Annotated in this window: 104 protein-coding genes and 1 riboswitch (2 of these 105 cut by a window edge); of the genes, 36 read left to right on the forward strand and 68 right to left on the reverse strand. The window is 36.8% G+C overall.

What is annotated here, in order from left to right:
• The 24 genes from IW16_RS00250 to IW16_RS00365 all read right to left on the reverse strand — a co-directional run.
• A protein-coding gene (locus IW16_RS00250; protein WP_034738549.1) for a DEAD/DEAH box helicase family protein crosses the window boundary here: on the reverse strand, nucleotides 1–542 show its 5' portion. 2,140 nt of this gene lie to the left of the window's left edge; 542 of the gene's 2,682 nt are visible here — the first part of the coding sequence; the start codon lies at nucleotides 540–542; its stop codon lies off the left edge, out of view.
• Between the two features lie 23 nt (nucleotides 543–565).
• Nucleotides 566–1,267, reverse strand: coding sequence for an SMUG2 DNA glycosylase family protein (locus tag IW16_RS00255; RefSeq protein WP_034738552.1), 702 nt, complete (start codon nucleotides 1,265–1,267; stop codon nucleotides 566–568).
• Between the two features lie 34 nt (nucleotides 1,268–1,301).
• Nucleotides 1,302–2,048: a DUF4241 domain-containing protein gene (locus IW16_RS00260; protein WP_034738554.1), complete on the reverse strand. Its 747-nt coding sequence runs from the start codon at nucleotides 2,046–2,048 to the stop codon at nucleotides 1,302–1,304.
• A 33-nt stretch (nucleotides 2,049–2,081) separates the two neighbouring features.
• Nucleotides 2,082–2,615 carry an SMI1/KNR4 family protein gene (locus IW16_RS00265; RefSeq protein WP_034738556.1) on the reverse strand — a complete coding sequence of 178 codons (534 nt, stop codon included), beginning with the start codon at nucleotides 2,613–2,615 and terminating at the stop codon, nucleotides 2,082–2,084.
• A 185-nt stretch (nucleotides 2,616–2,800) separates the two neighbouring features.
• Nucleotides 2,801–2,962: a bacteriocin-like protein gene (locus tag IW16_RS26480; protein WP_165571941.1), complete on the reverse strand. Its 162-nt coding sequence runs from the start codon at nucleotides 2,960–2,962 to the stop codon at nucleotides 2,801–2,803.
• Between the two features lie 210 nt (nucleotides 2,963–3,172).
• Nucleotides 3,173–5,668 (reverse strand): phenylacetic acid degradation bifunctional protein PaaZ, encoded by a 2,496-nt coding sequence (paaZ, locus tag IW16_RS00275; protein ID WP_034738560.1) that lies wholly within the window; start codon nucleotides 5,666–5,668, stop codon nucleotides 3,173–3,175.
• Between the two features lie 26 nt (nucleotides 5,669–5,694).
• Nucleotides 5,695–5,964, reverse strand: coding sequence for a hypothetical protein (locus tag IW16_RS00280; RefSeq protein ID WP_034738563.1), 270 nt, complete (start codon nucleotides 5,962–5,964; stop codon nucleotides 5,695–5,697).
• Entirely contained in the window at nucleotides 5,961–7,286 is a 1,326-nt protein-coding gene (locus IW16_RS26850) for a DUF6624 domain-containing protein (protein ID WP_051889806.1), read from the reverse strand. Before IW16_RS26850 ends, IW16_RS00280 begins: the two co-directional genes overlap by 4 nt.
• 19 nt (nucleotides 7,287–7,305) lie before the next feature.
• Nucleotides 7,306–8,136 carry an alpha/beta hydrolase gene (locus tag IW16_RS00290; protein WP_034738564.1) on the reverse strand — a complete coding sequence of 277 codons (831 nt, stop codon included), beginning with the start codon at nucleotides 8,134–8,136 and terminating at the stop codon, nucleotides 7,306–7,308.
• Between the two features lie 58 nt (nucleotides 8,137–8,194).
• A complete protein-coding gene (locus IW16_RS00295; protein ID WP_034738566.1) occupies nucleotides 8,195–8,788 on the reverse strand; it encodes an acyltransferase in 594 nt (197 codons plus the stop codon).
• A 115-nt stretch (nucleotides 8,789–8,903) separates the two neighbouring features.
• Nucleotides 8,904–10,109: a 3-oxoadipyl-CoA thiolase gene (gene pcaF, locus IW16_RS00300; RefSeq protein WP_034738568.1), complete on the reverse strand. Its 1,206-nt coding sequence runs from the start codon at nucleotides 10,107–10,109 to the stop codon at nucleotides 8,904–8,906.
• 54 nt (nucleotides 10,110–10,163) lie between these two features.
• A complete protein-coding gene (locus IW16_RS00305; protein ID WP_034738569.1) occupies nucleotides 10,164–10,577 on the reverse strand; it encodes a PaaI family thioesterase in 414 nt (137 codons plus the stop codon).
• A gap of 2 nt (nucleotides 10,578–10,579) precedes the next feature.
• Nucleotides 10,580–10,894 (reverse strand): hypothetical protein, encoded by a 315-nt coding sequence (locus IW16_RS00310; protein WP_034738570.1) that lies wholly within the window; start codon nucleotides 10,892–10,894, stop codon nucleotides 10,580–10,582.
• A gap of 14 nt (nucleotides 10,895–10,908) precedes the next feature.
• Nucleotides 10,909–11,136, reverse strand: coding sequence for a hypothetical protein (locus IW16_RS00315; protein ID WP_034738572.1), 228 nt, complete (start codon nucleotides 11,134–11,136; stop codon nucleotides 10,909–10,911).
• Between the two features lie 21 nt (nucleotides 11,137–11,157).
• Nucleotides 11,158–12,291 carry a 3-hydroxyacyl-CoA dehydrogenase NAD-binding domain-containing protein gene (locus IW16_RS00320; protein WP_034738575.1) on the reverse strand — a complete coding sequence of 378 codons (1,134 nt, stop codon included), beginning with the start codon at nucleotides 12,289–12,291 and terminating at the stop codon, nucleotides 11,158–11,160.
• Nucleotides 12,292–12,375: 84 nt separating this feature from the next.
• Entirely contained in the window at nucleotides 12,376–13,176 is an 801-nt protein-coding gene (locus tag IW16_RS00325; protein WP_034738576.1) for an enoyl-CoA hydratase/isomerase family protein, read from the reverse strand.
• Nucleotides 13,177–13,362: 186 nt separating this feature from the next.
• Nucleotides 13,363–15,129 carry a right-handed parallel beta-helix repeat-containing protein gene (locus IW16_RS00330; protein ID WP_034738578.1) on the reverse strand — a complete coding sequence of 589 codons (1,767 nt, stop codon included), beginning with the start codon at nucleotides 15,127–15,129 and terminating at the stop codon, nucleotides 13,363–13,365.
• A gap of 147 nt (nucleotides 15,130–15,276) precedes the next feature.
• Nucleotides 15,277–15,741: a 1,2-phenylacetyl-CoA epoxidase subunit PaaD gene (gene paaD, locus IW16_RS00335; protein ID WP_034738580.1), complete on the reverse strand. Its 465-nt coding sequence runs from the start codon at nucleotides 15,739–15,741 to the stop codon at nucleotides 15,277–15,279.
• A gap of 81 nt (nucleotides 15,742–15,822) precedes the next feature.
• Complete coding sequence (gene paaC, locus IW16_RS00340) at nucleotides 15,823–16,572, reverse strand: 1,2-phenylacetyl-CoA epoxidase subunit PaaC (RefSeq protein WP_034738581.1); 750 nt, start codon at nucleotides 16,570–16,572, stop codon at nucleotides 15,823–15,825.
• 74 nt (nucleotides 16,573–16,646) lie between these two features.
• Complete coding sequence (paaB, locus tag IW16_RS00345) at nucleotides 16,647–16,928, reverse strand: 1,2-phenylacetyl-CoA epoxidase subunit PaaB (protein ID WP_034725794.1); 282 nt, start codon at nucleotides 16,926–16,928, stop codon at nucleotides 16,647–16,649.
• Nucleotides 16,929–17,047: 119 nt separating this feature from the next.
• Complete coding sequence (paaA, locus tag IW16_RS00350; protein WP_034738582.1) at nucleotides 17,048–17,986, reverse strand: 1,2-phenylacetyl-CoA epoxidase subunit PaaA; 939 nt, start codon at nucleotides 17,984–17,986, stop codon at nucleotides 17,048–17,050.
• Nucleotides 17,987–18,075: 89 nt separating this feature from the next.
• A complete protein-coding gene (locus IW16_RS00355) occupies nucleotides 18,076–19,161 on the reverse strand; it encodes a 2Fe-2S iron-sulfur cluster-binding protein (RefSeq protein ID WP_034738583.1) in 1,086 nt (361 codons plus the stop codon).
• Complete coding sequence (locus IW16_RS00360) at nucleotides 19,161–20,477, reverse strand: phenylacetate--CoA ligase family protein (RefSeq protein WP_034738584.1); 1,317 nt, start codon at nucleotides 20,475–20,477, stop codon at nucleotides 19,161–19,163. The genes IW16_RS00355 and IW16_RS00360 overlap by 1 nt, the downstream gene beginning before the upstream one ends.
• 235 nt (nucleotides 20,478–20,712) lie before the next feature.
• Nucleotides 20,713–21,288, reverse strand: a complete 576-nt coding sequence (locus tag IW16_RS00365) for a TetR/AcrR family transcriptional regulator (RefSeq protein ID WP_034738585.1) — start codon at nucleotides 21,286–21,288, stop codon at nucleotides 20,713–20,715.
• A gap of 403 nt (nucleotides 21,289–21,691) precedes the next feature.
• Between IW16_RS00365 and clpB the strand changes: the two genes are divergently transcribed.
• The 7 genes from clpB to IW16_RS00400 all read left to right on the forward strand — a co-directional run bounded on the left by clpB (nucleotide 21,692) and on the right by IW16_RS00400 (nucleotide 29,938).
• Entirely contained in the window at nucleotides 21,692–24,286 is a 2,595-nt protein-coding gene (gene clpB, locus IW16_RS00370) for an ATP-dependent chaperone ClpB (RefSeq protein ID WP_034738586.1), read from the forward strand.
• Nucleotides 24,287–24,852: 566 nt separating this feature from the next.
• Nucleotides 24,853–25,854, forward strand: a complete 1,002-nt coding sequence (locus IW16_RS00375) for a zinc metalloprotease (RefSeq protein WP_034738588.1) — start codon at nucleotides 24,853–24,855, stop codon at nucleotides 25,852–25,854.
• Between the two features lie 184 nt (nucleotides 25,855–26,038).
• Entirely contained in the window at nucleotides 26,039–26,575 is a 537-nt protein-coding gene (locus tag IW16_RS00380) for a hypothetical protein (protein ID WP_034738589.1), read from the forward strand.
• A 33-nt stretch (nucleotides 26,576–26,608) separates the two neighbouring features.
• A complete protein-coding gene (locus tag IW16_RS00385) occupies nucleotides 26,609–27,259 on the forward strand; it encodes a hypothetical protein (protein ID WP_034738590.1) in 651 nt (216 codons plus the stop codon).
• Nucleotides 27,238–28,023, forward strand: coding sequence for a sensor histidine kinase (locus IW16_RS00390; RefSeq protein WP_034738591.1), 786 nt, complete (start codon nucleotides 27,238–27,240; stop codon nucleotides 28,021–28,023). Before IW16_RS00385 ends, IW16_RS00390 begins: the two co-directional genes overlap by 22 nt.
• Nucleotides 28,020–28,661 carry a response regulator transcription factor gene (locus IW16_RS00395; RefSeq protein WP_034738593.1) on the forward strand — a complete coding sequence of 214 codons (642 nt, stop codon included), beginning with the start codon at nucleotides 28,020–28,022 and terminating at the stop codon, nucleotides 28,659–28,661. Before IW16_RS00390 ends, IW16_RS00395 begins: the two co-directional genes overlap by 4 nt.
• 260 nt (nucleotides 28,662–28,921) lie before the next feature.
• Nucleotides 28,922–29,938, forward strand: a complete 1,017-nt coding sequence (locus IW16_RS00400; RefSeq protein WP_034738596.1) for a zinc metalloprotease — start codon at nucleotides 28,922–28,924, stop codon at nucleotides 29,936–29,938.
• 60 nt (nucleotides 29,939–29,998) lie between these two features.
• Here the strand turns inward: IW16_RS00400 and IW16_RS00405 are convergent, their stop codons facing one another.
• The 3 genes from IW16_RS00405 to IW16_RS00415 form a co-directional block, all read right to left on the reverse strand.
• A complete protein-coding gene (locus IW16_RS00405) occupies nucleotides 29,999–31,864 on the reverse strand; it encodes a M1 family metallopeptidase (protein WP_034738597.1) in 1,866 nt (621 codons plus the stop codon).
• A gap of 107 nt (nucleotides 31,865–31,971) precedes the next feature.
• Nucleotides 31,972–34,344: an outer membrane beta-barrel family protein gene (locus tag IW16_RS00410; RefSeq protein ID WP_034738598.1), complete on the reverse strand. Its 2,373-nt coding sequence runs from the start codon at nucleotides 34,342–34,344 to the stop codon at nucleotides 31,972–31,974.
• A gap of 248 nt (nucleotides 34,345–34,592) precedes the next feature.
• Nucleotides 34,593–34,976 carry a GLPGLI family protein gene (locus IW16_RS00415; RefSeq protein WP_034738599.1) on the reverse strand — a complete coding sequence of 128 codons (384 nt, stop codon included), beginning with the start codon at nucleotides 34,974–34,976 and terminating at the stop codon, nucleotides 34,593–34,595.
• A 128-nt stretch (nucleotides 34,977–35,104) separates the two neighbouring features.
• Between IW16_RS00415 and IW16_RS00420 the strand changes: the two genes are divergently transcribed.
• Together IW16_RS00420 and IW16_RS00425 are read left to right on the forward strand one after the other, a co-directional pair.
• Complete coding sequence (locus IW16_RS00420; protein ID WP_034738600.1) at nucleotides 35,105–36,424, forward strand: sensor histidine kinase; 1,320 nt, start codon at nucleotides 35,105–35,107, stop codon at nucleotides 36,422–36,424.
• Nucleotides 36,414–37,097 (forward strand): response regulator transcription factor, encoded by a 684-nt coding sequence (locus IW16_RS00425; protein WP_034738601.1) that lies wholly within the window; start codon nucleotides 36,414–36,416, stop codon nucleotides 37,095–37,097. Before IW16_RS00420 ends, IW16_RS00425 begins: the two co-directional genes overlap by 11 nt.
• Before the next feature lie 6 nt (nucleotides 37,098–37,103).
• On the opposite strand, the gene IW16_RS00430 is transcribed toward IW16_RS00425, so the two are convergent.
• The 4 genes from IW16_RS00430 to IW16_RS00445 all read right to left on the reverse strand — a co-directional run bounded on the left by IW16_RS00430 (nucleotide 37,104) and on the right by IW16_RS00445 (nucleotide 42,016).
• The gene (locus IW16_RS00430; RefSeq protein ID WP_034738602.1) at nucleotides 37,104–37,931 is read right to left on the reverse strand and encodes an endonuclease/exonuclease/phosphatase family protein; all 828 of its coding nucleotides are present in this window, start codon (nucleotides 37,929–37,931) and stop codon (nucleotides 37,104–37,106) included.
• Nucleotides 37,932–38,201: 270 nt separating this feature from the next.
• Nucleotides 38,202–40,400, reverse strand: a complete 2,199-nt coding sequence (locus IW16_RS00435) for a M1 family metallopeptidase (RefSeq protein WP_034738604.1) — start codon at nucleotides 40,398–40,400, stop codon at nucleotides 38,202–38,204.
• An 80-nt stretch (nucleotides 40,401–40,480) separates the two neighbouring features.
• Nucleotides 40,481–41,362 (reverse strand): SDR family oxidoreductase, encoded by an 882-nt coding sequence (locus tag IW16_RS00440; protein ID WP_034738605.1) that lies wholly within the window; start codon nucleotides 41,360–41,362, stop codon nucleotides 40,481–40,483.
• Between the two features lie 246 nt (nucleotides 41,363–41,608).
• Nucleotides 41,609–42,016, reverse strand: a complete 408-nt coding sequence (locus IW16_RS00445) for a DUF1573 domain-containing protein (RefSeq protein WP_034738607.1) — start codon at nucleotides 42,014–42,016, stop codon at nucleotides 41,609–41,611.
• 172 nt (nucleotides 42,017–42,188) lie between these two features.
• Here IW16_RS00445 and IW16_RS00450 point away from each other — a divergent pair, with 172 nt between their 5' ends.
• From IW16_RS00450 to IW16_RS00460, 3 genes are all read left to right on the forward strand, one after another.
• Nucleotides 42,189–43,436, forward strand: a complete 1,248-nt coding sequence (locus IW16_RS00450) for a sensor histidine kinase (RefSeq protein ID WP_034738608.1) — start codon at nucleotides 42,189–42,191, stop codon at nucleotides 43,434–43,436.
• 18 nt (nucleotides 43,437–43,454) lie between these two features.
• Nucleotides 43,455–44,138: a response regulator transcription factor gene (locus IW16_RS00455; protein WP_034738611.1), complete on the forward strand. Its 684-nt coding sequence runs from the start codon at nucleotides 43,455–43,457 to the stop codon at nucleotides 44,136–44,138.
• 85 nt (nucleotides 44,139–44,223) lie between these two features.
• Complete coding sequence (locus IW16_RS00460; RefSeq protein WP_084694471.1) at nucleotides 44,224–46,521, forward strand: GH92 family glycosyl hydrolase; 2,298 nt, start codon at nucleotides 44,224–44,226, stop codon at nucleotides 46,519–46,521.
• A gap of 276 nt (nucleotides 46,522–46,797) precedes the next feature.
• Here IW16_RS00460 and IW16_RS00465 read toward each other — a convergent pair whose 3' ends face one another.
• On the reverse strand, nucleotides 46,798–48,135 hold the full coding sequence (locus IW16_RS00465) for a dihydroorotase (RefSeq protein WP_034738614.1): 1,338 nt from the start codon (nucleotides 48,133–48,135) through the stop codon (nucleotides 46,798–46,800).
• 221 nt (nucleotides 48,136–48,356) lie between these two features.
• Here IW16_RS00465 and IW16_RS00470 point away from each other — a divergent pair, with 221 nt between their 5' ends.
• The 8 genes from IW16_RS00470 to ribA all read left to right on the forward strand — a co-directional run bounded on the left by IW16_RS00470 (nucleotide 48,357) and on the right by ribA (nucleotide 55,448).
• Nucleotides 48,357–49,811: a lipopolysaccharide biosynthesis protein gene (locus tag IW16_RS00470; RefSeq protein WP_034738617.1), complete on the forward strand. Its 1,455-nt coding sequence runs from the start codon at nucleotides 48,357–48,359 to the stop codon at nucleotides 49,809–49,811.
• A gap of 155 nt (nucleotides 49,812–49,966) precedes the next feature.
• Nucleotides 49,967–50,983, forward strand: coding sequence for a sugar phosphate nucleotidyltransferase (locus IW16_RS00475; RefSeq protein ID WP_034738619.1), 1,017 nt, complete (start codon nucleotides 49,967–49,969; stop codon nucleotides 50,981–50,983).
• Between the two features lie 108 nt (nucleotides 50,984–51,091).
• On the forward strand, nucleotides 51,092–51,937 hold the full coding sequence (locus IW16_RS00480) for a DUF4292 domain-containing protein (RefSeq protein WP_034738621.1): 846 nt from the start codon (nucleotides 51,092–51,094) through the stop codon (nucleotides 51,935–51,937).
• Entirely contained in the window at nucleotides 51,934–53,496 is a 1,563-nt protein-coding gene (locus IW16_RS00485) for a M23 family metallopeptidase (RefSeq protein ID WP_034738624.1), read from the forward strand. Before IW16_RS00480 ends, IW16_RS00485 begins: the two co-directional genes overlap by 4 nt.
• A 32-nt stretch (nucleotides 53,497–53,528) precedes the next feature.
• Complete coding sequence (locus IW16_RS00490) at nucleotides 53,529–53,750, forward strand: twin-arginine translocase TatA/TatE family subunit (RefSeq protein ID WP_034738628.1); 222 nt, start codon at nucleotides 53,529–53,531, stop codon at nucleotides 53,748–53,750.
• A 15-nt stretch (nucleotides 53,751–53,765) separates the two neighbouring features.
• Nucleotides 53,766–54,380, forward strand: coding sequence for a DUF4254 domain-containing protein (locus tag IW16_RS00495; RefSeq protein ID WP_034738631.1), 615 nt, complete (start codon nucleotides 53,766–53,768; stop codon nucleotides 54,378–54,380).
• Nucleotides 54,377–54,835: a hypothetical protein gene (locus IW16_RS00500; RefSeq protein WP_034738633.1), complete on the forward strand. Its 459-nt coding sequence runs from the start codon at nucleotides 54,377–54,379 to the stop codon at nucleotides 54,833–54,835. The genes IW16_RS00495 and IW16_RS00500 overlap by 4 nt, the downstream gene beginning before the upstream one ends.
• A gap of 16 nt (nucleotides 54,836–54,851) precedes the next feature.
• Nucleotides 54,852–55,448, forward strand: a complete 597-nt coding sequence (ribA, locus tag IW16_RS00505) for a GTP cyclohydrolase II (RefSeq protein WP_051889807.1) — start codon at nucleotides 54,852–54,854, stop codon at nucleotides 55,446–55,448.
• Nucleotides 55,449–55,514: 66 nt separating this feature from the next.
• On the opposite strand, the gene IW16_RS00510 is transcribed toward ribA, so the two are convergent.
• Nucleotides 55,515–55,913: a hypothetical protein gene (locus tag IW16_RS00510; protein WP_034738635.1), complete on the reverse strand. Its 399-nt coding sequence runs from the start codon at nucleotides 55,911–55,913 to the stop codon at nucleotides 55,515–55,517.
• Between the two features lie 136 nt (nucleotides 55,914–56,049).
• Entirely contained in the window at nucleotides 56,050–56,595 is a 546-nt protein-coding gene (locus tag IW16_RS00515; RefSeq protein ID WP_034738637.1) for a hypothetical protein, read from the reverse strand.
• Between the two features lie 115 nt (nucleotides 56,596–56,710).
• Here IW16_RS00515 and IW16_RS00520 point away from each other — a divergent pair, with 115 nt between their 5' ends.
• From IW16_RS00520 to IW16_RS00550, 7 genes are all read left to right on the forward strand, one after another.
• Complete coding sequence (locus IW16_RS00520) at nucleotides 56,711–58,444, forward strand: glycoside hydrolase family 3 protein (protein WP_034738639.1); 1,734 nt, start codon at nucleotides 56,711–56,713, stop codon at nucleotides 58,442–58,444.
• Between the two features lie 4 nt (nucleotides 58,445–58,448).
• Nucleotides 58,449–59,597, forward strand: a complete 1,149-nt coding sequence (gene bshA / locus IW16_RS00525) for an N-acetyl-alpha-D-glucosaminyl L-malate synthase BshA (RefSeq protein WP_034738641.1) — start codon at nucleotides 58,449–58,451, stop codon at nucleotides 59,595–59,597.
• An 86-nt stretch (nucleotides 59,598–59,683) separates the two neighbouring features.
• Entirely contained in the window at nucleotides 59,684–60,523 is an 840-nt protein-coding gene (locus IW16_RS25510) for a helix-turn-helix domain-containing protein (protein WP_051889809.1), read from the forward strand.
• Nucleotides 60,524–60,588: 65 nt separating this feature from the next.
• Nucleotides 60,589–61,236, forward strand: coding sequence for an HD domain-containing protein (locus IW16_RS00535; RefSeq protein ID WP_034738642.1), 648 nt, complete (start codon nucleotides 60,589–60,591; stop codon nucleotides 61,234–61,236).
• A gap of 263 nt (nucleotides 61,237–61,499) precedes the next feature.
• A complete protein-coding gene (locus tag IW16_RS00540; RefSeq protein WP_316931911.1) occupies nucleotides 61,500–62,783 on the forward strand; it encodes a DUF2851 family protein in 1,284 nt (427 codons plus the stop codon).
• Nucleotides 62,776–62,997 (forward strand): PspC family transcriptional regulator, encoded by a 222-nt coding sequence (locus tag IW16_RS00545; RefSeq protein ID WP_034738644.1) that lies wholly within the window; start codon nucleotides 62,776–62,778, stop codon nucleotides 62,995–62,997. The genes IW16_RS00540 and IW16_RS00545 overlap by 8 nt, the downstream gene beginning before the upstream one ends.
• Nucleotides 62,998–62,999: 2 nt before the next feature.
• Nucleotides 63,000–63,512: a GNAT family protein gene (locus tag IW16_RS00550; RefSeq protein ID WP_034738647.1), complete on the forward strand. Its 513-nt coding sequence runs from the start codon at nucleotides 63,000–63,002 to the stop codon at nucleotides 63,510–63,512.
• 87 nt (nucleotides 63,513–63,599) lie between these two features.
• Here IW16_RS00550 and IW16_RS00555 read toward each other — a convergent pair whose 3' ends face one another.
• The 4 genes from IW16_RS00555 to IW16_RS00570 form a co-directional block, all read right to left on the reverse strand.
• Nucleotides 63,600–64,334: an SIMPL domain-containing protein gene (locus IW16_RS00555; protein WP_034738649.1), complete on the reverse strand. Its 735-nt coding sequence runs from the start codon at nucleotides 64,332–64,334 to the stop codon at nucleotides 63,600–63,602.
• A 72-nt stretch (nucleotides 64,335–64,406) separates the two neighbouring features.
• Nucleotides 64,407–65,225 (reverse strand): carboxypeptidase regulatory-like domain-containing protein, encoded by an 819-nt coding sequence (locus IW16_RS00560; protein ID WP_228376890.1) that lies wholly within the window; start codon nucleotides 65,223–65,225, stop codon nucleotides 64,407–64,409.
• A 14-nt stretch (nucleotides 65,226–65,239) separates the two neighbouring features.
• Nucleotides 65,240–66,049, reverse strand: coding sequence for a carboxypeptidase-like regulatory domain-containing protein (locus IW16_RS00565; protein WP_034738652.1), 810 nt, complete (start codon nucleotides 66,047–66,049; stop codon nucleotides 65,240–65,242).
• A gap of 6 nt (nucleotides 66,050–66,055) precedes the next feature.
• The gene (locus IW16_RS00570) at nucleotides 66,056–66,802 is read right to left on the reverse strand and encodes a carboxypeptidase-like regulatory domain-containing protein (protein ID WP_034738654.1); all 747 of its coding nucleotides are present in this window, start codon (nucleotides 66,800–66,802) and stop codon (nucleotides 66,056–66,058) included.
• A 183-nt stretch (nucleotides 66,803–66,985) separates the two neighbouring features.
• Here IW16_RS00570 and IW16_RS00575 point away from each other — a divergent pair, with 183 nt between their 5' ends.
• Nucleotides 66,986–70,126, forward strand: coding sequence for a UvrD-helicase domain-containing protein (locus tag IW16_RS00575; protein ID WP_034738655.1), 3,141 nt, complete (start codon nucleotides 66,986–66,988; stop codon nucleotides 70,124–70,126).
• Nucleotides 70,127–70,395: 269 nt separating this feature from the next.
• Here IW16_RS00575 and IW16_RS00580 read toward each other — a convergent pair whose 3' ends face one another.
• The 7 genes from IW16_RS00580 to folE all read right to left on the reverse strand — a co-directional run bounded on the left by IW16_RS00580 (nucleotide 70,396) and on the right by folE (nucleotide 79,620).
• A complete protein-coding gene (locus IW16_RS00580; RefSeq protein ID WP_034740414.1) occupies nucleotides 70,396–70,905 on the reverse strand; it encodes a ferritin in 510 nt (169 codons plus the stop codon).
• A 126-nt stretch (nucleotides 70,906–71,031) separates the two neighbouring features.
• Nucleotides 71,032–71,469 (reverse strand): hypothetical protein, encoded by a 438-nt coding sequence (locus tag IW16_RS00585; RefSeq protein ID WP_034738657.1) that lies wholly within the window; start codon nucleotides 71,467–71,469, stop codon nucleotides 71,032–71,034.
• A gap of 179 nt (nucleotides 71,470–71,648) precedes the next feature.
• Nucleotides 71,649–72,602, reverse strand: a complete 954-nt coding sequence (locus tag IW16_RS00590; RefSeq protein WP_034738658.1) for a hypothetical protein — start codon at nucleotides 72,600–72,602, stop codon at nucleotides 71,649–71,651.
• A 139-nt stretch (nucleotides 72,603–72,741) separates the two neighbouring features.
• Entirely contained in the window at nucleotides 72,742–75,396 is a 2,655-nt protein-coding gene (locus IW16_RS00595) for a 4-alpha-glucanotransferase (protein ID WP_034740416.1), read from the reverse strand.
• 150 nt (nucleotides 75,397–75,546) lie between these two features.
• Nucleotides 75,547–76,713 carry a T9SS type A sorting domain-containing protein gene (locus IW16_RS00600; RefSeq protein ID WP_034738660.1) on the reverse strand — a complete coding sequence of 389 codons (1,167 nt, stop codon included), beginning with the start codon at nucleotides 76,711–76,713 and terminating at the stop codon, nucleotides 75,547–75,549.
• Nucleotides 76,714–76,978: 265 nt separating this feature from the next.
• Nucleotides 76,979–78,445 (reverse strand): cysteine--tRNA ligase, encoded by a 1,467-nt coding sequence (cysS, locus tag IW16_RS00605; protein ID WP_034738662.1) that lies wholly within the window; start codon nucleotides 78,443–78,445, stop codon nucleotides 76,979–76,981.
• 506 nt (nucleotides 78,446–78,951) lie between these two features.
• Nucleotides 78,952–79,620: a GTP cyclohydrolase I FolE gene (gene folE, locus IW16_RS00610; RefSeq protein WP_034725871.1), complete on the reverse strand. Its 669-nt coding sequence runs from the start codon at nucleotides 79,618–79,620 to the stop codon at nucleotides 78,952–78,954.
• A gap of 89 nt (nucleotides 79,621–79,709) precedes the next feature.
• On the opposite strand from folE, the gene IW16_RS00615 reads away from it, so the two are divergent.
• Nucleotides 79,710–80,864, forward strand: a complete 1,155-nt coding sequence (locus IW16_RS00615) for a hypothetical protein (protein WP_034738664.1) — start codon at nucleotides 79,710–79,712, stop codon at nucleotides 80,862–80,864.
• A gap of 50 nt (nucleotides 80,865–80,914) precedes the next feature.
• On the opposite strand, the gene metF is transcribed toward IW16_RS00615, so the two are convergent.
• The 7 genes from metF to IW16_RS00650 all read right to left on the reverse strand — a co-directional run bounded on the left by metF (nucleotide 80,915) and on the right by IW16_RS00650 (nucleotide 89,945).
• Nucleotides 80,915–81,874 carry a methylenetetrahydrofolate reductase [NAD(P)H] gene (gene metF, locus IW16_RS00620; protein ID WP_034725875.1) on the reverse strand — a complete coding sequence of 320 codons (960 nt, stop codon included), beginning with the start codon at nucleotides 81,872–81,874 and terminating at the stop codon, nucleotides 80,915–80,917.
• Between the two features lie 85 nt (nucleotides 81,875–81,959).
• The gene (gene metH, locus IW16_RS00625) at nucleotides 81,960–84,617 is read right to left on the reverse strand and encodes a methionine synthase (protein WP_034738665.1); all 2,658 of its coding nucleotides are present in this window, start codon (nucleotides 84,615–84,617) and stop codon (nucleotides 81,960–81,962) included.
• A 141-nt stretch (nucleotides 84,618–84,758) separates the two neighbouring features.
• The gene (locus IW16_RS00630) at nucleotides 84,759–85,787 is read right to left on the reverse strand and encodes a homocysteine S-methyltransferase family protein (RefSeq protein WP_034738666.1); all 1,029 of its coding nucleotides are present in this window, start codon (nucleotides 85,785–85,787) and stop codon (nucleotides 84,759–84,761) included.
• On the reverse strand, nucleotides 85,777–86,148 hold the full coding sequence (locus IW16_RS00635; protein ID WP_034738669.1) for a four helix bundle protein: 372 nt from the start codon (nucleotides 86,146–86,148) through the stop codon (nucleotides 85,777–85,779). The genes IW16_RS00630 and IW16_RS00635 overlap by 11 nt, the downstream gene beginning before the upstream one ends.
• A gap of 31 nt (nucleotides 86,149–86,179) precedes the next feature.
• Nucleotides 86,180–87,340 carry a trans-sulfuration enzyme family protein gene (locus IW16_RS00640; protein ID WP_034738672.1) on the reverse strand — a complete coding sequence of 387 codons (1,161 nt, stop codon included), beginning with the start codon at nucleotides 87,338–87,340 and terminating at the stop codon, nucleotides 86,180–86,182.
• Nucleotides 87,341–87,408: 68 nt separating this feature from the next.
• Nucleotides 87,409–88,947: an ACT domain-containing protein gene (locus tag IW16_RS00645; RefSeq protein WP_034738674.1), complete on the reverse strand. Its 1,539-nt coding sequence runs from the start codon at nucleotides 88,945–88,947 to the stop codon at nucleotides 87,409–87,411.
• Entirely contained in the window at nucleotides 88,944–89,945 is a 1,002-nt protein-coding gene (locus tag IW16_RS00650) for an alpha/beta fold hydrolase (RefSeq protein WP_051889810.1), read from the reverse strand. Before IW16_RS00650 ends, IW16_RS00645 begins: the two co-directional genes overlap by 4 nt.
• A 61-nt stretch (nucleotides 89,946–90,006) precedes the next feature.
• A riboswitch (SAM riboswitch) is annotated at nucleotides 90,007–90,113 on the reverse strand.
• A gap of 187 nt (nucleotides 90,114–90,300) precedes the next feature.
• On the opposite strand from IW16_RS00650, the gene IW16_RS00655 reads away from it, so the two are divergent.
• Entirely contained in the window at nucleotides 90,301–92,916 is a 2,616-nt protein-coding gene (locus IW16_RS00655) for an MGH1-like glycoside hydrolase domain-containing protein (RefSeq protein ID WP_034738676.1), read from the forward strand.
• A 50-nt stretch (nucleotides 92,917–92,966) separates the two neighbouring features.
• Here the strand turns inward: IW16_RS00655 and IW16_RS00660 are convergent, their stop codons facing one another.
• The 7 genes from IW16_RS00660 to IW16_RS00690 form a co-directional block, all read right to left on the reverse strand.
• Nucleotides 92,967–93,386 (reverse strand): OsmC family protein, encoded by a 420-nt coding sequence (locus tag IW16_RS00660; protein WP_034738678.1) that lies wholly within the window; start codon nucleotides 93,384–93,386, stop codon nucleotides 92,967–92,969.
• 74 nt (nucleotides 93,387–93,460) lie between these two features.
• Nucleotides 93,461–94,783, reverse strand: a complete 1,323-nt coding sequence (locus tag IW16_RS00665) for a DUF58 domain-containing protein (RefSeq protein ID WP_034740419.1) — start codon at nucleotides 94,781–94,783, stop codon at nucleotides 93,461–93,463.
• Between the two features lie 120 nt (nucleotides 94,784–94,903).
• A complete protein-coding gene (locus tag IW16_RS00670) occupies nucleotides 94,904–95,935 on the reverse strand; it encodes an AAA family ATPase (protein ID WP_034738681.1) in 1,032 nt (343 codons plus the stop codon).
• Nucleotides 95,936–96,066: 131 nt separating this feature from the next.
• Nucleotides 96,067–97,224, reverse strand: a complete 1,158-nt coding sequence (locus tag IW16_RS00675; protein WP_034738682.1) for a hypothetical protein — start codon at nucleotides 97,222–97,224, stop codon at nucleotides 96,067–96,069.
• Nucleotides 97,225–97,238: 14 nt separating this feature from the next.
• Nucleotides 97,239–98,036 (reverse strand): hypothetical protein, encoded by a 798-nt coding sequence (locus IW16_RS00680; RefSeq protein WP_034738685.1) that lies wholly within the window; start codon nucleotides 98,034–98,036, stop codon nucleotides 97,239–97,241.
• On the reverse strand, nucleotides 98,029–98,991 hold the full coding sequence (locus IW16_RS00685) for a DUF4013 domain-containing protein (protein WP_034738688.1): 963 nt from the start codon (nucleotides 98,989–98,991) through the stop codon (nucleotides 98,029–98,031). The genes IW16_RS00680 and IW16_RS00685 overlap by 8 nt, the downstream gene beginning before the upstream one ends.
• The gene (locus IW16_RS00690) at nucleotides 98,975–99,958 is read right to left on the reverse strand and encodes a stage II sporulation protein M (RefSeq protein ID WP_034738689.1); all 984 of its coding nucleotides are present in this window, start codon (nucleotides 99,956–99,958) and stop codon (nucleotides 98,975–98,977) included. The genes IW16_RS00685 and IW16_RS00690 overlap by 17 nt, the downstream gene beginning before the upstream one ends.
• A gap of 27 nt (nucleotides 99,959–99,985) precedes the next feature.
• Here IW16_RS00690 and IW16_RS00695 point away from each other — a divergent pair, with 27 nt between their 5' ends.
• Nucleotides 99,986–100,732: an RDD family protein gene (locus IW16_RS00695; protein ID WP_034738691.1), complete on the forward strand. Its 747-nt coding sequence runs from the start codon at nucleotides 99,986–99,988 to the stop codon at nucleotides 100,730–100,732.
• A 144-nt stretch (nucleotides 100,733–100,876) separates the two neighbouring features.
• Nucleotides 100,877–101,167, forward strand: a complete 291-nt coding sequence (locus IW16_RS00700; RefSeq protein WP_034738693.1) for a GNAT family N-acetyltransferase — start codon at nucleotides 100,877–100,879, stop codon at nucleotides 101,165–101,167.
• Here IW16_RS00700 and IW16_RS00705 read toward each other — a convergent pair.
• The 5 genes from IW16_RS00705 to smpB form a co-directional block, all read right to left on the reverse strand.
• Complete coding sequence (locus tag IW16_RS00705; protein WP_034738695.1) at nucleotides 101,156–102,127, reverse strand: glycosyltransferase family protein; 972 nt, start codon at nucleotides 102,125–102,127, stop codon at nucleotides 101,156–101,158. The genes IW16_RS00700 and IW16_RS00705 overlap by 12 nt on opposite strands.
• The gene (locus IW16_RS00710) at nucleotides 102,128–102,952 is read right to left on the reverse strand and encodes a UDP-2,3-diacylglucosamine diphosphatase (RefSeq protein WP_034738697.1); all 825 of its coding nucleotides are present in this window, start codon (nucleotides 102,950–102,952) and stop codon (nucleotides 102,128–102,130) included.
• Between the two features lie 56 nt (nucleotides 102,953–103,008).
• Entirely contained in the window at nucleotides 103,009–103,749 is a 741-nt protein-coding gene (locus IW16_RS00715; protein WP_034738699.1) for a YebC/PmpR family DNA-binding transcriptional regulator, read from the reverse strand.
• A gap of 95 nt (nucleotides 103,750–103,844) precedes the next feature.
• Complete coding sequence (locus IW16_RS00720) at nucleotides 103,845–105,341, reverse strand: OmpA family protein (protein ID WP_034738701.1); 1,497 nt, start codon at nucleotides 105,339–105,341, stop codon at nucleotides 103,845–103,847.
• A 77-nt stretch (nucleotides 105,342–105,418) separates the two neighbouring features.
• Nucleotides 105,419–105,877 (reverse strand): SsrA-binding protein SmpB, encoded by a 459-nt coding sequence (smpB, locus tag IW16_RS00725; RefSeq protein WP_034738703.1) that lies wholly within the window; start codon nucleotides 105,875–105,877, stop codon nucleotides 105,419–105,421.
• A 192-nt stretch (nucleotides 105,878–106,069) separates the two neighbouring features.
• On the opposite strand from smpB, the gene IW16_RS00730 reads away from it, so the two are divergent.
• Nucleotides 106,070–107,692, forward strand: a complete 1,623-nt coding sequence (locus tag IW16_RS00730; RefSeq protein ID WP_034738707.1) for an ABC-F family ATP-binding cassette domain-containing protein — start codon at nucleotides 106,070–106,072, stop codon at nucleotides 107,690–107,692.
• Nucleotides 107,693–107,777: 85 nt separating this feature from the next.
• On the opposite strand, the gene IW16_RS00735 is transcribed toward IW16_RS00730, so the two are convergent.
• Nucleotides 107,778–108,590, reverse strand: coding sequence for a M48 family metallopeptidase (locus IW16_RS00735; protein ID WP_034740420.1), 813 nt, complete (start codon nucleotides 108,588–108,590; stop codon nucleotides 107,778–107,780).
• 110 nt (nucleotides 108,591–108,700) lie between these two features.
• Here IW16_RS00735 and recJ point away from each other — a divergent pair, with 110 nt between their 5' ends.
• The 3 genes from recJ (at nucleotide 108,701) to IW16_RS00750 (ending at nucleotide 111,467) form a co-directional block, all read left to right on the forward strand.
• Entirely contained in the window at nucleotides 108,701–110,413 is a 1,713-nt protein-coding gene (gene recJ / locus IW16_RS00740) for a single-stranded-DNA-specific exonuclease RecJ (protein ID WP_034738709.1), read from the forward strand.
• A gap of 33 nt (nucleotides 110,414–110,446) precedes the next feature.
• Nucleotides 110,447–111,031 (forward strand): nicotinate (nicotinamide) nucleotide adenylyltransferase, encoded by a 585-nt coding sequence (gene nadD / locus IW16_RS00745; protein ID WP_034738712.1) that lies wholly within the window; start codon nucleotides 110,447–110,449, stop codon nucleotides 111,029–111,031.
• 94 nt (nucleotides 111,032–111,125) lie between these two features.
• Complete coding sequence (locus IW16_RS00750) at nucleotides 111,126–111,467, forward strand: DUF3817 domain-containing protein (RefSeq protein ID WP_034738715.1); 342 nt, start codon at nucleotides 111,126–111,128, stop codon at nucleotides 111,465–111,467.
• 51 nt (nucleotides 111,468–111,518) lie between these two features.
• Here IW16_RS00750 and IW16_RS00755 read toward each other — a convergent pair whose 3' ends face one another.
• The 3 genes from IW16_RS00755 to IW16_RS00765 form a co-directional block, all read right to left on the reverse strand.
• Nucleotides 111,519–113,198, reverse strand: coding sequence for a hypothetical protein (locus IW16_RS00755; protein WP_131327816.1), 1,680 nt, complete (start codon nucleotides 113,196–113,198; stop codon nucleotides 111,519–111,521).
• Nucleotides 113,199–113,307: 109 nt separating this feature from the next.
• A complete protein-coding gene (locus tag IW16_RS00760) occupies nucleotides 113,308–113,928 on the reverse strand; it encodes a response regulator (RefSeq protein ID WP_034738719.1) in 621 nt (206 codons plus the stop codon).
• A gap of 50 nt (nucleotides 113,929–113,978) precedes the next feature.
• Nucleotides 113,979–115,343, reverse strand: the end of a protein-coding gene (locus IW16_RS00765) for a sensor histidine kinase (protein WP_084694472.1). The gene runs 1,653 nt beyond the window's last position; the window shows 1,365 of its 3,018 coding nt (coding positions 1,654–3,018); its start codon lies beyond the right edge, outside the window — the gene reads right to left on this strand; its stop codon occupies nucleotides 113,979–113,981.

The following is a 115,343-nucleotide window of genomic DNA, read 5'->3' on the forward strand; positions in this document are numbered from 1 at the left end:
AATGGTGGCGTTGCAGTAAGAGAAACAACCGTAGGATCTACGGCGGCCTTAAGTTCCATTAAACTTCTCCACCAGGCATTTTTCAAATGATGGGCTTCATCAAAAATAAAAGTTTTCACTTTCAGTTTCTGGAGTTTCTTTATAATTTCAGCTAAGGAAACCCTGGTCGATTTTGTATCAGCTTCCGTTTCATCATCAGGAAATCCGGACGCTGCATGAATTCCCTGATACGTCGTTACGGTAATAAGTCCGGGATTTTTAATATCTGTGGAGATCCATTCCGGTACTGTTTCCGTGTCAAGAAAAAGTTCGCAAAACCTTTGAACCCACTGATTTTTGACGGCTAAAGTTGGCGCAACGATTAATGTTGGCTTATTCAGTCTGAGCATTACTTCCAGCCCTAAAACAGTTTTCCCAGATCCGGGAGGTGCCGTGACATGTAAGTGATTATTCGTCAGATATTCATCAAGATTATCTAAGAATCTTTTCTGATAAGCACGCCAGCTGTATTTGAATGTTGTATGAGCAGGAAAAATTGTCATGGTGTATAGTTAAACTTAAAATCTTACAATGAACATCTTTGTTTTTTTAGTGCTATTATATATTTGTCGATGTATAATTGTTTTTCTTTTGTTTTATATTGCTGGATATATCTTGGATGTTCAAGAACGGTCATCTTTTCGAATAAGTTTGCTTCTTTATTGAGTTTTGAAATAAATTCCGAATTCTTTTTACCTAAAACGAAAACTTCGGAGGTATCCACTCCCATACTGATATGCTTCTTCAGAGAGTCAATCATAAACTCTTTTACAGCTTCAAAAAGTTTTTTATCATCGTAATAGTTTGCATTAAGCCAGCCTGTTTTTGTTTTTCTTACAATAGCCAGTGGAAATGGTGAGTTGATATAAATATCTCTGTAAAATTCTTCAGGTCCGCCATAACCTGCAATCATATCATACATGAAAACAGAAGAAATTTCGTGGGTACGCGCAGAATCCATTTTAATCCCACATACGGACTCCAGTCTCTTTGTATCTGTAAAAGGAACGCCTGTGACTCCGGCTCCATGCCGGCTGGGATTGATACCAATCATCAATTTCCTCTGACTCCTGTCATGATAATATTTGTGATAAAATTCCTGCATGACTGTCATCGTTTCCGGATTGTCCAGATAAGGATTCATCACATCAAATCCCTCAGGAAGATCTCCTGAAAACTGAAGATTTTTATTGAATTCTATGACGGAATCTGCAAAAGTTGTATTCATTGGACAATTATTTTAAGAATGCTAAGTCATCCGGCTAATCTGTATATTCATCATCGTTTTCGTCCTCTCCCTCTTCAGATAATTCCATTTCAATATCAATAAAGAGGATATAAAGACTGCTGATCTCTCCTTTTGAGTCATAACCAAAATAAACAGGATATACTCCATCTCCCAAACCGCTTGCAAATATTGGAATCTGATACTCTGTGCCCGGCACTTTCCAATTGATCCAGTCTCCCAAATCCCTTTGATTATCCGGGTTTTCATTATAACTTTTGGCAAAAAGTTCTGCAAAATAATCATCGTAAATATTGTCTACATCGAGTTCTGAAATAAACTTATCCACATAAGGGACAACCTGTGTGTCTGTAATACATGCCAATCCTGCATCTACTACAAAGCCAAAATAATCTTCTCCCTCAGCGTCTCCAAGTTCCTCTTCTCCTATCAATGCCTCTCTGTACACAACAGCCGCTTCTTTTGTAAATTCTACCTTAACGGCAGCATAGCGATCTCCCCAATCTTCTAATTTTGCCACAGCAATTTTAACAGGAAAATTACCTTTAGGTACTTCAACAAAATAAGGTTTTTCCCTTGCATTTAAATATACTAAAGGGTCTCTTACAATCACTTTTCCGGAAGGAATGGATACATTCCCAATTTCCATTACTTCCATTTTCTGATCCATAATCTCATCTGAAGTAAAATAGGATTCAATATCTACCGGCGAGATAAGAATATCTTTTACTTCTTCCCATTTTTTCATCCAGGCCTCATTCATAATTGTATGTATATAATTTGTATTAAAATTTAATCAATTGTCAAAATCATCTTCATCTTTCAGTCCTTTTATGAAAGTTTCAAAGTCTTTAGCCAGAAATATCTTCCGGTAATCATTTTCCTGATCAATATGAACCACTTCAGGTTCTCCATCTTTTCCGCAATTGGAATAATCCAGCAGAACCATATCATGACCGGCTGAAGGACAGTCGCAGATATAAATACCGATTGCGGGATATCCCCATTCCTCGATCATAAACTGACTTCCGAGCTCTCCGCAGATGGAATAAGTTTTCTCTCTTCCTATTCCCATAATTCCTGTTATCGCTATATGATCGTCTGCCCATGAATTCTCTTCGGTAGTAGGAAAACAGGATTTATCCACCAAGCCACCGTTCTGAATTCTCATCAGTTCGATATAAGAAGCAGGAAGTTTATAGCCAAGTTCTTCTTCTACGGAAGAAATAAGGTCATCATCCGGAAAAGGCTCTATATAATCTCTCTCTGAATAACTGCTTTCATTCCAAAAGTCAGTAAAATCAAAGTCTTTGAAAAATTGTAGTTCCATATGTTGTTTTAAATAAATGAGATTCTGATCGTACTGTAAAAGTAATTATCATTTTTAATAAAACCCTTTATTCAATTAAGATTTTTCATCGTTTTTCATCCCTGTCAAAGTTTACAACCTTGACAGGGATGATTAAAAAATCCCTTTCAGTAAAACCAAAAGGGAGTATCAATTTATATTTTATTTTAGGAATCAGCACATATATAACATGCTCTTGGAATATTTGGCCATTTTCCAGGGAGACAACAACTTCCCGGAGGGCAAGAATTAGGCAGGCAAGCCCAGTTTGGACCGGCACCTTTTACAGATCTCAATTCATTTCTTGAAAGCTTTTTTAAATTTTTCATAGTAATTAGTTTTTAATCTTTTTTCCTACTCTATATGCTTTTCGGATTTCGCCTATTAAAGTTACTCATTTAAATATAAACTTTTATATAACTATCCAATTTTTCAGACCATTAGACTTTAATTGAATCTTAAAAACTTTCTTCAACCAGTAAAAAAAAGTAGCAATTTATTGCTAAACTGCTACTTTTATAATTGTTATATTACTTACATTAAATCAATCCAAACTGTTCAAAGTGGTGTGTAAAATGCTTTTTGTGCATCAGCTCCCACATTTCTTTATTCAGTTTTCCGAACACGAAGTTCATATGCTCAGCCTGTGGATTTTCTTTGTAATAAATTGAAAATCTCTGTAAATTATCCAGGAAAGACTGTTTTGCGGCCTCCAGATTTTTATGTTTTAATTCCAGTAAAGTTTCATCTTCTGCAAGAAAAGGAGCCGGGAAATCTTTCGGCATTTTTCTATGGTTATACAGAGAGTCCTGCCATTTTTCCAATTGTTCTTCCGGGGTAAAACATTTGTCGGCTTCCGGTTCACCTAAACTTACCAAAACTCCATGTTCCAGATGTTCGATCATTTGCTGAGGTGACATTTTTCCCCAAGCAGACGGAGTAGTTTCAGTTAGTCCTCTTACTATTTTCTGAACATTTTTGACATTCAAATCAATGAACGGAGAATGTTTTGCCACCAACGTTAAGATCGTTGCTACACAAACGACTTCCTCTCTCTGATTAACGACTTCAACCAGCCACTTTACAACTCCGGAAGGAATGTTTCTTCCTTTTACCCCTCTGTTTATTTTTTCTTTTGCGGTTAAATACACCGTAATGGTATCTCCTGAATAAACCGGTTTAAAGAATGAACAGTTTTCCAATCCATAATTCGCGATAACCGGTCCTTTTTTCCCTGAAACGAACAATCCAGCTGCTGCTGAAAGGATGAAATATCCGTGAGCTACTGTTTTATCGAAAATAGTGCCTGTAAGACTTGTAGCATCGGTATGGGCATAAAAATGATCCCATGAAACATTGGAGAAGTTGACGATATCTGCATCAGTAACTGTTCTGCCTGCTGTTTCAAGTGAATCTCCCACTTCAACATCTTCAAAATATTTCTGGAACGGATGTTTATCCGCATACTTTTTCTCTGCACCCTGCTGATACACTTTGGTAATCGCAGTCAATACATCCGGAGACCCTTGAATCGCTGTTTTCTGAAGAAAGAAATGAAGACCGTTTAGTCCACCCATTTCTTCACCTCCTCCAGCTCTTCCCGGACCACCGTGCATTAAAGTAGGAAGCGGTGAGCCGTGTCCTGTACTTTCTTTGGCGTTATCTCTGTTCAGTACAAAAATTCTTCCATGCTGGGAAGCCATTTTCCATGAAGTTTCTGCAATGAATTTTTCGTCATGAGAAATAATCGATCCTACTAAACTTCCTTTTCCTCTTTTTGCCAGAGCTGCCGCTTCTTCTGCATCTTTGTAAGGCATCAACGTGGAAACCGGTCCAAAAGCTTCTACATCATGAGAGATATTTTTCTTAAAAGGCTTATCGTTTAAGAACAGTTTAGGACTCATAAATGCACCGTTATCATAGTCGGCATCTACGAGTTCATGTTTTCCGTCGTAAACCAGTTCGTTTTCAGTTTTTAAGATATTTACTTTTCTTACTACCTCATCATACTGCTGTTTTCCTACAAGCGATCCCATTCTGGTTTCTCTGCTCAAAGGGTTTCCTATCTTTGTTTGATCTAAAGCTTTAGATAAAGCATTCTGAACATCTCCGATGAGGTGCTCAGGAACAATGATCCTTCTGATAGCCGTACATTTTTGTCCAGCTTTTGTTGTCATTTCTGTACGTACTTCTTTGATGAAGAGATCAAATTCCGGAGTTCCCGGTTTGGCATCCAGACCAAGAATTGAACAGTTCAGGGAATCTGCTTCCATATTGAAACGTACGGCATTTCCAGCGATAGAAGGCATAGATTTCAACTTTCTTCCTGTATTGGCAGAACCTGTGAACAACACAGAGTCTCCGTCCTGAACGTAATCCAGAATATTTCCGGGCTCACCACAAACCAGCTGAAGAGCACCTTCAGGAAGCACACCGCTTTCGATCATATCCTGAAAAACAGCGTTCGTAAGGTAAGAACCGTAAGGAGAAGGTTTTACAATAGAAGGAACACCCGCCAGAAGAGAAGTGGATAATTTCTCCAACATTCCCCAAACCGGAAAGTTATAAGCATTAATCTGTATAGAAACTCCTTCACTTGGTGTTAAAATATGAGTTCCTAAGAAAGTTCCGTTAGCCGAAATTTTCTGAGTTTCACCATCCACCCAGAATGGAGTGTTTGGAAGCATTCTTTTTGCCAATCCGGAATAGGTAAAGAAAGTACCAAAACCTCCTTCGATATCTACCCACGAATCTGCATGAGTTGCTCCTGTTTTATATGATAATTCATAATATTTTTTCTTTCTTTCCAAAAGATAAAGAGCTACTTTTTTCAGCATCTCTCCTCTGTCATAGAACGTCATGGAGGAAAGGTTGTTGTAGCCTACTGTTCTTCCGTAGTCAAGAGCCTGTTCAAAATGAAGCCCTTCTGTATCTGAAACAGCAACCTGCTCGCCTGTAACGGCATTGTATAAAGGAATTCCGTTTCCGGTACCTTCTACCCATTCTCCGTAGATGTAATTTTTCAGTTTTTCCATATTATTTTTAACTTTTTACCTGACTTTTATTTTTTAATAATGAGTTGTACTATTTTCCTTCCTCCCATAAACAGCAGGAACAGAATAAGGGAAAAATCCAGAATCAGGACTGCATCAACTACTAAAGTATACAAGAAGTCTTTGTGTTTCAGTTTTCTGATCACCGCTTCTGATTCTACATGTTCCAGCGCATCTGAAATTCCAACTGATTCCCATAATAAACAGAATCCACCATAATTGACTCCAATAAGAGCAATCAACAGGAATATCCAATATTTCTTCAGATGATTTATCATTCTTTTTTCTGAAGAAGTTCCAAAGCTTCTTTCAATGTATATTTCTTATATTCGATACCTGCTGCATCTTTAGCGTAATCTTCGATGGTCCTGCCAAATCCGGAATTCTTTCTTAATTCATTGACGTTGTCCGGATCTTTTAATGGCCATACAAATGATAAAGTTTCTGTTTTCCCATTTTTTGTTCTAAAAACCGAACGGATCTGTGTTCCATAGATCTGTTCTTTATTTTCATACATCAGCTTTCTGTCCAGCATCATGGCATAAAGTCTGAACGGCAGTTCTTTTTCATCGGCTGCTTTTTTAATCAGAGGAAAATATTTTTCGATTTTAGGAGAATGTTGGATAACATACCATACGGCGTAATTCTCAGGCTCACCCACCAGAGATTTTCCAGGATAGCCATATTTTTCAATGATCTTTTCAACTTTAACAAGATTTTTCTGATCCTGATCGTCCATCAATTTTATAAGCCCAGTACTCACGTCTTCTGTAGAGAGGTTTTTCTCTTTTATGATCTCTGCCTTTCTTTCGGGCGTAATATTGGGTTGTGTCAGCTCACGGTAGATCTGGTCGTCTTTATAGATCTGCGCAAGCTCTTTCTTGAGTTCAAGGTTGAGCGGTTTTACATCGGTTTTCTGAACGTCTCCGAACTTCAACACTTCATCCAAAGTATAATTCTTAAAAACAAAACTCTTTCCGTAGAGACGCTTGGCATAACTTTCAACCGTATCATAAAAACCAGCTTCTTTTCTGAGTTTGTTTACATTTTTGACATCTTTTATCGGCCAGATAATAGGCTCGCTTTCCTTCTCTCCATCGTGAGAAGAAAATCCCTGTGTTCCATAGATCTGCTCTTTCCCAGCATCCATTAATTGTCTGTCCAGCATCATCGCATACAATCTAAACGGAATTTCTTTACGATCAGCCGCCGTTTTAATAACCGGCATGTACTGATTAATTTTTGGAGAGTGCTGAATCACAAACCATGCGGTTTCATTTTCCGGTTCTCCTACCAGAGATTTCCCGGGATAACCATATTCTGCAATAATTTTTTCAACTTTTTCAAGATTGATTTTATCCTGCTCACCCATCAGTGCCCATAATCTATCCGTAACATCTTCCTTACTAAGATTTTTTTCCTTCATGAACTTTTCCTTCTGCTCCTGGGAAGCATCAGACTGCATCAGTTCACGGTATATCTGATCATCTTTTTGAATCGTGGCCAATTCATTTTTAAGCTTCAAATTAATTTTCTTATCCTGATTTTTCTGAGCATTGATCAGAAAAGAAAAGAATATGACAAAAAATAAATATCTCATGATCTGTGCTTTTGGATGTTTATTTTTTAGGCTCTTTGTAAGGGACTAATTTTACCAAACCTTCATACAAACTTCTGTGAAGTATCGTTGCATGATTATCTGTTTCCATGACTTTATATTCAACCTTCCAATTCTTTTTACCTGCATTTTTCAGGGTCTCATAAAGGGATCCTGCGTCTTTTACCATTACGGGATGCTCATCTTTACCTACTGATATATAGACGAATTTTTTGGTGTCCGGACTTTTTGAAAGTAAACCTGGAGCTTCTTTCAACAAGCTTTGATCATCCCACCACAAACTTGGGCTGATGATAAAATAATTATTGAACATTTCCGGCTTTTTGAAAAGAATTTCTGTCGCAAGAAGACCTCCCAGCGACTGTCCAAATATATATTTCTCTGTACTTTTATACTGACTTCCGATGTAAGGCAGTAATTCTTTTTCCAGAAAATCAATAAACTTACCTGAATGACCTGTTGTAGGATAATCCTTCTGTAAATCTTTCAGATCTGTATGAAAGGTAAAATCCCTTTTTCTGTCGATATTGGCAATTCCAACCACTATGGTTTCAGGCATTGCATACATTTGATTAAAAAACTGTACTAATCCCGAAACATGAATAAAGTCTTCATTCAATGATCCATCCAGAAGATAGATAACCGGATATGATTTTGTTTTATCGAAACCGTATGGCAGATAAATATTTAAAGTTCTGTCTTCATTTAAGATCTTAGATTTAAATGTTCTGACCTCTCCAATAGTCAGCGGTTTCACTTTCTCATTCTGGGCTAAAACCATGAATTGAAAAGCAAATAATATACTACAGACAATGAGTATCTTTTTGATCATATTCGTTTTATGTGTATCATAAAACCTTATAGGCTTAGAAGTCTATAAGGTTTAAAGTTTATTTTAAATCCGCCCAGATGCTGTAATCAACTGGTTTGGTCGCGGTTTGTTCTACATATTCTGAGAAAGGCTCACATGGAAGAATCGCTTCTTTTCCTTCTCTGGCCAACTGCTGATAAAGTTTGGTTCCTTCTGTTTTCCAGTGGATCATTTCATCGGAAACGTCGCGAATGATTTTCGCGGGACTTCCTACAATCAGTTTTCTAGGTCCACAGGTGAAATTAGCAGGAACAAAGGCAAGCGCTCCAATGATGCATTCATCACCGATAACGGCTTTATCCATTACTACAGAATTCATTCCTACAAGGCAGTTTTTACCGATATGCCCTGAATGGATGATTGCGCCGTGCCCGATATGGGCTGATTCTTCCAGGATGGTTTCAATATTGGGAAAAACATGGAGGGTACAGTTCTCCTGAACGTTGGCTCCGTCTTTAATGATAATTTTTCCCCAGTCGCCACGAATTACGGCATTGGGCCCAATATATACTTCTTCACCGATTTCCACATTTCCGATAATAACCGCCTGCGGATGGATATAGGCAGAGGGTTTAATAATAGGGCGGATACCGTGGTATGAGTAGATGTTCATAATGTTTAATTATTTTAATTTAACAATGTATCAGTCTAACAATGTGCTAATCTGAAAATTCCCAGGTCATATTAATTATTACACTGATCCATTATTATCATTACATTGAAAAAAGTTATACTTTTTCAATAACCATTGCATATCCCTGTCCGACACCGATACAAAGGGTACACAATGCATATTTTTTCTTCTGTTTCTCTAATTCGATAGCAGCAGAACCAATGATTCTTGCTCCTGAAACTCCCAGAGGGTGACCGATGGCAATAGCTCCTCCATTTGGATTGACTCTCGAATCATCATCCTGAAGACCTAAACTTCTGGTCACGGCTAATGCCTGTGCTGCAAATGCTTCGTTCAGTTCAATGATATCCATATCATCCAAAGAAAGATTTAACCTTTTTAATAGTTTCTGTGCAGCTTCTACAGGTCCGATTCCCATAATTCTAGGTTCCACACCTGCTACAGCAGATCCCAGGATCTTAGCTTTAGGCTTTAAACCATATTTTTTCACGGCTTCTTCGCTTGCCAGGATAAGAGCTGCTGCTCCATCATTCATTCCGGAAGCATTTCCGGCAGTTACAGTTCCTTCTTTTCTGAAGGCCGGACGAAGTTTTCCCAACCCTTCCATTGAAGATGCAGGCTTGATAAACTCGTCCTGACTGAAGATTTTAGGTTCACCTTTTTTCTGAGGGATTTCAACTTTTACAATTTCTTCCGCCAGTCTTCCGCTTTCCTGTGCTTTTGTAGCTTTCTGCTGAGACCAAAGAGCAAATTTATCCTGATCTTCTCTACTTATATTGTGCATATCCGCTAAGTTTTCAGCGGTATCACCCATCCCATCTACGCCGTATAATTCTTTCATTTTAGGGTTGACAAAACGCCATCCGAAAGTGGTATCAAACATCTGACTGTCTCTTCCGAAAGCTGTTCCAGGTTTTGACATTACATAAGGCGAGCGGGTCATGTGTTCTACTCCACCAGCGATATAAATTTCGCCTTCTCCGGAAGCAATAGAACGGAAAGCATTCGCCACCGCCGACATTCCTGATGCACAAAGTCTGTTTACAGTTTCGCCTCCTATTTTGTATGGAAGTCCCGCTAATAAAAGAGCCATTCTGGCTACGTTACGGTTATCCTCTCCTGCCTGGTTGGCACATCCTAAAATAACATCTTCAATTTCATCTACCGGTACTTCGGGATTTCTTGCAATAATTTCTTTGATAACTACTGCTCCCAGATCATCAGCTCTTACTTCTGATAATCCTCCCTGCAATTTTGAAATTGGAGTTCTGATGTAGTCTATAATGTATACATTGTTCATTTTTTATTAGATTTTTAGATTTCAGACATCTGATGTTTTTTATCTTTTATCTTTTTATAATTCAGTTACCTTTTTTCCTATTTTATAGACCGTTCCGACGAATTTTGCGATCAGCTCACTGTTTTGATTGGTAATCTTAATGTCATAAACGGCTGTTTTTCTGGTATCGTTCACCAGAATACTTTCTGCTCTGAAAGTATCTCCTTCCTTTCCTGCTTTTGTAAAATTGATCATACAGTTCAGTGCAACAGCTGCATCCCCCGTATTGTTGGATGAAAATGCCAATGCAGAATCTGCAAAAGCAAATGTAACACCTCCATGAACCGTTTTCAACCCATTAATCATCTCTTTCTTGATGGGCATTTCTATTAAACAATAATTTTCTTTGACTTCGATCATTTTGATATTCATCCATTGGGAAAAATAATCCTGATCAAACATATAATCTGCAACTTGTCTTGGATTCATTTCTACTTTATACTTGTTATTTCTTCATATAATTCGTCAACCAATTTGTCATAAATACCCATGGTTCTGCCAAAAATTATTTTCTCATATGAAAGATTTTCAGAATTTGATGGATTTTCAGACTGATAGGGCGCATTTAGGTCAGTTCCATTTTCATTAGCTAATCTTCTGATAAGCTCTTTGTATTTCTCATTAAATGTTCCCAACATTCCAAGTCTTTCCTGATCATCATTCATTGAAGAAAGTTCCTGAATGATATATTCTTTTTCATTTAAAAGCCTTGTTTCTAATTCGGCTCTGAACTCATCTATATTCATTAAAAAAATAGTAATTATTTCATCAAATCTTTTCTTTCAGGTTCTTTTAAATATCTTTTACCATCTTTATCAAAACCCCAAACATTTGATATTTCTCTTAATTGAAATAAATCATAATCACCTTTATCAATTTTGATTCTATTCAATCTTCTTAATCGTCTATTGGCTTCTAATTTATTTTTCTTTTCTGTCTCTGCAGTGGTAATTCCTATGATCGGAGTTTTCTTTCTTGACCTACTCATCAATAAATTAGTCACTATGAATTACAATTTTCTCAACAATGGGCTTTGTCTGTATCTCTCTTCCTGATATTCTTCATAAAGATTCTGAAGGGTTTCAGAGAGTTTTGCATATCCGATTTCTTTTCCCCATGCCAGCAATCCTTTTGGATAATTAACTCCTTTCTGCATTGCCAACTCGATGTCTTCATCATTGGCAATTCCTAATCTTTTGGCTTCTACCGCTTCGTTGATCAGCATTGAAATGATTCTTAAAAAGATTTGCTGATATAATGCATCATCTTTGTGAGCAGCCGGTTTCTCTGCGCCTTCTGCATAATCATAGAAACCTTTTCCTGTTTTTCTTCCATGAAGTTTGGCTTCGGCCATTCTTTGCTGAAGCAGAGACGGTTTGTATTTCGGATCGTAGAAATAGTCTTTGTAAACTGTAGTGGTTACCGCAAAATTAACGTCAACACCAATTAAATCCATTAATTCAAAAGGTCCCATTTTAAAATTCCCTATTGTTTTCATTGATTCATCAACCTGTTCGGGAGTTGCAATGTTTTCTTCAACGATTCTTAATCCTTCTCCATAGTAAGGTCGGGCAATTCTGTTGACGATAAATCCTGGAATATCTTTAGCAATCACCGGAGTTTTACCCCAATCTTTCATAAGATTATAGATTTTTTCCGGTAATGATTTTTCTGTCAATAAAGAAGGGATGACTTCAACCAAAGGCATCAGAGGAGCCGGATTGAAAAAATGAATTCCAATAAAACGTTCAGGCTTGTTTAATTCCGCACCGAGAGAGGTAATAGAAATGGATGATGTATTAGACGCGATAATACAGTTTTTAGAAACATAGGTTTCAAGTTCTGTAAATACCTTGGTCTTTATGTCTTTGTTCTCGATAATAGCTTCTATAACGAGATCTGAATCTTTCAAATCCTCCAAAGCTTCACCTTTAACGATATTGTTTCTGATTTCTGTGGCTTTTTCCTGAGAAATTTTAGCTTTTTCAACTAATCTCTGAAGTGTTTTCTCTAAGCCTGATAATGCTTTATCAATCTGCGGTGTATTTGCATCAAATAAAACGACTTTGCAGCCCGCTGTTGCAGCTACCTGAGCGATTCCTACGCCCATGGTTCCTGCCCCAATAATTCCGATATTTTTCATTTTTTATAGATATCAGAAACCAGAAGTTAGAAGTTAGGTTGCATACTTACTAATATCTAACTTCTAATCTCCAGCTTCTATAATTTATTTTCCTTTATAATCAGGTTTTCTTTTCTGTAAAAAGGCATTTACACCTTCGATGAAGTCTTCTGTCTGTGCTGCTTCCTGCTGTAGATCACCTTCTAATTCAAGCTGCTCTTTCAACGTATTGTTATAAGATTGAGCAAAAGCTTTTTTAGTTAATTTAATAGCTGCAGTCGGCATATTTGACATTTTCCCGAGGATCTCCATAGATTTCGGAGCAAATTCTTCCTCGTTGAAAACCTCAGCCACCAAACCATAGGATTTAGCTTCATCGGCTGATAATCTTTTCCCTGTAAATGCTAAATAATTAGCGAGCTGTCTTCCCAATAATTTTGGAAGGAAATACGTTCCTCCTGTATCAGGGATCAATCCGATATTGGAGAATGCCTGAGCAAAATAAGATTTCTCTACTGCTAAAACAAAATCACAGATCAATGCCAGCATCGCACCTGCTCCTACTGCCGGACCATTTACCAATGCCACAACAGGTTTTTTACAACGTGTAATCTCCATTACCAAAGGATTGTAGTAATCTACTACAATTTTTCTGATGATATCATTGTCATGGTGCTCATTACCCTGCACGAAAGCGTCATCCAGATTCTGACCGGAACAGAAAGCTCTTCCTCTTCCTGAAATCGCCACACATCTTACAGTAGGGTCTTCACTACACTCTTTAATAAAATCTTTCAAATCTGATAAAGATGGCTTTGTAAGCGCGTTCATTGTTTCCGGCTGATTGAGGTAAGCAACTTTCAGTTTACCTTCAAAATGCGTTTCAATATCAAGTTGTGTATACATGGTTTAAATTTAAAAATTAAATGATTAGAGAATTAAAAAATTACACTGCTCTAATTTAACAATATAAAATAATGTGGCAATCTCTTTAATGTAACAATATAACAGATTAACAATGCTGCAAATAAATCTAACAATGTACCAGTTTAACAATTATTCTAGCATTGTTAAACTGGTACATTATATCATTTAAATAATTACGTTATTATAAAAATTTTCGTGATAAATTGTTTGGCCAGGTACATCTGCATCATTAATAGCGCTTATTGATGCATTGTAAATTAAATTATCTTTAACTAATACCTTTTCAGTTCTTATATAGAGTCCTCGTTCAACATTTTCAATTACATTATTCGCTACAATAACAACATTATCTAAAGAATCTCCTGTATTAACAATAATACCATACCCATAATTATTATTGGTAATAAAGTTCCCATTAATCCAAACCCTTCCCATAAAGGTATGTTTGCCATTAAGACCATCTATCTGAACACCAACTATTCCTTTCAAATCCGGGTTTAAATCTCCACTAAAATTATTATCATTAATGTAGATTTTAGCTATTTTACGAGGTTCAAATTCTACTTTATTGATAACCTTAATCCCTTGAATATATACTCCAATAGCCTTAAGATTAAAAGCCTGGTTATTAGTTATGGAAACTACATCCATATCTCCATGAAGAGTTATACATCCTTTTAAGTTATAGAATTTATTATTTGAGATTTCAATATTTTCTGAATTACAAAATGCAGATAGCCCTTGAAGAATTATTCCATAACTCGTTGTCCCTGACGATTCCAAAATATTATTGCTAATTGTTATATTTCTGAATTCTGTCTGATTAAATTCTGCCGCCCCCCTTGAAGAAGCGTTGATCATTCCTCCATCATCTGAAATTAACTGATGAATTATATTATTACTAATAATTCCGTTTTTTCTCGTCCCATCAAATCTAATGGCTCCCCAAGTCGTATTTCTGAATGTATTATTAGAAATAACAAAATTATTTACACTGTCGTAGAAGTCTATTGCGTACAATCTATGATGCCCCGTATTATCTCTTCCACAGTATTCAAAATAATTATTGTCAATCAATACTGATCCATAATACCCCAAATCAAATCCGTAAATACCGCATGGTGCCTTAGATGAGTCATGGTTTTCAGCATTTCTGAAAATATTATTCTCTACTATTACGTTGGCATTATGAGACTGTGAAATGACTAAATGTTCCATCATATAAATCTGCTCCTGAACACCACTTTCAAATAGATTATTGCTTACTATGATATGCCCCTGTTCACAATTATAGAAACGTACAGCACGATTATATAAATCATAAAAATGACAATTTGTAATCTCTATATTATGTGAACCGTTAATTTCATATGTCCCTTTAATTAATATTCCTCCATTAAATTCTTTTGAAAGTGCATCATCAGAAGAATTATAGGTTGGCAAGTTTCTTTTGTTCAGATCAAATTTGAATCCTTCTACAATAATATTATTACAATCTGTAAAACTGAAATAAAACCCTTCAACCCTTTCATTAGAATTTGATTTAATCACTGTGTGCTGTTTATCTCCCAAAAGTTTGAAACAGGAAAGATTCTGAAACGTCAGCTGCCTGTTTACAATATATTCTCTTGCATCGAATCTCAATGTTGCTCCTAAATAGGCAGCCATCTTAACAGCGGCTAAAATGATTTCCTCATCATTAGCATACCTTTCATTACATCTATACCATTCAATATTAATGGTATTTTCATGTAAAATAGCTTTATAATACAGGCCGTTTTCCTGAATAAGCACTACACCATCTTCCGGTAAATTAGTTTCATTGATTTTCTGATAATAAACCTCTTCTCCGGTATGGGGAAAAAATTTATTGAATCCATAATCTGCAGGATTACATGTTGATGGAAATTTCTGGCTGTTGCAGTTTGTCATAATAAATGTTTTGTGTTGATTATTTTAAATAAGATCATTAAAAAATGATACTGAAGCAAAACTAATGGCTGCTAACGACAAAACTTGTCGTATCATTTTCTTATTTAAATAATGAAGTCATTTATTCTGAAAATGAATTCTTACTACTTAATGACACTTAAAATAATCAAACGGCTCCAGACAGTCGAGACATTGGTAAGAAGCCTTACATAAGGTAGATCCAAATCTGCTGATCTGTTTTGAGTTCACAGAGCCACAACGCGGACATTTTTTCGGTTTCCCGATGTGATGTTCGTCCGCTCCTTTTTCAGGAGGTGTGATTCCGTACACACGAAGTTTTTCTCTCGCTTCATCCGTTAACCAATCTGTTGTCCATATCGGAAACATTTTGGTTACCACTTTCGCATCCCAGCCGTTTTCCTTCATCAACTTAATGATATCTTCCTCAATGGTGAACATGGCAGGACAGGCAGAGTAAGTGGGTGTAATCGTTACCTCGCATGTATTTTCGCCAGTCACTTTCGCCTCTCTTACAATACCCAATTCCACAACATTAATCACCGGAATTTCGGGATCGGGAACCTGGGACAGTATGTTTAATAAATTATTCAATTTTTTGATCTAACAATTTAACAGTATATCAATGTACCAATTATTACCAGATTGTTCCATTGATTTGTTTGTATATTAATCTTACCATGTACATCCAGGATACGCTCTCTGCATATACTGAAGTTCGCAAAGGATAAATCCGAAATATTCTGTATGGTATCCTGTTCTTGATTTGGGCTGCATGAATGGATTTGCCGGATACTCCAGTCCGTATTCTGCAAAATCTTTTTGTGTGATGGCCAGAAATTCTTTGTACAATTCGTCTCCGTCCGGAGCGATATTCAAAGCAATTAAATCATCTTCACCTTCTACTTTTGCAAATAAACCTTTTGAATATTCCCAAATGTTTTCAAGAGCTTTTACCAAACGTCCACGGCTTTCTTCTGTCCCCTGAGCAAAAATTTTCATCCAGGAAGAAGCATGCGTATAATGGTATCTCACTTCTTTTAAAGATTTCTGAGCCAATGCAGAAAGTTCTTCATCCGCTGAATTGGACAATGCCTCATACATCAGTTTCTGATATACAGAGAATACATAGACTTTAAGAATGGTCTGTGCATAATCTTCATTAGGAAGTTCAACCCAATGTGCATTGACATATTCGTGCTCGTATCTTAAAAATGCCAAATCATCTTCACTTTTCCCATTATCCGCCACTCTTGATGCATACACATAAAAGTTATTGGCCTGGCCAAGTTCGTCCAATGCAATGTTTGTTAATGCAATGTCTTCCTCCAAATATGGACCTTCACCACACCATGCAGACAGTCTTTGTCCCATGATGAAGCTGTCATCAGCAAACTTTAATAAATAATTATATAATGAATTCATTGTTTTATTTTTTTTGTAAAACGTAAAATGTCGGTTGTACTTTGTACTTTTTACAGCCTACCTTTTACAGAAAATTACATATTTTTTACATCGTTAGGAATGTCGTAGAATGTCGGGTGACGGTATAATTTGTCATCTGCCGGATCAAAGAAAGCTTCCTTATCAACTCCTTCTGAAGTCACAATATATTTACTTGGAACCACCCAAACAGAAGTTCCTTCTTTTCTTCTTGTGTAAACGTCTCTTGCATTCTGCAAAGCCATTTCTGCTGTTGGCGCCTGTACTATTCCTGCGTGTTTGTGAGATAATCCCGGTTTAGTCTGAATAAACACTTCCCACATATCTAAATTTGCCATAGTCAAATTCTAAATTTAACAATGTATCAGTGTAACAGTTTACCCATTAAAGATTCTTCGCTTTTGCTCAGAACAACAATTGGAGTGTTACATTTTTACATTGGTATATTGTTACATTATTATATTACTTCTTTTTGTTGTTTCTCTGCAAAAGCGATTGCCGCTTCTTTTACCCAAAGGTTTTCCTGCTGTGCTTTCACTTTGGTCTGTAATCTTTTCTTATTACAGGGTCCGTTTCCTTTTAGGATTTCCATAAATTCATCCCATGGAAGTTCTCCGAAATCGTAATGCTGTCTTTCTTCGTTCCATTTCAGATCTTTATCCGGCATGGTTAATCCTAAGAATTCAGCCTGGGAAACAGTAACGTCAATAAATCTCTGACGAAGACTGTCGTTGCTTTCTCTTTTCACTCTGTAATTCATAGAGATTTTAGAGTTAGGCGAACTGTCATCATTCGGACCAAACATCATTAAAGCCGGCCACCAGAAACGGTTTAACGAAGCCTGAGCCATTTCTTTCTGCTGTTTTGTACCACGGCAAAGTGCCATTAGAATTTCGTAACCCTGTCTTTGGTGAAAGGATTCTTCTTTACAGATTTTCACCATCGCTCTTGAATAGGGACCGTATGAATTCCCCATCAGCATCACCTGATTCATAATGGCTGCACCATCTACCAACCAACCGATGGCACCTATATCTGCCCAGCTTAAGGTAGGATAATTAAAAATACTTGAGTACTTCGCCTTACCTTCCAGCATATCTTCATAAGTAGCATCTCTGTCAGCTCTGATGGTTCCATTTCCTAAAGTTTCAGTGGCAGAATACAGGTATAAACCATGGCCTGCCTCATCCTGAACTTTAGCTAAAAGAGCCATTTTTCTTCTCAATGAAGGTGCTCTTGAAATCCAGTTGGCTTCCGGCAACATTCCAACAATCTCAGAATGGGCATGCTGTGAAATCTGACGAACCAATAGCTTTCTGTAATCATCGGGCATTACATCTTTGGGTTCTACTTTATTCTCTTCGTGAACGTATTGAACAAATTTTTCTAAGTCCATTTCTTTTGTTTTTTTGTATTAAAGTAAAATGTCGGGGGGGGGTACAATGTATTTTGATATACTTCTTACCTTGTACATTTTACAAAATATTAAACGTCATAATTAAGCATCACCACATTCGTTGTCGGGTGACATTGACATGTCAGAACGTAACCTCTGGCTACTTCGTCTTCGGTAAGCGCGAAATTTTTCTCCATGAAAACCTCTCCTTCCAAAACCTGCGCTTTACACGTACAACAAACTCCTCCTTTACACGCGAAAGGTACCGGAAGATTGTCTTTCAATGCTTTATCTAAGATACTCTCTTTTTTAGAATTAAGGTGGAACGAATATTCATCATCATCAATGATCACCGTTACCATACTTTCTAAATTGGCAATAGCCTTAAATTCATCACTCATTTCCTCAGAATTTTCTTCGTCAGGAGCGGTGAAATATTCAAATAAAACCTGAATAGCAGGCACTTTTTTATCTTTCTTTAAATAATCTGCAATGCCTTTGATCATTTCAGCTGGCCCACAGATAAAATAGGTAGCTTCTTTGACATCAATTTCTGTATATCTTTCAAATAACTGTTCCAATTTTTCTGCAGAAATCCTTCCTTCGAATACAGGATCTTCATGTTTTTCACGGCTTACTAAATAAATTACCTTCAGTCTTCCGTGGAAGTGCTCTACCAACTTATCAATTTCGCCTCTTTTCATCACATGATTCATGCTTCTGTTGCTGTAGAAAAGATAAGCGCAGCTATTAGGCTCCTGATAAAGACTTTCCTTAATATTTGATAAAACAGGGCTGATACCACTTCCTGCAGCTAAACCTATATAGGTTTTCACATTGGTAGGGTGATAAGAAGTATTGAAACCGCCCATAGGTGGCATCACTTCCAGCACCTCATCCATATGAAGATGTTCATTGAAATATCCTGAAACTTTACCCCCTTCCAAAAGCTTTACCAGTACTTCCAGTGTATTGCTTTTTTCACTTGGAGCGTTGCAGATAGAATAAGAACGTCTTTCCTCATTCCCGTTGATCATCATACGGAAATTAAGATACTGCCCCTGTTTGAACCTGAATTTATCCTTCAGCTCTTCGGGAACTTCCACGGCTACGTTGACCGCATCAGGAGTGTCTTTCTGAACCCTTACCGTTTTAAGTTTATAAAATGAATTCATTATTTTTTAAGTATTCTATTAATTTTTCCGCCTTCGCACTTTGGCAGGCTGTCCTGGGCATGAATCTTCACTTTCGTGGTAATCCCTACCCTCTTTTTTATTTCGTTTTCTATGTTTTTTCCAAAGCTGCCGACAAAATTAAAATAATCATCGGTATCTGCATCTATTTTTTGGACTTTCACCCATTCGTCATCAATTTCCACATCAATATCCAGGGCTACACACATCTGTTCTTTTTCGATAGGCGTAAGGTAGTAGTTCGGAACAACTCCTTTTACGTGAGAAAAAGCTTCTTCGATTTGGCTTGGATATACATTGACACCTCTTACAATCAGCATATCATCTGCTCTTCCTTTGATTGGTCGCATCTTCACCATAGTTCTCTTTGCACTCTCATCGTAATAAAGACTCGTAATATCATTGGTCCAATATCTTAAAAGCGGCATCGCTTTTTTCGTTAACGTAGTAATGACCAAAACCCCTTCTTCTCCCAAAGGAACCGGCTGTTTGGTTATTGGATCTAAAATTTCAGGATAAAAATGATCTTCCCAAATATAAGACCCCCCTTTTTCCTCAAAATCCTCCATAGATACTCCGGGACCGATGATCTCGCTTAATCCATAGATATTTGTTGCATGAAGTCCCAGTCTTTCTTCAATATGGCTTCTAATAATTTCAGTCCATGGTTCTGAGCCTAAAACAGCATATTTCAAACTTATTTCTTCAGCTGTAACTCCTCTTTTTGCAAATTCATCAGCGATCGTCAATGCATAAGACGGTGAACAGCAAATCACCTCAGGTTTAAAATCAATAATCAGATCTACCTGTCTGGCGGTCATTCCTCCTGAAATTGGGAGAACACTCATTCCAAGCTTTTCTGCTCCGTAATGAAGTCCTAATCCACCGGTAAAAATCCCATATCCATATGCATTATGCAACTGCATTCCAGGTCTTGCTCCCGCTGCATATAATGATCTTGCAACCACTTCACTGAAAAGATCAACATCTTCTTTTGTATATCCCACGACTGTAGGCTTTCCTGTTGTTCCACTTGAACAGTGAATTCTCTGCAACTCATTTTTCGGAACTGTAAAAAGTCCAAACGGATAATTATCCCTTAAATCGTGTTTGTAAGTAATGGGAAGTTTCGTAATATCTTCAATCGACCTTATGCTCTGTGGAGATATTCCTGATTCATTAAATTTCCCTCTATAAAATTCTGATCTCTCTCCAAGATAGCCGACCAAATCTGTCAACCGGTCAGACTGAAGCTGTCTCAACTGGTCAAGCTTTAAATATTCAACTGAAAAATCCATATCCTTACTAACTAACATTTGTTAGGTGTAAATTTAAAAAGAATTTCAATCCTGACAAAATTTTTATGACTTTCGTCATATTTTGAATAATTCTAAATAACTTATTAATTCTAAAAACGGCTGATTATGCCCACAAACAAAGCAATTATTAAAATTCTTATCAGTAGAAAATCATCCATTTTCAAAAATATTGAAGTGATTAAAAAAAATTGAGCCTTTTGTGGAAAAAAGTATATTATTTCTGATTGCCCAATAAACCGTACAGAAGTTTTTCTCTTATTTCATCGGTGATTTCAGAGGTTGATTCGGTATTTCTTTTGAACCAGAAATAGGAATTATTAAGGGTGTGAAGAATAAATCTCGTGGTAAAGGTAGGTGATTTAAGTTCCCAGTTTTGGGCATGGTAGATCTCAGAAATCAATTGTTCTACTTCTTCCTGATAGTTTTTTCTTAATTCTATAAATTCCGGAAGCCTTTCATCAAGATGCCTCCATTCATTGGAATATATATGGGTAACATCACGGTTTTGGAGAACAACAGAAAGGTGTTTATCGAGGAATAAATTGAGTTTATCTTTTGGGGCAATGTCTGTACTTTTTACTTCCTGGAGTTCGTCAAAAAATTCCTGCGCAATACCAAAGCAGATCCATTCGAGGATTTCTTCCTTTGAGCGGATATGAGCATACAGCGACGCAGCTTTGATATTAAGCTTTGTAGCCAGATCTCTTACTGAACTGCCCATATACCCCTTCTCTTTGAAAAGGTCTACTGCTACGTCTAAAATTTTTCGTTGTTTTTCTTTAAGCTCCATCTGGTAAAATGCAAAAGTAATTATTCTCAGGTTAATAAGTTAATTTAATGCTATGATTTTAAACACAGAAGCGGGAGTTTTACCAAATCACTATGTCAATTAGTAAAATTTCCTCTTTATTCCATTGAAAGCTTTTTTTTTAGCATGACGGTTTTTCCACTATTTCATGGCAAATGAAAAGGAATCGGAAATTTTGTCTAGTCAACTCTCTGTTAAAAATAGTTAATTCGGAAATTTTGTCCAATTTTTTTGTAAATTTAATAATTGAACAGTTTTTGCGGTAAGGTAATCGATTAAATGATTAAATAACTGATGGCATTAAGAAACTGGGCCTTAAAATTTAGTTTCTTGATGTCTTTTTAAAACTCAACCAAAAACAAATTATTACCAAAAACATAAAAATATGAACTTAAACCAATATACTGTAAAATCACAAGAAGCTATTCAGGCAGCCCAGCAGACTGCTCTGGAGTTTGGCAATCAGAGTATCGAGCCACAACACATACTTGAAGGGATCTTTCAGATTGATGAAAATATTTCGCCTTTCTTATTAAAAAAATCTGAAGCAGATGCAGCTTTGGTAAGAGAGCGTAACCGTGAAAGTATTGAAAAACTTCCGAAAGTTGAAGGAGGGAATATCTATCTTTCCCAGTCAGCTAACAAAGTTTTGCTTGACGCTCCAAATGTTGCCAAAAAAATGGGTGACGAATATGTAACAATTGAGCATTTATGGTTATCATTACTTGAAACCAGTTCTGAAGTTTCCAAGATGCTTAAAGATATGGGCGTTACCAAAAGTCTTTTGGAAGGTGCAATTAAAGAATTAAGAAAAGGCAGCAAAGCTACTTCTGCAAGCTCGGAAGAAACTTTTCAGTCCTTAAATAAATATGCTAAAAACTTCAACGAATTAGCAGCAGAAGGGAAACTGGATCCGGTAATCGGACGTGATGAAGAGATCAGAAGAGTTCTTCAGATCCTTTCGAGAAGAACAAAAAACAACCCGATCCTAATCGGGGAACCGGGTGTTGGTAAAACGGCCATTGCAGAAGGAATTGCACACCGTATCATTTCAGGTGATATTCCAGAAAACCTAATGGACAAAACGTTGTATTCATTGGATATGGGAGCACTTATTGCCGGAGCCAAATACAAAGGTGAATTCGAAGAACGTTTGAAATCTGTGGTGAATGAAGTAATCAAATCGGAAGGTCAGATTATTCTTTTCATCGACGAGATCCATACATTGGTAGGTGCCGGGGGCGGTGAAGGAGCAATGGATGCAGCCAATATTCTTAAACCTGCTTTAGCAAGAGGGGAATTAAGAGCGATCGGAGCCACTACTTTAAATGAATACCAAAAATATTTTGAAAAGGACAAAGCACTAGAGAGACGTTTCCAGAAAGTAATGGTGGAAGAACCGGATACGGAATCTGCAATTTCTATTCTTCGTGGAATCAAGGATAAGTACGAAGCTCACCATAAAGTAAGAATCAAAGATGAAGCGATCATTGCTGCTGTAGAAATGTCTCAGAGATATATCTCAGACCGATTTTTACCGGATAAAGCGATTGACCTTATTGATGAGGCTTCAGCCAAGCTGAGAATGGAAATCAATTCCAAACCTGAGGAACTTGATGTGCTGGACAGAAGATTAATGCAGCTTGAAATTGAATTGGCCGCTATTTCCAGAGAAGGCAATCAGACGAAGATCGACCATTTAAAAGAAGACATTTCAAAAATTTCTGAGGAAAGAAATGAGATCAATGCGAAATGGCTGAAGGAAAAACAAAAATCCGAGGATTTAACTCAAATTAAAAAAGATATTGAATCTCTTAAACTGGAAGCAGAGAAAGCCTCAAGAGCAGGTGATTATGCGAAAGTTGCAGAAATTCAGTATGGTAAAATAAAGGAAAAGGAAGATGCTTTGCAAAAACTCGAACTGGAGATGCAAAACCATCAGAATGAATTGATCAAGGAGGAAGTTACTTCTGAAAACATTTCTGAAGTGATTGCCAAATGGACAGGAATTCCTGTTACCAAACTAATCCAGTCTGAAAGAGAAAAATTACTGAACCTTGAAGGTGAACTTCACCATCGTGTCGTAGGACAGGATGAAGCTATTGGAGCAGTTGCAGATGCGATCAGAAGAAACAGAGCAGGATTAAGTGATGATAAAAAGCCAATCGGATCTTTCTTATTCCTAGGAACAACCGGTGTCGGCAAAACTGAGCTTGCAAAAGCTCTGGCAGAATATTTGTTCGATGATGAGAATAATATGACAAGGATCGATATGAGTGAATACCAGGAAAGACACAGTGTATCCAGATTGGTAGGAGCTCCTCCGGGATATGTGGGATATGATGAAGGCGGACAGTTAACAGAAGCGGTAAGAAGAAGACCTTATTCTGTCGTTTTACTGGATGAAATCGAAAAAGCACATCCGGATGTTTTCAATACTCTTCTTCAGGTTTTGGATGACGGGCGTCTTACAGACAACAAAGGACGTGTGGTGAACTTTAAGAATTCAATCATTATTATGACTTCCAATTTAGGTTCACACCTTATCCAGGAAAATTTTGAAAATATTACAGAGGATAATCAGGATGGAATTGTAAGCAAAACGAAAGAAGAAGTTTTTGACCTTCTGAAACAGACTTTGCGTCCGGAATTCCTTAACAGAATTGACGAAGTTGTATTGTTCCAGCCTTTAAATAAAAAAGAGATTGGTAAAATTGTTCAGTATCAGTTAAGAGGTTATAATGAGATGCTGGGCAAACGAAACATTATCATGACTGCCACTCAGGATGCTGTAGATTACCTGATGAATAAGGGTTATGATCCATCTTTTGGAGCAAGACCCCTGAAAAGAGTGATTCAGCAGGAAGTTTTAAATAAATTATCGAGAGAGATCCTTGCAGGAACCGTGAATGAAGGGGACAGAATCACTTTAGATTATTTCGAAGAGACAGGCCTGGTCTTCAGACCGACTGATCAATAAAGTAGTTTTTTTCATATATATTATTTTTGTAAGTAAGTGGTACAGCCCAATCTGTACCACTTATTTTTTACATATCATATTTATCCATATATGGTGAAATAATAGTATATTTATCATCCAAACAAATTAATAACTAAAACAAAATCAGTATGAAAAAGCTAAAAAGAAATGATTTAAAGCAAATCAGCGGTGGGATTACTCCTATATTGACAGAATGCGACATCGATATGAACTGCCCTCATGGGCTTTGTTGCTCGACAAATAATATCTGCAGGGATCCTAAAAAATACCCTTGCATGTAAAGTACAGACCGGAGAAAAAATCTCCGGTTTTTTTATTTTAACACTATTTATGATTTTCAGAATAATTTCAAAGAAACAGTCTATCAATTTAACATATTAATAAATTGATTAAAATATTTCAGCAAAATAAATAAATCAATGAATAATTTAAACTTTAATAAAATAACATATTAGTAACAAATAGTGTTAAATAACTAAATAATAATCATCAAATACTTATTTTTCATACATTTGTGATAAATCCAAACCACAAAATATATTTTTATGAAAAAAGCAGTATTAGGAGTATTGATTACTCTCTTTGTTTCGTGTACCAACGAAACCGAAAATCTAAACACAGACAAAACCACTTCAGATCCGGTTGCTATGGCAGACAAAACAGCAGTCATTTGCGGCTCTGATATGGTGAGACAAAAATTCCTTTCAGAAAATCCTGATGCTGCCCAGCGTATGCTTCAGATAGAAAACAGCACTTCCGAGTTTATCAAGCAAAAAACGATGGGTAAAGTACTACCGGACGGCAGCGTTGAAATTCCTGTCATCTTCAATGTTCTGTATACGAATGCAACCAACAATGTATCAGACGCACGAATCAATTCCCAGATCGATGTACTGAACAAGGCTTTCGCGTCGACTCATGCCAATGTTTCCAACATTCCTTCGGCATTCCAACCGGTGAATGCAGGGGATACAAAAATCAAATTCAGACTGGTACAGGTCAACAGAAAATCTACGACGACATCCAACTGGGCTCCTAATGACAATATGAAAAAATCTTCAACAGGAGGAATCAACGCCACAGATCCTACTAAATATCTTAACATCTGGGTAGTAAATTATATGCCATACCAAACCGGATACGTACTTGGATATGCTACTTTCCCTGAATCTGCAGGTCTTTGGAATGACGGAGTTGTAATGATGGATGAATATATCGGTGAAGGCGGCCCAGTGGCTACACACAATAAAGGAAGAGTAACGGTACACGAAGTAGGACACTACCTGAACTTAAGACACATCTGGGGTGATGCTAATTGCGGAAATGATTTCGTAGATGATACTCCACAACAGATCACCAACCATAGAGGGGTTCCTTCTTATCCTAAAATGGAAACCTGTGGCGGCGTATCAAGATCTGTAATGTTCATGAACTATATGGATTACTCTGATGAAACTACCTTATTCATGTTTACAAAAAAACAAAACGACAGAATGCAGGCTTCCATTTCTGCGAACGGTCCAAGAGCCGGGTTGAGATTATTATAAAATTTCATCTTCAAAAAAATAGAGAGTCCTCAAGCTGTTTGGGGACTCTGTTTTTTACAAATTTTCACGTTTTCATACAATCCGTAAAAACACGGAAAATAAATAGGTAAAAACACATCTGTTTAACATAAAATTTTAACGAAATTTGCGGAACTAACAGATATTTTCTTATAAAGCTAACGTTATGAAAACAAAACCTACTTTAGAAGCCGAATCACTTGAAGCCGTTTCAAGCAGTAACACCATCGCTTCAGAGCTTGTACGGAATTTGATTTCCAATTACAGAAACAATCAGATGCAGGCTGTTAATAAAGAATTGGGGATTACAGACTCCCACTCTATATGGTTTGACCTTCCTAAACTGAAAAAATTCATTGAATGTATTGAAACTGAAGCCAGAAATGTAAACCCAGATGTTTCTGAAAACGACCTGGGCATCAGATTTTATTATGCAGCCTATCCGAAAGCAGAAGACTGGGCCATTATGGAAAGCCATCCCGTAGAACAGGAATATGCACAAAGACACACTTTGGTTATGGTCCCTACTTTAAAAAAGGAGGATGAATCAGGTGAAATGCTTCATTATGATTTTTGTCCGTCCAATAATGGGTCTACATTAGCAATGGCATCAAAAACCAAAAAATCCGGTCCAATAACTCTTGCAGAAAATCACGGAGCCCTATCTCCTCCACTTGACCCCAAGGTTGAACAATTTCCTTAATTCAATTAATAATTTATTTACCATTTACTCAATATGACTGATTTTCAGAAGATACTTCAGGAGTCTATGATCTGGACAGAAGGACTCACTGCCATAATATCCCTTATATACTACAATCGTGGTAATAAAGACGGGTATTGGAAGTATTTCTCTATATATCTTATCCTCATGTTTCTTTCTGAAGCTATGGGTAAATGGGGACACTTGCTCGTAGAATATGACAAACCAAAGTTTTTCAATTATTTTGTAATCCCGATTGAGTTTCTTTTCTTTTACTGGCTTTATGCCGCAAAAGCACTGGGCAAGCCAAAATTATTCTATGCTCTGTCTGCCCTCTATCTCTTGTCATTTTTACCCAGCGAAATATTCTTTACCACGAAAAAGATCATTTTCTCTTTCAACTACACATTTGGATGTCTTATACTAATGGTATTGGTTATTATGGAATATTACAGACAGATTAACTCTTCTGACATTTTAAACTTCAGCAGTAACAAGATGTTCTACATTAATCTGGGAGTCACTTTATTTTATATTGGAACCCTGCCCTTTTGGGCATTCTTCAGTTTGATCACTAAGTATCGGGAACTCTATAATGTATACTATAATTATTTTCTGATTTCTGGAATTATCATGTACCTTCTATTCTCAATTTCATTTATATGGGGAAAACGGAGCTCTTAATAACCATTATTCTGTTCAACATATTTTTTGTGTTGTTTGTGGCTGCTGTGATGGTATACATCAGAAAGTACAAGCAGCGTAAAAAAGAATATATGAATGAAATTGAAATAAAAAATGAAATTCATCAGCGCGAACTTCTTGCGACCCAGCTAGAAATTCAGCAGGCAACCATGCAGCAGATAGGACGAGAGCTCCACGATAATATTGGTCAGAAACTGACATTGGTAAGCCTATATACCCAACAGCTTCTTTACGAAAACCGGGTTCCAGAGGTAAGCGAAAGAATTGATCAGGTTTCGCAGATTATCAATCAATCGCTGGAGGAACTTAGAAATCTCTCTAAAACACTGACAGACGACAATATCAACCAAAAGGAAATTGTAACTTTGATTCAGGAAGAGGTAGATAATACCAATACTTTCAAAAGATGCAAGGTAAATTTCGAACACAATTTTAAGCAGCTTGATCTGGGATTTGTACACAAAAATGTACTGCTCAGGATTACACAGGAATTCATCCAGAACAGTATAAAACATGCTAACTGTAAAAACATTTTTATTAAACTCAATACTTCTGAAGATATCCTTTGGGAGCTTCATATCAAAGATGACGGTATCGGATTCGATAAGGCTACTATCAAATCCAATGGCATTGGTTTGACGAATATGAAAAACAGAGCTGCCATTATAGGTGCTGATTTCAGCCTGGAAAGTCAGAAAAACTCAGGAACCGAACTCCATATTATTTTAAAAAAACAACCATGAAAAAAACGATAGTTATTGTTGATGACCACATCCTTATAGCCAAAGCACTGGAAGGGATTATTGGTAATTTTAATGAATTTGAAGTGATCTATGTTTGTGAGAACGGCAAGGATCTGATCGAGAAGTTTGAAAATAAAGAAAAGATTCCGGATATTATTCTTCTAGACATCAGCATGCCTATCATGGATGGATTTGAGACAGCTGCCTGGCTTACACAAAACCATCCGGGTATCAAAGTAATGGCACTCAGCATGCAGGGTGACGACAACAGCGTTATTAAAATGATCAAAAACGGCGCTAAAGGATATTTACTGAAAAACACTCATCCGAAGGATCTGGAAACAGCATTGACGAACTTGAATTCCGATGGATTCTTTTATCCGGAATGGGCTTCAAAAATCATATTTTCCAATCTTAACAAAGATAAGGAAACGGCAAACGCAGTAAAAATTTCTGACCGGGAAAGAGAATTCCTGAAATACACGGTCACCGAATTGAGCTACAAGGAAATTGCAGACAGAATGTGCTGCAGCCCGAGAACTGTAGAAAGCTACCGCGATCAGCTATGTGACAAATTAGATCTGAAAACGCGTGTGGGGCTGGCTGTTTTTGCAATTAAAAATGGATTTGCAGGTTAAGTCAAATCAAAAAAATTAGATTAAAAATATAAATCAGTTTCATTGATTTGCATGATTATTTTCAATAAAAATAAATCAATCTATAAATTATTTAAACACACTTTAGTGATATGATTAAAATTCAACTAAATCACTAAAAACATGAATAATATTCAATAACAATGCGTAATAAATGAAAAATGTTTAAATATTTTTCAAAATATCTTGTTTTTTAATTTTTTATAATATAAATTTGGAGACCAAACCATTAACAATATATTATGAAAAACTTAGTATTCGGAGCTCTTATTCTGGGCTTCATGTCCTCCTGTAACAGCGACAGCATTTCCAATCAAGAGGATGCATCACAGGATCCAGGTACCACTTCCGGAATGACCGCCTCAAAAAGAGCCTGCCCTTCTGATGAAATAAGAGAGGAAGCCCTTAGGAATGACCCTGAATTGAGAGCCAGATTCAATGCCAATGAATTACAGTCTGAAAAATTTTCACAAGAACTTAGAATGGGTAAAGTACTGGCAGACGGAACAGTTGAAATCCCTGTTGTTTTTAACGTGATCTACAACACAGCTTCTCAAAATATTTCTGATGCCAGAATCGCAGAACAGATTGCTGTACTGAATGCAGATTATGGAGCTACAAACTCCGATGTTTCCAATACACCGGCAGCATTCCAGTCTTCTACAGCTGGTGATGTAAAAATCCGTTTTAAGCTGGTAGCCACCAACCGTAAACAAAACACAAAAACAGGCTGGAAATCCAATCTGAATGAAATGAAGAAATCCACCACGGGAGGGATCAACCCTACCGATGCTACCAAAAATATGAATATCTGGGTTGTTAATTCTATCCTTGATCAGAATGGCCAGCCTGGAACATTAGGATATGCTTATTATCCCGAAGCTGCCGGATTATGGTATGACGGCCTTGTAATAGGTTATCAATATATTGGAAAAACAGGAGCTTCTGCTCCATTCAATCTGGGAAGAACAGTTACCCATGAAGTAGGTCACTATTTAAACCTTCCTCACCTTTGGGGATCATCCGATGCAGGATGCCAGACAGATTATTCTAATGACACTCCTACTTCTCCTGGTCCTAACTACGGAACACCATCATACCCTCTAAACAGAGTTTGTGGAGGAGTAAGCCGCTCTCAAATGTTTATGAATTACATGGATTATGTAGATGATAAAGCTATGTTTATGTTCTCTGCCAATCAAAAAACCAGAATGCAGGCTGTCGTAGCAGCATCCGGCCCAAGAGCAGGATTAAGATAATACACACCACAATTAACTTTAAATAAAGAAGAGCCTGAATTTTTATTCAGGCTCTTTGCTTTATAATGATTTCGTATTGTTTTCAGGAGTATAATCCATAAAGATATCTCCATCCAATGTCACCGACTTGACTTTCTTTTTAATAGGAACCGTAAGATCGGTCTGTTTCTGGTTTTTCTCCCAAATTCCCGGTGAGAAATGAAGCTTTTCAACAGATCCGTCTTCATAATTCAAAACAGCATCGAAAGGAACTGCAAATCCACCCACATTATCTACATTTACTGTAAGAAGGTCGTTAAGCTGTGAAACTCCGGTTATTTTCAGATCGATATAGTTGTTGGTATAAAACCAGTTTTGAAAAAACCAGTTCAGATTTTTTCCGGAACCTGTATTCATTGAATTAAAATAATCCCATGGTACCGGATGTTTTCCATTCCAGTTATCCATATAATGCAGAAGGGCTTTTTTAAAAAGCTCATCTCCCAAATAGTCTTTTAAAGCAAGATAAGAAAGGGATGCTTTTACATAAGAGTTATTTCCATATCCGGGGCCGCTTACCTGAGTACTCATCGTAATAATCGGTTGATCCTGCTCCGCAGAAGGATCTTTGATCCACTTTTTCACACGGAAATTTTTATAAAAATCTTTCGCTGCCGCTTCTCCATTTTCATCAATTCCGATCAGGTACTCAAGGGTCGTTGCCCAGCCTTCATCCATAAAAGCATAACGGGTTTCATTGATCCCCATATAAAACGGGAAATAAGTATGAGCAATTTCATGATCTGCAGTAAGTCTTGCATCGCGAAGATCATCAGGAATACTTGTATCATTAATCATCATCGGATATTCCATATCGGCATATCCCTGAATGGCGGTCATAACGTTATAAGGATATTCTACGCCCGGCCATTTCTTTGAAAACCAATCCAGGTTATAACGCATCCAGTCTACGTACTGCTCAAAATCTTTTGCCCCCGTTTTATATCCAGCCTGAACACTTGCTCTTTTTGTTTTCAACTGAACGCTTGCTGCATCCCAAACATAATGGCTGCTTAATGCAAAACAGAAATCGGTGATATGATTGGCTTTGAATTTCCACACATTCCATTTATTCTGTTTCGTTACTTTTCCAGATCTCATTTCCTGTTCGGAAGCAATCTGTATGACTTTGTCACTTTTCAGAGAAGCTTTATATCTTTTCAAATATTCCGGCTGAAGCACAGCATCAGGATTCAGAAAATCTCCGGTTGCCCATACCACAAAATTCTTTGGAGCAGAGATGGTAAAACTATAGTCGTTAAAATCATTGTAAAACTCCTGTCTGTCGGAATGAGGAAGCATATCCCAGCCATTATAATCATCATACACAGAAATTCTCGGGAAAGAATAAGCAACATAAAAAGTTTCGGGATCTATCTGCCCTTCTCTTCCACTCTGTACGGAAAGGGGATATTCCCATTCTATTTTAACCTCAGCTTTAGCTCCGGCCTTAAGAGCTTTATTTAATTTTACTTTTTCAACAGTTCCCCAATCATCGCTGTTTACTGTATATTTTTCACCATTGACGATGAATGATTTTATATGAAGACCTGACGACAGGAAATCTTTGGATACCGAACCGGATCTGGGCGACTGTGGCTTATGAAGATTATTCACAAATCTAATGGCCAGCTCATGAAGCTCATCCGGACTGTTGTTGCTGTACGCAATAGTTTCTTTTCCTGAAACAGTCTTAGTTCCGGCATCCACTTTTACTTCAACATTATAAATTCCTTTATTCTGCCAGTAGTTTTTGCCCGGCGCACCGGAAAGATCCCGGGTTCCTTTTTCGTAGGCTTTTTTAATATTCCTCGGCATATATAATTCCTGAGCAGTCATCTGCTGCATCGAAACAGCGGCTACCAAGACATAAAGAAATCGTTTCATATCTCTAATTTTTAAAAATAAGTATCAAAATTAGCGAAAATGTAACACCGGACAGCTATTTCTTTTATAATAATGTTTTATGGTTATTAGTTTTTACATTAAATTCTTTAAAGTCTGTCCTGTTCTGTTGTTTTCTTGATTGTTTTAGCGTTCTTTACAGCCTGATTTCCGAAATTATACTTTAATGAAACTGAAACACTTTGGGTATCACGGTAATCCAGGAAATAGTTATCCTGATTCGCATACCTGGTACTGATTTTCTCTTTGGATGTTTTAAAGATATCGCTAAAGAAAAGACTTGCATCTAATTTCTTGTTAAAGAACTTTTTATTCATTACCAGATAAGTTGTTGATGAACCCGAGATCCTGAAAGTTCCCTGTATTGATGGAGAATTATATCGGTGTCCAATTTCCAGTTTCCAATCACTGCTTTTGTCCAAAGTGAAACTTGTAGAGACATCTGAAGACAAATTCCAGACTTTATTTTTATACAAAATACCGTCAATTCCAACAAAATAATTCTCGTTATGCTCAAGGTTTTCAGAAACGCTTAAACTCCACCAGGGCTTGATTTGAAAGTTTTTATATACACTTACCCCATAAGCCTGTCCTTTTTCGATATTTGTAAAATGATAAATCAGACTGTTGGTGCTGGGTTCCTGATAAGAAATTTCCATTGAAGGATAAATTTCCTTTCTGTAGTAAAGATCAAGATTCCATTCTTTCCAGGAATAGGTGAAATTAAGATTATGAATAATTGTGGCTTTTAATTTCGGATCTCCCTGAAAATAAGAAAACAAGTTATAGTAAGATTTTGCAGGATTCAACCACGAATAGGATGGTCTGCTGATCCTCTTTCCATAAGATAATCCGAATTGGTGATTACTTTCTGTGGTATACTGTGCATATAATGTTGGAAATAATTTCCAGTAACTGTTCTTATTAACCTCATAAGGTTCTGAAACAACTCCTTCCAGATCGGTTTTTTCTGCTCGCAATCCAGCTTTAAAATTCCATTTTCCAGGGTTATAAGCCAATGATGAATACAGCCCGAAATTATGTTCTTTATAGTCAAAAGCATTGCTCTTGTCTCCCCTGTACTGCAATTGTCCATTTTCGTTATCAGAGAATTCAAGCTGGCTATTGGTCTTTACAAAACTGTATTTCGCACCGGATTCCCATTCCCATATACTATTTTTCCACTGATAATCTGCCTGTGTAGAATACAGCTGAACATTACTTTTATCATGGGTTACAAAGTTATTCTCTTTCGGAATCCCGCCTGCAAAGTTGAGAGCTGTGATTACATTCTGATATTTTCTGGCATTATTTCCCGCAAAATAATTCGTCCATGTCAGTTTGCTTTTTTTATTCAGTTTTCTTTCCACCTGAAAGCTTAATGAATTATTAATGGATCTCGACTCATGATCATTAATGGTTATATAATTAGATTCTACATTATTTTGACTGTTATAAATCAAAGTCGGTACATGATAGGTTCCGAAAGACTTAGGACTGAAAAAACCTGAATAATTAAGACTTACATTAGTCAGACTGTCAATTTCATATTCTACATTAAAGTTCAGTGTATTTTGACTTTTATTACGGTCTTTCCGATTCATCGTGCTCACCCAGCGGGTTTTATCTTCTACATAATTTACGTAATCCGTCCCTTCGCGATAGTAGGTTCCACTTCCAAGAAAATAACTTCCCATCAGAGAAAGTTTATCTTTTTTATAATATTGAGAAATCCCAGCGACTCCTTTTGCATATTGAGTCTGTACATATTTAGAAGAAAGAATACCACGATATCCTTCCACTTTATTTTTCTTCATGACAATATTCAAAACAGCACTTCCAGATGCTTCATACCTGGCTGGCGGATTGGTAATCACTTCTACTGATTTCACCTCTTCTCCCTGAGTATTTTCCAACAGATTTTTCAACTCATCTCCGGTCAGCATTACTTTTTTGTCATTAATAGTTACCAGAATACTTTGACTTCCTTTAATGGCCAGTACATCATTACTGGCTGTAATACCGGGTGTCTTTTTGAGAATCTCCCAGGCGTTGAGCGATGAAATATTACTATTTTCAACATTAAATTCCAGCCTGTCTATTTTCCTTTTTATCACAGGTTTTTGTTTGGTCATCACTACTTCCTGAATCTCCTGTATCTCTTTTTTTAAAACGATCTGCAAAGGAGCCTCCTGTCTTTCAAGATCAAGATCTTTTTCAAATTGGGTATATTCAAGATCTTTAATAATCAATTTTACCGATTTTTCTGAAATCCCTTCAAGCGTAAAACCACCACTCTCATTAGTCGTGATCTTTTTTATCAAAATATTCTGCAAATTATAAATCTCAACAGAAACTAAAGGAAGTTTTTCATTCTGAGTATTCACAACCGTGCCCTCAATTTTTCGTTGTTGTGAAAGGATCAAAACCGGAAGGCACAAAAAAATTAGAAATTTATACATGATTTATTTTTAAGGAGTAAATACTGTTCTGAGAATACATAGAGCATCCACAGAACTTCTGATGCAAAAATCCACATTCCCTTAAAGAATACCGGTTAATGAAAAGTTAATGATGGGTTAATGTCTATTGTAATAAGCTGACCGAAACTTTCAACATAAAATGGCTTGAATAGAAATCTATTCAAGCCTCTAAATAACAGTAGAAATATATGTTCTGAATCCGACAAGTAATAGTAATATGCTTGAATCTATGAAGGCATCTTTTTTATATTCCTGCAATACGCCTTCTTCACATTTGTCTTATAAACAAAATCTTTATTGCCATCTTCCACAAAGAGTATTACACCCGGAAGTCCTCCAAGCTGATAATGCTTTGAAGAAATTTTCACATCATGAGTAAACCATGCGGTAAGCACCCTTCCTTCAAACACCGCAGTGGCTTTTTGAAGATTATAATCGCTAAGTCGTTTTGTTTCTGACTCTATTTTCCATTGAATATTATTTTCCGAACCCTTATGGATCTCCACCATTTTATGTCCATCCTCATTTATGGAGTTCTGAACCGCATCAATATCCTGAGCTCCCACCAGAGAACAAACGGATATCCCAAAAAGAACAATTATTTTTTTCACTTCGTAAGAACATCAAAAATTTATCTGCAGTACAAAAGTCATTATTTTATCTAAGAAATTCGGTTAATGAAAGGTTAATGATGGGTTAATGGCAATTGGACAAAAGCGAATGTTTTATATTTGTTACTATGATTTTGAAAAGTAAAAATCTTATTGCTCTTTTTGCAGCACTATTTCTGCTTCTTTTGGGAATACAGGCTTATTTCATGTATAAAACCTATCAGGTTAAAGAGAGGGAAATTTACAGAGATGTACATACCAGACTCACTCGGTTTACTGATAATCTTGATAATAAAGCGAGCATGAAAAAAGTATCCGACGACTCGCTGCAGCATATTCTTATAAAATTTACTAACAAAGAAATCGACAAAAAAGAATTTTTAAGTCTTTTTGAACAGAATAGAAAAAATACACAAGACTATTTTAGTAAGTACGTAGATCATCAGTTCGAAAATCAGGGATATAAAGTCGCTGTGAAAATTCAATATACATCCATTTTTTTTCTACCCTCCAAAACCAAACTCATTGACCAGCCAATTACCCTTTTTGAAACTAAAAACAAGGTAATTAAAGCTGGAATCACAAATACAGGGAATTGGGAAACGACTTCTAAATCAACATCCGATGACGAAAAAAAGATTACCAAAAACAACAGCTTTCATGTAAAAAGCAAAACGGAATTTGAAATTTTAAATATTAAAAGCATTGTTTTCAAAGAACTCACCTTACTCTTCCTTTGTTGTATTGCCCTATTGACAAGTGTTCTGATACTGTACATTTTCACTGTTAAAAATTTAATTCAACAACAGAAACAGGTAGAAGTTCTCCACACTGTTGTGGACAACATTTCCCATGAATTTAAAACCCCTATTGCTACGCTTAAAATAGCATGTAAGGCCTTGAAAAAAGACTGGAACCCTGAGACCCTTCCCCTGATCGACCGTCAGATTGTCCGTCTTGAAAACCTGATGCTGCAACTTCACAAGGATGAAACATCTGAAGAAACACCTTTAATAAAAGGTGAGGACTGGAGCTTTTTCATACAGGATCTGGCCTTTACCTTTCCCGATACAAATTTTGAAGTGAGTAACCAGATTTCAGAAGAACTTCCATTGGACAAAAATCTAATGGAGACCGTCATTAAAAACCTTTGTGAAAACAGTGTAAAATACGGATCTTCTGAAATTAAAATCAATATCAGCAGCCATTCCAAAAACCTAAAAATAGAAATCATCGACAACGGCTCCGGTATAGAAAAAAAGGAACTCAAGCATATTTTTGAAAAATTTTACAGAATCCAATCCAATAATATCCACAACACCAAGGGGCTGGGTCTCGGACTTTATTTTGTTAAAAATATCGTAACCAAATATCACGGCCATATAGATGTTTCGAGCCGTCCAAAAGCCGGAACCACATTTAAAATATCCATTCCCTATGAAAATTAAGATCCTTCTGGCAGAAGACGACCCGGATTTCGGGATGATCCTTAAACAATACCTTGAACTGGAAGACTTTGACGTGACATGGTTTCAGAATCCTGAAGATATTGCCGGTCTTTTGAGTACAGATTTCCCTTTTCACATTGGTATTCTGGACATCATGATGCCCTCCATTGACGGTTTTACTTTAGCCAAAATGATTTTAAAGGAGAAAAATAATTTCCCGCTGCTCTTCCTGACCGCCAAAAACCAGAAAATAGACCGCCTGATGGGACTGAAGATCGGAGCTGATGATTACATTGCCAAACCATGCGATCCTGAAGAGCTGATTTTAAGAATCAGGAACATTCTTAAAAGAACCCAACCGGTTTCTTCACCACAGATCAGGATCGGAACCTATTCCTTAGATACAGAAAAGCTGGTCCTTTCACACCCGGAAGGAAATGTCCGCCTTACAATCAGAGAACGAGAACTCCTTTTATACCTTTTAAAATACAACGGTACTATGATCAAACGGGATGATATTCTGGACAGTCTTTGGGAAACCAATGATTATTTTACAGGAAGAAGCCTTGACGTATTTATGAGCAGACTTAGAAAATATTTCATTAATGATCCTCAAATAAAAATCCAATCCCTGAGAGGAATTGGATTTGAAGTTGATTTTCCAATGAATTGACCTGAGTTAAAATGAAAGCTCTGCCAAAACCGGAAAGTGATCCGACGGATACAGCAGGCTTTCTCTTCTGTCATTGATATGTCGTTGGGATTTTATTTTGAATCCTTTTACAAAAATATAATCGATTCTGTCTTTTGGAATTTCATTGACATTAAAGGCTGTAAATGTTCCTTTCGGTCCGTAAGGCTTTGTATCGGAATGATAAAAACTGTCATTCAGATTCTTTGAAAGGATTTTTATCGGTTCTGAATCTTCCGTTAAATTAAAATCACCGCTTAAGGTTACAGGAAGATTTTTGGGATTCATCTCTTTGATCTTTTTCAAAATAAGTTCTGAAGATTTCACCCGCGCCACATTTCCGATATGATCAAAATGAAGATTCATAGCCAGAAATTCCTTTTTGGATTTTTTGTCTTTAAAAACAGCATAGGTACAGATTCTGTTGAGTGCAGCATCCCATCCTCTTGACGGTGTCTCAGGTGTTTCTGAAAGCCAAAATGTTCCGGACTTTACCACCTCAAGTCTGGAGGTATCATAAAAAATAGCTGAAAACTCACCTTTTTCTTTTCCGTCATCTCTTCCTACTCCTACATAATCATAATTTTTAAGTCCTGCCTTAATGTCTTTCATCTGCTCCGGCAATGCTTCCTGAACTCCGAAATAATCAGGATGATAATAATTTAATAAATCCACAGCATCCTGTTTTCTTTCGGTCCAGGCATTTTCCTTATCTGATGTCACCTGAAGTCTGATATTAAAGCTCATCACTTTAAGATCCTGTGAAAACCCCATTGCAAACAACAGCAAGGATACGATTGAAAATCTGAAATTCATAACCCTATTTTTAAATTAGAACAACAAAAATAAAACATCTGGGTGAGAGACCATGAAGGTTTGGGGCTACATTATTGTTAAATCGCTGAATTAAAAAAAAACAGCTAAGTTTAAAATATTTGTTATTTACCTCATTGAGATTCCCTTTCATAAGAAACTGAACATAAGTCAAGAACACCTACATCTTCTCACATTATCCCTACCATAAAAAAGGCCTGAACTTCAAATACATGAAATTCAGGCCTCTCAATAAGAATTAAAGCTATATTGTTATTCTCTGCTAAATTTATATTCTCTTCCACCCTGTTTAAAAACAACGTCTTTTTTGTCTTTACCAAATACCAGCGCTATGCCAGCTTCGTCAAAAGTAAACTGATTGTCTCCGGCATATTCCAGAGGAATTTCCTGCTGACCTCCTGCTTTAAGAAAAAGCTGACCGTTCTTATCCGTAAATATTAATTTAATCGGAGCATCTTTCGTCGCATATATTCCTGCAAAATCTTTGGTATTAATTTTCTCAACAGGTTTAGCCTGAGCCGAAGACCATGTATTATTTTTAGGATTAACATCAGGAACCTGAGAATCCGGATCCAACATAACTTCATCAATTTCTTTCGTTGAATTTACTTTGAAAAGCCATTCTGTATTTCGCTTCCAAACCTCAACCGGAATCTTCACCAGCTGTTTTGAACCATCTTTGAATTTTATCTGAACAGTCGTAGGCATAGGCAGCTGACCAAGATTCTCCACTATAACCTGAGCTCCGTTTTTGAAATCTCCGTTTACATATTTTACGTCTTTTACAGACTGGTCAATTTTCCACTTATTGATGAACCATCCTCTCCAGAACCAGTTCAGTTCTTCTCCGGAAACATTTTCCATCGTATGGAAGAAATCCCAAGGTGTAGGATGTTTGAAAGCCCATCGGTCGATGTATGTTTTAAAAGCTTTGTCAAATTTTTCAGGCCCAAGAATCGTTTCTCTTAAAACCTGAAGTCCCATCCCCGGTTTATAATAAGCCAAAGACCCGATACTTCTCTCCTTCATATTATCAGGACCTACCATAATTGGTTCCAGATTATCACTCATCATGAAACCTCCGCTTCTCGCAATATTTTTCTTACTGTAGTATTCTCCGTTGTTAAAAGCCTTTGTGGATAATTCGTTTATAAAAGTATTGAAGCCTTCATCCATCCACGCAAACAGCCTTTCGTTTGAACCCACAATCATCGGAAACCAATTGTGTCCGAACTCATGATCCGTCACGCCCCAAAGATCTTCACCCGCAGAATCCATATGACAGAATACAATTCCTGGATACTCCATTCCTCCTTCATTTCCTGCTACATTGGTAGCGGCCGGATAGGTGTATTCATACCATTTCTGAGAATAATGTTCAATCGCTGCTTTTGTATATTCTGTAGATCTGCCCCAGGCTTTATTTCCGGCACTTTCTGAAGGGTAGGCAGATATTGCCACAGATTTTTTGCCACTCGGAAGATTTATTTTGGCTGCATCCAGGATAAATGCCGGTGATGAAGCCCATGCAAAATCACGGGTCTGGTCAATTTTGAACTTCCAAGTTTTCGTCCCTGTAGCCTGATTTTTTCCTATTTCGGACTCAGGACGGATCATCACTGTTTTGTCACTGTTTCTTGCCTGTTCCCAACGGCTATTCTCTTCTTTACTGTATACCTCTTTATAATTCAACAGTTCGCCGGAAGCTACCACGTAATGGTTTGCCGGTACTGTGATATTCGCTGAAATATTTCCATATTCCAGGTAAAATTCTGCAGCTCCAAGATAAGGAAGTGTATTCCAGCCCATCACATCATCATAAACGCACATTCTGGGATACCATTGGGCGATGGTAAATATTTTACCGTTTTTCGTCTTCTGAACTCCCATTCTGTCCGACCCATACTCAGGTGAAATAAAAGAATACTCAATTTTAATTTTGGCAACTCCGCCCTTAGCCTTAAGTTCTTTCGGAAGATCAATCTGCATTCTGGTATCGGTGATCGTATATTTTACTTCTTTACCGTCCAGTTTTACAGATTTTATTTTGTAACCCCCTTCCAGCTCTTCACCATGAGCTCCGTTTCTGCTTCCCGATGGCGGTACTACTGCATTTCCACGGGAATCTTTTGCAAATAAATTCTGGTCAAGCTGCAACCAAAGAAAGCCCAATTGGTCAGGGCTGTTATTCGTATAGGTAATATCAGCAGTTCCGGTGATTTCATTTTTCGCATCATTAAGACTTACATTCAGATCATAATCTGCTGAATTCTGCCAGTACGCATGTCCCGGCTGCCCACTTGCAGAACGGGTTTCTGTACCGGTTTGAGGATAAAAGAAAGGTTTGAATGCCTCTACATAGCTGTATTTCGGGCTTTCCTGAGCTAAGGCTGATCCCGAAAAAAGGAATACTGCCGCTGCAACCACAAGGCTTGGAAGTTTATAATTCATTTGGAATAATTTATACTATTTCTCTGATAAGTTATAAAAAATCCCGGAATCGTTACAAGTCCGGGATTTTTTTATCAAATTTAATTTGTTTTCTTTGCCTTAATCATCGCTTCCAGCGCATCCCACATCTCCTTCGGTATATCTTCAAGCATATTGAATTCTCCGGCTCCCTGAAGCCATTCACCGCCATCTATGGTCACTACTTCACCGTTCATATAAGCAGAATAATCTGAAACAAGATAAGCCGCAAGATTGGCAAGCTCCTGATGCTCTCCTACTCTTCTCAACGGAACTTTTTTCTTCATGTCAAACTTTTCCTGCAGATCTCCCGGAAGCAATCTGTCCCAGGCTCCTTTGGTAGGGAAAGGTCCCGGAGCAATTGCATTGAAACGGATCCCGTACTTCGCCCATTCTACAGCTAAAGATCTTGTCATAGCCAAAACCCCAGCTTTGGCACACGCTGAAGGAACTACATAAGCAGATCCTGTCCAGGCATAAGTAGTTACAATATTCAGAACAGTTCCGGGGCTTTTAGAATCGATCCAGTGCTTTCCAATAGAAAGTGTACAGTTCTTAGTTCCTTTTAAAACAATATCTAAAATAGAATCAAAAGCCGAATGCGTCAATCGTTCTGTCGGAGAAATAAAGTTTCCCGCTGCATTATTCAGGAGAATATCAATCCTTCCGAATTCTTTCAATGCTGCTTCTTTCATAGCTTCTACTTCATCCCAGTTTCTCACATCACAGGCAACACATAAAACTTTTCCTCCAGTCTCTTCTTCTAATTCTTTTGCTGTACCCTGTAATTTCTCCAGATTCCGGGAAGTGATCACCACTTTTGCGCCCAGCTCCAGAAAATATTTGGTCATTGCTTTTCCCAGACCGCTTCCGCCTCCGGTTACAATTGCTACTTTATCTTGCAGTGCACCTTCGCGCAACATGGGCTGTGTATATAAATTCATATGACTTTATTTTTTCCTAAAAATACTAAATATTGAATTCATGCCATTTAAAATAATGGGATAAATAATAATGTTATAAATAGTTATTCTCCATTGAACATTTATAAATCCTACAAAAAAATGCTATTAACTTAGAAAGCAGGAGATAAATAAATTCCACTCTGGAAAAAGAAACAACAAGAAAACAGCCCTGTCACGGATGACAGGGCTGTTAAATTTTTATATGATGTTATGATCGTCAATGTATTATGAAACAACCACTCCTTTAAACGAAAGTGTTTTAGGAGTTTTACTTTCGCTTGTAGTAACATTAACAGTTTTCATAAATGCACCTGCAGCCGCTGCGTTATAACTCGCTTCTACAAAACCTTTTTTCCCGGGAAGGATTGGTGTTTTTGTATAATCTGCTGTTGTACATCCACATGAAGGGGCTACGTTTTCTATAACAATTGGTTTTGCAGAGGTATTGGTAAATTCAAATCTGATAAGTTTCGGTTTTCCCTGAGGAATATTTCCGACGTCAATAGATTCAGATTTCCACTTGATGGCATCAGCAATCATAGTTACGATTGATGTTTCAGCCGTAAACATATTTGCATAAAATGGAGAGAATGCCAGTACAGCTAAAAGAGCTGTAATTTTTAATTTTTTCATGAGTATAAATTTTAATAGTTAATAAAAATCAAATGAATCGGTTATTACCTTTTGATATAGCAAATATAAAAGACTTAATCAATACAACTTGTTAACTGTTGTCCAACATTTGTTAACGAGTTGTTAACGATCAAAGATTAATAGATATTTTTAGATAATATTGCTTCAGAAAATGAAAATAAAAAAACTCAATATTATTATAACACTGGGGTTCGTTGCTATTATCGGAATTTTGATAGCACAGCTTCTTTGGGTCCGTCAGGCCTATAATCTTGAAGACAGAAAATTCAATCAAAAAGTAAGTATCGCGCTACAGGAAGTTGCAGAGAAATTATCGGGAGGAAAAACTTCGTTTACAGAAAACCCTGTACAAATTATTGCCAACGATTATTATGTAGTCAATACCAATAATGAATTTCATCCTGTCGTTCTGGAACATTATCTGAGAACAGAATTCAACCGTTTTCAAGTGAATACAGATTATGTATATGCATTATATAACTGCCACAGCGATAAAATGATTTATGGGAAATATATGTCGAAAAATCAGGAAAGCCCAAGTGATAAGGTTATTAATTTCCCCAAGCATAAAAATCTGATCTATTATTTTTCCATCAGATTTCCTGATAAAACGACCTATCTGATCAGCTCTCTGCGTTTTTGGTATCTACTTACCTTTGCCCTTATTATCATTCTCCTGGTGTATGTTTATTCGATCTATACTATTATTCAGCAAAAGAAATTCTCAGAATTGCAGCGTGATTTTATCAACAATATGACCCATGAATTCAAAACTCCGTTATCCTCTATACTTTTAGCTTCAGAATCCCTTAGTAAGCAAGATATAGTAAAGGAAAGTCCCAAATTACAAACTTATACGTCCATTATTATCAATCAGAGTTATAAGCTTAATAATCACATTGAAAAAATACTGAATATTGCCAAAAACGACAGTTCCGGACTTTCACTAAAACCTCAAAAAATAATATTACTTCCATTCATTCAGGAAATTGCAGATACTATAAAGCAAAAGAATGAAGACATAACGATCATTATAGAAATCGAAAACAGTTTCTCGATAATTGCAGATGAGTTTCACTTTACAAACATCATTTACAACATTCTAGATAATTCCATCAAGTATTGCGAAACAAAACCTCAAATACTCATTTCTGCCTATAAAGATTCAAAAGGTCTATATTTAAAGTTTAAAGACAACGGAATGGGAATTCCTGCTAAAAATATTCCTCATATTTTTGAAAAATTTTACAGGGTGAACACGAAAAAGAGCGAGGGAATTAATGGTTTTGGGTTAGGATTGTTTTATGTAAAAAAAATCATCCGGCAGCATAACTGGAAAATTTCGGTTGAGAATAATAAAGACAGAGGAATTACCACAACGATTTTTTCCCCGTTTTAAATTTAATAAGGTGTAAGTATGGCGAAATCTAAAATTTTATATGCAGAAGATGATGAAACGATTGCTTTCCTGATTCAGGACAGCCTGGAAAGTTATTATGAAATCAACTGCTATCCGGATGGAAAATCTGCACTTGATGCATTCAACAGCCAGAGTTTTGACATTTGCCTGCTGGATATTATGATGCCAGAGCTCAACGGATTTGAAGTAGCGCAGGAAATCCGGAATAAAAATTCTGAAATCCCCATCATTTTTATTTCTGCAAAAGCTTTAAAAGAGGACAGAATCAAAGGACTGAAAATTGGAGCTGACGATTATCTGGTAAAACCATTCAGTATAGAAGAATTGATCCTGAAAATTGAAGTTTTCCTTAAACGCACAAGAAAAACGGAAATCTCCCCTCTGAAATATAAGGTAGGAAAATATGATTTTGATCCAAAAAACTATACCCTCCGGGACAGGGAAAACAGCATAACACTTACCCAAAGAGAATCTGATCTCCTTTTTTATTTTATCCGCCACAAAAACATGGTACTCAAAAGACAGGATATCCTGAAGGCAATCTGGGGAGATGATGACTATTTCATGGGGCGGAGTCTGGATGTTTTTATTTCCAGATTACGAAAGGTATTGGCTGATGAACAAAATATTTTGATAGAGAACCTGCACGGAATTGGTTTTAGGTTTTCTGAAAAAGAATAAATTACGATTGAATTGCATCTCATTGGAAACAGTAATTAATTATTCTTTGATTTTTAATTAATTTTAACCTTTGAAAACTTTTTTAATGAAAAATCACGGAACAACTGTTTGTCTATTTCTTTTATTTTTTAGTTTACATCTTAAAGCTCAAAAATTTGAAAAATTAATACAATACGTCAATCCCTTAATCGGAACTGAAAAAATGGGACATACCTATCCCGGTGCTACTGTTCCCTTCGGTGCTGTACAGCTGAGTCCGGAAACGGATACAATATCCTATGAACTCAATGGGAAATACAATGGTGAAGTCTATAAGTATTGTGCCGGATACCGATATGAAGACAAAACAATCGTTGGCTTCAGTTCCACACACTTCAGCGGAACGGGACATTCCGATCTCGGAGATTTTTTAATAATGCCAACTGTAGGAAAACTCCAGTTGAATCCAGGAACTGCCTCAAATCCTGAAAATGGCTACAGAAGCAGATTTTCTCACCAGAACGAAAAAGCAGAAGCCGGATATTATAAGGTAAAACTGGACGATCATAATATTCTGGCAGAACTGACTGCCTCGACAAGAACCGGTGTCCACCGTTACACATTCCCTAAGTCTGATCAGGCACATATCATTTTAGACCTCACGGCTGGGATCTACAATTATGACGGCAAAAATGTATGGACTTATGTCCGCGTTGAAAATGACGGTACCGTTACCGGCTATCGTCAGACTAACGGCTGGGCAAGAACAAGAACGGTTTACTTTGCGATGAAATTCTCAAAACCGTTTAAGTCATACGGTCAGAAAAATTTCGACGGCTCACAGGCATACAAAGGATTCTGGAGAAAATTTGATCAGAACAAAAACTTCCCGGAAATCGCAGGTAAAAATCTTAAAATGTATTTTGATTTTGACACTCAGGAGAACGATGCTATTGAAGTCAAATTAGCTATATCTCCTGTAAGCCAAACCAACGCATTAGAAAATCTGGAAAAAGAAACCGGAAGTCTGTCTTTTGATCAGATAAAAGCAAAAGCTCAGGAAAACTGGAATAAAGAACTGAATAAAATTGTCATCCAAGGTTCAGAAACAGAAAAGACCAACTTTTATACAGCAATGTACCATACCTTCATCAGCCCTACCACGTATATGGATATCAATGGGGAATATAAAGGCTTGGATCAGAATGTTCACAAAGCAGAAGATTTTACCAATTATACGACTTTCTCAATCTGGGATACCTATCGTGCCCTTCACCCTTTCTTTAATATTATACAGCCAAAACGTAACAATGATATGGTGAAATCAATGATGGCACATTATGATCAGTTCTCGATGAAAATGCTGCCGATATGGTCACATTATGCCAACGATAATTGGTGTATGAGCGGTTATCACAGCGTAAGCGTAGCAGCTGATGCAGTGATCAAAGGCAATTACAACGGTGATCCTAAAGAACTATTAAAGGCCTGTATCGCAACAGCCAATAAAAGAGATTATGAAGGCATCGGGGCTTATATCGATATGGGCTATATTCCTGCTGAAAAAAACGGCACCTCAGTTTCGAACACTCTGGAATATGCTTATGACGACTGGGCGATTGCCCAACTCGCAAAACATTTAGGAGAAACGGAAGTTTATAACCAGTTTATCAAGCGTTCTGAAAACTGGAAAAATAATTTTGATCCGAAAGCAGGCTTTATGCGTCCACGTCTTGCAGATGGCAGCTTTAAAAAAGATTTTGACGTACTGAGTACGCATGGCCAAGGATTTATTGAAGGTAATTCATGGAACTACAGCTTCTTTGTTCCTCAAAACCCTGACGGGTTGATACAGGCAATGGGCGGAAAGAAAAAGTTCGCTTCAAAATTGGATGAACTTTTTAACATGCATCTTCCTGATGAATTTTTTGCTGATACAGAAGATATTACGCGCGAAGGAATCATTGGTGGCTATGTTCACGGAAACGAACCGGCTCACCATGTTGCCTATTTTTATAACTGGGCAGGACAACCCTGGAAAACCCAGGCTGAGATCCGCCGTATTTTAGAAATGCAGTACAAAGCTACTCCGGACGGTCTTGGCGGAAACGACGATGCCGGGCAAATGAGTGCATGGTATATTTTAAGCTCACTCGGATTTTATCCCGTAGCACCCGGATCAGAAGACTATGCGATCGGAAGCCCTGCTGTAGACCACGCAGTTTTGAATCTGGAAAACGGGAAAAAGTTTGAAATTGAAGCAATCAATCAAAATCCGAAAAATGTGTATGTTGAAAAAATTCTTCTGAACGGTAAAGAGATTAAGAATTTCACACTCAAACATTCTGAAATCACGACTGGAGGAAAGCTTACATTTTATATGAGCGCTAAGGCAAAGAAATAAATCTTTTCTTAACCACAAAATTTGCAACGTTTTTAAAACACTTAAATATTTTCTTAAGTTTAACATACATAGTATATCGAAAGAATACTTAAGTTTTTGTGAAGATCTATAATGTTCATAAAAACTCAGATTCGTTGGATCAAATTCCCCTCCCATGTAGGGGTGGCGAAAATTCAGAGAATTTTTGACGGGGTGGTTTCAGCATCCAGATTTTATAATACTAAAAGGGCAAATATGTTTATTTGCCCTTTTAGTATTTTGATTTTCACCTTTTCACTATTCTCCTACTTCAAAAAGAAGTCTTTCACCGAATTTTTCTTCTGTAATATTTCCGTTATCATAAACAAGATGACCATTCACAAAAGTCTGGGTGACTTTAGAATGCAAATTCATACCTTCCAATGGGCTCCAGCCACATTTATAGAGAAGATTATCTTTAGCCACCGTCCAGTCTGCATTGACATCTACTAAAACAAGATCAGCCTTATACCCCTCTCTTACAAAACCTCTTTTCTCAACTCTGAAAAGTATGGCAGGATTATGACACATTTTTTCAACGATTTTTTCCAGAGAAATCTTTCCGGTCTTGTAGTTTTCCAACATCACAGGTAATGAGTGCTGTACCAAAGGAGCACCGGAAGGACATTTTGTGTATACATTCTGTTTCTCTTCCCAAGTATGAGGCGCATGATCTGTTGCAATCACATCAATTCGGTCATCCAGCAATGCTTCCCAAAGTCCGTCCTTGTCCTTTTGAGTCTTTACGGCTGGATTCCATTTGATTAATCCTCCTTTTGTTTCATAATCCTCATTTGTGAATGTCAAATGATGAACGCAAACCTCTGCCGTGATTTTTTTATCTTTTAACGGAATATCATTTCTGAACAGTTCCATTTCTTTAGCGGTGGAAAGGTGGAAAACGTGAAGTCTTGCTCCCGTTTTTTTGGCCAGTTCAACTGCTTTGGATGATGATTTATAGCAGGCTTCCTCACTTCTGATCAGATGATGAAATTTTACCGGAATATCTTCTCCGTATTCATCAATGTAGGTCTGTGTATTGGCTCTGATTGTTGCTTCATCTTCACAGTGAACCGCAATCAGCATTTTTGTACTGCTGAAAATATTTTCCAGTGTTTCCGGATTATCTACCAGCATATTTCCGGTAGAAGAACCTAAGAATAATTTAATTCCCGGTACATTTCTAGGGTTTGTTTTTAAAACTTCTTCAAGGTTATCGTTCGTTCCACCCATCATAAAACCATAGTTGGCATATGCTTTTTGGGAGCCAATTTCATATTTATCGGCCAGTAATTCCTGAGTAACTGCATTGGGAACCGTATTTGGCTGATCGATAAAACTTGTAATCCCTCCAGCGATCGCAGCTTTGGATTCAGTTTCAATATCTCCCTTATGCGTCAGTCCCGGATCTCTGAAATGCACCTGATCATCGATTACCCCAGGTAGAAGATATTTACCGGAACCGTCTATAACATGATCAGCATCTTCAGAAATTGTAGAATCTATTTTAGAAATCAGATCATTTTCTATTAACACATCGCTTTCGAAGATCTTACCTTCGTTCACAATTTTTACATTCTTAATTAAAGTCTTCATTTACTTTTTATAGAAATTAGAGGTTACATATTAGAAGTTAGATGTAAGAAAATATGTAAGTTGAAAAATTATAAGTGGTTGATAAAACTGCAATCATTAATAATTTCCAACTTCTAATATCGAACATCTATAAAAGCAAAATTAAGGTTTATGAATGAATTTTAATGTTGTCGAATATAAATCAATTTGTAAATATTTACATTTGCATAAAATTTTCGAATTTGTATAAGAAGTTATTCGGTCAAACCGCCGTATATGGACTCAGTTCAGTATTAGTCCGTATTTTCCCGTTTATCATAGCACCTATCGTGACAAAGGCTTTCGGGCCCGCTGCTTCATCACCCTTTGTTGACTGGTATTCCATTGCTGGAGTTATTACAGTACTCCTCACCCATGGTATGGAAACTTCTTTTTTCCGGTTCGCACAGGAAGAAAGTATCGACAAAAAAACATTGATTTCAACATGTTCAGTAAGCATCATCAGCATTGCACTGATCTATCTTGGTTTGGGATATGTCTTCAGGAACGAGCTCGCAATTGCTTTTGAAACTCCGGATCAGGTCAATTACCTGGTCATATTCCTGTTCATACTTTCTTTGGATGCATTTTCTACTATTCCTTCAGCTATATTACGGCTTCAGGGGAAAGCTTTCAAATATATGTTCTCCAAAGTAGCAGGATCGGTCGTTTACTTTTTACTGGTTATATTCTTTATACGATGGCTTCCAAAACATCCGGAAGGAATTTTTGGTTTAAAATACGACCCTCAGTTAGGTGTAGGCTACGTATTCATTGCCAACCTGGTACAAAGTATCATTACACTACTTATCGTAGGGAAGGAATTCTTCAGCTTCAGTATTTCCAAATTTGATTTTAAATTATGGAAACGAATCATGAATTATTCATGGCCGGTGATGATTGCAGGACTTGCAGGAATCGTCAATCAAACTCTTGACAGACAGTTTCTAAAATATCTGCTTCCTCCTGATGAGGCACGCCATCAGATAGGGGTTTATGGAGCAGTTTATAAGATCGCTACTTTTATTACCGTATTCCGGCAAGCCTATCAGCTGGGTATCGAACCGTACTTCTTTTCAAGTTTCAAGAATAAAGATTCCCATAAAACTTATGCTGTACTGATGGATGTTTTTGTGATATGCAGCTGTATCATTTATATGGGTCTGATGGTCAACCTTCAGTGGATCTCAGAAAAATACCTGAGCAATCCGCTTTACTATGAGGGTATTGAAATCATACCGTTTGTCATGCTGGGAGCTTTATTCCTGGGTATTTATCTCAATCTTTCTATTTGGTACAAATTATCTGACCAGACGAGAGTTGGTTTATATATTTCGGTGATAGGAGCATGTATTACCGTTTGTATCAACTTTTTCTTTATCCCTGAATATGGATACTGGGCAAGTGCCATGGCAGCGTTGATTACCTTTATGTCTATGATGGTTATTTCATATATCTGGGGCCAGAAACAGTATCCCATCCATTACAATACAGGAAAGATAGCACTCTATTTAATCTTTACCATTTCATGTTCTTTGGTATCTTTCTACTTTTTCAGAACCAATTATATTGTAGGAAATATATTCCTTCTTCTTTTCATCGGCCTCGTAGCCTATAAGGAGAAGGCCATCTTATCCAAAATAGTAAAAAAGGCCTAAGGTTGTGGCCTCTAATTTGATACTATTGAGTTCTTTTGAAAAATTAAACGATGGTTTATAAAGATGATAAATATTACATTCAGCAATGATTTAAATTATTACCTTTAGCCTTATCAAAATAAAAACTAACAAATAAAAACATTGTCATATAGTCTATGAAAATAATTGTTCCTATGGCTGGACGCGGTTCCAGATTACGTCCACATACTCTTACCGTACCCAAACCTCTTATTCCTATTGCAGGAAAACCTATCGTACAGAGACTGGTGGAAGATATTGCTAAAGTAGCAGGTGAAAAAATTGAAGAAGTAGCATTTATCATTGGAGATTTTGGACCGGAAATTGAAAAATCTTTACTTCAGATAGCCGAAAAATTAGGAGCAAAAGGTAGCATATATTACCAAAATGATCCCCTTGGAACAGCACATGCTATTAAATGTGCAGAAGATTCTATGCAGGGAGATGTGGTGATTGCTTTTGCCGATACCCTTTTCCGTGCAGATTTCCAGCTGGATAAAAATTCGGATGGGGTGATCTGGGTAAAAAGTGTAGAAGATCCATCGGCATTCGGAGTGGTAAAACTAGACAACTACGGTTTCATTACAGATTTCGTGGAAAAACCTCAGACCTTCGTTTCAGACCTTGCCATCATCGGTATTTATTATTTCAACAGTGCTGAAAAACTGATGGATGAGATCAACTATATTATGGATAATAATATAAAAAATGGTAACGAATACCAGCTGACAACCGCTCTTGAGAATCTTAGAGCAAAAGGAGCGAAATTCACTTTAGGCAAAGTAAACGACTGGATGGACTGTGGAAACAAGAATGCTACCGTAGAAACCAACAGTAAAATTCTTGAGTATGAAAGAGAAGAAATGAATAATTATCCTGCATCAGCAGTGATTGAAAACTCATTGATTATTCAGCCTTGCTTTATTGGTGAAAATGTAAAAATCTCCAATTCAAAAGTAGGTCCAGGTGTTTCATTGGGAAACAATACAATCATTGTCAATTCCAATATTGAAAACTCTCTGATTCAGGAAAATACAAGAATCAATCACGGAAATCTTTCCAATTCGATGATCGGAAATTCTGCTCAGTACTTTGGAGTTGCTAGAGAAATCTCATTAGGGGACTACTCTGTTTTAGATTTTTTATCTAAATAAGCTCAGAAATAATTAATATAAAACAAGATACATTCAAACCACACAACATTTTTTGTGTGGTTTGGCGTTAATATTGCAGCGTATTTTTTTTAATTGAAAGACAAATACATGAAAAATTGGATCCCAATACTTTTAATTCTCCTTACTTTATCATCCTGTAAAACAAGAAATGCTGCCAAAAACCACAGTGGCAATCCACAGGACAGTACCGTTGTAGTAGATGATAACAGAACTCCCAAAGATGCCAACGAGCCGGTAAGAGACAAGTTATCGTTCTATGAGCATGTAGTTGTTCCTCTGAAATTTGAGCAAGTCAAGATCAACAGTAAAGTGAATGTGGAAACCGGAAGTTTTATTCCAACTCTTGATGCAGTCATCTACATTGAAAACGATAAAAAAGTATGGATGAATCTTCAGGCACTTTTTTTTAATGTAGCTAAAGGGATTGCTACACCTGAGGGAATTAAAGGACAGGACAAGACCAGCAAAACCTACATCGATTCCGATTTTGACTACCTGAATAAACTTCTTAATGTTAATTTCATTGATTACAAATCACTGGAAAAAATATTGATGGGAAGAACTTTTGTAAAGATCAGCGATTCACAGTTTACCCTGACACAGAATGCCCAGGGCTTCAAAATGGTTTCCAATACCAACCAGAAAATCGTAACAGATGAGAAAACAAGAGAGTACAAAATTGTACTAAACTATGATACGAATTATGATTTGCTGAGTGTGAATTTAAAAGATGTTTTATCTACAGATGAACTGGAAATATCTTACAGCAACTGGAACGAATACAGCGGAATCCGCCTTCCAAAAAATGTTAAAATAATTATAAAAGGCTCAAAATCTAGTCAAATTTTACTGGAAAACACGAAATTTGACTTTTCCAGGATGGAAACAGCTTATTCTGTACCATCCAGTTATAAGAAAATTGAGATTAAATGATTAAAAAATTTAGCTTTTTAATAGGTATTCTACTGTTTGGCCTATACCAGGGACAGCAGAATAAGGAACAGCTTCAGAAACAGAATGCCGATCTTAAAAAACAAATTGTACAGATAAATACTGACCTGGCGAAAACCAGGACCGAATCTAAACTTTCCGTAGCCTATCTAAACAACGTTAATAAAAAATTGACGCTGAGAGAAAAAGTATATACCAATACTCAGAAAGAAAAAAGATTTATTGAAGACGAAATTTATCTGCGTCAGCTGGAAATCAACCGCCAGAATAAAGAGTTGGTAGTTCTAAGAAAAAATTATGCTGAAGTCCTTGTCAACGCATACAAAAACAAAGGAGTACAGAATAAAGTAACCTTCATTCTTTCCTCCAAAAATCTGGGAGAAGCCATAAGAAGGGTTCAGTACCTAAAACAATACGCAGATTATCAGGATAAAAAAGCAGCAGAAATAAGCAACGCCGCAGCTCAAATCAAAAAATCAATTGCACAAAAACAGAACTCAGCAAGAGAAAAAGAAAATCTTCTTGTGAACCAGCAGAAAGATCTTGCTACCATCAACACGGAGAGGGCTCAGAAAGAACAGCTTTTATCTGACTTCAAGAAGAATGAAGCCAAGCTTACCGTAGAACTTAAGCAGAAGCAGGTTCAGTCGAAAGCTTTAGAAGGACAGATCAGAGCTATCATTGCTGAAGAGATCAGAATAGCAAAGGCTGAAGAAGAGGCAAGAAAAAAAGCCGAAGCTGAAAAAATCCGAATGGCCAAACTGATTGCAGAAAGAGAAAAAGCCAGAATTGAAGCTGAAGCCAAAGCCAGAGCTGAAGCACTGGAAAGAGAAAGAAAGCTGGCAGAGATTGAAGCTAAAAAAGCAGCAGATTTTGCAGCAAAAAGAGCTGAAGAAGAAAGAAAACGTAATGAAGAGGCTGCAAGAGCCGAAGCCAGCGCAAAAGATGAAGCCAGAAGAGTGGCTGCAAAAAAGGCTTCTGATGAAGCGAATATCAAAGCAAAAGAAGCTACTGACAAACTCGTTGCTGCCAGAGCAGCAGAAGCGGCATTGAACAAGAAAAAAGAAGAAGAGAAAAAGGCAGCTGAGACTAAAGCAATGACCAGTTATGGAGTGACAACTTCAACCGGAAGCAGTTTTGCAGACAACAGAGGAAAACTTGGTTATCCTGCAGACAGAGCAGGACAGGTTACCCACCGATTTGGAAGACAGCCACACCCGGTTTTCAAAAATATTGTAGAGGAAAATACAGGTATTAAAATAGCAGTTCCATCAGGAACACGTGCAAAATCTGTATACCCGGGAACAGTCTCTTCTGTATTGGCAAATAGTGACGGAACAAAAACCGTTATGGTAAAACATGGAAGTTATTTCACCATCTATTCCAACCTAGGAAACGTAAGTGTATCCAAAGGACAGCAAGTTTCTTCAGGTACTCCGGTAGGGACGGTTGCTCAGGATTTTGACGGTTCATATACCCTTGATTTCCAAGTATGGAACGGAAATACACCAGTTGACCCATTAGGTTGGATTTCGTATTAAAAAAAGCTTTAACTTTGCAAAAATCTTAAGAGATGAATACACTAACAATACTAGCCTTATCTTGGCAGCACATCCTTATCGTAGCGATACTTTTGGTATTGCTTTTTGGAGGAAAGAAAATTCCGGAATTAATGAGAGGAGTTGGTTCAGGAATCAAAGAATTTAAAGATGCGGTGAAGGAAGAAGACAAACCAGGTTCTGAAAACAAAACCTCTTCTACCAACAACAGTAACAATAATACACCCAGCAACTAAAATTCCTCTGAATTAATGAATTTCACTGAGACTGCATGGAAAGTCTTCAATCAATCTATTGAAGACTATCACGTGTCCGATGACGTTAACACTCTAATTAATAACCCGTTCGAAAAAGACAGTTTGGAACGGATTTTGTATGCAAAGAACTGGATTGATACCGTTCAATGGCATTTGGAAGATATTATTAGAGATGAAAATATTGATCCCGCTGAAGCTCTTCAACTGAAGAGAACGATAGATGCATCTAACCAGAAAAGAACAGATCTGGTAGAATTTATCGACAGCTGGTTCCTTACAAAGTTTGAAAATATAACTCCGAAACCTGATGCAAAAATCAATACTGAAACTCCCGCTTGGGCTGTAGACAGATTATCAATTCTTGCATTAAAGGTTTATCATATGTCATTAGAAGCCAATAGAGAATCCGCTTCTGAAGAGCACCGTGCAAACTGCCAGGCAAAACTGGATGTACTGCTTACTCAGAAAGAGGACCTAACCACTTCTATAGATCAGTTGCTTACTGATATTGAATACGGTAATGTTAAGATGAAGGTATACAAACAAATGAAAATGTATAACGATGATAGTCTTAACCCGATCCTCTATCAAAAGGGGCAACAGAAATGAGAAAACTATTTTTTTTTGGAGTACTAATACTAATCATAACTTCCTGTGCAACGGAAAAGCTCAACCTTTCTCCGTTGTCTAATAATTTTTACAGCGAAACTAAAGGTTCTGATTCTGACAGAGGGGCAAAGAAAGGCTTTGATATCAATATCAAAGAAAATGTAAATGCTTCTGAAATTTCAAATCTGATTTCTACTTTTCCAAAGTTTAAGAATAACAGTTTGAATGATGAAGTGACAAGCTTGAAATACAGCCTGCAGAATTATTTATATGCCATCGATGCCAATAACTCGACAGGAAAAAACAGAGCCGTGAAAAGCTTCGAAAAATCGTACAAGAAAATTCAAAAACTCAGACAGCAGCTTAATAAAGATGATGATGAAGTTCTTAACAGGTATCTGGTCCGTTTAAAAACCAATATTTCTGTCATTGAAGATTCTATAAAAGGAAATTAAAAACTAACCACTATTAATGATTAAAATTCAGGCAGAAGCCAATGTTCCCACAGAACACGGCTCTTTCCGAATGATCGCTTTCTCCGAAAACGAAAACGACTGGATGCCGCACATGGCCATCGTTGCAGAAAATACAGATTTTTCAAAACCGGTGAATGTACGTTTCCACTCAGAATGCATTACGGGAGAAGTTTTCCATTCAAAAAAATGTGAATGCGGTCAGCAATTGGATGCCGCAATGAAATATACCCATGAACACGGAGGGATTATTGTTTATCTCCGTCAGGAAGGAAGGAATATAGGAATCATCAATAAGCTGAAAGCATATTCACTGCAGGAAAAAGGTTTTGATACCGTACAGGCCAATTTAGAATTGGGACTTCCTGCTGATGACAGAAATTTTGGAGTTGCTATAGAAATTCTGAACCAGCTGGATGTAAAAGATATCAACCTTTTGACCAACAACCCTGAAAAGGTAAAATATGTGGTAGAAAGTAACATCCATCTCAATTCCAGGATCCCTTTACAAATCCCGGCCAATGAGATGAGCAAAGGCTATCTGCAGACAAAAAAAGATTTCTTTGGTCATTTGTTAGATGATAATGACAAATAGATAAATAACAAAAGCTCCGGAGGTTCTCTGGAGCTTTTGTTATTTATCTATTATCTGGTAACCTGACTATTTTTTATCAACATCCCAATTCCCACTCCTATTTTGAAAATTCCACGTTCCGGCCTTCGCATACAAACTTCCGTATAATGCAAAACCCTTTGGGGAAGGTGCCGGATTCAAATGACCGCCAGGCTCCTGAAGACCTGTATAATAGACTTCTTCCACTTTACCGTTTAAAGTCCTTATGACCTCCATACTTCCAGTGTTTGATACATTCAAAATCAAAGTTCCACTAACTTCACCAGAATAAGTACCCACCCAAATTCCCACATAGGGAGAAACATAGTTGTCATGTGTATTATTTCGATTATAATTTTGCGGAATACTATCTTCGATCTCACTGCATGAGAACAAAATGAATAATGGAGTAATGATCAAAAATTTAAAATACCAATTGTTTATCATCACTTTTATGATCTTATTTTTGATACTAAAATTAACTTTTTTAATCTCCCAACCAAAATAATTAGAATATAAAAAAAGCTTCGGGATTTCTCCCGAAGCTCTTAATAATTATAAAAAACTGAAAAGATATTCTTAATTAATTTTTAAGTTGAATTCTAGACTCATCAATGTTATAATATTTAATTACGCTATTATAATCAGAATAATCAACTGGTGCGACAGCACTTTTGCTAACGCCAGTTTTAGCAGGAACTGTTACAACCCTAAAAGTTTTCCCTTGATAATACCCTGGATTTGCTGTTAAGCTAAAAGTAGCCGAAGAGTTTATATTAATAGTAACTCCAAATTTGCTAAAATCATAGATATAATCTACAGCTTCGTTATTTGGGCTTAATGGCACATAAGAAGTATAGGGAAGTAATTTCCAAAGTGGAGCACCTCCATCTGTACCAATCTGCATATAAATAAGCACTACATCTGACTCTACTAATGGTTTCTTGAAATCATCCTTGAACCTATACAGGTTATTAGTTACCATTGAAAAATTAGGACTAATATCGAAAGCTTCAGAATAAGTATCATAATCTACCGGATTCTGTACAACAACATCATCATCATTGTCACAACTATAAGCGGTAAAACCTACAGCACCCAGGAATAAAAATAGAAGTATTTTTTTCATTTTTAGAAAAGTTTAGTTATTATTTATAAAGCGTATTCAAATCATATACCAAAAATTACAAAAACATTGTTTTCATCATTTTTTTAATTGTATTTTTGTTCTTATTCAAAAGATCATGAAGAAATTGTTATATACTTCCCTCTTTATTTTTTCATTAATAAGCTTTACTGCCAAAGCTCAATATCAGCCCAAAAACATTTCCAAAGAAGACTTGAAAAAGGCTCATCACTGGGTAGACAAGACCTACAGGTCTCTTTCCCAGGATGAAAAACTGGGACAGCTGTTTATCGTAGCATTATATACGAATAAAGGTGAGGACTATATTAATCAGATAAAAAATATCGTAGTTAATGAAAAGATCGGAGGATTGATCTTAATGCAGGATGATGCTGCCAGAGAAATTAATCTGGTCAACGAATTTCAGCAGAAGTCAAAAATTCCGATGATGATCGGGATGGATGCAGAATGGGGACTCTTTCAAAGAATTGCCACAGCACACAAATTCCCATGGGCTATAACCCTTGGAGCAATACAGGATAAGAACCTTATCTATCAAATGTCTGCCAAAGTAGCAGAAGACTGTCACAGAATGGGGATCAACTGGGATTTTGCGCCGGTTGTTGATGTCAATACCAATCCGAACAATCCTATCATCGGAAACAGAAGTTTCGGTTCAGAGGTAGATAATGTGATCAGCTCTGCCTTATCTTATTCCAATGGCCTTCAGGATAATACCATTCTTGCTGCTATTAAACATTTTCCCGGACATGGAGATACGAGCACAGACTCACATCTGGATTTGCCAGTAGTATCACATAGTTTAGAAAGATTGAATACTGTAGAACTGGCGCCTTTTAAAGCTTTAATGGACAAAGGGATTGGTGGTGTGATGGTGGCTCACTTATATGTTCCCAGCCTGGAATCAGGAAAAGGAATTCCTGCTTCCGTTTCTAAAAATATTATTACAGATTTATTAAAAAATAAATTAGGTTATAAAGGTTTAATTATCACCGATGCCTTAAATATGGGTGCTGTAGCCAATAAATATAAACCCGGAGAACTGGATGCTCTTGCATTTAAAGCAGGAAATGATATAATGCTTTTCTCTCAGGGTGTCTCACAGGGGAAAAAATTAATTCAAAAAGGAATTGAAAACGGTGAAATTTCTCAATCAAGAGTAGAAGAAAGCGTAAAGAAAATCTTATTGACCAAATATTTTCTGGGCCTTGATCAATACAGTCCCAAAAATCCTGAAAATATCAACAGCGACCTGAATAATGATTCGCACAAAACATTGGTACAGAATCTTTATGCCAATGCATTGACTCTGCTAAAAGATGATCAGAAACTACTTCCTATCAATGGAAAGCAGCTTTATTATGTTCCTTTGGAAGAAGCTCCGTATCAGACTTTCGCAAATCAACTGGGATCTACTATAGTTATCAAAAAATCAAGTGAAATTAATACGATCCCTGCAGGTTCTACAGTCATTGTAGGAATCCACAAGGATAATTCAACAGCGTACAAACCCTATAAAATTTCAGCAGAATCTAAAAAGATTCTTGCTGATCTTACCAAAACCCAGAGCGTTATTTTAAGCGTATTTGGTAGCGCTTATGCTTTGAAAGATATTGATATTTCAAAAGTATCAACAGTCCTTGTAGCTTATGAAAACAACGATGACTCTATGACTGCAACAGCGGCTGCTCTGAACGGAAAAACAAAAATATGGGGCAGACTGCCTGTACTGGTTAATGATCAGCTGAAAGCAGGAATGGGAATCGACATGGTTCCGAATTCTGCTTCGAATGAAAATACAACAGTTTTTACAACATCAAAACAACAATAATCTAATGAAAATAGGCATACTTTGCTATCCAACTTACGGAGGAAGCGGAATCGTAGCAACAGAACTGGGAATGTCTCTAGCCAACAAAGGCTATGAAGTCCATTTCATAAGTTCGGCACTTCCTGCAAGACTAGACATTACGAACCCTAATATTTTCTTTCATAGGGTGAATGTACAGACTTATCCCCTTTTTCAATATCAGCCTTATGATATTGCATTAAGCTCGATGATCTACCGTGTTGTCAATCTGTATAAGCTGGATCTTTTACACGCTCATTATGCCATCCCTTATGCGTATGCTGCATTTACAGCTAAACAAATGCTCAAGGAAGATAATAATGATATCCCATTGGTAACTACACTTCACGGAACTGATATTACCCTTGTAGGACAACATCCGAGCTACAAACATGCTGTGGAGTTTTCAATCAACCAATCGGATGCCATCACTTCAGTTTCTGAAAGCCTGAAAAAAGATACACTCCAGTTTTTCAACATAAAAAAAGAGATACAGGTTATTACCAACTTTATTGATAATTCTGAATTTGAAGACTTAACAGAATGCCAGAGAACACAGTTTGCCAATCCTGATGAGAAAATTTTGATCCACGTGTCAAACCTTCGTCCGGTAAAACGTGTTGATGAAGTTCTGCAGATTTTTAAAAGCGTTGAGAAAAAAGTAAAGTCAAAACTGATCATTATAGGCGAAGGCCCGGATATGGAAAAGGTCAATCAGTTTCTGGAAGAAAATCCTGAACTTATTTCAAAAATCCGTCTGCTTGGGAAAGTAAACGATCTGTATAAGATTTTACAGCTTTCCGATGTATTTCTTCTTCCCTCTGAACAGGAAAGTTTTGGTTTGGCGGCGCTTGAAGCCATGGCCGCTTATACTCCGGTAATCAGCTCTAATGCAGGTGGAATTCCCGAAGTGAATATTCAGGGAGAAACAGGCTTCTTAGCTGAGATCGGAAATGTAGAAGCGATGAGTAATTACACCATCAAGCTTCTGAGCAACGACGAACTTTTGGCAACGATGAAAAAGAATGCTAAAGAGCAGGCTATTAAATTTGATCTGAAAAACATTCTTCCTATCTATGAAGAAATGTACAGAACGACTATAGAAAATTTTAAGAAAGAGCTCACAAAAGCTTAACGCTCTATATCGGAATATCTTTCAGATACATCTGAATGGTTCATTCCGGATAAATCAATGATTTAATTAATATTCCCGCAGGCCAAATGGAACTGATATATAATACGAAAGGATTTGTAGATGAGTTTTCTATCATCCGCCTCGACGGGAATATTAGTTATAGCAAAGACCCTCAAAGAACCACAGTTAACCGGATCTATATTTACCAAAATGGACAAGGATCTGTAGATATTGACAATGCATCTCTCCAGCTGGAAAAATATCAGGTTCTTCTTATTGCCAAAGGACAGATCTTTTTGTTTTCTGATGATACTTCTATTAATGGATATGAAATTACCTTCACCGATGCATTTTGGGAAAAAGCACCGGAGAGTGCAAGCAACTGCAAATCTGTTCTTTTCAATCTGAATGCAGATAACCAGGGTCTGGCCGCAGCAAAAGAAGATCTTGATGAACTCTTATCTGTTGCAGCAATGCTTGAGCTGGAATCAAGAGGTAAAGAATATATCAATAAAACAGATTCACTGGCAGCCTATCTTAAGATCATCATGATCAAGACAGCCAATATCAACTTTTCTTTACAGGACCGATACAACAGTTCTGACAGAAAAATATACACCCAATTTCTGGAACTGGTTTCACAAAACTATCAGAAGACCCGCGAAGTTTCAGTTTATTCAGGACTCCTGAATATCAGCAATAAACAACTTGCTGCTATATCGAAAAAACAGGGTGGGATTTCTCCCAAAAAGATTATAGCAGGGATGATCGTGAATGAAGCTAAAAGAATGCTCTATTTTTCAGCTTCTTCCATAAAGGAGATTGCTTCAATACTCCATTTTTCCTCAACGGAACAATTCAGTCATTTTTTTAAAAAACAAACGTCTCTTTCACCTCAGGCTTATCGAAATACAGGTCAATTTTGACATGTGAAAGTAAAAAATTGATATTCTCCACGCTTTATGATTGATTTAATTTTGTAAAAAAAGTTATGACAGCAAAGTTAAAATCAGTGGCTGGAATTATAATTCCCGACAGTACCATTGCAGAACAGGCAAGAGAACTTCTCTTAGAGCACGGCAATGAATTTTTATACAATCATTCGATGAGAGTATTTCTTTTTTCATCTTTAAATGCTAGAAGAAAAGAAATCGCTTATGATTCTGAGCTTCTTTATGTTTCTTCTCTCTTTCATGATCTTGGCCTCACACAACAGTACAGCAGTGCTGATCTCAGGTTTGAAGTGGATGGAGCCAATGCAGCAAGAGATTTCCTTAAAGGACATGGACTGCCTGAAAAAAGCCTGCAGCTTGTTTGGGACACCATTGCCCTGCACACAACCATTGGAATTGCGGAACATAAAGAGGCGGAAGTCGCACTGATGTATTCAGGGGTTGGACTTGACGTAATGGGTGAAGGATATGAAAATCTGTCCGAAAAACACCGTGATGAGATCGTAGGATTTTTTCCGAGAACAGATTTTAAGAAAAAGATTATTCCTGCTTTTTTCTCAGGATTCGAGCATAAAACAGAAACAACATTTGGAAATATTAAAGCTGATGTATGTGCTTTTATGATTCCTAATTTCCATCGTAAAAATTTCTGTGACTGTATTCTTCATTCGCCCTGGTCAGAATAAGCAGAACATGTAAAAATGCATACCAGCGATAGATAAAGACACCTTAAAACTTAAGGTTTTAATTCATTAAATTTAGACAGAAATGCCTCTCGTAAAATACGGAAGGCATTTTATGTTTTTAGTTAAAATACTAGTAAAAAAGAATGAACAGAACCCGAATTTCTAATTTGTAAACTATATTTCTATCTAAAGAAAATTATGTAGTATGGACTCAGAAAATTTACGGAAGGGGCTGATAAAAATGCAAATTTTCTATTATATTTATGCTTACACTTATGACGGAAAAACTGCTACAATATCTATGGAACTATAAGGTTTTCAAAAATTTTGACTTCAGGGACACTGAAGGAAATTCTGTTGAAGTGATCCATTTTGGAAAATGGAATAAGAATGCCGGACCTGATTTCCTTGATGCTCAAATCAAAACAAAAGGATTGATTATTGTGGGCCACATAGAACTTCATGTAAGAACCTCTGACTGGATTTTTCACAATCATTCCCCCGATCCTAATTATAAAAATATCATCTTACACGTTGTTTATCAGCATGACACCGAAATTGATGACCTCATCAAAAAAAATGTTCCCACTCTTGAACTTAAAAATCATATCGACAAAAATATTCTGTGGAAATATGAAAAATTAATCAATGGAACTCAATTCATTCCGTGTGAAAATATTTTTGATCCGAATAAAATTCCAATTCATTTTCATGAAGCAAATGTGCTTAAAAAACTGGATGAAAAATCTCTGGAGCTGGAACAGAATTTAGAACGCTACAGGAATAATTTTGAAGCAGTTCTTTTCCACAGCCTGGCCTATTCTTTCGGCTTAAAAATAAATGCTCCTATTTTCAGGCAAATTGCAGAATCAATAGATTTCGGTATCATCAATAAAATCAGACAGAATGAGTCCCAGTTAGAAGCTCTTTTCTTTGGTATTTCAGGATGGCTTGACACTCCAAAGGATGGACAGATGATGCTCTGGAAGAGAGAATTTGAATTCATCATAAAAAAATTCAATATTCCTGATTTAAGATTTCACCCCAAATTTCTCAGGCTTCGCCCTCCCAACTTCCCAACGATCCGCCTTTCTCAGTTGGCCCATCTTTATTATATCCATCAGAATCTATTTTCAAAGATGATCAAAGCTGAAACTACCGATGAGTTATACAAAGTTTTTAATCCTGTAAAAGCCTCTGATTATTGGGATTGTCATTTCAATTTTGGAAGTATTTCCAAATTTCAGCATAAAACATTAAGCAGGGATTTTATTGAATTGATTATCCTCAATACAGTACTTCCTTTAAAATATACTTATCATAAATACTACAGTGAAGAAATCGCAGATGACATCCTGAATTTGTACAGAAACAGTCCGGCAGAAAAAAACTCTGTAATTACGGAATGGAAAAAACTTGGGTTGAAAGTTCACAATGCACTGGAAAGTCAGAGTCTCATTTATCATTATAAAACCTCTTGTGAAGAAAAAAATTGCTTAAATTGCGGTATTGGATTTAAACTTTTAAAAGAATCTTCAAATGCTTGATAATATCCGCCACAAAATGGAAAGAGAATGGTTTGGTGTTCTTACGAGAACAGGAGCTAAACTAGGGATCCCTGTATCTAAATTAAGGATCTTTTTTATCTATTCTACTTTTGCCACCGCCGGCTTTTTCTTTTTGATCTATCTGGGACTGGCCTTCACGCTTTGGATCAAAGATATTTTTATTACAAGAAGACCCAGTGTTTTTGATTTATAATTATGGAATTTTTACCGATTACTTCAGCCGAGGACTATAGAGTTCAGGAAATCTATCAATCTTACTCCAGCACTTTTCCCGAAGATGAGCAAAGAGACTGGAACCAGTTTACTGCGTTATTTTCAAATCCCAATGTGAAAGTGATCTCTGTACTTCATGAGTCACAGACTATAGGATATCTCATCATCTGGGAGCTGAGTTCTTATGTTTTTGTTGAACATTTTGAGGTTTTTGAGGCATTCAGAAGCCAGAAACTTGGATCACATATTACAGGATATCTGTTTGAGAATTATCCGAGAATTATTTTGGAAATAGAACCGGATCATTTGGGTGAAGATGCCAAAAGACGCTATTCGTTCTACCTGAGAAATGGTTTTACCCTGATCGACGAGATGTATGTACAGCCAAGCTATGGGGAAGGAAAAAAATCTTTGGACCTCTGGCTGTTGGCGAATTATACTCCTGAAAATTTAAAGAGTGTGAAAGATGAAATCTATGATGTAGTTTATCATTAAAATATAAAAACCGCCGGAATTTTCCGGCGGTTTATTTTTGATCATCCCTTCAGATCTTTGAGATCCTCCAGAATTCATTCTGTAATCTTAGTTGACTTCGTATTCCAGTTTTATGGTAATATTCGCTTCTTTTTCCTTAGAAGAAGTATTGAATGTTCCGCCGTATGAATAGTCTTCGTTGGAATTGGGTTCCGTGATCTGGATCACTCCCATTGTTGCTTTTTTAAGTTTACCCAGGCTGCTTCCGGAATTTTCAGCTATTTTTTCAGCTCGTTCTTTAGCATCTTTTGTTGCCCCTGCGATCATTTCCTGTTTTACTGTTGCCAGTTTTGTATAGAAATAAGAGGGTGCGGACGAGGTAAACTCAATACCTCTGTTGATAATCTCGGTAATATTTCTGGAAAGATTCTCAATCTTTACGACTTCTTTGCTTTCAATAGAAACTTTTTGGGTAAGGTTGTACCCAGAAAATTCACCCTGCACATAATTTCCATTAGAGTCGTTATAGCTTCTGAACTGCTTTTGGATATCTACAGAAGAAAACACGATCTCATTCTGTTTGATCCCTTTTGAAACAAGATAATCATTGATAACTTTTCTATCTATAGCCAGTTCATCATAAGCAGCTTTCAAATCGGAATTATTTTTGGAAAAACTTCCTGACCACGTGATCAGATCGGAGGTAAATTGTTTGGTTCCTAACCCGGTGACTGAAATGGTGTTTTCCGATCTATTTCTGTTTTTAATCGCATTTCCTAAAAAACCGAGGCCGAGGACAAATCCTAGCGCTGCGATTGCTACTGCGATAATATTTTTATTCATAACAATTGTGATTGATTGATTCTGTGTAGCAGTATATCAATTTTCATTCCGATTTTTAAGAATTCTTTAACATTACTCCTGCTGTTTGCGCTGCTTTAATCTTTCGAGATAAACAGGCATGGTATCTTCCATTCTAAGCAGCACTCCGGATAGGTTTTTGGCCTTCACATAAGTTCTTACCTGAGGCTTAGCCTCAAAGGAATATTGGATAAATTCTGAAATTCGCTCTTCAGGAATTCCTGCTTTCGTAAAGTATTCATTATCCACTCTGTTGCGAACCCACATTATATGTTCCTGCAGATCATCATATCTGTACTGACGTTTCTGACGCCTTGCCTTTCCACTTATCAGATCGTAGGTACCCTGCACATCCAGGCTCCCTAAGAGAATTGGAAGAAGTACCTGCTTCACTTCTGCAGGTTTTTCCCGCATTTTCCCAACGGGCTGCGGCAACCCCACTGCCTCCCGCACAATTTCTCCTTTATCTACTTTTGCGGCCAGTCTTGAATCGATCTCCAGGTCGCCGGTTGGTTTTTTTACGATTTTCACCTCGCCTACATCTCTTGGAATGGGAATCATAGTGACCAGCAACTGAGGATTATATCCACTGGTCAGAACTCTTGTGGATACTCTGGTGAACTCTGCTTTTACAAATCTCAGCTCATCATTCGGAGAAGCTTCAATAGAAAATATTCCCTCAGAAGTGGAAGATGTTTTCTGATCAGTAGACATATTGATAATAAGAACTGAACTTAAATTTTCACCGCCATCATCCACGATACGTCCTGTTACAGTTTGTTGGGAAAAGACAATATCGAACAGAAAAATAAGAAAGAATACAATTTTCTTCCTGTCAGTAATATCAATATTTCCGCATACAAATTTCATCATGAATTTTACTACAATTAAATACTGTCAAGCTTATTGGTTTTCTTATATTCAGCAAAAGCTGCTCTTAGTTCAAACTCCACAACATCAATTTTAAAGTTCTTTCTGTATTTTTTCGCCATCATACGGGTATCATTCGCATAGACCAGAAACTTATCAATATGTTCTTCATCCATCCCATATTTTTTCAGGAACTGTAAATCTACTTCGTTTTTAACTCTTCTGATAAAATTTTGCGTTTCCGTATAATCGGCTTTGGTAATTTTAAGTTCTGTTGCTTTTTTAAACAGACCTACTGCAGCATCTAAAACTCCCAGAAGACTTACCTGACCTACACCATAATCGGGTCCTTTAAAGGTTTTCGAAACTGTATTATCCGGTAAAGCATCAATCAGCGGACTTTTCATATACTCATCCAATTCCGATCTTAAAGCCACCACTTTTCTGGATTCATTAAGATGTTTGCTGTCTCTTTCCAGATTTCCCGTAGGCCTATAAGTGATCTTTACCTCAGGAATTTCTATTTCTACTTTTTCAAGGTTTATGATTAAAGGAGTATTGAAATTTTCATTTACTACTTTCTTATCAAAACGATAATAACCTTCTTTTACAAACCTCAGTTCATCATCTTCAGAAGCATCAATACTAAACTTTCCCGAAGCATCACTCAAAGTACTTTTCTGGTTGGAAACATTGATAATCAAAACCTGACTAATATTGGTTTTACTGTTATCTGTCACTATTCCTGTTATACTTTGTTGAGAAAAAAATTCTGCAGACAAAAAAAACGGTACGACATAAAGACTTTGTTTAATGTAAGTTCTCATCTCTTATTATCTTTGAGTCTGCGGGGCGCGGTAAGAGGAAATTCTTGTGAGTACAAATCTTTGAAATCTGTTCAGATCTGCATCACTGCAGAAACCGTATTTCAGAATACTTTTTCTTTCAAAACCTCCTGCCAAAACGTAACTTATAAAATGTTCTATAAGAGGTTTATCTATTTTAAGATCTGTAAAATATTCATCACCAAGTGCAGAATGAAGGTAATTGATGAGATCAACATCATCCCATTTGTTTTTGATTTTTCCAATAGAGAATCCCTGGCCCTTAGGCTGCACAAATTCACCGGGTCTTGCCGCAAGCACCCTCGGATCTGATTTCTGAGAAATGTAGCGATCCATATCCTTGATCAGTTTTTCGACCTTTTTGGGTCTGTTAAGATTTTTAGCATCAATCTTCAGATTACCTGTAATTCCCTGCTTTATTTCTACTTCAGGAATTAATATGGTCGCTTTAGCTAAAGTAACATTAATGGGAGATTCAATATTTTCTTTGGAAACCTTTCTTCCTATACGTTCGTAACCTGCTTTTATAAAGCGAAGTTCATCTCCTGCTCTTCCGGAAACCATAAAATGTCCGTCCCGATTGGTCACTACCATTTCATCTGTTCTGATATTGATGACAGTTACATCAGGAATTTCAGCACTGTCTTCAGAAATTACTTTTCCGAAAATATAATTCTGGGCATGGGCATTGATGAAGAAAAAAGTGATTAAAAAAAAGAGTAGTTTAAATTTCACGGAGCGTTTTTTATAGAGCAAATCTAAAATTATTTTTAACTTAATCCACAAGTTTAACCACAGTTAACGTGTTTTAGGATTTCTTTTTGATTTTTGCCCGGCAAACTGTTAATTCACAAGCCGGAATTGTTAAAATTTCACTTAAAATTTAGCTAACTTGCAGTCTTAATTCTAAATTCAGTAATGCAAAATTCTTATACAGTGATCAATGCTTCAGCCGGATCAGGGAAAACATATGCCCTTGTCCAGAGGCTTCTGATGATCTGTCTCCGGTATCCCAATCAGCAACAGTCGATCAGGAATATTCTCGCGCTCACTTTTACCAACAAAGCAGCCAATGAGATGAAGGAAAGGATTTTGTCGTGGCTGGGGAATTTTTCAGCTGACAACTTTGCCGAAAATGGAGACTTGAAAAATATCCAGACAGCATTTGAGGCTGATGGTCTAAGAATTACAATTGATGAACTTCATAACCGTTCAAAAAAATTGCTGGACTATGTTCTTCACAATTATTCAACCCTGAACATCGGAACCATTGACCGTTTTAATTCAAGGTTGGTACGAAGTTTTTCGTATGAACTGGGTTTGGCGAAAAATTTTAATCTTGAAATCGATGCTGAACCTTTTCTTATCGAAGCTGTGGATAAAATGCTGGACCAGATTGGTGAAAATGATAACATTTCCAATTCTTTCATGGACTATGTGGATTACAGCCTTGAAAACAACGAAAGAATCAACCTCAACAAGAATCTTTATGATTCCGCAAAGGAGTTTGTAAAGGACATCCACTATGAACATTTGAAAAGCAACAAAAGCTTTGATGACACGAATTATGAAAATATAAAAAATACACTGAGAAAAGAGATTGTACAGAATAAGAAACTGTCTGTAGAAATTTCAACAAAGTCAGTTGAACTGTTTCGTTCAAGAAACATCGAGATTGAAGATTTTGCTCAGGGTAAAAACGGGATTGGAGGGTTTTTCGCGAAAGTTCAGGATTTTTACAGTCAAAAAAGACCGGGGTTTCCATTTCCCACTACACAGGAAGAGTCTGTCATCAATAATTACAGAAAAGGAGCTTCTTCAAAATCCAAAAGCAAGGAACCTGAAATTTTTGAAATCCTAGACCAGCTTCTTGACAATCGGATGCAGCTGATTCTTTTATATATTGAAACTCAAAAGAAAGAAAAAATCTTATCTGCACTTCTTCCTTTAAAGGTGAACAAAGATATCCAGGACGAACTAAAAAAAATTGAGGAAGAGAATGATCTTGTTTTGCTTTCAAAATTTAATATTCTGATCAATGAAAACCTTAAGAACGAACCGTCAGCTTTTATTTATGAAAAGGTAGGTTCACAGTTTCAGCACTATTTTTTTGATGAGTTTCAGGATACTTCGGAACTGCAGTGGCAGAATTTTGTTCCCTTACGTGATCACAGTGTTTCCTCAGAAAATACTTCATTTACGCTGGTAGGTGATCCCAAACAAAGTATCTACAGATTCCGGGGTGGAGAAAGTAAACTGATGCTGGATATTATCAATAAAAAGGAATTTTCCCCTAAAGAAGCAACCCTTTTTGTTTTGAAAGATAACTGGCGAAGTGCTAAAAATATTGTCCATTTTAATAATGAGTTATACCGATACCATTCACTTGATCTGGAAGAAGAACACCGTAATATTTTCGGTGAAGACGCTGAACAGAGCCCAAGATCTCAGATCGAAGGACGTGTAAAGGTAAGTTTGATTGAAAATCTAACCAATGATGATTTTTATAACGACACCTCTGAAAAAATGAGGAGAGATATCCAGGAAAGTCTGGATAACGGATTTAAATTTTCCGACATTACCATCTTATGCCGTGGCAACTTTGATATTTTCAGTTATTCTCAGAAACTGGGAAATTTGAAAGTAAACTACCGCGGTGAAGAAACAAATATCAAAACGATTTCTGATAAAGGCCTAACCCTTGAATTATCAAATACATTAAAGGCTGTCATTGAGTTTCTTCGATGGGGAATCAACCCTAAGAACAGGCCAAACCTGATCATGATGATGTATTATCTGAATACGCTTGGGAGAATCCAAATGACCGATTTCACACTGGAAATGAATGAGATCTTAGAGCTTGAAACGCATGAGGAGATTCTTGAGTTCATTCAAAATAAATATTCCCTTAAACTGAAACAGGAAAACTTTCCAAGATTCAACCTGTATAATTTTGTAGAATACTATATCAATGAATTCGCTGTTGAGAACAAGGAAACAGATTTTCTTCTGAATTTCCTGGAAATGCTTTTCAATTTTACGCAAAATGCAGGAGCCAGCACAAAAGAATTTTTGAAATACTGGGACGAAGAAGCTTCTTCTTATACCATACAGGCGTCAGAAAATATTGATGCAGTTCAGATCATGACGATCCATAAATCCAAGGGACTGGAATTCCCGATTGTATTTATCCCGATGATGAATAAAAACCGGGATAGCGAATTTACCAACTGGTTTGATACCAATAATGATGACGCTTTGAAATCAGTCAACATCAACCAGTTCAGTAAAAACCTGGAAGTTTATGACGAGGAGATAGAAGCTTTCAACAAAAAGAATTCTTATAAAAATTTGATCGACAGGTTATGTCTTCAATATGTGGCTACGACGCGTCCGGTCGAGCAACTGTTTTTCTATCTCCAGAAGGCCAATAAAACCTCTAATAATCTTGAGCTGCTGGAGTTCTTTAATGGAAAAAACACAGAGCAGGCAGATGAATTTGATCTCTATGAAGTGAAACCTGAAATGCTTAAAAAGCGTTCAAAGGATAAAATATCATTGTTTAAAACCAAGGATATCCACAACCTTAAAAATATCAATGAAAACCGATCTTCTATCAAGATCGCTACTCCTTCCAAAAACTATCAGGTACGGAATGAGAAGGTAAGGATAGGACTTTTCGTTCATGAATTGCTATCTAAGATCAATACAGAGAAAGACATTGCCAAGGTTTTGGAAAGCTACGTTTTGGATGGGCAGATCACTTTGGATGAAAAAAATGAGATTCAGGAAACCTTGGTTCAGATCATAAAAAAATATGCGGAGTTCTTTGACGAAAAATGGGAAGTAATCAACGAGAAAGATATTATGATTTCTGAAAGAGGGCAAAGCCATATGTTCAGACCGGACCGTATTCTGAAAGGAGAAGAAGGGTATATTATTGTTGATTTTAAAACCGGTGAACAGACAGAAAAAAACGAACTTCAGATAGAAAGGTATAAAAATATCCTGGAAGGCTTAGGAAGAAAGGTCTTAAAGACACAGCTTATTTATCTCTAGTACCAGAAATTTACCTAAATACAATTTTCAACAAAGTTTTCCACAAAGAAATGTTGATAACTTCAATCTAATAGCCTAATAACATTATTTTCAGAATAATATATAAAAATAAAAGTAGAAATATTATCCACAATACGATTAAAATTCACTAAATTTTTGTGGATAACATTCTTAAGTTATCCACATTCTCCAAAATTTGTGTTCATAAAAATAAAACAGCCCCTGCGTTCTCCGAACGCAGGGGCTGTTTCTTTTACTATATCGTTTAATTAAGCTGTTGCAGCCGGAACAAAAACTCTTTGAGATAACTCCTGATCAAAAAGATATAATGCAGATGGGTTATCGCAAACCATCTTGATTTTTGTAACATACTGTGAAGCACTGGCTTCTTCTTCTACCTGCTCATTGATGAACCACTGCATGAAAGATGTTGTTGCAAAATCACCCTCATCATTAGCATTTTTTACGATATTGAAGATGCTTCTGGTTACTTTTTTCTCATGCTCCAATGCTTTTTCGAAAATATCAGTAGCATTTTCAAACTCATGCGGAGGTTTTGCAATTTCTCCGATGATGATCTCCCCTCCTACATCATTTAAAAAGTCAAACATTTTATCTGCATGCATCAATTCCTCTTTACTCTGAACTCTGAAGTAATTCGCAATTCCATCAAGATCTTTTCCTGAAAACCAGGCAGACATTGAAAGGTAATATTGTGCGGCATATTGTTCGTGAGCTATCTGTTCGTTTATTAACGTTGCAATTTTTTCGCTGATCATAAGTATAAATTTATATTCAAAAATAAGGAATAAAAGCCCGAAATCAAAAGTTTTAATGAAAATTAATACAAAAAGGACGGGGAGATTCCCGTCCTTCACACATTAAAAAATCAAAATTATGAACTGTTATTTTGCTTCAGGAGCTGCAGTATTCATAGGCTTTTTCATCATTTTTCTATCCTTCATTGCCACCCTTCTCTGCTCCATTTTAGCTTTCCTGTCCGCCTGCCATTTATCATACTGATCAGGAGTCAGGATTTTTTTCATATCAGCATCCATCTGAGCTCTCTTGGCTTTCTTATCCTCCATTTTGGCCTGTCTCGCTTCTTTGCTTTTGTCAAAGTCGGCTTTCATTTCAGATTTTCTCTTTTCATGAAGTGCTTTTATTTGAGCTACCTGAGACTGATTGAGGTTAAGATCCTTCTGCATCTGATCAAGGTGCTCCTGATGCTTCTGCTGCATCTCGGCTCTTTTTACCTGTTTGTCCTGTGGAGTTGTTGTCTGTTGCGCCATGGCAAGACCTCCTATTCCGATAAATGCTATTGCTAAAACTAATTTTTTCATCTTAAAAAATATTTAATTAATTGTTATACATATCTTTGATTATTAGTTAAAAGATAAGTTAAACGGAAATATTCATAAATAATGTTAAATTTAAATATCAAAATCATAAAATAGAAAATAAAAAAAAGGACAGATCCTAAAATCTGCCCTTCACACCACTTAAATATAATATATGAAAATTATTTACTTACTAACCGGTTTCTGAAACCGCCATTACTATCATTATTTTGCGGTCTTGCGCTTGAGTTTTCAGATCTCGAACTTCCATTGTTTCCTCTGAATCCTCCTCCGCTATTTTCTCTTCTTGGAGTGTTATCTCTTTTCACATCATTGTTTCCTCTGAAACCTCCGTTTCTTGTTCCGCTATTCTCTGCATTTCCCCTAAAACCTCCGGTATCTCTTCCTCCATTGCTACCATTCCGGAAACCTCCTGAATTATCGGATCTTCCGGCATTTCCGGTCTGATTACGGAAACCTCCAGAACTTCTCTCTCTAACTGGTTCTCTAAAACCATTATTCGGTCTGCTTGTTCTGATTACATTAAAAGTAGGATTATCCGTTCTTCTGAATCTGGATCTGTCTACTCTGTATACATTGATATTGACATTTCTGTACCTTGGCATTACCGTATATCTTGGTGCATAATATGTTCTTCTGTAATTTTGGAAGTAAACAATAGGACTGGCTCCACGATAATAATTATTTTGAAAAACAACAAATGTTCTTGGTCCTAAAATTCTTTCCAATGCATAGAATCTGTCATAATACCATCTATCCGGATTATATCTGTAAAAATTATCCCAGGTAGAAAAATTAACATACAGGTTATTCAGACTTAAAATCTGGTCGATCTGCCATCGGTTCAGTCTGTTTTCTCTAAAAAATACATTCCAATTGATATTTGTAACACTGTTTCTGTAGTCATTATAATATCCCTGATAGTAATCACTTGGGTAATAATCCTGAGGATAGTTGTAATAATAATCGTCCGGGAAATAATTTCTGTCATCTTCATCAGTATACCCTCCATTCTGGTAATATCCATCATCTCCCCATCCGTTATTATTTGGATACTGCTGGGCGGAAGACAAAGCTGCCAGTCCCAAGGCAAATCCCAAAAGTATTTTTTTCATCTCTATAGTCGTTAATTGGTTAGTATATAGTAGAATATCTCTATTCTGTCTTTTGGATACAAATAAAAAAAAGAAGTTAAATCATAAGATCGAACTTCTTTTAAATTAGAGTTAACCAATTGATAATCAAATGTTAAATTTACACCCTTCCACTGTCTTTCACCCAGTAAGCAATTTTTTCATTGAAGATTGTTTTATTTTTCAAATCTTCAATGTTAAGATGCATTCTGTAACGCCAGTAGTGTGGGAAAACTGCAGGATTATTAATCCTTTCGTTGTCCATATTAGGGTTGGTAAGCTCAGAATCTGTCGCCCAAAATTCCTGGATAGGAAAAATGGCCAGCATTGCATTATTGTAGAGATGCTGTTTCATAATGATTTCAGCCAGATGAGAGTTCATCTCTTCCGGCGCTTTTCCATATTGTATCAGCTGCTGGTTAAAATATTTCTGCGTAACCACAGGATCTTCTTTCCACCACTGTCTCAGTGTAGAACTATCGTGGGAAGAAGCCGTTACCACATTCATATAATCCGCATTTTTGGGATTATAAAAAGGAACATTATCCGATGGCATGCGCTGTACTTTCAGTGCAATAATAGCGAGCTCATCCATGACTAAAGGAACACACGCAGGCACCATTCCAAGATCTTCTCCACAGATCAGCATTTTTGTAGCATTGAGAATAACCGGAAGTATTTCCATCGCTTTTTCACTCCATAAATAATCCTGTCTTCTGAAGAAATAATCTTGATACAGATCATAAATCGCTTTTTGCTCCCATTCAGAAATATATTTATAGGAATCGGAACGATAGACATTAAATCTGGGATGATATACTATTTCACCTTTTCTTTCTTCAGTAAGAAATAAAACATTGGCGCATAAGGAAATTAACTTTTCTTCTATAACACCTCTCGGGTACTTTTTGAAAAAATCGGTGAGCTTTCTTTGGGTATCGAATTCTTCTTTAAATGAATATGTCCCATCATTATTACTGTTAATAAATTCAAGGGCCTTGCCGCTATTTTCACCAAAATACTCCCAAAGGATCATATCATTGATAAAAGGCATGCAATAGCGGTTAAAATCAAATGGAATATGTCTTGCCTTGAATTCATCCGAAACAACAGGAACCGCAGGGTAGAAATACCCTAAAATCCCTTGTGTAGCCGACACAGGCATTCTCCAAATCCTGAAAAATCCTAAAATATGATCAATTCTCATCGCATCAAAATACTGCTCGAGTGCTTTAAGCCTATTTTTCCACCAGCGGTAATTGTCTTCCTTCATTGCTTCCCAATTGTATGTTGGGAATTCCCAGTTCTGTCCCAGTTCTGTAAACTGATCGGGTGGCGCTCCGGCCTGGAAATCCATCCCGAAAAGTTCGGGTTCCGTCCAGGCTTCTACAGAATACCTGTAAATACCTATTGGAAGATCACCCTTCAGAGATACTCCTAAACTATGGATATATTCAACAGCATCTTTTAGCTGTAAATGAAGCTGGTATTGCACCCAGGCATGGAGCATACAAACATCATAGTCTTTACTTTTTACCGTGAAAAGCTGTGAAACTTTTCCTGCGATATACTTTTTGTGGGTTTTCCAGTCGTTGAAATTAGGGGTTTTATATTTATCCCTCAACACACAGAATGCGGAATAAGGAATCAGCCAATGTTCATTATCTTTTATAAATTTCTTAAAATTACGGTCTTTATAAATCTTTTCTTTTTCTGCACTGAAAACTGCTTTTAAAAATCTCCATTTGCTTCCAATCACTTTTTCATAGTCGACCAAATCCAAATCATTTAATGCTTCTTTTTCAGACTGATACTCAAAAACTAATTCTTTCGGTAAATCATAATCAAGGTTCTCCAATGAAATATACTGTGGATGCAGGGCATAAACAGAAACTGCTGCATAAGGGTAGGAATCCGTCCATGAATAATTGGCCGTTGTATCATTAATGGGAAGAATCTGAATAATTCCCAGACTGGTTTCTTTTGTCCAATCTGCAAGATTCTTAAGGTCAGAAAATTCACCTACGCCGAACCCTTTCTCAGTTCTCAAAGAAAATACCGGAACCGCTACACCTGCATCATGGTACATCTGATATGACCTGAATTTAAAATAGTGGTTGGACACAATTTGCAATACATCTGTAAGAGGATTAGGCAGTGTAAATCTATTCTCACCTGTCTCAACATCAATGACTCTCCCCTCCTTCTTATCGTAAATACAGTATTTGAACTGAATAAATTCATTCTCAGGAATTTCAATGGAAACTTCCCAGATCCCAAAACCGGACTGAGAAAGATGAATCGTTTTTTCATCATTCCAATTTCCCAGAGAAGCTGTACTGCCAAAGAGCACGATCTTCCAATCTGGATTATAAAGAGGTGCTTCAATTCTGAATAAATGGGTATGTTTTTTTAAAACTGTCGCCTTTTCAGGAACGAACTGATTAAGCTTATTATAAAGAATTTTATTATTTAAATAGTTCTCCGGGAAATTCTTGTTATTCCATTCATCAAAAATAATAAACTCCTTGTAGTTATGGGGAAAATTAAGGTGGTGCAAAACAAATTCTTCTCTAAGAACGCTTCCTTTTTCGTCTGAAAGCCTGTATTTATATGAAATTGATTTTGAGAAATAATCTACCTCACATTTCCAAATTCCATTTTCTGCATAAAACAAGGTATGAATCTGGACATCAGAACCTTTATCATCTACAATTACGAGCTGTAGATTCTGTCCGGCCATTGCATTATATCCTACATTAAAGTATAACTTCATCTGTATTTTTTTATAAAAGTACATTTTAATATCGAAAGACAAAACTTATTGAAGATCAAATAATCATTAAAAAAACCTTTCCAAAATAAGTTGAAAAGGTTTTAAATTATCATTGAAGTTAAATGAAATTTGCGTCAATAACTATACTGTTTATTCTGTAACAAGAATTTTTTTGTTTAGCAGAACTTTACCAGATTCATCCGTAATACCTACCACATAAACTCCGTTAACTACACTCTTCAAATAAACCTGCTGATTCAGTAAACCGTCTTTCACAGACAACTTTTGTTTCATTACATTTTTCCCTGAGAAATCAAAAAGGCTTAGAGTCAGATTTCCTTTTACGGTTTTATCGTTGACGTCGATATTGATAAAATGTTCATCAACTTTGATTGGATAGATATTTATATTCGCCAGTGCATTCACTGAAGAAGTTCGGTCATTTGCAAAATATCTACTTGCCAGATCGTAAATATGTGGTTTTTCTTCACCTGGAAGTACTTTTGCACGAAGTGTCCCAAGGTCCACCTCATACAGACTGTCTCCTTTGGAACTTGCAATAATAACCTTTCCTTTAGCATTCACAGCCGATCCATTCACTGAATAATGTTCTGGAATACCCGATATTTTACCAACAAATTTTGCTTTTAATTCTTTAGGCGTAATTTTGAATACATTTCCTGAAGCTGAAAAAACATAAAAATTGTTTTCAGCATCTGCTATCATATCTCCTCCAAAACCAGTTTCCATTGCTGTAAATGAATTCTTTCCGTTCGAATCATCATCTTTAATGATTCCAAGATCATTCACTATATACTGGCTTTCTTTTTTGCTGATCTTCAACAATTGGGTTCCCGCATTGTTGAGCGCATAGATATTTCCATCATATCCTGCGGCCATTCTTGTGATATGAGAATTGACATCACAAGACGTTACTCTTGCTACCGTATTTTGTACCAATGTGATTTCCTTTGTTATTGTATTTAAAACATAAATATTGGACGAAAACATTGGCATATACACCAGATTATTATTCATCGGATCATAAGCAAGAGCTGCCATTGTAGCTGCCTGTGAATGGCTATAGGAGTTTTTATCTTCTGAAACACTTCCTTTTCTCTCCTGAGAGAAAACTTTCGCTGAAGTATCTGCCGAGAATAGTTTTTCTTTTGAAGTACCGTTTGTACCGTCCATAACTCGGAAATCACTGAAAACAATGCTTGAGGTATCTTTTCCGGCGATCGCAAAAATATCCTGCTGTGCATGGGCATTGAAGCCTAACACAAGCAGGAAAAGAGGGAATAAATGTTTTTTCATACTATGTAGAATTTAGATTCGTAATCATTTTATGACTAAGTTACGTAATTTAATAATTAGGTAATAAAAAAAATACCAGTATTCAGATAACATTTATAATTATTTAATATAAAAGTTGATATTCTGACAATTACAATTTCAAAGTTTTATGATTAAAATTGTATTAATTCCAAAAAACAGGGATCGTCAGTTCTGTCAAGATCATTGGTATTACAACAAAAAACTCCCGCTTATGGGCGGGAGCTGTATCATTTATTTTTGAGGTCTAATTCAGAACGTAGCTGGTCCCGTCTCTTCCATCTTTTAGTTCAATACCTTCAGCAAGAAGTTTGTCTCTGATTTGATCCGAAAGGTCAAAGTTTTTTGATTTTCTTGCCTGATTTCTCAGTTCAATCAAAACTTTTAAAGTCTGATCAAGTTTCTCATTATTGTTTTCTTCAATATTCTGAAGTCCTAAAACGTCGAATACAAAAGCATGCAGCGTAGTTTTTAAATCTTCAAGATCTTCCAAGGAGATGGTCTCTTTACCGTCATTTAAAGCAAAAATAAATTTTACTGCTTCAAACAGGTGAGCGATCAAAATCGGAGAATTGAAATCATCAGTTAACGCATCATAGCATTTCTTTTTCCACTCTTTAAGATCAAAACCAGACTGTTTTTCATTGTCCGGAGTGATCGAGTTTAATACTTTAATGGCTTCCATTAATCTGATAAATCCTTTTTCGCTGGCGATCATCGCATCATTTGAGATATCCAGCACACTTCTATAATGTGCCTGCAGGAAGCAGAAACGCACGATTGAAGGATGGAAAGGCTTTTCAAAGAAGTCATTTTCTCCGGTCACCAGCTGCATTGGAAGGATATAGTTCCCTGTCGACTTACTCATACGCTGAGAATTCATTGTCAGCATATTGGCATGCATCCAGTAGTTCACCGGAGCGGTATCATTGCAGGCTTTCCCCTGAGCAATTTCACATTCATGGTGTGGGAATTTCAAGTCCATTCCACCACCGTGGATATCAAATTTTTCACCCAAATATTTTGTACTCATTGCTGTACATTCAAGGTGCCATCCCGGGAAACCTTCTCCCCAAGGGGAATTCCATCTCATAATATGAGCAGGAGATGCTTTTTTCCATAAAGCAAAATCCTGTGGATTTTTCTTTTCACCCTGTCCGTCAAGATCTCGGGTATTGGCAAAAAGTTCTTCGATATTACGTTTTGAGAGCTCGCCATAGTTCAGGCCTCTTTTATTGTATTCAAGCACGTCGAAATATACAGAACCATTACTTTCGTACGCGAAACCTCTTTCGATAAGTTTCTGTGTAAGCTCGATCTGTTCTACGATATGACCTGTAGCTGTCGGCTCAATATTGGGAGGAAGCAGGTTGAACATTTCCAAAACTTTATGGAAATCCACCGTATATTTCTGTACGATCTCCATAGGCTCAAGTTTTTCCAGACGGGTTTGTTTTACGAATCTGTCGTTATCTACATTTCCATCGTCAGTAAGGTGCCCTGCATCGGTAATATTTCTTACGTATCTCACTTTATATCCCAAATGCATCAGGGTCCGGTAAATAAAATCAAAGGAAAGAAATGTTCTTACATTTCCCAAATGCACATTGCTGTATACGGTAGGCCCGCAGACATACATCCCGACATTTCCTTCTAAGATAGGTTTAAATATTTCTTTTTCTCCTGTAAGAGAATTATATAGTTTTAGTTGCATTTTTTAAAATTAAAAAAATTCAGTTGATTAAATGATTTAAAAATTAGGTAAAATAATTCTATCCACAACAAATAATTGTTGTGAGAAAAATTTTATTTGAAACTTTTTTAAATATTACCATGGTACAAATTTAACAGTAAATATCTGATCAACCAATTAGCCAACATTGCTTAATACAAAATAATTTTCAACAAATTTAAAGAAAAATATATCTTCTTAATAGGTAAATTCCTGACCTGTTTTGATAGATATTACCGATTCACTATTGTTGAAGCCCTCGGTTTTTTGATGTTATTTTTAATATATTCTTTCATACTCCAATACATAAAATTCTACTTTTTGTATAGGCGCAGATATTTCGTATCAATCCTCCCTGAATTTCAAATTTGCAGGCTACTTACTATTGGATCTAATGACCTCTACCATCTCCTTTCTATTATTGACCTGCAAATCTCTGAAGCTCAGCTTCGATAATGTTTTTTAGAATATGGTAATCCATTTATTGACTAATAATCAAGCTTAGCATGACTTCCTACGTAATGAAGAAATTCTTGTCTGGTGATAGGATTGGTTCTGAAAATTCCGCTTAATTCTGCCGTGATGGTAGAACTTGCTGTATCTTTTATTCCTCTGCAGTTGACGCATAAATGTTTTGCATCAATAATGCAGGCAACATCTTTGGTACCTAATGCTTCTTTCAAAGCATCTACGATTTGCATCGTCAGTCTTTCCTGAACCTGCGGCCTTTTTGCGTAATAATCCACAATCCTGTTGATCTTGGAAAGACCAATTACTTCACCATTTGAGATATAAGCTACATGGGCTCTTCCAATGATGGGGAGAAAATGGTGTTCACAGAAAGAATATACGGTAATATCCTTTTCCACCAGCATCTGGCGGTATTTGTATTTGTTGGAAAATGTAGAAATCCCAGGTTTGTTTTCCGGAAGAAGTCCTCCAAAAATTTCATTTACATACATTTTGGCCACACGCTTCGGTGAATCCTTTAAAGAATCATCCGTCATATCCATCCCCAGTGTTTCCATAATTTCACCAAAAAGTTCGGTGATTTTTTCTATTTTTTCCTGTGGCGATTTATCAAATGCATCTTTTCTTATAGGCGTATGCTCTTTTCCAGTGAAAATATCATCGTCGTTATCAGTAAAATCAACCATTTTTATTTAATTTGCAGCAAAAATACGGATAAAATCTGTTCATCGATTTCAATTTGGACGAAAAACATTATCCATTCTCAACTTAGCCTATGATTATTGTCGAAGAAGTACAGAACGAAAACCAGAAAAAGAAATTTTTAGAATTTCCCGCCCAACTTTACCAGCACGACAAAAACTACATCAGACCCCGGAACCAGGACATTGAAGATATCTTTAATCCTGGAAAAAACATATCCTTCCAAAACGGAGAATGTGCCCGGTTTTTATTTAAAAATAAACAGAAAGAAACGGTAGGAAAAGTAGCGGTCTTTATCTCGGGTCTGTATGAACAGAAACAGCCTACGGGAGGAATAGGTTTTTTCGACTGCATCAATGATCAGAAAACAGCTGATTTTATTTTCGACCATTGTAAAGACTGGTTGAAGAAAAGAGGAATGGAAGCTATGGACGGGCCGATCAATTTCGGAGAGCGGGATAAGTTTTGGGGACTTTTAACGGAAGGTTTTGCTGAGCCCTTATTTGGAATGAACTATAATTTCCCTTATTACCAGAAACTGTTTGAAAACTATGGCTTTAAGCTGTATTTTGAACAACTCTGCTTTTCAAGACCCATTTTTGCTGAAGTTTCACGGATTTTCACGCTCATGCATACCAAGCACAGCAGGAATCCCGCGATCTCCGCAAGACCGATGAAAAAAAATGACCTTCCCAAATTTGCAAAAGATTTTACGACAATTTACAATCAGGCATGGGCTGCCCATGGTGAAGGGAAACAACTGGAAGAAGGAAAAGTTCTGAAAATGTTCAGAGCGATGAAGCCTATTATCAATGAACACATTTCCTGGTTCGTGTACGAAAATGAAAAACCTATTGCCATGTGGATGAATCTTCCGGATGTGAATCAGTGGTTCAAATATCTTAATGGAAAATTCGGTATTGTGGAAAAGCTTAAATTTTTGTGGATAAAACAATTCACAAAGAATGAAAAAATGGTAGGACTTGTTTTCGGTGTCATTCCTGAATGGCAGAAGAAGGGGATTGATGGATATATGATTTGGGAAGGGACACAGCACTTAAGAAAACATACCGATTTCAAGACAACGGAACTTCAATGGATCGGAGATTTTAACCCCAAAATGATAAAAATAGCAGAAAGTCTTGATACAACAGTTACCCGAAAACTTACCACTTACCGATATTTATTTGACCGCACCAAAGAATTTGAGAGACATCCGATTCTTTAAATAAAAAACCCTGCCATTAAATGGCAGGGTTCCTTTCATTAGATACTCTATTAGAATAGCTCTCCGGCTACTTTTTTAATATTATCACTTTTCCCCATGGAGTAAAAGTGGAGAACAGGGACTCCGAAATCCAACAGTTCTCTGCATTGGTTGATGGCCCATTCCACACCGATCTGTTTTACAGCTTCATTATTTTTAGCTTTTTCAACTTCATTGATCAGCTCTTCAGGAAGATCGATCTTGAATATCTGCGGCAGAATTTTTAAATGTTTTTTTGTTGCAATAGGCTTAATCCCCGGAATAATAGGCACCGTAATTCCCATTTCCCTTGCTTTCGTAACAAACTCTATAAATCTCTTATTGTCAAAAAACATCTGGGTTACAATATAATCTGCTCCGGCATCTACTTTTTGTTTCAACCATTTCAAATCATAATTCATAGAAGGTGCTTCCATATGCTTTTCAGGATAACCGGCTACTCCTACACAGAATTTGTTGAGCTCATCACAGGCTTCCTCATCGTTATGAAGATATTTCCCTCTTCCCAAATCATTAATCTGGTGAACAAGATCCATCGCACTGGCATGACCTCCCGGTGTAGGTTCGAAGTATTGATGCCCCTTCATTGCATCTCCTCTCAAAGCCATTATATTTTCTATTCCCAAATACATACAGTCTACCAGAAGGTATTCTGTTTCTTCTTTGGTGAAGCCTCCGCAAAGAAGATGGGGAACAGTATCTACATTATATTTATGCTGGATCGCGGCACAAATCCCTAAGGTTCCGGGACGCATTCTGGTGATACGGCGTTCCATCAATCCGTTTCCTTTATCAAGGTAAATATACTCTTCTCTGGAAGTGGTTACATCAATAAAAGGCGGTTTAAACTCCATAAGCGGATCTATATTGGTATACAGATCTTCAATTCCGATTCCCTTTTGGGGCGGAACCACTTCTAAGGAGAATAAGGTCTTCCCATTGGCGTTCTTTATGTGTTCAGTGATCTTCATTTTATAGTTTAGTTATTTTTGTTTCTGGTTGGCGAGTTGTTGGTTGGTAGTACTCAATAACCCCGACTAACATATTCATAAACCTTTAAGCTAGATTTGGAGATAACCATCTTCTTGCTTCGTCTATAGAACATCCTCTTCTTTTCGCATAGTCTTTAAGCTGATCTTCTGTAATTTTTCCAAGGCCGAAGTATTTCGCATGCGGACTTCCGAAATAGTATCCGGAAACTGCTGCTGTTGGAAACATTGCCAAACTTTCAGTAAGGAAAACGCCTGTATTTTCTTCTACTTTTAAAAGATCCCAGATGGTTTTCTTTTCCAAATGGTCAGGACAGGCAGGATAACCTGGAGCCGGACGTACTCCTTTATATTTTTCTGCGATCAAATCTTCATTGCTTAAACTTTCCTGATTGGCATAGCCCCAATATTCCGTTCTTACTTTTTTGTGCAAAAATTCAGCATAGGCTTCTGCAAATCTGTCTGCAAGAGCTTTTACCATGATGGCATTATAGTCGTCATTTGCTTTTTCATATTCTTCTGCAAACTCATCTGTTCCGAAACCGGTAGTCACGCAAAATGCTCCTACATAATCTGTTTTTCCAGAGCTTTGTGGAGCGATAAAATCACTTAATGCCAAATATTCTTTCCCCTTGGATCGCTGGGCCTGCTGTCTTAAAGTTAAGAATCTAGCCTGTTCTTCATTATTTTCGTTAAAGATCAGAATATCATCCGTTTCATTTGAATTGGCTTTAAAAATCCCGAAGATAGCTTTTGCCTGGAGCCTTTTTTCATCCAGAATTTTATTTAAAATAACCTGTGCATCTTTAAATAATTCTTTTGCCTGAGCCCCTACGACCTCATCGTCAAAGATATTTGGGTACTTCCCGTGCAGATCCCAACTTCTGAAGAACGGCGACCAGTCAATAAACGGAAGCAATTCTCTCAGATCCTGATCTTCAAAAACGGTTACTCCTAAATGATTCGGTGTAAAAATCTCTTCACTGTCCCAGTCGATACTGAAATGGCTTTTCCTTGCTTCTTCAATAGAAACATAATCTTTATCAACCTGTCTGTTCAGGAACTTTTCGCGGAAATCAGAATATTCGTCTTTCAGATCTGAAACATATTCTTTATTTCTGTCACCAAGCAGCGAGCTCACTACATTTACTGCCCGTGAAGCATCGTTGACGTGAACGACTGCATTTTTATATTTTAAATCAATTTTCACAGCGGTATGTGCTTTTGAAGTAGTTGCACCACCTATCAATAATGGAAAATTGAGATTTTGTCTTTCTAATTCAGACGCGATATATACCATTTCATCAAGACTTGGTGTGATCAATCCGCTTAATCCGATCACATCAACCTTATGTTCTATGGCAGCCTGAATAATTTTTTCGGCCGGAACCATTACTCCAAGATCAACGATTTCATAATTGTTACAGCCCAATACCACACTCACAATGTTTTTGCCTATATCATGAACATCACCTTTTACTGTGGCCATCAGAATTTTTCCATTGGCGGGTCTTGAACCGTCTTTTTCGTCCTCAATAAAAGGCTGAAGATAAGCAACTGCTCTCTTCATTACCCTCGCAGATTTTACAACCTGCGGTAAGAACATTTTTCCGCTTCCGAATAAATCTCCAACTACACCCATTCCGGTCATCAGATTAATTTCAATAACGTGAAGCGGCTTCGCAGACTGTAATCTTGCTTCCTCTACATCTTCTTCAATAAAACGGTCGATTCCTTTTACCAGGGCATGGGTAATTCTATCCTGTAAAGGTTTTGTACGCCATTCCAGATCTTCAACAATTTCCTTTTTGACGGATTTATGTTTTTCGGAATAATCCAAAAGTCTTTCGGTAGCATCCTCTCTTTTGTCAAGGATTACATCTTCTACAAGGCCAAGAAGTTCTTTATTGATCTCGTCATATACTTCGAGCATCGAGGGGTTAACGATCCCAATATTCATCCCTGCCTGAATGGCATGATAAAGGAATACGGAGTGCATCGCTTCTCTTACGGTATCATTTCCACGGAATGAAAAGGAAACATTACTTACACCTCCACTCACAGATGCATAGGGAAGGTTTTGCCTTACCCATCTTGTCGCTTCAATAAAATCGATGGCATTTCTTCTATGCTCATCCATTCCCGTTGCAACTGGAAAAATATTCAGGTCAAAAATGATATCTTCCGCAGGAAAACCAACCTGATTAACCAAAATATCATAAGACCGTTTTGAAATCTCAAGTCTTCGGTCATAATTGTCTGCCTGACCATCTTCATCGAATGCCATTACAATTACTGCAGCACCGTATCTTTTGACAGCTTTAGCCTGCTTGATAAATTCTTCTTCACCTCCTTTTAAGCTGATTGAATTCACTACACATTTACCTTGTGCTACCTGAAGTCCGGCTTCCAGGATCTCCCATTTTGAGGAGTCTATCATCACTGGAATTCTTGCGATATCCGGTTCTGAAGCTATTAAATTCAGGAATTTGATCATTGAAGCTTTTCCATCGATCAGTCCATCATCAAAATTGACATCAAGGATCTGTGCTCCGCCATCTACCTGATTTCTGGCAATATCTAGAGCTTCAGAGAATTTTTCCTCTTTTATCAGTCTTAAAAACTTTTTGGACCCAGCAACATTAGTCCTTTCACCAACATTGATGAAATTACTTTCCGGTGTTATGATAAGAGGCTCAAGGCCTGATAATCTTAAATATTTCATTAATTTTTTATTCTGCTAAATTATAATAGGCACTGTCTGCATTCGGTTTCGGCAGATCTATAATTCTGCTTAAAATGGTAAACAGCGGAAACTTTTTATAAACCAGCTTCTATTTCTTGTTTTAATTTAAAAACTACATGCTCACACAAATTCCTTTGCTTTTCTTGGCGGATATTGTGCGACCAAGTCTGAAATTGCTTTTATATGATCCGGAGTTGTACCACAGCATCCTCCGATGATATTAATAAGTTTTTTCTCAACATATTCTTTGATCTGTCTCGCCATATCTTCCGGTGTCTCATCATATTTTCCAAAAGCATTGGGAAGTCCGGCATTTGGATAGGCTGAAACATAAAATTCTGAGTTATGAGCCAGAGTTTCAAGATAAGGAGTCAGCTGGTCAGCACCCAAAGCACAGTTAAAACCTACACTTAATAAATTCAGGTGCGAAACAGATATAAGGAAAGCTTCTGCTGTCTGTCCACTTAAGGTTCTTCCCGAAGCATCGGTAATTGTTCCGGAAACCATGATTGGTATTTTAATATTTCTTTCATCCTGAAGTTCATCAATAGCGAACAAAGCCGCTTTTGCATTCAGTGTATCGAAAATGGTTTCTACCAAAAGTATATCTGAACCTCCATCCAGCAAAGCTTCACACTGTTGTTTATAGGCGACTCTTAATTCATCAAAAGTGATTGCTCTGTAACCGGGATCATTAACATCCGGGCTTAAGCTTGCTGTTCTGTTGGTAGGACCTATTGAACCTGCCACAAATCTGGGCTTATCTGGATTTTGAGCAGTAAATTCGTCACAGACTTTTTTAGCTATTTTTGCGGATTCATAGTTCAGTTCATACACAAGCTCTTCCATATGGTAATCCGCCATAGCTATGGTAGTTCCTGAAAATGTATTGGTTTCTATAATGTCTGCTCCAGCTTCCAGATATTTTCTGTGAACTTCCTCAATGGCCTGAGGCTGCGTCAGAGAAAGAAGGTCATTATTTCCTTTTACAGGATGCTCCCAGTCTTTGAAACGTTCTCCCCTGTAATCTTCTTCCTCGAATTTATAGCGCTGAAGCATGGTTCCCATAGCTCCGTCCAGAACGAGAATTCTCTTCTCCAATTGAGCGTTGAGCAATGAAAGTTGAGTGTCTACTGTATTATTTTTCATTTTCTATTTTCTTATAATAATTGATAAATCCACTGATAAGCTTTTTACATAAAATGATTTTTGCTGTAATTTTATCAAAATCTGTCTTAGAAATATGGTTTTGATCCAAGGACAAGCAAAGCTCATTTTCAAGCTTATATAAAGATCCTCCAGCAATATCCAAAAATGGCAGAGTACTTTCCGAGGTCCCTATTCCAAATCCTTCAGTCCTGTTTGAAGGAACTGAAACTACAGCTCTCCTAATGTAGCTGGTAAAATCCGGCAATTCTTTTCCTGATTTTTTTTTGGTGAAACTATCTAATAGAACAACCAATTTTTTTCCTTCATTCCAAACCTCCAGTTGTGTATAATCTCTGCTCATATGTATTATCTTTTAACGATTAATTGCCCAACTAATCTAAAGCCTGTTTTAGATCTGCAATGATATCATCTATATGCTCCAGGCCAACAGAACATCGAACAAGACCCGCTGTAATTCCTACTTCGTTTCTTTCCTCGTCTGTCAGTTTTGAATGGGTAGTTGAGGCAGGATGCGTTACAATCGTTCTGGTGTCTCCCAGATTGGCAGAAAGTGAACACATTTTTATTTTATTTAAGAAATTTCTTCCTCCTTCTATTCCACCTTTAATTTCGAATGCGACTATGTTACCTCCCAATTTCATCTGCTTTTTAGCCACTGCATAGCTTGGATGAGATTCCAGGAATGGATATTTGGTCAGCTTAACATTCGGATGGTCTTCTAAAAATTGGGCAACCTTTAATGCATTTTCACAGTGCTTTTCAACACGAATCGCCAGCGTCTCCAGACTTCTAGACAATACCCATGCGTTGAATGGCGACATGGCAGGTCCTGTATTTCTGGCAAAAAGATAAATTTCTCTGATCAGATCAGCCTTCCCTACAGCTACACCTCCCAATACTCTTCCCTGTCCATCAATCAGTTTCGTTGCAGAATGTACAACAACATCTGCACCATATTTAATGGGCTGTTGCAGATAAGGTGTTGCAAAACAGTTATCTACAATAAAAATCAAATTATGTTTTTTCGCGATCTTTCCAAAAAATTCAAGATCAAGAATTTCAATAGCAGGATTGGTAGGAGTCTCAAGATACAGGATCTTGGTATTGGGTTTAATATACTGCTCAACATGCTCTGCATCCTCTGCTTTGAAATACGTTGTTTCAATATTCCACTTAGGGAAATATTTTGTAAAAAGGGTATGTGTAGATCCAAAAACAGACTGACAGCTTACAATATGATCGCCCGCATCCAATAAAGTGGCAAATGTGGAATAGATAGCTGCCATTCCTGTAGCGAATGCATATCCAGCTTCTGCACCTTCCATTTTTACGATCTTATCTGTGAATTCTGTCACATTAGGATTTGAAAAACGGCTGTACAGGTTTTTGGATTTTTCTTCCGCAAAACTTGCTCTCATATCTTCCGCATCTTCAAAAATAAAGCTGGATGTAAGGTATAAAGGGGTAGAATGTTCATCAAACTGACTTCTTTCAGTTTGGGTTCTTATCGCTGAAGTTTCAAAATTTTCCATATAGTTTAATTATCAATGTACGAATGATTGCCAGGCTGTTACCTTGCTATATTGTTACATTATTAATATTATTTAGTTTCACTTACTCTTAGAATATCTCCAAAAACACCTCTTGCAGTTACCTGAGCACCGGCACCGGCGCCCATAATCACAATCGGATTTTCTCCATAACTTTCAGTATAAATCTCAAAGATAGAATCTGAACCTTTAAGCTGGCCTAAGGCAGAACTTCCAGGCACTGAAATCAATTTCACATCAAGTTGCCCTTTATCTTTCTGAAGATCTCCGTGAAGATCTCCTACATAGCGCAGTACATGATCCGGTTCCTGTCCTTCTTTAAGTTTCTGATATTCCTCATCCAGTTCATCCAGTCTTGAGATAAATTCACTTTTTTCTACCGACAATAGATTTTCCGGGATTAAATTCTGTATGTTGATATCCTGGAATTCATTAATAAGATCTAACTCTCTGGCAAGGATCAGAAGTTTTCGTGCGACATCGTTTCCTGAAAGGTCTTCACGTGGATCCGGCTCTGTATATCCTTTTTCCATTGCCTCTCCTATTACGGTTGAAAACTTATCATTTCTCACTGAGAAGTTATTGAAGATATAACTTAACGACCCAGAGAATACGCCTTTAATCCTCGTAATATTTTCTCCTGAAAGGTGTAGCAATTTTATGGTATCAATTAATGGAAGTCCTGCTCCTACGTTGGTTTCATAAAGATATCGTCTGTTGTTTTTGCTCAACGTATATCTTAGTTTACGGTATTCCTCGATGGGAAGTGTATTGAATATTTTATTGGAAGAAACCAGATCAAAACCATTTTCAGCAAGGGTATGATAATTTTTCACAAAATCTTTGCTGGCCGTGTTATCGACTACGATCAGATTTTCCAACTGATTTTCTTTGGAGAAGTTGATCAGCTCCTCCACATTCGATGGATGTTCAGCCGTTAGAACCTCATCATTCCAATCGGCATTAAAACCCTTTTTATTAAAAGCTATTTTTCTTGAATTGGCTACTGCAACCACTTTAAGATCGATCTTTTTTCTTCTTTTTATTTCTTCTGAAGATCGCAAAACCTGTTCTATTAAAGTCTTCCCTACATTCCCATGTCCGATAATTGCAAGATGTACTGTTTTGGGTTTTTTGAAAATTTCAGATTCAATAACATTCTTTGTTTTCTCATCCTGTGAAGAAGTTACTACAATATTTACTCTGTTTTCGCCAGCTACCTGATTTAAAAGAAGTGGGAAAACATTATTTCTTGCAAGTTCTGCAAGTACTTTATTGAAATCTTCAGCTACAAAACCAAGTACTGAAACATTATTGATACTATAGATTTGTGAGACTTTTCCTGATTTTCTCTCTGCTTCAAATTCGTCAATCAGGCAAGCCACTGCTTTTTCAGCATCTGCCTCGTTCACCAGAATAGAGAGTCCGTTTTCTATCGCCTGCTGGGAGATCACTCCCACACTGATTCGCGCTAAAGTAAGCGCTTTAAAAATTCTTCCGTCGATTCCTATTTCTCCTAAGAAATCTTCTCCTTCAAACTTGATGATTGATCTGTTTTTTAAAAACTTTATTTCGTTCGCATTTTTCATCTGTTCTTTACTTTTTGTTTATTATTATCAGATGGAGTTTCGCTTTCGCTCTCTTTCATTCTGAAAATATTGTTGATGATATTATTTAATTGTTTGTATTCCATTAAGAAGGCATCATGTCCGTGAATTGACTGTATCTCATGATAGAAGACTTCTTTCTTTTTATCTTTCAGCTTCTCAAAGCACATTCGTATTTCTGAGGCAGGAAAAAACAAATCTGTATCTACAGCAATCAGGTGCATTCGTGCGCTGATCTTTTCCAGTTTATTTTCGTCCGTATTGATGTTCATGAGAAGATGATTCATAAGCTTGTAAGAGCTTAAACTAAATCTATCGTTTAGTGAATTTCCATGATAAACAAGCCAGTCTTCTGATTCCAACCGCTGATTTTCCTTAAGATATCTATTCTGAAATCTGTCGTTTAGGGACTGTGGAGTTCTGTAGCACAACATAGCGTGGATCCTAGCTTTTTGAAGAGGTTCTTCATTTCCATTCAACAGAAATTTCTGAACCAGACACTGTGCGTGAAGCCAGTCATGAGTTCTGAAATCGCAGGCAACAGGAATAAAAATCTCTGCAAGCTGCGGCTGCTTCGCCAGCATTTCCCAGGCAATTCCTCCTCCGAGTGAACCTCCAATAATGGCATATAAGTTTTTGATATGTAAAGCTTCGAGACCTTTCAGGAATATTTCAGCAATGTCTGAAGGGGTGAAGTCTTCGTAATGGTCAATTAAAAAATGATCATATCCGTTTCCGGGAATATTGAAACAAAGAACAGTGTATGTATTCGTATCAATTACCTGCTGATCACCGATCAATTGTTTCCACCATCCTTTTTCTCCGGAAACATTTGAATTTCCGGTTAAAGCATGATTTACCAATATAACAGGTGCTGTAAACAGCTCTTTCCCGAAGATCTGATAAGTCAACGGGATATGGCATTCCTTTTGGGAATGATTCTGATACGAAAGATTAATATAGTTTAGTTCTGTTTTCAATTCTATTATTATTTTAATACAATTGAAAATGCCACAGGAAATGGCTGAAAAGAACTTCAGTAAGTTATCTGTCCAAAATAAATTGGTAGAACGTAGCACCTTCTCTGCTTGCACAAAGGGTTGCTAAGGTTTCATAGGGTCTAATCCCTCAACCTTTCTTGATAACATTTTCAATATTTGAATGAACGCTCTGCAAAGATATGTCTTTTCTTTTAAATTTTAAAAGAAAAAATATTTAATCTTAAAAAAGCCTCTAATCATAAGTGTTTCAAGGCTATGTTAAGAATTATTCAGATGAAAAGAATTGGAATTATTTTTCAAAAAAACTAACTTCGTCTTGAAAAAATGATGAAATATGACTGTTGAAAAAGAAAGATTACAAGATTCCCAATGGAAAAACTGGGGACCATATGTCAGCAACCGACAGTGGGGAAATGTACGTGAAGACTACAGCCCAAACGGAAACGCCTGGCATTACGCGAACCATAATAATGCAGAAAGCTATGCTTACAGATGGGGTGAAGAAGGTATAGCAGGAATCTCCGATGTGAAGCAGATTTTCTGTTTTGCTTTTTCATTCTGGAACAAAAAGGATAAGATAATAAAAGAACGTTTCTTCGGGCTGAGCAATCCTCAGGGTAATCACGGAGAGGATATCAAGGAGATTTTTTACTACCTTGATAATACACCTACCCACAGCTATATGAAAATGGTGTACAAGTATCCCATCAACCCATTTCCCTATGATGATCTTGTTGCAGAAAATGGGAGGCGCAGTAAAAAGGAACCCGAATACGAAATTTTTGATACTGGAATTTTTGACAATGACGAATATTTTGATATTTTTATTGAATACTGTAAAGCAGACCATAATGATATTCTGGCGAGAGTAACTGTTCATAACAGAAGTCGTGAGGATGCCCCGATTGTGGTAGCTCCCACTGCCTGGTTTAGAAATAACTGGAAATGGGGCTACAATACTTATAAAGGACAGACCAATGCCTCCTACGACGGATGCATCGATATTAATCATGACAGTATTTCAATCAAAAAGCTGTATTCAAGAAATCTGGCGGCCAAGAGTGCTTTCTGTGAGAATGAAACCAATACTCCAAAATTATATGGAGCTCCTTATACAGGAAATACTTATTTCAAAGATGGCATTAACGATCATATTATTTACGGGAGCAATACAGTGAATCCTGAAAAAAGAGGCAGCAAAGCTTCTTTTATTATAGATGAAATCATAGAAGCAGGTCAGTCTAAAACTTTTGATTTCAGATTATGTCCTGCTGAGGTGGATGAGCCTTTTGAAAATTTTGACGAGATCTTTGCTGCTAGAATCGCTGACACCAATGAGTTTTACCATGAAATCCAAAGTGAAACGACAAATGATGATGAAAGGAATGTTCAGAGACAGGCTTTTGCCGGTCTTCTTTGGAATAAACAGTTTTATCATTACAATGTAGGGAAATGGCTGAAAGGGGATCCTAATCATCAGGCTCCAAGAAACTTCAATGACTATGTAAGAAATACAGAATGGAACCATCTTCACAATAAGGATATTATCTCGATGCCCGATAAATGGGAATATCCATGGTATGCTACCTGGGATCTGGCTTTTCATTGCGTTCCTTTTTCCATTATTGATGCTGAATTTGCAAAGGGACAGCTTCTTCTTTTGACGAAGGAATGGTATATGCATCCAAACGGTCAGCTTCCTGCCTATGAATGGAATCTGAGCGACGTGAATCCTCCTGTCCATGCATGGTCATGCTTCCGTGTTTTTAAAATTGATGAAAAACAGAATGGCAAGCCTGATCTTTTATTTCTGGAGAAGGTTTTCCAGAAGCTCCTTCTAAATTTTACATGGTGGGTAAACAGAAAAGACCAAAGCGGTAATAATATTTTTGGCGGAGGCTTCCTTGGTCTGGATAATATCGGAGCTTTTGACCGTAATATGGAACTGAAAGACGGACAACACCTTGAACAGGCAGACGGAACCAGCTGGATGGCAATGTACGCCCTGAATATGATGCGGATTGCAATGGAACTCGCCCAGTATTATCAGGTGTATGAAGATATGGCGATCAAATTTTTTGAACATTATCTGTACATCGCAGAAGCAATGGAAAACTTAGGTGAAGAGAAAGAAGGTCTATGGAATGAGGAAGACGGCTTTTTCTATGATGTACTTCAGCTCGGCAATGGAGAAAGTGTTTCGTTAAAACTTAGAAGTATTGTTGGACTGATTCCTATGTTTGCAGTAGAAATTATAGACCATAAATTACTGGATAAGATGCCTAATTTCAAGACACGCATGGAATGGGTACTGAAGAACAAACCGGAGCTTACAAAGCTGGTTTCCCATTGGGACGAGGAAGGACAGGGCAGAAAACATCTGATGAGTATTTTACGCAAAAACAGACTAACTAAGGTTTTGAGAAGAATGCTTGATGAGAATGAATTTTTAAGCTCTTATGGAATTCGTGCCATGTCAAAAGTATACGAAGAAAATCCATTTGTATTCTCAGTTCACGGTACTGAAAATGTAGTATATTATACTCCTGCGGAAAGCGACAGCAGAATGTTTGGAGGCAACAGCAACTGGCGCGGGCCGATCTGGTTCCCTATCAATTTCCTGATCGTAGAAAGTTTACAGCGTTTTCACTTTTATTACGGGAACAGCTTAAAAGTAGAATTTCCGACCGGAAGCGGTGAAAAGAAAAACCTTGATGAGGTAGCACAAAATATCAGCAAAAGACTATGCTCACTGTTTTTAAAAGATGAAGACGGGCAAAGACCTTTCAATGGCGGCAATGCCAAGTTCAATTACGATGAACATTTTAAGGATTATATCACTTTCTTTGAATATTTTCACGGAGACAACGGTCGTGGCGTAGGAGCTTCTCACCAAACCGGATGGACGGCAACGGTAGCCAAACTTATGAAACCTAGATTAACAGTATAAAAAGCAGAGGCCGGCCCAAATGGGCCGGCCTCTTATATTAATTAAAAAAATTAAACTTTTTCTCCGTTCACAAGAACTTCATAACCGATCTCTACATTTGGTTCTAAAGTTTTTGATACGGAACAGTATTTCTCAAAAGAGAGCTGCGCTGCTTTCAATGCTTTTTTAGGATCAATATTCCCTTCCAGAAGAAATCTTACTTTGATCGATTTAAAAGGTTTTGCATCTTCTACCGGAATTCTTTCTCCTTCTACTTCAGCCTGGAAACCTGTGATTTCCTGACGTTGTTTTTTCAGGATAGCTACGACATCTATTCCACTGCATCCGGCAACAGCCATCAGTACGCTTTCCATAGGAGAAACACCTTTAGCTCCGGGTTGTGAGGTATTATCCAAAAGAATAGTATTCCCCTGTGAGTTGGTACATTCAAATAAAAAATCGTCGTTAAGTCTGTTTAGTGTTATTTTCATTTCGAATTTTATTAAAAGATTTTTCGGCTCCGCTTAGAGTGATGGGAGCCATTAGATTTATGATCAGTGCAAAATTATAAAATTCCCCGCGCTTTTATCTCAAGATATTTATTGATAACGTCAATATTCAAGTTTTCAGGTAGAGTATATACGGTATAAATCCCGTACTTTCTGAGTTCCTGAATGATCAGTTTCTTTTCAAACTCGAATTTTTCGGCAACGATCTCATCATAGATCTCCTGCATATTTTCAGGGTTCTTGTGAATCAGGGTCTGCAATTCTGAATTTTTAAAAAATATGACAACCAACAGGTGGTTTTTGGCAATTCCACGGAGGTATTTCAGCTGTCTGTTCAACCCGTCAAGGGTTTCAAAATTGGTAAAAAGCAGAACAAGACTTCGTTGATTCAGAGAATATTTCACATCCTGATACAAGCGGTTAAAGTCACTTTCAAAAAAATCAGTTTTAATATTGTATAAAGCTTCTGAGATCTTTTTCAGCTGTCCGGATTTGTTTTCAGCTGCGATTTTATTCTCAGTCTTTTTGGAAAAGGTCATCATTCCTGCCCGATCACCCTTTTTCAGAATAATATGTGACAAAGCCATTGCAGCATTAATGGAATAATCAAGAAGACTCAATCCATTAAAAGGCATTTTCATGGTTCGTCCTTTATCAATGAGAATGAAAATCCTTTGTGATTTTTCATCCTGAAACTGATTCACCATCAACCGATTTGTTTTGGATGTGGCTTTCCAGTTGATTGTTCTTATATCGTCTCCGGGAACATAGTCTTTGATCTGCTCAAATTCCATCGTATGTCCCAGCTTTCTTATCTTTTTTATTCCGCCCATCATAAATTCACTTTGCAACGCCATCAGTTCATATTTTCTGAGGTGCACAAATGACGGATAAGCAGGCAGCATCGCATCTTTTTGAAAAGTAAACCTTTTTGACACAAATCCCAATGGTGAAGATGCATACACATTCAGATTACCAAAGCTGTACTCTCCTCTTTCTTTAGGTTCAAGGCTATACTGGAAATAGGTATTCCTACCTGGTTCTATATTTTTTGTAATTAAAAAATCTCTTTTCTGGAACTGAAACGGAATTTCATCAATGATCTTTGTACTGATCTTAAAACTGTAGTTATTTTTAATATCAATCTTTACAAAATTTTCATCGCCGTTGGATAGTTTTTCCGGAAGTATCCTTTGAGCAAGCACCGCATTTTTTTGATTAAACAGTAAAAGATAATCTACCATTGCTGCAAGAAAACAAATAATCAGTACTATGTGAGCTGCCCACATCAGAAACGGAAAGAAAAAAGCAAGGACATACAATATCCCCACTCCAATGAGTGAAAAGAAAAATCGTGTATTGATGTATAGGTTTTTCATTTTTTTGATCGCGGGTAGCAGGTTGTTGGTGGGACTTACTGTAGAGAGTTTATTAAACCGTTCAGCATTTTTCACATTTCGATAATGCCCTGATTTATTTCTATAACCATAGTCTTCTACCTATCTTGGAATCTCTATTCCCTCTAAAATCTGACGTATAATCTCATCTGCAGTTAAACCTTCCATTTCCCGTTCCGGAGAAACGATTACTCTGTGTCTTAATACAGCGTAACTTGCTTCTTTGATATCTTCAGGAGTTACAAAGTCCCGTCCTCTCATAGCGGCAAATGCTTTGGAAGCCGTAAGCAAAGCCAGAGAAGCTCTTGGAGAAGCGCCAAGATACAAGAATTGGTTTTCTCGTGTATTGACGATAATTTTAGCAATGTATTCCATCAGCTGCGATTCAACGATGATCTCTTTAACGAGATTCTGGTAACTTTTCAGCTGTTCGGCAGTAATGACACGGTTTACACCTTCCGTTTTATCCTCTTTTCTACTCTCATGCTGGTTTCTGATAATCGCAATCTCCTGCTCGAGATTAGGGTATCCTACATTGATTTTGAACAGAAAACGGTCTAGCTGTGCTTCAGGGAGCCTGTATGTTCCTTCGTGTTCAATAGGGTTTTGTGTCGCAACAACCAGAAATGGTTCATCCATAACATAACGGATCCCATCCATGGTGATTTGTCTTTCTTCCATTACTTCAAATAAAGCGGCCTGAGTTTTAGCCGGTGATCTGTTGATCTCATCAATTAATATAAAGCTGGAAAAAATGGGTCCTTTTTTAAATTCAAATTCAGAGTTTTTTACACTGAAAACTGAAGTTCCCAAAATATCTGAAGGCATAAGATCCGGCGTAAACTGAATTCTGCTGAAACCCACATCCATCGTTTTTGCCAAAAGCTTTGCCGTGATGGTCTTCGCAACTCCCGGAACCCCTTCTATCAATACATGTCCGTTTGATAAAAGCGCAGCAATAAGATGCTCGATCATGCTTTCCTGCCCTACGATTACTTTGGCGATTTCAGCTTTTACTTTTTCCAAGCTGGCACGAAGCTCGATCATATCAATTCTCGACTGAAACTGATCTTCTTTTTTATTTAAATTAATAGAACTTTGATTTTCTACATTCTGGTTTTCAAGGTTTTCCATAATTATATGTTTTTTGGTCTAGCAATCTAACGGTTTAATAATGCAGTGATTTTATCTTTCTCCGATAATTTGGCCTGCGTCATATCTTCCTTTTATTGGTACATTATTAAGTAAATAGATTGTTTCATTGTTTATTTCAGTATTTCATCAAGAAGCTTGTTCATTCTGGTAAGGTCCTCCTTCATCACATTTCCATATGGATCCTGACCTTTTCGGATCAGAATGATAGCTTCGTTGATCATTTCCATTGTTTTCCCGGTCTTTAAATGAAGTTTTTTCACAAATTCTTCATCCAGATTTTGGGTATCAATCAAAAGATCCATTCTTACTTTATTCAGAAAATATTGGGCTTTCTTAGCCATCATATCATGAAAATCTCCTTCCTGAAGATAAAGATTTCCAATGCTTTTTACAAAGTCAACTGAGGTATTTCTCAGAGGTTCTTCAACAGGCACTATTCGCTGCTTTCGTTTTGCGTTAAAGAAAATAAACAGGACAAGACCTCCCAAAAGTACCCACCATGCATATTTCAACGCGGGATTGGAAAGTACAAACCTCATGAAGAAACGCGAAACTTTAGTGTCATTTTCTACAAACCAGATCGTTTCTCTATCCTGAAGATATGAAAAAACATCCTGAGCATATTCTACATTTCCCGGTTTCAACAAATAATAGTTAGTCAGGAAAAGCGGTTCACTATGAACATAAATCGTTCCTTTCCCAAACTTGGTCTTAATAAAATTGACCTGGTCAGTATTGTCTTTCTCTACTGTCTTTCCCAAAACTTCCACTTTAGGTTTGATATAGGAAAATCCTCTGCCAGACGGAAACTTATCTAATTTAATAAAATCATTCTGGTATACTTTGTCTGTAAGTTTCAGTACATTTTCTTCAGCGAAAGATATATCTGAACTATAGAATCCAATGCTATCTGAAATATCTTTGGGTACATTGCTCACTAGGATCATAGCATCCGAACCGTCTGATACCTGATCCATAATTTTTTTCCAGGACTCTTTATCAAGGTCTTTTTCAATAACAATGATATTGTGTGCTTCCTTTTTTCGCTCGCTGTAATAGTCGTAAGGTGTTTGTTCTATTTTTTTAAGATTATTCTTAAACAGACTTTTTGCTTCATTACCAAAAACAAACAGGCCAAAGGGAGATTTTTCGTTGATATTAAAATTCTTACGCCAGTTTGTTGTTTCCTTTTTGTTGACTTCAAGCAATGCCAGAATAACCATCACAACGATGAATATCACAGCATATATTTTGAAGGTTTTTTTCATGTTAAATGATTTAATTAAATTTTAAATGCCTGGTACTGACTTTTGAATTTCAAATAGTTCTGTTCATCAATATTGAACTCTCCATACCAAACATAATCGAAAATATAGGACAAGCCGGCAAATTCGTTTTTCAGGTCAATATTCTTTAATTCTGCGGCATAATCTTTATTGGTCTTTTCAGGGTTCCAGTTGATTTGCTTTTTATCACTCAGTTTTTTCAAAATAAACAGAAACTGGTAACGTACTGCTGAACGGTAATCTCCTTCCCTTTCAAATTTTGCAATGCTTTCAGGAAAGTTGATCTCATGAATATTTTCGTGAAGTTCTTCTGCATTGATATTTACTTTTTTATTTTTCTTACCGAAAAAAAGATTTCCATCTTTCCCCATGAGAAATTTAATAATAAAATAAAGAAGAAATCCTACCAGAATAATAGCGAACAGGCGGATAAGAATTGTCGTGATTTTGGCGGAGTTTGTAAAAACCGTTTCTCCAAAAATACTCTGAAGGATTTTATCTATTCTCCTCATCAGTTTCTGGAAAAAAGATTCTCTGGGTTTGGAAACGGAATAATCAAATTCATTTCCTTTATATCGGGACTGAAGGTTTTCTTTGAACTTTTTAGGATACACCCTGTTTTCTGAAACAGGTTTCAGGATCAACACAGAGTCTGCACGCAGCATATTCCGGTAATGCCCCGTTCCTAAAGAATCTGCCAAATAATCTTCTAACGTTGCACTCCCATCGTTATCCTGTGCATAAACAGGACAAATTGAGAAAAAGATCAGCAGAAAAAGAAGGAATTTATTCATTACTACCAATCGTTTCTATTTCTTCAAGTTCAACTTTCTGATGCAGATCCGTTCTGCTATCGTAATACATCAATCCGGCATTGATATACATCAGATTGGAAAGTATTAATGAAGCCAGTATGGAAACTCCATAAAATACAAAGAAAAGAATTCCCAAGGCTCCGGTGAAAGGGTTCTCTTCAAAATTCCCGTCAGGAGCAGATGTAAGAATTGATCCGTACATAAATATCATCGGGACGAAAGTAAATACCGATGTAACCATATACATAATTATGAACATGATGATGGATGCTCCCCAATATTTCCAATACGGAGATTTTTCATTTCCATTTGCGTATGAAAACTGGGATCTTATGGAATAGCTTAAACTCTCTATAAAACCTCTCTTCGTATTAAAATAATCATACATCAGAAATGCCGATACATTAAATGCAGTAGGATATACAAGTAATATGAGGAAAAACCCAATAATAATAAGCAGCAGCAAATAGGAAAAACCTAAGACAATCATAGTTATCGGAAGTAGGATGAACAGCATTCCGATGCACATCTTGAAAATCCTTCCTGCATTTCTTTTAAAATCATCCAGAATCTCATCTGTTTTGACCTTTTGAGCTCCTTCAGCGATCCGTTTCATATAAAAAACAGGATACAGGTAGTTGACAATTGCCAAGAGTACGAATAGAAGAAAGACGAGTATTCCCGCCACAATCAGCATTCCTGCATTTTCCGAAAAATATCTTTCGAAATAATAACTTTCTCCACTAACGTTGGAACCAACCAGCTGACCGAAGATTTCTCTAAAGCCAAAAACAACTACGGCAAGTGTTAAAATTAATAACAGCCCGTTGATCAGGATATAATTTTTAAAATAATTTCTTCCATATAATTTGAAAAATTGAAAGCTGTCACTAATGAAAGCTCCAAATTCTCTTTTTTTATAAAACTGCATCATTAGTGTGATTATTAATTTTTTTATAAACTATTGAAGGATAAACAAAATAGTAAAATCCTATAATGACCAGTGAACTGATTATTATCGCTAAATTGACCACCAGCGGCATTTTCAAAGCATGTCTTGTGACATAACCTTCAATAATCCCGGCACATATCGTAAACGGAATGGTACTGAGAAAAATCTTAAAAGAATCTTTGAAACCTCTTTTAAAGGAATTAAATCTCGAAAAAGTTCTCGGAAAAAGGATACTTGTTCCTAAAATCAGACCACACATTGCTTCTACAACCATCGCAAAGATTTCAAAAACACCGTGAAGCCAGATTCCTCTTGCACTGTCTTTCAACGCCCCATAATCATAGAAAAAATACTGGAATGAACCAAGCATTACGCTGTTGGAAAGAAGGGCAAATAAAGTTCCTATACCACCTGTGATTCCATAAATATATAATTTTGCTCCCACTCCGATATTATTGAAAATAATACCAATGGTACTTCCCCAGGTAGAACCACTTTGGTAAACACCTACAGCATTCCCTTTTTTAATGTTTTCTATGGTTTCATTTACATAATCTTCACCAAGAATGATATTGGCAAAGTCTTTATCATAAGCTCCGGAAAGCACTCCTATTGAGGTAAAGAGAATAAAGAAAAGAAATGCATACAAAAGATATCTCCTGTATTGATATACCAAAAGAGGAACTTCTGTTCTGAAGAAATAGGTCAGCCTGTTCTCCTCTACTCTTTTGGTTTTGTAAATTTTTTGAAATATCTGAGAGGAGAGATGATTCAGATATATCGTAGTATTACTTTTAGGATAATAAGTCTGTGCAAATGAAAGATCATTGATCAGATTAATATACAACGAAGACAGGTCATCAGGATTTTTTTTTATTTTACCTTGAATAACCTGTTCAATTCCCAACCATTTTTCTTTATTTTGTTTAATGAAATAAACTTCTCTCATAATTGTAAGGCTAAAATAATAAAAAATATGTCTCAAATTGCGATAAATACCTCACAAAATGTAAATATTAACTTTACTATTGCAAGTGTCGGGGAAAGAATGCTTGCCTTCATTATCGATCTTTTGATAAAGGTTGCTTATATAGTCATTGTATTCTATCTTTTCTTCAACATTTTCGATCTTGGGTATTTATTGACAGGACTGGATCAATGGTCTATCATGGCGGTTTATATAGTTCTTACCTTCCCGGTTTACATTTATCCTCTGGTTTTAGAAAGCCTCATGGAAGGGCAGACACCCGGAAAAAGACTCATGAAGATCCGGGTCGTAAAAATTGATGGCTATCAGGCAAGCTTTGGTGATTATCTTATCCGTTGGGTTTTCAGACTCATCGACACTTCAGCTGCAGGTGTAATCGGTTTGATCTCTATGATTGTTTCCAAAAATAATCAGCGTCTGGGTGATATCGCTTCGGGTACTGCTGTAATTTCCTTAAAGAATAACATTAATATTTCCCACACCATCCTGGAAAATATCAAGATTGATTACGTTCCCTCTTTTCCTCAGGTGATCGCCTTAAGCGATAATGATATGAGGATCATCAAAGACAATTATGTCAAGGCCATTAAAGTTGACGACAGACAAATCATCAGTAAGCTTTCTGAGAAGATCAAAAGCATTTTAAAACTGGAAACAGATCCAAAGATGACAGAGAGACAGTTTATCAATGTAGTGATTAAGGATTATAATTATTATACAGGGAAAGATACCTGATCGGTTGATTTTCAATGGTTAATTTATAACTGCCTGAAAACAGGCATTAAATAAATTGAACTTAATGGGAAGCAGATTCACTATTTCTTTATTACAATTCGCCGTCGGTGCAATTTTTGTATCTTTATTTATAAACCTTTGAATATGAAATTTGAAAACAACAAATCAGGAAACGGTGGCGTTCTTACACTGAACAATGAAACAAAAGAAGTAGGAAGATTAACCTATACTATTTTCCCGGAAGACAGCAAGTTTATTATTTCTTTTGTTCTGGTACACCCGGAATTTGAAGGTCGCGGATTGGGAAAATATCTGGTAGAAGAAGCTATAAAGTTCGCAAGAGAAAATAATTGGAAAGTATATCCCCACTGTTCATATGCTAGAGCTGTAATGACCAGAATGAATGATGTAGAAGATATTTTTCTAAAGAATTAAAACCTCATTCACCAAGATGTCCTCAATATCATTAGGATAATCTACTTTTAAGTGCTGGTCTGAAGCTACCCATTCCATAATTTCCTGAAGCTTTAATACTTTAGAATTTGGAATTCCCATAAGGTCAAGAGCACTGGCATTACATTCCTGCTCATACTGGTTATGAATAGGAATCACAAAAAGTTTTTTATCCATGAAAAGAGCTTCTGCAGGTGTTTCAAAACCAGCATTGCATAAGATTCCTTCACAGCTTTCAAAATATTTAAGGTACTGTATCTCATCAATGGGGAAAACTTCGACGTTTTTCACTTTTACCTGTACTTTGCTGTATTTTGAAAACACTTTCCATTCAACAGGAATCTGTTTTAAAACTTTAATTATATTTTCATCTGCAAAACTGGGAAGATATACGAGATAATACCCTTTTTTATCAGGATTCAGATTTCTGATCTTCTTCCTGATGACAGGTTTTTTGATTTGTGGATGATAATTTTCAAAGTGAAAACCAATCTTTCTTTCACTAGGTACATAATATTTCAGAATTAACTCACCAAGAAAATCTTTCCTATCTGGTTTGGGTGTTTCAGCAAAACTCATGGAAGCCTGATGACTCAATTCGATCATTGGCAGCTTTTTCAATTTACCCGCCCATCCGGTAAGAGGTTCATAATCATTAATGATCAAATCGTACTGTGAAAGTTCCAATTCTCTGACTGTTTTTGCTGCTTCAAGAAATTTATTTTCAGTAAATGTTTTACGATAGGATAAACCGCCTGTTTTATTGTAAAGCAGAGAAACGCCCCTGTATTGAAAGTTAATATCGAAATCGGCCTTTAATTGTGACTGGTGACCACTGATCAAGGTGTCGACCGAAGCATATTTTTTAAGAATAGGAATTATTTCCTGTGCTCTGGCAATATGGCCGTTCCCTGTCCCTTGAAATGCGTACAATACTTTCATTTAAGAAAAATTAGTTACTATTTTCAGAAGTTCAGAACTGTCCATATCCTGGATTTCTTCCGCTTCGTCATCTTGAAGTGAATCTTTGTGATCATCATAATAGAATATTTTCCATTCTTTATCATGATATTCAAGAGCCGAGAGGTTTTCTATCCAGTCTCCGGAATTCAGATAAGTACATGATCCTTTTTTATTGGTAACTTCACGGATCTGAGGCTGATGGATATGCCCACAGATCACATAATCATAGTGATTGTCTATAGCCAATTCGGAAGCAGTCAGTTCAAAGTCACCAATGTACTTTACGGCCTTCTTCACATTATTTTTGATCTTTTTTGAAAACGAATATTTTTCTCTACCCATTTTTTCCAGAAACCAATTGACTACATTGTTGATAACAATTAAGAGATCATATCCTTTTCCCCCGAGTTTTGCAATCCATTTAGAATGCTGAACAGATGCATCAAAAACATCTCCATGAAATATCCAGGTCTTTTTTTCGTCAATGTTAAGACAGATCTTATTACAGACTTTCAATTTACCCAATTCAAAATCGGTAAATTTCCTAAACATTTCGTCATGGTTCCCCGTAATATAGTAAACCTGCGTATTTTTAGTAGCCAACGAAAGGATCTTTTTGATCACTTTCAAATGAGGTTTAGGGAAGTAAGACTTTTTAAACTGCCAGATGTCGATAATATCACCATTCAAAACTAATGTTTTAGGCTGGATAGAATTGAGATACCGTAACAGCTCTTTAGCCTTACATCCATAAGTTCCCAAATGAACATCCGATATGACAACTAACTCAACGTTTCTTTTCATAGTTTTATACAAAGAAACTAATTGAAAGTTAACTGTATATGAATGCTATATTATTTTTACAGTGAGTTCATCAGCTCTTCTGTGATTTCCATGTTGTGATAAACGTTCTGTACATCATCATCATCTTCAAAACGCTCCAACATCTTCATATTTGCTTTGAACTGATCTCCATTTACCTCCTTACTATTGTTTGGAATTCTCTGAAGTTCTGCACTTTTTGCTTCAATTCCCAATTCATCTAATTTATGTGATAATGAACCGAAATCTTCGAAAGCTGTTGTAATCATTACTTCTTCTTCATCTTTTTCCACATCTTCTGCACCTCCATCAATCATTTCCATTTCAAAATCATCCCAATCCATTTTGATTTGAGATAAATCAAGTGTGAAAATACCTTTTCTATCGAAAATAAACGCAAGCTCTCCGTTTTTTCCCAGGTTCCCATCAAATTTATTGAAAATCGCTCTTACATTGGCTACAGTTCTTGTCGGGTTATTCGTAGTACACTCAACAAAGAAAGCTACTCCCCCCTGTCCGTATCCTTCGTATGTAATTTCTTCATAGTTTTCAGCGTCAGCACCTCCTGCCTTTTTGATAGCTCTTTCTACATTATCTTTAGGCATGTTGGCACCTTTGGCATTCTGGATACATCTTCTTAAAGCTGGATTGGCTTCAGGATCTGTTCCACCGGCCTTTACTGCCAATGCAATGTCTTTACCTATTTTAGAAAATGTTTTGGCCATTTTATCCCATCGGGCCATTTTAGAAGCTTTTCTATATTCAAATGCTCTTCCCATTTTAATTTTTTAAATTTTCAACAAAATTAACTAAAAGTCAACAAAAAAAAAATACCCCCAAAAAATTGGAGGTATTTATTATTTAGAAAAATTAATTATTTTTTCTTTTTAGCTGGAGCTTTTTTCTTAGCTGGAGCTTTTTTAGCTTTTTTCACTACAGTCTTCTTCTCTACAACTTCTAGATCAGATTTCTTAAGTGCATCCCAAGCAGCACCGTTGATAGCTTCAACAACTACTTTTCTGTCAACAATTCTATCTGCATCAGAAGCTTTTTCAGAAACAGTAGCATCTCTTTCACCAACTCCTACAGATTTTAACTGATTTCCGCTAACACCTCTAGCTTCTAGAGCACCAACTACTGAAGCAGCTCTTTGTCTAGAAAGTTTCAAGTTGTAAGCATCAGCACCTTTCTTATCTGTGTGACCAGTTACTAAGAAAGTACCATCGTTAGACTGCTTAATGATTGTAGCAGCTTGGTCTAATTTACCACTAGATTCAGGTCTGATAGTTGCTTTGTTGAAATCAAATAAGATATCTTTAAGAGCACCGGTAGCTTCTTTAGCGATAACATCTTTTGGCTTAGGACATCCGTTGTATTCTGGAAGACCTGGAACTGTAGGACAAGCGTCATCTTTATCTAAGATTCCGTCACCGTCTGTATCTGGCCAAGGACAACCGTTGTTTTCTGCAGGACCTGCAACTGTAGGACAAGCATCATCTTTATCGATAACACCGTCACCATCTGTATCTGGCCAAGGACAACCGTTGTTTTCAACTGGACCAGCTACTTCTGGACATTGATCGTCTTTATCTGGAACTCCGTCACCGTCAGTGTCAGGACATCCCTGGAATTCTGGAAGACCTGGAGTATCTGGACAAAGATCATCTTTATCTAGGATACCATCCTTATCTCTATCTCTGTTACCGAATCTGAATAAGATCGATGCAGAAGCTTGCCAGAAGTTAGCAACTGTAGATTTATCACCTGGAGTTGATACATAATCACCCTGAACACCAAGACCAAAGTTCTTAGTTACCCAGAAGTTAGCACCAGCACCTGTAGAAACTGTAAAGTGGTTAGCTTTACCATTCTCGTTACCACCATCTCCGTTAGGAACAGATTCACCTTTGTAATCGTTTCTAGGGAAAGAATAAGCAGTATAGTCATGTCTCAAGTAGTTAGCACCTACTCTTAAATATGGATCGAACCAAGATTCCTCATTCCATAAAAGACCAGCTGCTTTAGCTTGGAAACCAAGACCTGTCATTAGGAAAAACTCTTTCCCAAAGTTAAATCTCTTATTATCTACATTACCTACAGAAGTCTGCCAGTCGATAACTAAACCTTTACCGATGTTTCTAGCAACTGTTAATTTAGATAATGGAGGTGTGATTGAGAAGTTGTTCATATTGAACATTGTCTTCGTCAAATTATTAGCAGAGAACGTATTACTGAATCCTGTCTGTGCTGCCTTGTGATTTTCCGCATGAGCACCAACTCCGATTAACCACGGATTGTTGGTCGTCTGCGCGAAGACAGTAGAGGCAACAGTAAGCGCCAATGCTGAAATTCCTAATTTTAGATTTTTCATAGAATTAAATGATTAAATAATTGATAATGCAAAATAAATATAATTTTTCTTTATATACAAAGTTTTTTGAATGATTTTTAACTTTTCTTTAATATTCTATCCAGGTTACGTTTATTTTCTCTATCTTTTATCGCTTCCCTTTTATCAAAGAGTTTTTTCCCTCTACCAAGTGCAATCAGAACCTTTGCTTTCCCCTTGTCGGTGATATATAGCTTAAGAGGTATAATTGTGTTCCCAGCATCCTTTAACTTTTTTTCAAGTTTTAACAATTCTTTTTTGTGCAACAGCAATTTCCGTTCCCTTTTTGTTTTGTGATTATAAAAAGTCCCCAATTTATACTCATCAATCATCATATTTATAATGTATAACTCCCCATCAATAAACTGACAGAAGGATTCTGTTATAGATGCTTTGGATGAACGTAAAGATTTTATCTCTGTACCCGTTAAAACCATCCCTGCTTCAATTTCTTCAAGGAGTTCATATTCAAAGCGGGCTCTTCTGTTTAATATACTGACTGTTTTTTCGATCTTCATTTTAAAAATTCGTGTGATTACATTTAATTAGCCTAGCCAATCCTGCATTAAGAGTCCCCATGGGACTTCCTAATACTTTTATTTCATTAATGAAATATAGAAAAAATACCTCACATTTAAAAACTTGACTTTTACATTATTACGAAATACCCAAATTCTTTTCGTAATTTTGCGCCAAATTTACAAAACTATATGTTAACAGTATCTAACTTATCTTTACAATTCGGGAAAAGAATTCTTTTTGACGAGGTAAATATTATGTTTACCAAAGGAAACTGCTACGGGATTATCGGAGCAAACGGTGCAGGGAAATCTACATTCCTTAAAATACTAACAGGAAAGCAGGATCCTACTACAGGACATGTATCTTTGGAACCAGGAAAAAGAATGTCAGTTTTGGAGCAGGATCACTTTGCTTACGATAACTATACTGTTCTTGAAACTGTATTAAGAGGAAATAAAAAATTATTTGAGATAAAGGAGGAAATGGATGCGCTTTATGCTAAGGAAGATTTCTCTGACGAAGATGGAATCAAGGCAGGTGAGCTAGGTGTAATCTATGACGAAATGGGAGGATGGAACTCCGAATCTGATGCACAAACGATGCTTTCTAACGTAGGCATCAAGGATGGTATGCACTGGCAGATGATGAGCGAACTGGAAAACCAGGACAAAGTAAAAGTTCTTTTGGCACAGGCTCTTTTTGGAAATCCTGATGTATTGATTCTGGATGAACCTACGAATGACCTTGACATTGAAACCATTGCCTGGTTAGAAAACTTCCTTGCAGATTATGAAAACACTGTGATTGTGGTTTCTCACGACCGTCACTTCCTGGATACCGTTTGTACACACATCGGAGATTTAGATTATGCGAAACTTAACCTTTATACAGGTAACTATACTTTCTGGTACCAAGCTTCTCAGCTAGCGACAAGACAAAGAGCTCAGGCTAATAAAAAAGCAGAGGAAAAGAAGAAAGAACTTCAGGACTTCATCGCAAGATTCAGCTCAAACGTTGCAAAAGCGAAACAGGCTACAGCCAGAAAGAAAATGATCGATAAATTAAACATCGATGATATTAAGCCATCTTCAAGAAGGTACCCAGCCATCATTTTCGAAATGGAAAGAGAGGCGGGAGACCAGATCCTGGATGTAAAAGGTCTTGAAAAGACTAAAGACGGAGAATTATTATTCTCAAACATTGACTTAAATCTTAAAAAAGGAGATAAGGTAGCTGTACTTTCTAAAAGTTCTTTAGCCATTACTGAATTTTTTGAAATTTTAGCAGGAAACACTGAAGCAGATAAAGGGAATGTTGCATGGGGAGTTACAACGAACCAATCTCATATGCCTTTAGATAATACAAAATTCTTTCAGGAAGACATCAGCCTTGTAGACTGGTTGAGACAATTCACTAAAAATGATGAAGAGCGTCACGAAGAATTTATGAGAGGATTCTTAGGAAGAATGTTATTCTCCGGTGATGAAGCTTTAAAGTCTTGTAAAGTGCTTTCAGGAGGTGAGAAAATGAGATGTATGTTCAGTAGAATGATGCTTCAGAAAGCAAACGTTTTATTATTAGACGAACCGACCAACCACTTAGACCTTGAAAGTATTACAACTTTGAACAATTCATTGTCAAACTTCAGAGGAAATCTTTTGCTTTCGTCTCATGACCACGAAATGCTTCAGACTGTCTGTAACAGAATCATCGAATTAACGCCTCAAGGAATTATCGACAGAGAAATGACTTACGATGAATATCTTGCTGACAAAAAAGTAAAAGAACTTAGAGAAAAAATGTATTCTTAATTTATTGAGACCACATTAAATTCATGATAAAGAAAATTCCTCAAAGTTAACTTTGAGGAATTTTTATTTTTAAATTAAAATTGTATTATTTGGTAAGCTTCGTTTTTGGAATAGCAACCGTTCCGGGGTCTTTCCATAAACCGTCTTTTTCTGCTCTCTTCTTAACAGCCTGCGCTCTTTTTTCGCTGTCAGGGTGAGAGTTGAACATTTTTTCGAAACCACTCTGAGTACTTCCTTCTGAAAGCAGAGCCAATTTTTTGAATGCCGAATACGCTCCTACTACATTGTAGCTGTTAGCCTTCATGAAGTCGTAAGAATATGTGTCTGCTTCTGATTCCTGTTTTTTGCTGTGAGAAGCATCAAGGAATTCGTTGGCCATTTTTCCTACCTGGCTTTCACTTAATGTAGCAACCGTTCCTGATGCTGATGATGCTGCGTCCAGTGCAGCTGCTTTTAAATAAGCAGATTTAATAGCGTCTTTAGTATCCTGATTTTTCACATGACCTATTTCGTGACCGATTACGGCAAGCAATTCATCATCTGTCATGATATCCATTAACGAAGAAAATACACGAACACTTCCGTCTGCACATGCAAAAGCATTGATATCTTTTACTTTGTAAACTTTATAGTTAAGAGCAAGGCCGTCCTGAGTTTTGTGTTTTCCAAAAAGCTTGTTAAGTCTAACTGTGTAAGGATCTTTAGGACCAGCAACCGGATTATTTTTATCCATCCAGTCAACAGATTCCTTTGATAGTTTCACTGCGTCTTCATTGGTAAAAGTAAGTGCTTTTGCTCCTTTCGAAACAACGCCTACCGCTTTTCCAAGATTAATTTTCTGTGCTGTTACAGCATTCATAGCCCCTAAGAATAAAAGGCAGATTGTAATTTTTTTCATAATCATTTTTAATTTGGACCGCGAAGATAGATATTTTTTTTAACATTCAGTCAGTCAAGTTCATTCCTTAATCATTTCAAAATGCTGTTTTTTTTCACTATTTTTGTGAAATGAGTCAGAAATGGATTTACAAGCCCGAACCCGACGAGGAAGTTGTGGACAGATTAAGTTCGTCACTTGGTTTTGGTACTTTTGAATCTAAACTCCTCGTTTTAAGGGGAATTGACAATTATCAAAAGGCCAGAGAATTTTTCAAACCTAATCTTAACGATATACACAGTCCATTCTTAATGGCAGATATGCAGAAAGCTGTAGAGCGTATTGCAACTGCTATTGAAAACGGCGAAAAAATACTTGTTTATGGTGATTACGATGTAGACGGAACTACAGCTGTTGCCGTAATGTACCTTTATCTCAGCAAAATTGTTGAGAAAAAATATTTGGATTATTATATTCCTGACAGAAATTCTGAAGGATATGGAATTTCTACTGAAGGTATTGATTTTGCGAAAGAAAATGGTTTTTCGCTGATTATTGCCTTAGACTGTGGGATTAAGGCTATCGATATGATCCAGTATGCTCAGGAAAAGGGAATTGACTTTATTATTTGTGACCACCACCTTCCGGGTGATGAAATTCCAAATGCAGCAGCCGTTTTGGATCCAAAGAGAAATGACTGCAGATATCCTTTTAAAGAACTTTCCGGATGTGGTGTAGGTTTTAAGCTATGTCAAGGTTTGAATACCATCTATAAAATTCCAGAAGCCGAATTATTTGAGCTTACTGATCTGCTGGCTATTTCCATCGCTGCCGATATAGTTTCTATGACGGGTGAAAACAGAGTATTTGCCAAAATGGGATTAAAAGTTCTAAGAAAAACAAGAAATATCGGTTTGAGACTGTTGATTCCTGAGGATAAACTGTCTCACTTTGAAATTTCAAATATTGTTTTTGAAATTGCTCCCAAAATAAATGCAGCAGGAAGGATTTCTCACGGAAAAGCAGCTGTAGAACTTATGGTTTCTGACAATCTGAAGCACGCGAATCAAATCGTTGGAGATATTATGAATCTTAATGATGAAAGACGTGAGCTTGATATGAATTCTACTCTTTCTGCTTTGAACCAGATCATCGAGTCCCAGCAACAGTCCAAACATTCCACTATTGTTTATCATCCCGAATGGAACAAAGGAGTGATTGGTATCGTAGCATCAAGACTTATAGAAACCTATTATAAGCCCACTTTAGTATTTACGGACGGTAATAATGGTGAGATGGTGGCTTCTGCCAGATCAGTTTCTGATTTTGATGTGCATGAAGCACTGGATATGTGCTCTGAATATTTTCTGAAGTTCGGAGGGCATCACGCGGCGGCAGGTCTTTCGATGGAAAAAGACAAATTTGAAGCATTCAAAATAAAATTTGAAAAAATAGTTTCCGAAAAAATCCAGGTCCACCAGCAGGAACCTTCCGTTACCATTGATTCTGAAATCAAAGTGGACGAAATTAACCGGGAGTTTATTAATTTCCACAGAAAACTGGCTCCTTTCGGTCCTCATAATATGAAACCTATTCTTACACTGACCAACCAAAAGCTTTCTGGTTATGTAAAAACAATGGGGAAAGATAATAATCACCTGAAGTTTTATATCAAACAGGAATCTACAGGCAGAAACATAGAATGTGTAGGATTCAAACTGGGACAGCATGCGGAAGATTTTAAAAATAAAAATTTCGACCTTGCTTTCACTTTAGAGGAAAACCACTGGAAAGGAAATGTAACCCATTATTTAAATATAAAGGATGTGAAATTCAGGGATTAACCTCTGCAGCAACCTGTTATCTACTTAATAACAATGAAAAAAATCGGTTTATTTTTCGGTTCTTTCAATCCGATACATATTGGACATTTAATTCTGGCGAACTACATTCTGGAGAATTCTGACATGGATGAATTATGGTTTGTCGTAAGTCCGCAGAATCCTTTTAAAGATAAAAAGTCACTGCTGAAAGATCACAACAGACTGGATATGGTGCAGCTTGCTGTAAAAAGCTATCCTAAAATGAGAGCTTCCAATGTAGAGTTTTCTCTTCCCAAACCCAGTTATACGATTGATACACTGACTTATCTTCACGAAAAGTATCCTGATTATTCTTTCAGTCTGATTATGGGTGAAGACAATCTGGACAGTCTTCATAAATGGAAGAATTCTGAACTTCTGATCAAGAATCATCACATCATCGTATATCCAAGGGTTTTTGAAGGCGAAAAAAAGGATTCAGAATATCTGCAGCATGAGAACATTTCAATGATCAAAGCTCCTGTTATAGAGCTTTCGGCAACAGAGATCAGAAATATGATCAAGGAAGGAAAAAATGTGCGTCCTATGCTTCCACCGGAAGTTTTTGAATATTTGGACGGAAGCAGTTTTTATAAGTAATTTTGCAAATAAGAAGTTAGAAACTGGAATTTAGAAATTAGCAGATCACCATATAATCAGTTCCGCCTTTAACTCTTACCTTATACTTTACAACATGGAATTTATCGAAAAATTTTTCTCAAAATATTCTCAGGAAAGAGTTATCAAATGGTTTAAACAGATTTGTCTGGCCGAAGCGGTCTCATGGCTATTTCTATTTACAGCAATGACCTGGATACGTATAGATCCTGAAGGTATCTTTCCAATCATTTACATTAGTACTATTGGGAGTATTCACGGATTATTTTTTACACTTTATCTACTCTTCCTACCTGCTGTAAGAAAAATATACACTTGGGATGATGAAGACAGCGTCTTCGCGCTAATCGCCGCATTTTTCCCTTTTGCAACAATCTGGATAGATAAATCTTTAGCTAAAAAAAACCGCGAGCAATAAAAAAGCGAGACATTGCGGTCTCACTTTCTCATCATTATTACAAACAGGCCTTTATTCTATTATCTTTATACCCGGTATCACCTGGGCCGGTAATTTGGGTCCCAACTCTTTACAACCAAATTTGACAGAGTATTTATATGCTGGTAAGCCATTAACAGTGGATGAAGCTACCGGCAGATTGGTGTTGCTGACTACTGAAATATCAACGGGCATCGTATAGCATCCTGTGAATCCATTCTGCACAAAATTTTCATAAGCCACAGCTCCTCCAGCAGATACTATTTTCAATTTTGCATTGACTACTGTTCCTGTCATTTTAAATCTGACCTGCCCTGTGAGTACTTCTTTATGCGGATTACCCGGTGCCACAACAAATTTCGTACAACAGACAGGAGCTACCGTAATATTTCCGGAGGATTGAGGTGTAGCCCCTTCTACAATCACGGTAAAGCAGCCTATGGAACAGGTCGTACCAGAGTATGGGCATTTGACATTGATACAAATGGTATTTACTCCTAACTTCAGACTTGAAAAGGGAATTAATCTTCCTGAGGAATTCTGTCCGTTAGTATGGGTATATGGGTTTCCTGCCGGACTTACCGCAGCCGGAATTCCATTGGTAAGAATAGTTATGATGGAAGCCCAGATCCCTGTATTCAGTGAATTATATGGATGTGGTGAAGCTTCAACTCTTAAGAATCTGGTGGAATTTCCGGGATCGTATGGGATTGTCAAAGTACCTCCCGGGTTAATGGACGGACCGCTTACATTAGGAAATTGCACAGAGGCAGTCGGTGAACTTACACAAACACAGCTACTGCTTGATTTAGATTGGGGGTCATCAGCAATTTCACGGTTGCTGTATTCCTTTTTCGAAAGAATACTGAAGATTATTCCTACATTCATCCCAAGTGCATTGAATCTATTTTTAGTGTCTACGGTTTCATATTTTCCGGCCATCATTTGATCAATACTGTAAAAGCCTTCACTATTCGGAACCCCGTTGGGCTTGAAAACCGTAGTACTGCTTTTTACATTAGGCCCGGCCAAATAACTCCCTTCGACAAAAAAACCAATTCTTCCGGGAAAATAAGACAACCTCAGTTTTGGAATAACTCCCAAGCCATCTGTTTTGGATATTACTCTTTTCGAAGTCTCAAAACTTCGGGTCTGTCCATTGACACTTGAAGTCTGAACAGCAGTAAACTGGCTTTCCTTTGAACTGATGTAGGCAAGATTAACAATAGGTGACAGGGTAAATTTACTGAAGGAAAAATTAGCCTGCGGTCCCACTTCTCCTATAAAACCATTTTGTCTGCTTCCATTATCTATCTCTGTTTTAAGTGAAGGAGGAACAGACTGTCCAGCGATACGGTAAACTGGACCTTCGGGGTTATATTCTTTTTTCATTCCGAACAAGCCGGCACCTCCGTTCAAACCCAATGATACATAATTTGTTTCTGAACTGTTTAATTTAAAAACAGGAACATACAAATTAATATTTCCATTAAATCCATTTTCTATATGGTTCTCATTTCCGTACGTATTTCCCGGAAACAGTCTCCCTCCCCCTGCTGAGATCAAAAGATTTCCTCCAGGGTTTTTGCCACCTTTCACGATGACACCTTTGATGGGCTGTCCAGGTCTCGCATCCTGTGCACCGGCCGTCCCTAAAAATAGCATGCATAAAAAGACTATGGTCTTTCTCATAAAAGTAAAATTGCTTTTCATAATATTTTGTTTTTAGAATTGTTTCTCAAAATTCATTTAAAACAAAACATAAAAAAATCCCTAATTGTAGGGATGCATCAAAAGAGGATTAAGGGAAATCCCCGGGATTTTACTCCTTTATATTTTTAAAATACCATGAGACAGCTTCCCCCAAAGACGAAACATGAAGTTTGTTGTAAATATGTTTGATATGAGTATTTACAGTAGAATAGCTTATCTCTAATTGATCTGCAATCATTTTATAGCTTAGCCCATCTGACAATAGTTTTAGGACTTCGTGTTCTTTTTGAGTCAGAAGTTTTTGTTGTGCTGTAGGCTGGAAATATTCCAGGACACGTTTTGCAATCGCTGGATTCATAAATGCTCCGCCTTCATAGATCTCTTCTATTGCCTGGAGTATTCTTCTTGGATTATCACTTTTTAAAATATAGCCGCTAGCACCTCCTGAAATGGAGCGAAATACTTTCTCACTGTCATCAAAAGCAGTCTGTACCAAAACATTAATATGGGGAAATTTTGACTTAATGATTTTCAGGCCTGCAATTCCATCTACTACAGGCATATTGATATCCATTAAGACAATATCCGGCTGGTACTTTTCCATTTCTGCTTCTACATGCTCACAGTTGAGTGCTTCTCCGATGTATTTCATATTTTCTGAAAGCTCAATAAGAATTTTCATGCTTTGCAGGCGTTCCTGGCTGTCGTCGTAGGCAAATATCTTGATCATGGTATGGTACTGCTAGATTGGTTCAAAGTTAGGCTCTTGCTGAGCTGTCATCAATCCCTAAATTTAGGGATAAGGATTTTGATGGTGGTTCCGTTTTCTGATTCCAGGTCAAAAATTCCATTCATTTCCTGGGTTCTTTTTTTCATGTTTCCAATGCCATTTCCTTTTATCTCAGATGGATCGAATCCTGTTCCGTTATCTTTGATCTGAAGAATATGACTGTTCTCATTTTTTTTGAGATCTATAGAAACTTCATCGGCTCTGCTATACTTTAAAACATTATTTAAAGCTTCTTTTGTAATGAGAATGATATTTTTCTTAATGCTGAAATCTACAATTTCACTGTCAATACTTTCGTCAATATTTATTTTATAATTAATATCGGAATTTCCAAGAATTTCGCTGGCAATATTCCTTATTCTGGTGGAAAGTGTCATGAGAGAATCTTTATTGGACTTTAAGCTCCACACGATGTCACTCATATTTTCTGAAAGTTTTCGGGACTGGACTTCAATATTCCTAAGGACTTTTTGGGCATCCTCTATTTTTTGTTTGTCAATCAATTCTCCGGCAACCATTGAATTGATCTGGAGACTGCTTAATGTCGAGCCAATATCATCATGAAGGTCTGCCGTGATTTTATTTCTCTGGGATTCCAAAGCCATCTTTTCTTTAAATTCATTTTTCTGCTTGATAAATTCCCACCGGCTGACCGCCAAAATCAATATTCCGGAAAATAAACTTCCTAGAATAATCCAGAACAAGAATGTCTGGTAGAACACCTTATGAATATTTAATTTTATTATTTTCTGAGCTAAAACTTTGCCCGTAAATTTATCCGTAATCCCAAACTCGATATTATAGGTTCCAGGGGCTAAACTTGTCAGGTTAAGTGGCGCTCTTCTGGACATTTTTTTCCATGTTTGATCAATATTTTTAATCCTGTACATCATGCTTCTCTGTGAACCGTGCTCCAGATCTTTGATCAATGCTTTTATGGAAATATTATTTTCATCATATTTAAGATCAAGCTCATTTAAAGAGTTAATTCCATTCGGGCTCACATAGCGTTTGTTATTGATCAAAACCTCATCAATATAGATCTCAGGACGGTAAAAGGAGCTTAGTTTTAAGGGTGGTTTGAAATAATTAAATCCTTTTACTCCTCCAAAATACAGAACTCCATCTGACGTTTTGAGAAAGCCGCGGTTATTAAAATCCCAATACTGAATCCCATCTTCTTTATCATAATTGGAGATGATGTGGGTTTGGGTATCGATGCTCGACAGTCCTCTCTGATGGCTGCACCACAGTTTCCCGAAATCGTCCAGCAAAATTCCGTAGATATACGTTCCTGCGAGACCATTATTGCTGTCAAATATTTTCATGGTTTTAAAATCTTTATCCAAAAGATA

The organism is Chryseobacterium vrystaatense, from assembly GCF_000737765.1.
GTDB lineage: Bacteria > Bacteroidota > Bacteroidia > Flavobacteriales > Weeksellaceae > Chryseobacterium > Chryseobacterium vrystaatense.

Excerpts from the sequence above, each read along its gene's own strand:
- IW16_RS00255 (WP_034738552.1), bottom strand. The coding sequence starts at position 1,267 with ATGAATACAACTTTTGCAGATTCCGTCATAGAATTCAATAAAAATCTT.
- IW16_RS00260 (WP_034738554.1), bottom strand. The coding sequence starts at position 2,048 with ATGAATGAGGCCTGGATGAAAAAATGGGAAGAAGTAAAAGATATTCTT.
- IW16_RS00265 (WP_034738556.1), bottom strand. The coding sequence starts at position 2,615 with ATGGAACTACAATTTTTCAAAGACTTTGATTTTACTGACTTTTGGAAT.
- IW16_RS26480 (WP_165571941.1), bottom strand. The coding sequence starts at position 2,962 with ATGAAAAATTTAAAAAAGCTTTCAAGAAATGAATTGAGATCTGTAAAA.
- paaZ (WP_034738560.1), bottom strand. The coding sequence starts at position 5,668 with ATGGAAAAACTGAAAAATTACATCTACGGAGAATGGGTAGAAGGTACC.
- IW16_RS00280 (WP_034738563.1), bottom strand. The coding sequence starts at position 5,964 with ATGATAAATCATCTGAAGAAATATTGGATATTCCTGTTGATTGCTCTT.
- IW16_RS26850 (WP_051889806.1), bottom strand. The coding sequence starts at position 7,286 with ATGAGATATTTATTTTTTGTCATATTCTTTTCTTTTCTGATCAATGCT.
- IW16_RS00290 (WP_034738564.1), bottom strand. The coding sequence starts at position 8,136 with ATGATCAAAAAGATACTCATTGTCTGTAGTATATTATTTGCTTTTCAA.
- IW16_RS00295 (WP_034738566.1), bottom strand. The coding sequence starts at position 8,788 with ATGAACATCTACTCATACCACGGTATCCGCCCTATTATTAAACCCTCT.
- pcaF (WP_034738568.1), bottom strand. The coding sequence starts at position 10,109 with ATGAACAATGTATACATTATAGACTACATCAGAACTCCAATTTCAAAA.
- IW16_RS00305 (WP_034738569.1), bottom strand. The coding sequence starts at position 10,577 with ATGAATCCAAGACAAGTTGCAGATTATATGTTTGATCAGGATTATTTT.
- IW16_RS00310 (WP_034738570.1), bottom strand. The coding sequence starts at position 10,894 with ATGAATATAGATGAGTTCAGAGCCGAATTAGAAACAAGGCTTTTAAAT.
- IW16_RS00315 (WP_034738572.1), bottom strand. The coding sequence starts at position 11,136 with ATGAGTAGGTCAAGAAAGAAAACTCCGATCATAGGAATTACCACTGCA.
- IW16_RS00320 (WP_034738575.1), bottom strand. The coding sequence starts at position 12,291 with ATGAAAAATATCGGAATTATTGGGGCAGGAACCATGGGCGTAGGAATC.
- IW16_RS00325 (WP_034738576.1), bottom strand. The coding sequence starts at position 13,176 with ATGTATACACAACTTGATATTGAAACGCATTTTGAAGGTAAACTGAAA.
- IW16_RS00330 (WP_034738578.1), bottom strand. The coding sequence starts at position 15,129 with ATGACAAACTGCAACAGCCAGAAATTTCCATCAACATGTAATCCTGCA.
- paaC (WP_034738581.1), bottom strand. The coding sequence starts at position 16,572 with ATGAATTCATTATATAATTATTTATTAAAGTTTGCTGATGACAGCTTC.
- paaB (WP_034725794.1), bottom strand. The coding sequence starts at position 16,928 with ATGGCAAATTTAGATATGTGGGAAGTGTTTATTCAGACTAAACCGGGA.
- paaA (WP_034738582.1), bottom strand. The coding sequence starts at position 17,986 with ATGGACTTAGAAAAATTTGTTCAATACGTTCACGAAGAGAATAAAGTA.
- IW16_RS00355 (WP_034738583.1), bottom strand. The coding sequence starts at position 19,161 with ATGAATTCATTTTATAAACTTAAAACGGTAAGGGTTCAGAAAGACACT.
- IW16_RS00360 (WP_034738584.1), bottom strand. The coding sequence starts at position 20,477 with ATGGATTTTTCAGTTGAATATTTAAAGCTTGACCAGTTGAGACAGCTT.
- IW16_RS00365 (WP_034738585.1), bottom strand. The coding sequence starts at position 21,288 with ATGGAGCTTAAAGAAAAACAACGAAAAATTTTAGACGTAGCAGTAGAC.
- clpB (WP_034738586.1), top strand. The coding sequence starts at position 21,692 with ATGAACTTAAACCAATATACTGTAAAATCACAAGAAGCTATTCAGGCA.
- IW16_RS00375 (WP_034738588.1), top strand. The coding sequence starts at position 24,853 with ATGAAAAAAGCAGTATTAGGAGTATTGATTACTCTCTTTGTTTCGTGT.
- IW16_RS00380 (WP_034738589.1), top strand. The coding sequence starts at position 26,039 with ATGAAAACAAAACCTACTTTAGAAGCCGAATCACTTGAAGCCGTTTCA.
- IW16_RS00385 (WP_034738590.1), top strand. The coding sequence starts at position 26,609 with ATGACTGATTTTCAGAAGATACTTCAGGAGTCTATGATCTGGACAGAA.
- IW16_RS00390 (WP_034738591.1), top strand. The coding sequence starts at position 27,238 with ATGGGGAAAACGGAGCTCTTAATAACCATTATTCTGTTCAACATATTT.
- IW16_RS00395 (WP_034738593.1), top strand. The coding sequence starts at position 28,020 with ATGAAAAAAACGATAGTTATTGTTGATGACCACATCCTTATAGCCAAA.
- IW16_RS00400 (WP_034738596.1), top strand. The coding sequence starts at position 28,922 with ATGAAAAACTTAGTATTCGGAGCTCTTATTCTGGGCTTCATGTCCTCC.
- IW16_RS00405 (WP_034738597.1), bottom strand. The coding sequence starts at position 31,864 with ATGAAACGATTTCTTTATGTCTTGGTAGCCGCTGTTTCGATGCAGCAG.
- IW16_RS00410 (WP_034738598.1), bottom strand. The coding sequence starts at position 34,344 with ATGTATAAATTTCTAATTTTTTTGTGCCTTCCGGTTTTGATCCTTTCA.
- IW16_RS00420 (WP_034738600.1), top strand. The coding sequence starts at position 35,105 with ATGATTTTGAAAAGTAAAAATCTTATTGCTCTTTTTGCAGCACTATTT.
- IW16_RS00425 (WP_034738601.1), top strand. The coding sequence starts at position 36,414 with ATGAAAATTAAGATCCTTCTGGCAGAAGACGACCCGGATTTCGGGATG.
- IW16_RS00430 (WP_034738602.1), bottom strand. The coding sequence starts at position 37,931 with ATGAATTTCAGATTTTCAATCGTATCCTTGCTGTTGTTTGCAATGGGG.
- IW16_RS00435 (WP_034738604.1), bottom strand. The coding sequence starts at position 40,400 with ATGAATTATAAACTTCCAAGCCTTGTGGTTGCAGCGGCAGTATTCCTT.
- IW16_RS00440 (WP_034738605.1), bottom strand. The coding sequence starts at position 41,362 with ATGAATTTATATACACAGCCCATGTTGCGCGAAGGTGCACTGCAAGAT.
- IW16_RS00445 (WP_034738607.1), bottom strand. The coding sequence starts at position 42,016 with ATGAAAAAATTAAAAATTACAGCTCTTTTAGCTGTACTGGCATTCTCT.
- IW16_RS00450 (WP_034738608.1), top strand. The coding sequence starts at position 42,189 with ATGAAAATAAAAAAACTCAATATTATTATAACACTGGGGTTCGTTGCT.
- IW16_RS00455 (WP_034738611.1), top strand. The coding sequence starts at position 43,455 with ATGGCGAAATCTAAAATTTTATATGCAGAAGATGATGAAACGATTGCT.
- IW16_RS00460 (WP_084694471.1), top strand. The coding sequence starts at position 44,224 with ATGAAAAATCACGGAACAACTGTTTGTCTATTTCTTTTATTTTTTAGT.
- IW16_RS00465 (WP_034738614.1), bottom strand. The coding sequence starts at position 48,135 with ATGAAGACTTTAATTAAGAATGTAAAAATTGTGAACGAAGGTAAGATC.
- IW16_RS00475 (WP_034738619.1), top strand. The coding sequence starts at position 49,967 with ATGAAAATAATTGTTCCTATGGCTGGACGCGGTTCCAGATTACGTCCA.
- IW16_RS00480 (WP_034738621.1), top strand. The coding sequence starts at position 51,092 with ATGAAAAATTGGATCCCAATACTTTTAATTCTCCTTACTTTATCATCC.
- IW16_RS00485 (WP_034738624.1), top strand. The coding sequence starts at position 51,934 with ATGATTAAAAAATTTAGCTTTTTAATAGGTATTCTACTGTTTGGCCTA.
- IW16_RS00490 (WP_034738628.1), top strand. The coding sequence starts at position 53,529 with ATGAATACACTAACAATACTAGCCTTATCTTGGCAGCACATCCTTATC.
- IW16_RS00495 (WP_034738631.1), top strand. The coding sequence starts at position 53,766 with ATGAATTTCACTGAGACTGCATGGAAAGTCTTCAATCAATCTATTGAA.
- IW16_RS00500 (WP_034738633.1), top strand. The coding sequence starts at position 54,377 with ATGAGAAAACTATTTTTTTTTGGAGTACTAATACTAATCATAACTTCC.
- ribA (WP_051889807.1), top strand. The coding sequence starts at position 54,852 with ATGATTAAAATTCAGGCAGAAGCCAATGTTCCCACAGAACACGGCTCT.
- IW16_RS00510 (WP_034738635.1), bottom strand. The coding sequence starts at position 55,913 with ATGATAAACAATTGGTATTTTAAATTTTTGATCATTACTCCATTATTC.
- IW16_RS00515 (WP_034738637.1), bottom strand. The coding sequence starts at position 56,595 with ATGAAAAAAATACTTCTATTTTTATTCCTGGGTGCTGTAGGTTTTACC.
- IW16_RS00520 (WP_034738639.1), top strand. The coding sequence starts at position 56,711 with ATGAAGAAATTGTTATATACTTCCCTCTTTATTTTTTCATTAATAAGC.
- bshA (WP_034738641.1), top strand. The coding sequence starts at position 58,449 with ATGAAAATAGGCATACTTTGCTATCCAACTTACGGAGGAAGCGGAATC.
- IW16_RS25510 (WP_051889809.1), top strand. The coding sequence starts at position 59,684 with ATGGAACTGATATATAATACGAAAGGATTTGTAGATGAGTTTTCTATC.
- IW16_RS00535 (WP_034738642.1), top strand. The coding sequence starts at position 60,589 with ATGACAGCAAAGTTAAAATCAGTGGCTGGAATTATAATTCCCGACAGT.
- IW16_RS00540 (WP_316931911.1), top strand. The coding sequence starts at position 61,500 with ATGCTTACACTTATGACGGAAAAACTGCTACAATATCTATGGAACTAT.
- IW16_RS00545 (WP_034738644.1), top strand. The coding sequence starts at position 62,776 with ATGCTTGATAATATCCGCCACAAAATGGAAAGAGAATGGTTTGGTGTT.
- IW16_RS00550 (WP_034738647.1), top strand. The coding sequence starts at position 63,000 with ATGGAATTTTTACCGATTACTTCAGCCGAGGACTATAGAGTTCAGGAA.
- IW16_RS00555 (WP_034738649.1), bottom strand. The coding sequence starts at position 64,334 with ATGAATAAAAATATTATCGCAGTAGCAATCGCAGCGCTAGGATTTGTC.
- IW16_RS00560 (WP_228376890.1), bottom strand. The coding sequence starts at position 65,225 with ATGATGAAATTTGTATGCGGAAATATTGATATTACTGACAGGAAGAAA.
- IW16_RS00565 (WP_034738652.1), bottom strand. The coding sequence starts at position 66,049 with ATGAGAACTTACATTAAACAAAGTCTTTATGTCGTACCGTTTTTTTTG.
- IW16_RS00575 (WP_034738655.1), top strand. The coding sequence starts at position 66,986 with ATGCAAAATTCTTATACAGTGATCAATGCTTCAGCCGGATCAGGGAAA.
- IW16_RS00580 (WP_034740414.1), bottom strand. The coding sequence starts at position 70,905 with ATGATCAGCGAAAAAATTGCAACGTTAATAAACGAACAGATAGCTCAC.
- IW16_RS00585 (WP_034738657.1), bottom strand. The coding sequence starts at position 71,469 with ATGAAAAAATTAGTTTTAGCAATAGCATTTATCGGAATAGGAGGTCTT.
- IW16_RS00590 (WP_034738658.1), bottom strand. The coding sequence starts at position 72,602 with ATGAAAAAAATACTTTTGGGATTTGCCTTGGGACTGGCAGCTTTGTCT.
- IW16_RS00595 (WP_034740416.1), bottom strand. The coding sequence starts at position 75,396 with ATGAAGTTATACTTTAATGTAGGATATAATGCAATGGCCGGACAGAAT.
- IW16_RS00600 (WP_034738660.1), bottom strand. The coding sequence starts at position 76,713 with ATGAAAAAACATTTATTCCCTCTTTTCCTGCTTGTGTTAGGCTTCAAT.
- cysS (WP_034738662.1), bottom strand. The coding sequence starts at position 78,445 with ATGCAACTAAAACTATATAATTCTCTTACAGGAGAAAAAGAAATATTT.
- folE (WP_034725871.1), bottom strand. The coding sequence starts at position 79,620 with ATGGTTGATTTTACTGATAACGACGATGATATTTTCACTGGAAAAGAG.
- IW16_RS00615 (WP_034738664.1), top strand. The coding sequence starts at position 79,710 with ATGATTATTGTCGAAGAAGTACAGAACGAAAACCAGAAAAAGAAATTT.
- metF (WP_034725875.1), bottom strand. The coding sequence starts at position 81,874 with ATGAAGATCACTGAACACATAAAGAACGCCAATGGGAAGACCTTATTC.
- metH (WP_034738665.1), bottom strand. The coding sequence starts at position 84,617 with ATGAAATATTTAAGATTATCAGGCCTTGAGCCTCTTATCATAACACCG.
- IW16_RS00630 (WP_034738666.1), bottom strand. The coding sequence starts at position 85,787 with ATGAAAAATAATACAGTAGACACTCAACTTTCATTGCTCAACGCTCAA.
- IW16_RS00635 (WP_034738669.1), bottom strand. The coding sequence starts at position 86,148 with ATGAGCAGAGATTATACACAACTGGAGGTTTGGAATGAAGGAAAAAAA.
- IW16_RS00640 (WP_034738672.1), bottom strand. The coding sequence starts at position 87,340 with ATGGAAAATTTTGAAACTTCAGCGATAAGAACCCAAACTGAAAGAAGT.
- IW16_RS00645 (WP_034738674.1), bottom strand. The coding sequence starts at position 88,947 with ATGAAAAATGCGAACGAAATAAAGTTTTTAAAAAACAGATCAATCATC.
- IW16_RS00655 (WP_034738676.1), top strand. The coding sequence starts at position 90,301 with ATGACTGTTGAAAAAGAAAGATTACAAGATTCCCAATGGAAAAACTGG.
- IW16_RS00660 (WP_034738678.1), bottom strand. The coding sequence starts at position 93,386 with ATGAAAATAACACTAAACAGACTTAACGACGATTTTTTATTTGAATGT.
- IW16_RS00665 (WP_034740419.1), bottom strand. The coding sequence starts at position 94,783 with ATGAAAAACCTATACATCAATACACGATTTTTCTTTTCACTCATTGGA.
- IW16_RS00670 (WP_034738681.1), bottom strand. The coding sequence starts at position 95,935 with ATGGAAAACCTTGAAAACCAGAATGTAGAAAATCAAAGTTCTATTAAT.
- IW16_RS00675 (WP_034738682.1), bottom strand. The coding sequence starts at position 97,224 with ATGAAAAAAACCTTCAAAATATATGCTGTGATATTCATCGTTGTGATG.
- IW16_RS00680 (WP_034738685.1), bottom strand. The coding sequence starts at position 98,036 with ATGAATAAATTCCTTCTTTTTCTGCTGATCTTTTTCTCAATTTGTCCT.
- IW16_RS00685 (WP_034738688.1), bottom strand. The coding sequence starts at position 98,991 with ATGATGCAGTTTTATAAAAAAAGAGAATTTGGAGCTTTCATTAGTGAC.
- IW16_RS00690 (WP_034738689.1), bottom strand. The coding sequence starts at position 99,958 with ATGAGAGAAGTTTATTTCATTAAACAAAATAAAGAAAAATGGTTGGGA.
- IW16_RS00695 (WP_034738691.1), top strand. The coding sequence starts at position 99,986 with ATGTCTCAAATTGCGATAAATACCTCACAAAATGTAAATATTAACTTT.
- IW16_RS00700 (WP_034738693.1), top strand. The coding sequence starts at position 100,877 with ATGAAATTTGAAAACAACAAATCAGGAAACGGTGGCGTTCTTACACTG.
- IW16_RS00705 (WP_034738695.1), bottom strand. The coding sequence starts at position 102,127 with ATGAAAGTATTGTACGCATTTCAAGGGACAGGGAACGGCCATATTGCC.
- IW16_RS00710 (WP_034738697.1), bottom strand. The coding sequence starts at position 102,952 with ATGAAAAGAAACGTTGAGTTAGTTGTCATATCGGATGTTCATTTGGGA.
- IW16_RS00715 (WP_034738699.1), bottom strand. The coding sequence starts at position 103,749 with ATGGGAAGAGCATTTGAATATAGAAAAGCTTCTAAAATGGCCCGATGG.
- IW16_RS00720 (WP_034738701.1), bottom strand. The coding sequence starts at position 105,341 with ATGAAAAATCTAAAATTAGGAATTTCAGCATTGGCGCTTACTGTTGCC.
- smpB (WP_034738703.1), bottom strand. The coding sequence starts at position 105,877 with ATGAAGATCGAAAAAACAGTCAGTATATTAAACAGAAGAGCCCGCTTT.
- IW16_RS00730 (WP_034738707.1), top strand. The coding sequence starts at position 106,070 with ATGTTAACAGTATCTAACTTATCTTTACAATTCGGGAAAAGAATTCTT.
- IW16_RS00735 (WP_034740420.1), bottom strand. The coding sequence starts at position 108,590 with ATGAAAAAAATTACAATCTGCCTTTTATTCTTAGGGGCTATGAATGCT.
- recJ (WP_034738709.1), top strand. The coding sequence starts at position 108,701 with ATGAGTCAGAAATGGATTTACAAGCCCGAACCCGACGAGGAAGTTGTG.
- nadD (WP_034738712.1), top strand. The coding sequence starts at position 110,447 with ATGAAAAAAATCGGTTTATTTTTCGGTTCTTTCAATCCGATACATATT.
- IW16_RS00750 (WP_034738715.1), top strand. The coding sequence starts at position 111,126 with ATGGAATTTATCGAAAAATTTTTCTCAAAATATTCTCAGGAAAGAGTT.
- IW16_RS00755 (WP_131327816.1), bottom strand. The coding sequence starts at position 113,198 with ATGAAAAGCAATTTTACTTTTATGAGAAAGACCATAGTCTTTTTATGC.
- IW16_RS00760 (WP_034738719.1), bottom strand. The coding sequence starts at position 113,928 with ATGATCAAGATATTTGCCTACGACGACAGCCAGGAACGCCTGCAAAGC.